At 73.3% G+C, this 111,069-nt stretch carries 117 protein-coding genes and 2 tRNA genes (1 of these 119 only partly in view); 53 read left to right on the top strand and 66 right to left on the bottom strand.

Annotated elements, in window-relative coordinates:
• The 7 genes from BMY04_RS08300 to BMY04_RS08270 form a co-directional block, all read right to left on the bottom strand.
• On the bottom strand, window positions 1-345 hold the 5' portion of the coding sequence (locus tag BMY04_RS08300) for a DUF6286 domain-containing protein (RefSeq protein WP_091178767.1). The gene continues 225 nt to the left of window position 1, outside the view; only the first 345 of its 570 coding nucleotides appear in the window; it begins with the start codon at window positions 343-345; its stop codon lies off the left edge, out of view.
• The gene (locus BMY04_RS08295) at window positions 342-770 is read right to left on the bottom strand and encodes an Asp23/Gls24 family envelope stress response protein (protein ID WP_091178765.1); all 429 of its coding nucleotides are present in this window, start codon (window positions 768-770) and stop codon (window positions 342-344) included. Before BMY04_RS08295 ends, BMY04_RS08300 begins: the two co-directional genes overlap by 4 nt.
• Window positions 767-949: a hypothetical protein gene (locus BMY04_RS08290; protein ID WP_091178763.1), complete on the bottom strand. Its 183-nt coding sequence runs from the start codon at window positions 947-949 to the stop codon at window positions 767-769. Before BMY04_RS08290 ends, BMY04_RS08295 begins: the two co-directional genes overlap by 4 nt.
• Before the next feature lie 80 nt (window positions 950-1,029).
• Window positions 1,030-1,536 (bottom strand): Asp23/Gls24 family envelope stress response protein, encoded by a 507-nt coding sequence (locus tag BMY04_RS08285; RefSeq protein ID WP_091178761.1) that lies wholly within the window; start codon window positions 1,534-1,536, stop codon window positions 1,030-1,032.
• Window positions 1,537-1,661: 125 nt separating this feature from the next.
• Window positions 1,662-2,027 (bottom strand): hypothetical protein, encoded by a 366-nt coding sequence (locus tag BMY04_RS08280; RefSeq protein WP_091178759.1) that lies wholly within the window; start codon window positions 2,025-2,027, stop codon window positions 1,662-1,664.
• On the bottom strand, window positions 2,024-2,638 hold the full coding sequence (locus BMY04_RS08275) for an Asp23/Gls24 family envelope stress response protein (protein ID WP_091178756.1): 615 nt from the start codon (window positions 2,636-2,638) through the stop codon (window positions 2,024-2,026). The genes BMY04_RS08280 and BMY04_RS08275 overlap by 4 nt, the downstream gene beginning before the upstream one ends.
• A complete protein-coding gene (locus BMY04_RS08270) occupies window positions 2,617-3,231 on the bottom strand; it encodes an RNA polymerase sigma factor (RefSeq protein WP_091178754.1) in 615 nt (204 codons plus the stop codon). Before BMY04_RS08270 ends, BMY04_RS08275 begins: the two co-directional genes overlap by 22 nt.
• Window positions 3,232-3,385: 154 nt before the next feature.
• Between BMY04_RS08270 and BMY04_RS08265 the strand changes: the two genes are divergently transcribed.
• The 5 genes from BMY04_RS08265 to BMY04_RS08245 all read left to right on the top strand — a co-directional run bounded on the left by BMY04_RS08265 (window position 3,386) and on the right by BMY04_RS08245 (window position 5,804).
• A complete protein-coding gene (locus tag BMY04_RS08265; protein ID WP_091178753.1) occupies window positions 3,386-3,886 on the top strand; it encodes an Asp23/Gls24 family envelope stress response protein in 501 nt (166 codons plus the stop codon).
• A gap of 118 nt (window positions 3,887-4,004) precedes the next feature.
• Window positions 4,005-4,187 (top strand): hypothetical protein, encoded by a 183-nt coding sequence (locus tag BMY04_RS08260; RefSeq protein WP_091178751.1) that lies wholly within the window; start codon window positions 4,005-4,007, stop codon window positions 4,185-4,187.
• Complete coding sequence (locus BMY04_RS08255) at window positions 4,184-4,603, top strand: Asp23/Gls24 family envelope stress response protein (RefSeq protein ID WP_091178750.1); 420 nt, start codon at window positions 4,184-4,186, stop codon at window positions 4,601-4,603. Before BMY04_RS08260 ends, BMY04_RS08255 begins: the two co-directional genes overlap by 4 nt.
• Window positions 4,600-5,166 carry a DUF6286 domain-containing protein gene (locus BMY04_RS08250; protein WP_091178748.1) on the top strand — a complete coding sequence of 189 codons (567 nt, stop codon included), beginning with the start codon at window positions 4,600-4,602 and terminating at the stop codon, window positions 5,164-5,166. The genes BMY04_RS08255 and BMY04_RS08250 overlap by 4 nt, the downstream gene beginning before the upstream one ends.
• On the top strand, window positions 5,166-5,804 hold the full coding sequence (locus BMY04_RS08245) for a hypothetical protein (protein ID WP_091178746.1): 639 nt from the start codon (window positions 5,166-5,168) through the stop codon (window positions 5,802-5,804). The genes BMY04_RS08250 and BMY04_RS08245 overlap by 1 nt, the downstream gene beginning before the upstream one ends.
• 25 nt (window positions 5,805-5,829) lie before the next feature.
• On the opposite strand, the gene BMY04_RS08240 is transcribed toward BMY04_RS08245, so the two are convergent.
• From BMY04_RS08240 to lysA, 21 genes are all read right to left on the bottom strand, one after another.
• A complete protein-coding gene (locus tag BMY04_RS08240) occupies window positions 5,830-6,279 on the bottom strand; it encodes a DUF2550 domain-containing protein (protein ID WP_091178744.1) in 450 nt (149 codons plus the stop codon).
• 136 nt (window positions 6,280-6,415) lie between these two features.
• Window positions 6,416-6,820, bottom strand: a complete 405-nt coding sequence (locus BMY04_RS08235) for a F0F1 ATP synthase subunit epsilon (RefSeq protein ID WP_091178742.1) — start codon at window positions 6,818-6,820, stop codon at window positions 6,416-6,418.
• 57 nt (window positions 6,821-6,877) lie between these two features.
• On the bottom strand, window positions 6,878-8,335 hold the full coding sequence (atpD, locus tag BMY04_RS08230; RefSeq protein ID WP_091178740.1) for a F0F1 ATP synthase subunit beta: 1,458 nt from the start codon (window positions 8,333-8,335) through the stop codon (window positions 6,878-6,880).
• A gap of 22 nt (window positions 8,336-8,357) precedes the next feature.
• On the bottom strand, window positions 8,358-9,269 hold the full coding sequence (locus BMY04_RS08225) for a F0F1 ATP synthase subunit gamma (protein WP_091178738.1): 912 nt from the start codon (window positions 9,267-9,269) through the stop codon (window positions 8,358-8,360).
• 4 nt (window positions 9,270-9,273) lie between these two features.
• Window positions 9,274-10,911 (bottom strand): F0F1 ATP synthase subunit alpha, encoded by a 1,638-nt coding sequence (gene atpA / locus BMY04_RS08220; protein ID WP_091178736.1) that lies wholly within the window; start codon window positions 10,909-10,911, stop codon window positions 9,274-9,276.
• Window positions 10,912-11,053: 142 nt separating this feature from the next.
• Window positions 11,054-11,842: a F0F1 ATP synthase subunit delta gene (locus BMY04_RS08215; protein WP_091178734.1), complete on the bottom strand. Its 789-nt coding sequence runs from the start codon at window positions 11,840-11,842 to the stop codon at window positions 11,054-11,056.
• Window positions 11,839-12,441: a F0F1 ATP synthase subunit B gene (locus tag BMY04_RS08210; RefSeq protein WP_091178732.1), complete on the bottom strand. Its 603-nt coding sequence runs from the start codon at window positions 12,439-12,441 to the stop codon at window positions 11,839-11,841. Before BMY04_RS08210 ends, BMY04_RS08215 begins: the two co-directional genes overlap by 4 nt.
• Before the next feature lie 5 nt (window positions 12,442-12,446).
• Window positions 12,447-12,668 (bottom strand): ATP synthase F0 subunit C, encoded by a 222-nt coding sequence (gene atpE, locus BMY04_RS08205; RefSeq protein ID WP_091178730.1) that lies wholly within the window; start codon window positions 12,666-12,668, stop codon window positions 12,447-12,449.
• A gap of 49 nt (window positions 12,669-12,717) precedes the next feature.
• Window positions 12,718-13,506, bottom strand: a complete 789-nt coding sequence (gene atpB / locus BMY04_RS08200) for a F0F1 ATP synthase subunit A (protein ID WP_091178728.1) — start codon at window positions 13,504-13,506, stop codon at window positions 12,718-12,720.
• Window positions 13,503-13,790 (bottom strand): AtpZ/AtpI family protein, encoded by a 288-nt coding sequence (locus BMY04_RS08195; RefSeq protein ID WP_139209794.1) that lies wholly within the window; start codon window positions 13,788-13,790, stop codon window positions 13,503-13,505. Before BMY04_RS08195 ends, atpB begins: the two co-directional genes overlap by 4 nt.
• A 53-nt stretch (window positions 13,791-13,843) precedes the next feature.
• Entirely contained in the window at window positions 13,844-14,362 is a 519-nt protein-coding gene (locus BMY04_RS08190; RefSeq protein ID WP_139209793.1) for a hypothetical protein, read from the bottom strand.
• 193 nt (window positions 14,363-14,555) lie between these two features.
• Window positions 14,556-15,704: an MraY family glycosyltransferase gene (locus BMY04_RS08185; RefSeq protein ID WP_091178723.1), complete on the bottom strand. Its 1,149-nt coding sequence runs from the start codon at window positions 15,702-15,704 to the stop codon at window positions 14,556-14,558.
• On the bottom strand, window positions 15,705-16,718 hold the full coding sequence (locus tag BMY04_RS08180) for an L-threonylcarbamoyladenylate synthase (protein WP_232506191.1): 1,014 nt from the start codon (window positions 16,716-16,718) through the stop codon (window positions 15,705-15,707).
• A complete protein-coding gene (gene prmC / locus BMY04_RS08175; protein WP_091178721.1) occupies window positions 16,715-17,599 on the bottom strand; it encodes a peptide chain release factor N(5)-glutamine methyltransferase in 885 nt (294 codons plus the stop codon). The genes BMY04_RS08180 and prmC overlap by 4 nt, the downstream gene beginning before the upstream one ends.
• Window positions 17,600-17,607: 8 nt before the next feature.
• Window positions 17,608-18,690, bottom strand: coding sequence for a peptide chain release factor 1 (gene prfA / locus BMY04_RS08170; protein WP_091178719.1), 1,083 nt, complete (start codon window positions 18,688-18,690; stop codon window positions 17,608-17,610).
• A gap of 84 nt (window positions 18,691-18,774) precedes the next feature.
• The gene (gene rpmE / locus BMY04_RS08165) at window positions 18,775-18,996 is read right to left on the bottom strand and encodes a 50S ribosomal protein L31 (RefSeq protein WP_091178717.1); all 222 of its coding nucleotides are present in this window, start codon (window positions 18,994-18,996) and stop codon (window positions 18,775-18,777) included.
• Between the two features lie 231 nt (window positions 18,997-19,227).
• The gene (gene rho / locus BMY04_RS08160) at window positions 19,228-21,228 is read right to left on the bottom strand and encodes a transcription termination factor Rho (RefSeq protein ID WP_232506263.1); all 2,001 of its coding nucleotides are present in this window, start codon (window positions 21,226-21,228) and stop codon (window positions 19,228-19,230) included.
• Between the two features lie 393 nt (window positions 21,229-21,621).
• Window positions 21,622-22,509: a homoserine kinase gene (gene thrB / locus BMY04_RS08155; protein ID WP_091178713.1), complete on the bottom strand. Its 888-nt coding sequence runs from the start codon at window positions 22,507-22,509 to the stop codon at window positions 21,622-21,624.
• A gap of 19 nt (window positions 22,510-22,528) precedes the next feature.
• A complete protein-coding gene (gene thrC / locus BMY04_RS08150) occupies window positions 22,529-23,635 on the bottom strand; it encodes a threonine synthase (protein ID WP_091178711.1) in 1,107 nt (368 codons plus the stop codon).
• Window positions 23,632-25,017, bottom strand: coding sequence for a homoserine dehydrogenase (locus BMY04_RS08145; RefSeq protein WP_269766210.1), 1,386 nt, complete (start codon window positions 25,015-25,017; stop codon window positions 23,632-23,634). Before BMY04_RS08145 ends, thrC begins: the two co-directional genes overlap by 4 nt.
• Window positions 25,018-25,140: 123 nt before the next feature.
• Entirely contained in the window at window positions 25,141-26,541 is a 1,401-nt protein-coding gene (lysA, locus tag BMY04_RS08140) for a diaminopimelate decarboxylase (protein WP_091178708.1), read from the bottom strand.
• Window positions 26,542-26,681: 140 nt separating this feature from the next.
• Here lysA and BMY04_RS08135 point away from each other — a divergent pair.
• The 12 genes from BMY04_RS08135 to BMY04_RS08080 all read left to right on the top strand — a co-directional run bounded on the left by BMY04_RS08135 (window position 26,682) and on the right by BMY04_RS08080 (window position 38,735).
• A tRNA-Arg gene (locus tag BMY04_RS08135) sits at window positions 26,682-26,753 on the top strand.
• Between the two features lie 80 nt (window positions 26,754-26,833).
• The gene (locus BMY04_RS08130) at window positions 26,834-27,244 is read left to right on the top strand and encodes a hypothetical protein (RefSeq protein ID WP_091178706.1); all 411 of its coding nucleotides are present in this window, start codon (window positions 26,834-26,836) and stop codon (window positions 27,242-27,244) included.
• A gap of 46 nt (window positions 27,245-27,290) precedes the next feature.
• A complete protein-coding gene (locus tag BMY04_RS08125) occupies window positions 27,291-28,163 on the top strand; it encodes an aldo/keto reductase (RefSeq protein WP_091178703.1) in 873 nt (290 codons plus the stop codon).
• 73 nt (window positions 28,164-28,236) lie between these two features.
• A complete protein-coding gene (locus BMY04_RS08120) occupies window positions 28,237-29,253 on the top strand; it encodes a LacI family DNA-binding transcriptional regulator (RefSeq protein WP_091178700.1) in 1,017 nt (338 codons plus the stop codon).
• A 286-nt stretch (window positions 29,254-29,539) separates the two neighbouring features.
• Window positions 29,540-30,922, top strand: coding sequence for an ABC transporter substrate-binding protein (locus BMY04_RS08115; RefSeq protein ID WP_091178698.1), 1,383 nt, complete (start codon window positions 29,540-29,542; stop codon window positions 30,920-30,922).
• 95 nt (window positions 30,923-31,017) lie between these two features.
• A complete protein-coding gene (locus BMY04_RS08110; RefSeq protein WP_091178694.1) occupies window positions 31,018-31,971 on the top strand; it encodes a carbohydrate ABC transporter permease in 954 nt (317 codons plus the stop codon).
• Window positions 31,968-32,909, top strand: coding sequence for a carbohydrate ABC transporter permease (locus tag BMY04_RS08105; protein WP_091178692.1), 942 nt, complete (start codon window positions 31,968-31,970; stop codon window positions 32,907-32,909). Before BMY04_RS08110 ends, BMY04_RS08105 begins: the two co-directional genes overlap by 4 nt.
• 115 nt (window positions 32,910-33,024) lie before the next feature.
• Window positions 33,025-34,536 (top strand): arabinosylfuranosidase ArfA, encoded by a 1,512-nt coding sequence (gene arfA / locus BMY04_RS08100; RefSeq protein ID WP_091178690.1) that lies wholly within the window; start codon window positions 33,025-33,027, stop codon window positions 34,534-34,536.
• Between the two features lie 4 nt (window positions 34,537-34,540).
• Window positions 34,541-36,121, top strand: a complete 1,581-nt coding sequence (locus BMY04_RS08095) for an alpha-L-arabinofuranosidase C-terminal domain-containing protein (RefSeq protein WP_091178688.1) — start codon at window positions 34,541-34,543, stop codon at window positions 36,119-36,121.
• Between the two features lie 155 nt (window positions 36,122-36,276).
• Complete coding sequence (locus BMY04_RS08090) at window positions 36,277-37,122, top strand: SMP-30/gluconolactonase/LRE family protein (protein WP_091179599.1); 846 nt, start codon at window positions 36,277-36,279, stop codon at window positions 37,120-37,122.
• Window positions 37,123-37,153: 31 nt separating this feature from the next.
• Window positions 37,154-38,113: a pirin family protein gene (locus tag BMY04_RS08085; protein WP_091178686.1), complete on the top strand. Its 960-nt coding sequence runs from the start codon at window positions 37,154-37,156 to the stop codon at window positions 38,111-38,113.
• A gap of 67 nt (window positions 38,114-38,180) precedes the next feature.
• On the top strand, window positions 38,181-38,735 hold the full coding sequence (locus BMY04_RS08080) for a cysteine hydrolase family protein (protein WP_091178684.1): 555 nt from the start codon (window positions 38,181-38,183) through the stop codon (window positions 38,733-38,735).
• Here the strand turns inward: BMY04_RS08080 and BMY04_RS08075 are convergent.
• Entirely contained in the window at window positions 38,725-39,708 is a 984-nt protein-coding gene (locus tag BMY04_RS08075; protein WP_170854054.1) for an alpha/beta fold hydrolase, read from the bottom strand. The two genes, BMY04_RS08080 and BMY04_RS08075, sit on opposite strands and share 11 nt — an antisense overlap.
• Before the next feature lie 152 nt (window positions 39,709-39,860).
• Here BMY04_RS08075 and BMY04_RS08070 point away from each other — a divergent pair, with 152 nt between their 5' ends.
• The 3 genes from BMY04_RS08070 (at window position 39,861) to BMY04_RS22700 (ending at window position 45,548) form a co-directional block, all read left to right on the top strand.
• The gene (locus tag BMY04_RS08070; RefSeq protein WP_139209792.1) at window positions 39,861-41,114 is read left to right on the top strand and encodes a glycosyltransferase family 87 protein; all 1,254 of its coding nucleotides are present in this window, start codon (window positions 39,861-39,863) and stop codon (window positions 41,112-41,114) included.
• A gap of 201 nt (window positions 41,115-41,315) precedes the next feature.
• Window positions 41,316-45,293, top strand: a complete 3,978-nt coding sequence (locus tag BMY04_RS08065) for a multifunctional oxoglutarate decarboxylase/oxoglutarate dehydrogenase thiamine pyrophosphate-binding subunit/dihydrolipoyllysine-residue succinyltransferase subunit (protein WP_232506190.1) — start codon at window positions 41,316-41,318, stop codon at window positions 45,291-45,293.
• Window positions 45,294-45,371: 78 nt separating this feature from the next.
• The gene (locus BMY04_RS22700) at window positions 45,372-45,548 is read left to right on the top strand and encodes a DUF6104 family protein (RefSeq protein WP_091074034.1); all 177 of its coding nucleotides are present in this window, start codon (window positions 45,372-45,374) and stop codon (window positions 45,546-45,548) included.
• A gap of 163 nt (window positions 45,549-45,711) precedes the next feature.
• Here BMY04_RS22700 and BMY04_RS08055 read toward each other — a convergent pair whose 3' ends face one another.
• The 3 genes from BMY04_RS08055 to BMY04_RS08045 are packed head-to-tail and all read right to left on the bottom strand — an operon-like array spanning window position 45,712 to window position 47,723.
• A complete protein-coding gene (locus tag BMY04_RS08055; RefSeq protein WP_170854053.1) occupies window positions 45,712-46,206 on the bottom strand; it encodes a GNAT family N-acetyltransferase in 495 nt (164 codons plus the stop codon).
• Window positions 46,203-46,628 carry an MmcQ/YjbR family DNA-binding protein gene (locus BMY04_RS08050; protein WP_091178677.1) on the bottom strand — a complete coding sequence of 142 codons (426 nt, stop codon included), beginning with the start codon at window positions 46,626-46,628 and terminating at the stop codon, window positions 46,203-46,205. Before BMY04_RS08050 ends, BMY04_RS08055 begins: the two co-directional genes overlap by 4 nt.
• 42 nt (window positions 46,629-46,670) lie before the next feature.
• The gene (locus BMY04_RS08045; RefSeq protein WP_091178673.1) at window positions 46,671-47,723 is read right to left on the bottom strand and encodes an aldo/keto reductase; all 1,053 of its coding nucleotides are present in this window, start codon (window positions 47,721-47,723) and stop codon (window positions 46,671-46,673) included.
• Between the two features lie 97 nt (window positions 47,724-47,820).
• Between BMY04_RS08045 and galK the strand changes: the two genes are divergently transcribed.
• The gene (gene galK, locus BMY04_RS08040) at window positions 47,821-48,954 is read left to right on the top strand and encodes a galactokinase (RefSeq protein ID WP_232506189.1); all 1,134 of its coding nucleotides are present in this window, start codon (window positions 47,821-47,823) and stop codon (window positions 48,952-48,954) included.
• On the top strand, window positions 48,951-49,481 hold the full coding sequence (locus BMY04_RS08035) for a GNAT family N-acetyltransferase (protein ID WP_198410017.1): 531 nt from the start codon (window positions 48,951-48,953) through the stop codon (window positions 49,479-49,481). The genes galK and BMY04_RS08035 overlap by 4 nt, the downstream gene beginning before the upstream one ends.
• Window positions 49,482-49,507: 26 nt before the next feature.
• Here BMY04_RS08035 and BMY04_RS08030 read toward each other — a convergent pair whose 3' ends face one another.
• Window positions 49,508-49,909 carry a hypothetical protein gene (locus BMY04_RS08030; protein ID WP_091178670.1) on the bottom strand — a complete coding sequence of 134 codons (402 nt, stop codon included), beginning with the start codon at window positions 49,907-49,909 and terminating at the stop codon, window positions 49,508-49,510.
• 341 nt (window positions 49,910-50,250) lie between these two features.
• Here BMY04_RS08030 and BMY04_RS08025 point away from each other — a divergent pair, with 341 nt between their 5' ends.
• On the top strand, window positions 50,251-50,502 hold the full coding sequence (locus BMY04_RS08025) for a WhiB family transcriptional regulator (protein ID WP_091074038.1): 252 nt from the start codon (window positions 50,251-50,253) through the stop codon (window positions 50,500-50,502).
• Between the two features lie 186 nt (window positions 50,503-50,688).
• Here BMY04_RS08025 and BMY04_RS08020 read toward each other — a convergent pair whose 3' ends face one another.
• Window positions 50,689-52,305 (bottom strand): alpha-amylase, encoded by a 1,617-nt coding sequence (locus tag BMY04_RS08020; RefSeq protein WP_091178667.1) that lies wholly within the window; start codon window positions 52,303-52,305, stop codon window positions 50,689-50,691.
• A 125-nt stretch (window positions 52,306-52,430) separates the two neighbouring features.
• A complete protein-coding gene (locus tag BMY04_RS08015) occupies window positions 52,431-53,885 on the bottom strand; it encodes a sensor histidine kinase (RefSeq protein WP_091178665.1) in 1,455 nt (484 codons plus the stop codon).
• Between the two features lie 220 nt (window positions 53,886-54,105).
• Between BMY04_RS08015 and BMY04_RS08010 the strand changes: the two genes are divergently transcribed.
• Window positions 54,106-54,405 carry a DUF3311 domain-containing protein gene (locus BMY04_RS08010; protein ID WP_091178663.1) on the top strand — a complete coding sequence of 100 codons (300 nt, stop codon included), beginning with the start codon at window positions 54,106-54,108 and terminating at the stop codon, window positions 54,403-54,405.
• A complete protein-coding gene (mctP, locus tag BMY04_RS08005; RefSeq protein ID WP_091178662.1) occupies window positions 54,402-56,036 on the top strand; it encodes a monocarboxylate uptake permease MctP in 1,635 nt (544 codons plus the stop codon). The genes BMY04_RS08010 and mctP overlap by 4 nt, the downstream gene beginning before the upstream one ends.
• A 19-nt stretch (window positions 56,037-56,055) precedes the next feature.
• Here the strand turns inward: mctP and BMY04_RS08000 are convergent, their stop codons facing one another.
• Window positions 56,056-56,592 (bottom strand): dihydrofolate reductase family protein, encoded by a 537-nt coding sequence (locus BMY04_RS08000; protein ID WP_091178661.1) that lies wholly within the window; start codon window positions 56,590-56,592, stop codon window positions 56,056-56,058.
• A gap of 138 nt (window positions 56,593-56,730) precedes the next feature.
• Here BMY04_RS08000 and BMY04_RS23680 point away from each other — a divergent pair, with 138 nt between their 5' ends.
• On the top strand, window positions 56,731-56,805 hold the full coding sequence (locus BMY04_RS23680) for a 50S ribosomal protein bL37 (protein ID WP_369797015.1): 75 nt from the start codon (window positions 56,731-56,733) through the stop codon (window positions 56,803-56,805).
• 86 nt (window positions 56,806-56,891) lie between these two features.
• On the opposite strand, the gene rsrA is transcribed toward BMY04_RS23680, so the two are convergent.
• From rsrA to BMY04_RS07980, 4 genes are all read right to left on the bottom strand, one after another.
• The gene (gene rsrA / locus BMY04_RS07995; protein ID WP_091178659.1) at window positions 56,892-57,200 is read right to left on the bottom strand and encodes a mycothiol system anti-sigma-R factor; all 309 of its coding nucleotides are present in this window, start codon (window positions 57,198-57,200) and stop codon (window positions 56,892-56,894) included.
• The gene (locus BMY04_RS07990) at window positions 57,197-57,886 is read right to left on the bottom strand and encodes a sigma-70 family RNA polymerase sigma factor (protein ID WP_091179593.1); all 690 of its coding nucleotides are present in this window, start codon (window positions 57,884-57,886) and stop codon (window positions 57,197-57,199) included. Before BMY04_RS07990 ends, rsrA begins: the two co-directional genes overlap by 4 nt.
• 129 nt (window positions 57,887-58,015) lie before the next feature.
• Window positions 58,016-58,699, bottom strand: a complete 684-nt coding sequence (locus BMY04_RS07985) for an alpha/beta hydrolase family protein (RefSeq protein ID WP_232506188.1) — start codon at window positions 58,697-58,699, stop codon at window positions 58,016-58,018.
• 124 nt (window positions 58,700-58,823) lie between these two features.
• Window positions 58,824-59,666, bottom strand: a complete 843-nt coding sequence (locus tag BMY04_RS07980) for an SOS response-associated peptidase (RefSeq protein WP_091178654.1) — start codon at window positions 59,664-59,666, stop codon at window positions 58,824-58,826.
• 68 nt (window positions 59,667-59,734) lie between these two features.
• Between BMY04_RS07980 and BMY04_RS07975 the strand changes: the two genes are divergently transcribed.
• From BMY04_RS07975 to BMY04_RS07960, 4 genes are all read left to right on the top strand, one after another.
• Entirely contained in the window at window positions 59,735-60,682 is a 948-nt protein-coding gene (locus tag BMY04_RS07975) for a DoxX family protein (RefSeq protein ID WP_091178653.1), read from the top strand.
• A 134-nt stretch (window positions 60,683-60,816) separates the two neighbouring features.
• Window positions 60,817-62,259, top strand: a complete 1,443-nt coding sequence (aroA, locus tag BMY04_RS07970) for a 3-phosphoshikimate 1-carboxyvinyltransferase (protein ID WP_232506187.1) — start codon at window positions 60,817-60,819, stop codon at window positions 62,257-62,259.
• Complete coding sequence (gene rsgA, locus BMY04_RS07965) at window positions 62,256-63,284, top strand: ribosome small subunit-dependent GTPase A (RefSeq protein WP_091178648.1); 1,029 nt, start codon at window positions 62,256-62,258, stop codon at window positions 63,282-63,284. Before aroA ends, rsgA begins: the two co-directional genes overlap by 4 nt.
• A gap of 10 nt (window positions 63,285-63,294) precedes the next feature.
• Window positions 63,295-64,143 carry an inositol monophosphatase family protein gene (locus tag BMY04_RS07960; protein ID WP_170854052.1) on the top strand — a complete coding sequence of 283 codons (849 nt, stop codon included), beginning with the start codon at window positions 63,295-63,297 and terminating at the stop codon, window positions 64,141-64,143.
• On the opposite strand, the gene BMY04_RS07955 is transcribed toward BMY04_RS07960, so the two are convergent.
• From BMY04_RS07955 to BMY04_RS07935, 5 genes are read right to left on the bottom strand one after another with little or no spacing between them, the layout of a single operon-like run.
• Window positions 64,140-65,246 (bottom strand): Gfo/Idh/MocA family protein, encoded by a 1,107-nt coding sequence (locus BMY04_RS07955; RefSeq protein WP_198410016.1) that lies wholly within the window; start codon window positions 65,244-65,246, stop codon window positions 64,140-64,142. The genes BMY04_RS07960 and BMY04_RS07955 overlap by 4 nt on opposite strands.
• On the bottom strand, window positions 65,239-66,084 hold the full coding sequence (locus BMY04_RS07950) for a ThuA domain-containing protein (RefSeq protein ID WP_091178646.1): 846 nt from the start codon (window positions 66,082-66,084) through the stop codon (window positions 65,239-65,241). Before BMY04_RS07950 ends, BMY04_RS07955 begins: the two co-directional genes overlap by 8 nt.
• 56 nt (window positions 66,085-66,140) lie before the next feature.
• Complete coding sequence (locus tag BMY04_RS07945; RefSeq protein ID WP_232506186.1) at window positions 66,141-67,025, bottom strand: carbohydrate ABC transporter permease; 885 nt, start codon at window positions 67,023-67,025, stop codon at window positions 66,141-66,143.
• 23 nt (window positions 67,026-67,048) lie between these two features.
• A complete protein-coding gene (locus tag BMY04_RS07940; RefSeq protein ID WP_091178644.1) occupies window positions 67,049-68,014 on the bottom strand; it encodes a carbohydrate ABC transporter permease in 966 nt (321 codons plus the stop codon).
• A 25-nt stretch (window positions 68,015-68,039) separates the two neighbouring features.
• Complete coding sequence (locus BMY04_RS07935; protein WP_232506185.1) at window positions 68,040-69,308, bottom strand: ABC transporter substrate-binding protein; 1,269 nt, start codon at window positions 69,306-69,308, stop codon at window positions 68,040-68,042.
• Between the two features lie 243 nt (window positions 69,309-69,551).
• Here BMY04_RS07935 and BMY04_RS07930 point away from each other — a divergent pair, with 243 nt between their 5' ends.
• On the top strand, window positions 69,552-70,595 hold the full coding sequence (locus tag BMY04_RS07930; RefSeq protein ID WP_198410015.1) for a LacI family DNA-binding transcriptional regulator: 1,044 nt from the start codon (window positions 69,552-69,554) through the stop codon (window positions 70,593-70,595).
• Here the strand turns inward: BMY04_RS07930 and BMY04_RS07925 are convergent.
• The 7 genes from BMY04_RS07925 to BMY04_RS07895 form a co-directional block, all read right to left on the bottom strand.
• Window positions 70,572-71,636, bottom strand: coding sequence for a D-alanine--D-alanine ligase family protein (locus tag BMY04_RS07925; RefSeq protein WP_198410014.1), 1,065 nt, complete (start codon window positions 71,634-71,636; stop codon window positions 70,572-70,574). The two genes, BMY04_RS07930 and BMY04_RS07925, sit on opposite strands and share 24 nt — an antisense overlap.
• On the bottom strand, window positions 71,629-73,011 hold the full coding sequence (locus BMY04_RS07920) for an ATP-grasp domain-containing protein (RefSeq protein ID WP_198410013.1): 1,383 nt from the start codon (window positions 73,009-73,011) through the stop codon (window positions 71,629-71,631). The genes BMY04_RS07925 and BMY04_RS07920 overlap by 8 nt, the downstream gene beginning before the upstream one ends.
• Window positions 73,008-73,805 (bottom strand): TauD/TfdA dioxygenase family protein, encoded by a 798-nt coding sequence (locus tag BMY04_RS07915; protein WP_091178642.1) that lies wholly within the window; start codon window positions 73,803-73,805, stop codon window positions 73,008-73,010. Before BMY04_RS07915 ends, BMY04_RS07920 begins: the two co-directional genes overlap by 4 nt.
• Window positions 73,806-73,845: 40 nt before the next feature.
• The gene (locus BMY04_RS07910) at window positions 73,846-74,514 is read right to left on the bottom strand and encodes an HAD family hydrolase (RefSeq protein WP_091178640.1); all 669 of its coding nucleotides are present in this window, start codon (window positions 74,512-74,514) and stop codon (window positions 73,846-73,848) included.
• Window positions 74,515-74,746: 232 nt separating this feature from the next.
• Complete coding sequence (locus tag BMY04_RS07905; protein WP_408630452.1) at window positions 74,747-75,142, bottom strand: DUF779 domain-containing protein; 396 nt, start codon at window positions 75,140-75,142, stop codon at window positions 74,747-74,749.
• A 20-nt stretch (window positions 75,143-75,162) separates the two neighbouring features.
• Entirely contained in the window at window positions 75,163-76,686 is a 1,524-nt protein-coding gene (adh, locus tag BMY04_RS07900; protein ID WP_091178638.1) for an aldehyde dehydrogenase, read from the bottom strand.
• 106 nt (window positions 76,687-76,792) lie between these two features.
• Entirely contained in the window at window positions 76,793-78,076 is a 1,284-nt protein-coding gene (locus BMY04_RS07895) for a GAF domain-containing protein (protein ID WP_091178637.1), read from the bottom strand.
• 89 nt (window positions 78,077-78,165) lie between these two features.
• Between BMY04_RS07895 and BMY04_RS07890 the strand changes: the two genes are divergently transcribed.
• Together BMY04_RS07890 and BMY04_RS07885 are read left to right on the top strand one after the other, a co-directional pair.
• The gene (locus BMY04_RS07890) at window positions 78,166-78,972 is read left to right on the top strand and encodes an SRPBCC domain-containing protein (protein WP_091178636.1); all 807 of its coding nucleotides are present in this window, start codon (window positions 78,166-78,168) and stop codon (window positions 78,970-78,972) included.
• Window positions 78,969-79,409 (top strand): NUDIX hydrolase, encoded by a 441-nt coding sequence (locus tag BMY04_RS07885; protein WP_091179577.1) that lies wholly within the window; start codon window positions 78,969-78,971, stop codon window positions 79,407-79,409. The genes BMY04_RS07890 and BMY04_RS07885 overlap by 4 nt, the downstream gene beginning before the upstream one ends.
• A gap of 81 nt (window positions 79,410-79,490) precedes the next feature.
• On the opposite strand, the gene BMY04_RS07880 is transcribed toward BMY04_RS07885, so the two are convergent.
• Window positions 79,491-79,943, bottom strand: coding sequence for an Hsp20/alpha crystallin family protein (locus BMY04_RS07880; RefSeq protein WP_091178635.1), 453 nt, complete (start codon window positions 79,941-79,943; stop codon window positions 79,491-79,493).
• A gap of 133 nt (window positions 79,944-80,076) precedes the next feature.
• Between BMY04_RS07880 and BMY04_RS07875 the strand changes: the two genes are divergently transcribed.
• Window positions 80,077-80,412, top strand: a complete 336-nt coding sequence (locus BMY04_RS07875) for a MerR family transcriptional regulator (RefSeq protein WP_091178634.1) — start codon at window positions 80,077-80,079, stop codon at window positions 80,410-80,412.
• On the opposite strand, the gene BMY04_RS07870 is transcribed toward BMY04_RS07875, so the two are convergent.
• Entirely contained in the window at window positions 80,388-81,794 is a 1,407-nt protein-coding gene (locus BMY04_RS07870; protein ID WP_091178633.1) for a DHA2 family efflux MFS transporter permease subunit, read from the bottom strand. The genes BMY04_RS07875 and BMY04_RS07870 overlap by 25 nt on opposite strands.
• A gap of 27 nt (window positions 81,795-81,821) precedes the next feature.
• Between BMY04_RS07870 and BMY04_RS07865 the strand changes: the two genes are divergently transcribed.
• Window positions 81,822-82,487 (top strand): TetR/AcrR family transcriptional regulator, encoded by a 666-nt coding sequence (locus BMY04_RS07865; RefSeq protein ID WP_232506184.1) that lies wholly within the window; start codon window positions 81,822-81,824, stop codon window positions 82,485-82,487.
• Window positions 82,488-82,490: 3 nt separating this feature from the next.
• Here the strand turns inward: BMY04_RS07865 and serA are convergent, their stop codons facing one another.
• The 3 genes from serA to BMY04_RS07850 are packed head-to-tail and all read right to left on the bottom strand — an operon-like array spanning window position 82,491 to window position 86,020.
• Entirely contained in the window at window positions 82,491-83,702 is a 1,212-nt protein-coding gene (gene serA / locus BMY04_RS07860; RefSeq protein ID WP_091178632.1) for a phosphoglycerate dehydrogenase, read from the bottom strand.
• A gap of 25 nt (window positions 83,703-83,727) precedes the next feature.
• A complete protein-coding gene (locus BMY04_RS07855; protein ID WP_198410012.1) occupies window positions 83,728-84,747 on the bottom strand; it encodes a P1 family peptidase in 1,020 nt (339 codons plus the stop codon).
• A 25-nt stretch (window positions 84,748-84,772) separates the two neighbouring features.
• Complete coding sequence (locus BMY04_RS07850) at window positions 84,773-86,020, bottom strand: SpoIID/LytB domain-containing protein (protein ID WP_091178631.1); 1,248 nt, start codon at window positions 86,018-86,020, stop codon at window positions 84,773-84,775.
• A 344-nt stretch (window positions 86,021-86,364) separates the two neighbouring features.
• Between BMY04_RS07850 and BMY04_RS07845 the strand changes: the two genes are divergently transcribed.
• The 4 genes from BMY04_RS07845 (at window position 86,365) to BMY04_RS07830 (ending at window position 89,718) form a co-directional block, all read left to right on the top strand.
• A tRNA-Met gene (locus BMY04_RS07845) sits at window positions 86,365-86,438 on the top strand.
• A gap of 452 nt (window positions 86,439-86,890) precedes the next feature.
• A complete protein-coding gene (locus BMY04_RS07840; protein ID WP_170854050.1) occupies window positions 86,891-88,240 on the top strand; it encodes an SGNH/GDSL hydrolase family protein in 1,350 nt (449 codons plus the stop codon).
• A 198-nt stretch (window positions 88,241-88,438) separates the two neighbouring features.
• Window positions 88,439-89,074 carry a hypothetical protein gene (locus BMY04_RS07835; RefSeq protein WP_091178629.1) on the top strand — a complete coding sequence of 212 codons (636 nt, stop codon included), beginning with the start codon at window positions 88,439-88,441 and terminating at the stop codon, window positions 89,072-89,074.
• A 59-nt stretch (window positions 89,075-89,133) separates the two neighbouring features.
• Window positions 89,134-89,718, top strand: a complete 585-nt coding sequence (locus BMY04_RS07830; protein WP_170854049.1) for an NUDIX hydrolase — start codon at window positions 89,134-89,136, stop codon at window positions 89,716-89,718.
• A gap of 43 nt (window positions 89,719-89,761) precedes the next feature.
• Here BMY04_RS07830 and BMY04_RS07825 read toward each other — a convergent pair whose 3' ends face one another.
• The gene (locus BMY04_RS07825; RefSeq protein WP_170854048.1) at window positions 89,762-90,742 is read right to left on the bottom strand and encodes an acetylxylan esterase; all 981 of its coding nucleotides are present in this window, start codon (window positions 90,740-90,742) and stop codon (window positions 89,762-89,764) included.
• A gap of 220 nt (window positions 90,743-90,962) precedes the next feature.
• Between BMY04_RS07825 and BMY04_RS07820 the strand changes: the two genes are divergently transcribed.
• Together BMY04_RS07820 and BMY04_RS07815 are read left to right on the top strand one after the other, a co-directional pair.
• Window positions 90,963-91,382, top strand: coding sequence for a TIGR03618 family F420-dependent PPOX class oxidoreductase (locus tag BMY04_RS07820; RefSeq protein ID WP_091178626.1), 420 nt, complete (start codon window positions 90,963-90,965; stop codon window positions 91,380-91,382).
• 189 nt (window positions 91,383-91,571) lie between these two features.
• A complete protein-coding gene (locus tag BMY04_RS07815; protein ID WP_091178625.1) occupies window positions 91,572-92,273 on the top strand; it encodes a cobalamin B12-binding domain-containing protein in 702 nt (233 codons plus the stop codon).
• Window positions 92,274-92,324: 51 nt separating this feature from the next.
• Here BMY04_RS07815 and BMY04_RS07810 read toward each other — a convergent pair whose 3' ends face one another.
• A complete protein-coding gene (locus tag BMY04_RS07810; RefSeq protein WP_091178624.1) occupies window positions 92,325-93,242 on the bottom strand; it encodes a LysR family transcriptional regulator in 918 nt (305 codons plus the stop codon).
• 88 nt (window positions 93,243-93,330) lie between these two features.
• On the opposite strand from BMY04_RS07810, the gene BMY04_RS07805 reads away from it, so the two are divergent.
• Window positions 93,331-94,185, top strand: coding sequence for an SDR family NAD(P)-dependent oxidoreductase (locus BMY04_RS07805; protein ID WP_091178623.1), 855 nt, complete (start codon window positions 93,331-93,333; stop codon window positions 94,183-94,185).
• Window positions 94,186-94,219: 34 nt separating this feature from the next.
• Here BMY04_RS07805 and BMY04_RS07800 read toward each other — a convergent pair whose 3' ends face one another.
• Window positions 94,220-94,684 (bottom strand): Lrp/AsnC family transcriptional regulator, encoded by a 465-nt coding sequence (locus BMY04_RS07800; protein ID WP_091178622.1) that lies wholly within the window; start codon window positions 94,682-94,684, stop codon window positions 94,220-94,222.
• 131 nt (window positions 94,685-94,815) lie between these two features.
• On the opposite strand from BMY04_RS07800, the gene BMY04_RS07795 reads away from it, so the two are divergent.
• The 6 genes from BMY04_RS07795 to BMY04_RS22300 all read left to right on the top strand — a co-directional run bounded on the left by BMY04_RS07795 (window position 94,816) and on the right by BMY04_RS22300 (window position 99,903).
• Window positions 94,816-95,952, top strand: coding sequence for a Glu/Leu/Phe/Val dehydrogenase dimerization domain-containing protein (locus BMY04_RS07795; RefSeq protein WP_198410011.1), 1,137 nt, complete (start codon window positions 94,816-94,818; stop codon window positions 95,950-95,952).
• Window positions 95,949-96,860: a helix-turn-helix domain-containing protein gene (locus BMY04_RS07790; protein WP_091178621.1), complete on the top strand. Its 912-nt coding sequence runs from the start codon at window positions 95,949-95,951 to the stop codon at window positions 96,858-96,860. The genes BMY04_RS07795 and BMY04_RS07790 overlap by 4 nt, the downstream gene beginning before the upstream one ends.
• Window positions 96,857-97,603: an SDR family oxidoreductase gene (locus BMY04_RS07785; protein WP_091178620.1), complete on the top strand. Its 747-nt coding sequence runs from the start codon at window positions 96,857-96,859 to the stop codon at window positions 97,601-97,603. Before BMY04_RS07790 ends, BMY04_RS07785 begins: the two co-directional genes overlap by 4 nt.
• Entirely contained in the window at window positions 97,600-98,502 is a 903-nt protein-coding gene (locus BMY04_RS07780) for an SDR family oxidoreductase (RefSeq protein WP_091178619.1), read from the top strand. Before BMY04_RS07785 ends, BMY04_RS07780 begins: the two co-directional genes overlap by 4 nt.
• A 223-nt stretch (window positions 98,503-98,725) precedes the next feature.
• Window positions 98,726-99,259, top strand: a complete 534-nt coding sequence (locus tag BMY04_RS07775; RefSeq protein ID WP_091178618.1) for a cupredoxin domain-containing protein — start codon at window positions 98,726-98,728, stop codon at window positions 99,257-99,259.
• Window positions 99,256-99,903: a hypothetical protein gene (locus BMY04_RS22300; protein ID WP_139209791.1), complete on the top strand. Its 648-nt coding sequence runs from the start codon at window positions 99,256-99,258 to the stop codon at window positions 99,901-99,903. The genes BMY04_RS07775 and BMY04_RS22300 overlap by 4 nt, the downstream gene beginning before the upstream one ends.
• Window positions 99,904-99,946: 43 nt before the next feature.
• Here BMY04_RS22300 and BMY04_RS07760 read toward each other — a convergent pair whose 3' ends face one another.
• Window positions 99,947-100,576 (bottom strand): TetR/AcrR family transcriptional regulator, encoded by a 630-nt coding sequence (locus BMY04_RS07760; protein WP_170854047.1) that lies wholly within the window; start codon window positions 100,574-100,576, stop codon window positions 99,947-99,949.
• A 92-nt stretch (window positions 100,577-100,668) separates the two neighbouring features.
• Here BMY04_RS07760 and BMY04_RS07755 point away from each other — a divergent pair, with 92 nt between their 5' ends.
• Both BMY04_RS07755 and BMY04_RS07750 read left to right on the top strand, forming a co-directional pair.
• Window positions 100,669-101,415 carry an SDR family NAD(P)-dependent oxidoreductase gene (locus BMY04_RS07755; RefSeq protein ID WP_091178614.1) on the top strand — a complete coding sequence of 249 codons (747 nt, stop codon included), beginning with the start codon at window positions 100,669-100,671 and terminating at the stop codon, window positions 101,413-101,415.
• A gap of 51 nt (window positions 101,416-101,466) precedes the next feature.
• Window positions 101,467-101,994, top strand: a complete 528-nt coding sequence (locus BMY04_RS07750) for a nuclear transport factor 2 family protein (protein ID WP_091178613.1) — start codon at window positions 101,467-101,469, stop codon at window positions 101,992-101,994.
• Window positions 101,995-102,022: 28 nt separating this feature from the next.
• Here the strand turns inward: BMY04_RS07750 and nhaA are convergent, their stop codons facing one another.
• Window positions 102,023-103,351, bottom strand: coding sequence for a Na+/H+ antiporter NhaA (gene nhaA / locus BMY04_RS07745; RefSeq protein ID WP_091178612.1), 1,329 nt, complete (start codon window positions 103,349-103,351; stop codon window positions 102,023-102,025).
• A gap of 266 nt (window positions 103,352-103,617) precedes the next feature.
• Here nhaA and BMY04_RS07740 point away from each other — a divergent pair, with 266 nt between their 5' ends.
• Window positions 103,618-105,078 carry a metallophosphoesterase gene (locus BMY04_RS07740; protein ID WP_139209790.1) on the top strand — a complete coding sequence of 487 codons (1,461 nt, stop codon included), beginning with the start codon at window positions 103,618-103,620 and terminating at the stop codon, window positions 105,076-105,078.
• 36 nt (window positions 105,079-105,114) lie between these two features.
• On the opposite strand, the gene BMY04_RS07735 is transcribed toward BMY04_RS07740, so the two are convergent.
• The 4 genes from BMY04_RS07735 to BMY04_RS07720 all read right to left on the bottom strand — a co-directional run bounded on the left by BMY04_RS07735 (window position 105,115) and on the right by BMY04_RS07720 (window position 108,714).
• The gene (locus BMY04_RS07735) at window positions 105,115-105,987 is read right to left on the bottom strand and encodes an NAD(P)H-hydrate dehydratase (RefSeq protein WP_091178610.1); all 873 of its coding nucleotides are present in this window, start codon (window positions 105,985-105,987) and stop codon (window positions 105,115-105,117) included.
• On the bottom strand, window positions 105,962-106,708 hold the full coding sequence (locus tag BMY04_RS07730; protein WP_198410010.1) for a histidine phosphatase family protein: 747 nt from the start codon (window positions 106,706-106,708) through the stop codon (window positions 105,962-105,964). Before BMY04_RS07730 ends, BMY04_RS07735 begins: the two co-directional genes overlap by 26 nt.
• A 221-nt stretch (window positions 106,709-106,929) precedes the next feature.
• Window positions 106,930-107,274, bottom strand: a complete 345-nt coding sequence (locus BMY04_RS07725; protein WP_091178608.1) for a DUF3099 domain-containing protein — start codon at window positions 107,272-107,274, stop codon at window positions 106,930-106,932.
• Window positions 107,275-107,406: 132 nt separating this feature from the next.
• On the bottom strand, window positions 107,407-108,714 hold the full coding sequence (locus tag BMY04_RS07720) for an MFS transporter (RefSeq protein ID WP_232506183.1): 1,308 nt from the start codon (window positions 108,712-108,714) through the stop codon (window positions 107,407-107,409).
• 130 nt (window positions 108,715-108,844) lie between these two features.
• On the opposite strand from BMY04_RS07720, the gene BMY04_RS07715 reads away from it, so the two are divergent.
• Window positions 108,845-110,035, top strand: coding sequence for an epoxide hydrolase family protein (locus BMY04_RS07715; protein ID WP_091178607.1), 1,191 nt, complete (start codon window positions 108,845-108,847; stop codon window positions 110,033-110,035).
• Window positions 110,036-110,046: 11 nt separating this feature from the next.
• Complete coding sequence (locus BMY04_RS07710; protein WP_091178606.1) at window positions 110,047-110,802, top strand: phosphotransferase family protein; 756 nt, start codon at window positions 110,047-110,049, stop codon at window positions 110,800-110,802.
• Window positions 110,803-111,069 lie beyond the last annotated feature (267 nt).

Genomic DNA, 111,069 nt, shown 5'->3' with positions numbered 1-111,069 from the left:
CCGGGTGGAGACCACGTACTCGCGGTCGGCCACCACCCCGGCGCCCTCGACCTGCAGCGCGGCGGCCTTGTGGCCGCCCGGCTTGAGCGCGGCGACGAGGAGCACGAGGCCCAGGACGGCGACGACGGCCGCGGCGGCCAGGACGGCGGCGGAGCCCCACGTCACGCCGGCGACGGCCGAGGCCGGCGCGCTGACCTGGCTGGCCCAGCGGCCGTCCACGAGACGGCCGACCGCCGCGACGACGGCGAGGACGCCGATCGCGAGGAGCAGCACGGCGACGATGCTGGCCGGGACCGTCCGGCTCGGCCGGCGGCGCAGGCGGGGGGAACGGGCGGCGGCGCTCATCGCAGCCGCTCCCGGGGCTCGTCGGCACCGTCGGCGCCGGGCACGACCAGGAAGCGGACGTCCACGTCGACCCGGTGGACCGCGACCCCGGTCAGGGCCTCGACCCGCTGCGCGACGTGCTCGCGCAGCTCGGAGGTCACGCGCCGGACCGAGCCGGGGTAGGTCAGCCCGACGGTGAGCGCCACGTCGGCGGACTCGCGGCCGAGGTCGACGTCGACGGAAGGCCGGGCGCCGGCGTCGGCGTGCGCGCCGACGCCGAGGACCCCGCCCTCGCGGCCGAGCACGCCGCGCACCTCGCTGGCGGCCTGCCCGGCGACCTTCTCCACGACCTTGTCGCCGAGGACGAGGCGGCCGCGGCTCGCGGGGGCGGAGCGACGCGGTGCGGCGCCAGCGCCGGCGGCGGGGGTGACGGTCGAGGCGCTCATCGCTTCTCGGTCGCGCGACCCAGCAGGCCCGCGACGTCGAGGCGGCCGTCGAGGGCGAGCCCGACGACCAGGCCGAGCGCCCCGAAGACGAGGACGATGACGAACGAGCCGAAGCTGCCGAAGGCAGCGCTGAGGCCGAGGACGAGGCCCACGAACAGGGCGGTGGTGGTGCGGGACATGCCCGTTCCTTTCTGAGCGGGTGGAGCAGGGTGCCGGCGCCCGGGACGTGTGGGGCGCGGTCCGGGCGCCGGCGGGAGGATCAGCGCAGCGACTCGCCGTCGGAGGTTCCGGCGTCGTCGCTGTCGTCCTCCGGCAGGTGGACGTCGGAGACGTTCACGTCGACCGAGACGACGTCGAGCCCGGTGCCGTACTCGACGGCGGAGATGACGTTCTCCCGGATCTGCTCGCTCACGGTGACGATGGGGGCGCCGTACTCGACGACGACCGAGATGTCGATGGCGGTCTCGCGCTCGCCCTTCTCCACGGACACGCCGCCGGTGACGCTGGGCTGGGTGCTGCCCGGGATGCGCTGCGCCAGGCTGCCGATCGCGCGGCGCGCGGCGTTGCCCATGGCGTAGACCCCGTTCACCTCGCGGGCGGCGATGCCGGCGATCTTGGCGACGACGCCGTCGGCGATCGTGGTGTCGCCGTGCTCGGTGTGCAGGGCGTCGAGCTCCTTGGGGGCGTTCTTCTCGGCCTCCTTGGCGGCCTGCGTGGCGGCGTGGCGGCGCTCCTCGCCGGTGCTGGGGACGACGGTCTGCGACATGTGAACTCCTTCACTGGTTGAGTGCCTTCACCAGGGAGGACGTTCGGTCGTGCGCGATCGTCACGCGGACGACACACTTTTTTTCCTGCTGACCGCCGCGGGGCGGTCGTGCGCTCAGGGGGTGCTCAGCGCTCGACGCTGAGCACCGCCACGGTGAGCGAGCCGGGTTCCAGGGCGTGCGCGACGAGCACCCGCGCCAGCGCCTGGCGCACCTCGCGGGCCGTGGCCCCGGCGGCCCGGTCGGCCGCCGTCGCGACGTCGACGTGGACGTCGACGACCTCGCCGCGGCGGTGCAGCTCGATGCCGTCGGCGGCCGAGCGGGCGGCCCGACCGTTCGCGAGCACCGTCGTGCCGGCCTGGAGGCGGCGCAGCGCGTTGCGCAGCGTGGGCTCGAGCCGGACGACCCCGGGAACCGCCTCGGTGGCGGCCGCCAGCTCGTCGCGCAGGTCGTCGGTCGCCGCCCGGAGCTCGGCGTGGGTCGGTCCCGTCACAGCACGTCCTCCACCGTCAGGTCGACCCGTCGAACGCCGAGGCCCGTCTCCCGGGCGACCTGCTCGGCCACGCGGCGGCGCAGGGTGGCCGTGGCCTCGACGATGGAGGTGCCCGGCTCCACGGCCAGCGCGAGGTCCACGTCGACGAGCGTGCCGCTCCGCAGCTCGTGCTCGTCCGGCGGCTGCCACCCGTCCTCCCCGCCGTCCCCGTCCCCGTCGCCGTCGTCGTCCGTGAAGGGACGCACTCGGCAGCGGCGCGCCCGGATGCCAGGCACGGAGTCGGCCGCGGCCCAGACCAGGCCGACCACCGCCTGCTCGCTGATCGTCAGCCCGGGGACCTCGTCGGCGTCCAGGGGGATGGCCTGGCCGCGCCGGACCTCGGCGCGCACCAGCCCCATCACCGACGCCGTGAACCCGGGGTCCGGCTGCAGGGCCGGGTCGGCGGCCTCGGTGGAGCGGAGGTCGATGGCGGCGTCGGAGAGCCGCAGCAGCCGCGCCCGTGCCTCGAGGCAGTAGGGGCAGGTGCGCTCGTGCTCGTCGGGAGGGCCGTCGAGGTGGCTCCACACGTCGTCGATGGAGCGCCCGCAGCTCAGTCGCGCGTCGTCTGCCACGACCCCATCCTCTCCACGAGCTCACGACGGGCGCGGGCGATGCGCCCCCGCACCGTGCTGACCGGCACCCCGAGGGCCACGGCGACCTCCTCGTACGACAGGCCGTCCACCTCGCGCATCGCCCACGCGGCCCGCTGGGCGACCGGCAGCTCCTGCAGCGCCGCGGCGAGGTCGCCGAGCTGGGCGCGCTGCTCGGCCCGCGCCTCGGGACCCGGCTCGGCGGCGACCAGCCCGTCGAGCTCCGGCGCGGTGGTGTCGACCGGCTGCTCGGGCCGGCGCGCGCGGAAGGCGTCGATGCTGCGCCGGGTGGTGATCTGGTAGAGCCAGCCGCGGAAGGCCTCGGGCGTCTGCAGCGTCGGCAGGCGCCGCCAGGCGGTCAGGAACGCCTCCTGGACGATGTCCTCCGCCAGCCGACGGTCCGGGGTCAGGCGCAGCGCGTGGCGGAACAGCGGGCCCTGGTAGCGGCGCACGAGCACGGCGAAGGCGGAGTCGTCCCCGCTGGCGGCACGTCCCACCAGGCTCGCGTCGTCCCACTCCTCGTACGCGCCCGCGTCGAGGGGCTGCACCACGGAGGGGTCGGCATCGGGGGTCATCGGCCGTGCTCCTCCTTCCTCCGGGCGGTCCTCGTCGACCGTCCAGCGGGCGCGCACGGAAAAAGTTCGCGGATCCGCGTGACGAAATACTCGCAGGCTCCGACCTACAGGTGTCAGCGCAACACCAAGAAGCGCCCGAACCGTAGGAGTGACCATGTCCGACACCGTGATCCCGCAGACCGTCGAGGAGCGCCAGTCCGCCGCCGCGAAGGCCGCCGCCGACGCCCCCGCGCCCAAGCAGATCGACGCCCTGCACACCGAGCACGGCGACACCACGATCGCCGACACCGTCGTCGCCAAGATCGCCGGCATGGCGGCCCGCGAGGTCCCCGGCGTGTACGCCATGGGCAACGCCGCACGCCGCGCCATCAGCTCGGTGACCAACCGGGTGACCGGCGGCACCGGCCAGGCCAGCGTGTCCGACGGCGTGAGCATCGAGAAGGGCGAGAGCCAGGCCACGGTGTCGGTGTCCGTCGTCGTCGAGTACGGCGCCTCGATCGTCACCGTGAGCGAGCAGATCCGCGAGAACGTCATCCGCGCGGTCGAGTTCGGCACCGGGCTCGAGGTCGTCTCGGTCGACGTGAACGTCTCCGACGTCCACCTGCCGGACGAGGACGACGACGCGGTCGACACCGCCGGCGCGCCGCTGCGCTGACCCGACCCTGACGGGCGGCCGCACCGACCCCGGTGCGGCCGCTCCTCGCCGCGTCACCACCACCCCGCCACCACTCCGGGCGCACCCCGCGCCCCGACCCCGAGGAAGGAACTGCGCCATGTCGCGCACCACCACCGCCCTGTTCGTCGGCCTGATCCTGGGCCTCACCGCCGCCTTCGGCACGTTCGGCGCGTTCGTCGTCGTGCTGCTCTTCGGGGCCGTCGGCCTCGTCGTCGGGCTCGTGCTCGACGGCCGCCTCGACCTGGCCGGCCTCCTGGGGCGGGCCACGGCCAAGCGATGAGCAGCCTCGTGACCACCCACGACGGCGTGCGCACGCTGCCCGTCGCCGGTGACGCCGCGCTCCGCACGCGCGGCACGCTCGTCGTGGCCGAGCGCGTGCTGGAGAAGGTCGCGGCGCAGGCGGCGACCGAGGTGCCGGAGGTCTCCGGCCGGTCCGGCGGGTTCCTCGGCATCGGCACCGACGCCGACCCGGCCGCGCGGCCCAAGGTCGACGTGACGCTCTCCAGCGAGTCGGCCGACCTGTCGATCGCGGTCGGCATCGCCTACCCGGGCTCCATCCGGCGTGCGGCGGCCGCCCTGCGCCAGCACGTCACGCACCGCGTCGAGGCCCTCACCGGCGTCGACGTCCGCCGCGTCGACATCGACGTGACCTACCTGCCCGTGCAGGAAGGGACTCCCAGAAAGGCCCTGCGATGAGCACCACCCGCTCCCGGCGGCTGCGCCGCCGACCCAGCCGCACCGTGCCGGCCACGATCGTCGCCGTCCTCCTGCTCGGGCTCGGCGCCCTCACCGCCGTCGTCGCGATCAGCCGGCTCGCCACCGGGACCTGGCCGACGCAGGCCACCGCTCCGGCCTCGGCCGTGGCCGGCCAGACCTGGGGCTCGCCGGCGGTCGTCGTCGCCGCCGCGCTGGCGGTCGTCGCCGGCGTCGTGCTGCTCCTCGCCGGGCTGAAGCCCGGCGGCCACCGCTCCACCCAGCTCCGCGGCCCGTCCGGCGAGCTGGTCGGGCAGACCGACTACGTCATCACCAACGGCGCGGTCGCCCGCCTGGCCGCGGCGCAGGCCGACCGCGTGGACGGCGTGGACAAGGTCTCCGCGTCCTCCGACGGCCGTCGCGTGCGGCTCCACCTGACGACGTCCTCGGAGCAGACGGCCCAGATCCGCGACCGCGTCGTCCAGCGGGTCACCGACACCCTCACCGCCGCCGGCCTCGACCCCGCCCCGCGGGTGAGCGCCACCGTCACCACGAAGGACCTCTGATGCGCCAGTCCGCCACCCGCCTGAACCGCGCCTGGCTCACCGTCCTCGGCGTCCTGCTCGTCCTGCTGGGCGCCGCAGGGCTCCTGGTGTCCACCGGCCAGGCGGCTCCGCTCGCCTCCGCCGCCGGCATCGGCTGGACGCCCCCGGACACGGGGCAGCGGCTGTTCGGCGCGGCCACCGCCGCCGCGCTCGCCCTCACCTGGGTCGTCGTGCTCGTCGCCCTCGTCGCGGTCGTGGTGGCCCTGCTCGGCCTCGCGTGGCTGCTCGCCCAGGTCCCGCGCAAGCGCGAGGCGAAGCCGTTCCGGCTGCACGACGACGCCGAGACCGGCTTGACCCGGGTCGACGCAGGGGTCGTCGCCGACGCGGTCGAGGCCCAGCTCAAGAGCCTGCCGGGCGTCAGCGGCGCGTCGGCGGTCCTGCGCGGCAGCGTCGCGCAGCCCGACCTCACCGTGCGCCTGACGGTCGACGACCGCTCCGACATCCCGGCCGTCCTCGGCCGGGTCCACCGCGAGGTGGCCGGCGACCTGGCCGGCGCGCTCGACACCCGGCTCCAGCGCCTCGGCGTGCAGGTCGAGGTGAGCAGCGCGAAGACGGGCAAGGGGCAGATCACCGTCACCCCGGTGGCCCCGGTGCACTGACGCGAGCCGGTGGACCGGCGAGCGCTCAGGAGGCCCGCGACCCCGAGGTGATGCCCGGGGGCGCGGCCTCCAGCCACGCCAGGAGGCCGAGCAGCGAGTCCTCACTCATGGCCAGCTCGCGCGTCTGGGGTCCCTTCTCGAGGGCGAGGACGCGCGAGTCCGCCGTGAGCGCCACCGCCTCCACGGGATCGGGTGACCGGCTCTCCAGGACGCGGACCTCGCCACGGGGGAACGTCTCGCGCGGGCGGACGGCGAAGGAGAAGAACCGGAACCACTCGAGGCGTCCGCCGTTGTACCGACCCACCCCGAGGACCCAGCCGGCGCCCGGGGTGCTGGTGCGCAGCCGCAGGCTGCACTCGAACGTCCCGCCCCGGCGGGCCAGCCACCGGCGCCGCACCGCGAGGAGCAGCAGCAGGAGCACGGCGAGGACGAGCAGCAGCCCCAGGACCTCGAGGACCCCCAGGAAACCGCTCATCCACCGTCCTCGCCGTCGGTCCGATCACGTGCGCTGCAACGAGCATGGCAGCGAGAACCGCCCGCGCCAAAACGCGGGCGGTTCGTCCGGGCTCAGCCGGAAGGACCTCGGCGGGCGCGCCGGGCGCCCTCGAGGGCTACTGCCGTTTCTGCGCCGCGCGAAGCTGCGCGGTGGCCCGCTGGAAGTGCTTGCGGTCCTCCTCGTTCCCGTCGCCGGAGTCGAGGCGCTGCTGGGCCTCGGCGAGCTCACGCTCCGCCTCGCCGACCGACAGCTCGTCGGCCAGCCGGGCGTACTCCGACAGGATCGAGACCCGGCCCTGCGAGACGGAGACGAAGCCGCCGTCGACGGCCACCACCTCACGCTTGCGGCCGTCCTCGCAGAAGATCACCACGGCGCTGGGCTGCAGCACAGCCAGGACCGGGGCGTGACCGGGGAGGATCCCGATCTCGCCGTCGGTCGTCTTGGCGATGACGTTCGTCGACTCGCCCGACCAGATGACCTTGTCGGCGGAGACGACCTCGACCTGCATCGGCTCAGCCATGCCTCACCTCGGGAGGGTTCGGGGGGGTCGTCCCCCCCGGGACGGACTCAGCCACGATCAGCTGTCCTTCTGCAGCTCGGACCAGCGGCGCTCGACGTCCTCCATGCTGCCGACGTTGAAGAACGCCTGCTCGGCGATGTGGTCCACCTTGCCGGACACGATCATCTCGAAGCTGTCGATGGTGTCCGCCAGCGGAACCGTCGAGCCCTCGATGTTCGTGAACTTCTCCGCCATGTACGTGTTCTGCGACAGGAACTGCTGGATGCGCCGCGCACGGTTGACGGCGATCTTGTCCTCCTCGGACAGCTCGTCGACACCGAGGATGGCGATGATGTCCTGCAGCTCCTTGTTGCGCTGGAGCAGCTGCTTGACCTGGACCGCGACGTCGTAGTGCCGCTGCCCGATGTACTGCGGGTCGAGGATCCGGCTCGTCGAGCTCAGCGGGTCCACGGCCGGGTAGAGCCCGCGGGAGGCGATCTCGCGGCTCAGCTCGGTGGTCGCGTCGAGGTGGGCGAACGTGGTGGCCGGCGCCGGGTCGGTGTAGTCGTCGGCGGGCACGTAGATCGCCTGCATCGAGGTGATCGAGTGGCCGCGGGTCGACGTGATCCGCTCCTGCAGCTGGCCCATCTCGTCGGCCAGGTTGGGCTGGTAGCCCACGGCCGACGGCATCCGGCCGAGCAGCGTGGAGACCTCCGAGCCGGCCTGGGTGAACCGGAAGATGTTGTCGATGAAGAGCAGCACGTCCTGGTTCTGGACGTCGCGGAAGTACTCCGCCATGGTCAGCGCCGACAGCGCCACGCGCAGCCGGGTGCCCGGCGGCTCGTCCATCTGGCCGAAGACCAGCGCGGTGTCCTTGAAGACGCCGGCTTCTTCCATCTCGTTGATGAGGTCGTTGCCCTCGCGGGTGCGCTCCCCCACGCCGGCGAACACCGAGGTGCCGCCGAAGTTGTGGGCGATGCGGTAGATCATCTCCTGGATGAGCACCGTCTTGCCCACACCGGCGCCGCCGAACAGGCCGATCTTGCCGCCGGTCACGTACGGGGTCAGCAGGTCGAGGACCTTGATGCCGGTCTCGAGCATCTCGGTCTTCGACTCGAGCTGGTCGAACGCCGGCGGCGGGCGGTGGATCGACCAGCGCTCGTCGATCTGGATGGTCGAGGCGTCGACGTCCAGGACGTTGCCGGTGACGTCCCACACGTGACCCTTGGTGATGTTGCCCACCGGGACCGAGATCGGACCGCCGGTGTCACGCACCTCGGAGCCGCGACGCATGCCGTCGGTCGGCTTGAGGGAGATCGCCCGGACGAGGTTGTCGCCGATCTGCAGCGCCACCTCCATGGTGATGGTCCGCGTCGCGTCGCCGATCGTGATGTCGACCTGCAGCGCGTTGTAGATGTCGGGCATCTGGTCGACCGGGAACTCGACGTCGACGACGGGGCCGATGACCCGCGACACCCGGCCCACGCCCCCGCTGGTGGGGGCCTGGGGTGCCTCGAGAGTGGTGTCTACGCTCATGGTGCTCCTTCTTCCTACGTCTTTAGTCGACGCCGGCGGTGGCCTCGGCCAGGGCCGCGGACCCCCCGACGATCTCAGAGATCTCCTGGGTGATCTCGGCCTGCCGGGCCTGGTTGGCCTCCCGGGTCAGGCGCTCGATCAGCTGCTGCGCGTTGTCGGTGGCCGACTTCATCGCCCGCTGGCGGCTGGCCAGCTCCGAGGCCGCCGCCTGCAGCAGGCAGTACTGGATGCGGCTCGCCACGTAGAGCGGCAGCAGCTCGTCGAGGACCGTCTCGGCGTCCGGCTCGAACTCGTACAGCGGCAGCACGTCGGACTTCGACGGCGGCTCGGTGTCCTCGACGACCTCGAGCGGCAGCAGCCGGATGACCTCGGCCTTCTGGGTGAGCATCGAGACGAACCGGGTGTAGACGACGTGGATCTCGTCCACGCCCCCCTCCTCGGTCGGCTTGAGGAAGGCCTCGATCAGCGCGTCGGCGATCTCGCGGGCGTGGGCGTACGTCGGGGCGTCGGAGAAGCCCTCCCACGACCCGGCGACCTCGCGGCGACGGAAGCCGTAGAAGGCGGTCGCCTTGCGGCCGGCCAGGTACGAGACGGCCGTCTTGCCGTTCTCGCGCAGCAGCTGGTTGAGCTCCTCCCCCGCCCGGATGACCGAGGACGAGTACGCCCCGGCCAGGCCGCGGTCGGAGGTGATCAGCAGCACGGCGGCGCGGGTCGGGTTGTCCGACTCGGTCGTGAGCGGGTGCTCCACGTTGGAGAACGTGGCGACCGCCGACACCGCGCGCGTGAGCTCACGCGCGTACGGCGCCGACGACTGCGCCCGCTGCTGCGCCTTGACGATCCGCGACGCGGCGATCAGCTCCATCGCCCGGGTGACCTTCTTGATGGTCGTCACCGAGCTCCGGCGCTGGCGCAGGTCGCGCAGGCTCGCTGGCATGGGGTCAGGACCTCCGCTGCTTGACGATCTGCTCCTGGTTCACGTCGTCCGGGTCCGTCGCGTCGTGCTCCTCGCGACCGGCGAGCAGCTTGCCCTCGCCGGTCTGGAAGCCGCGCTTGAACTCGGCGATCTGCTCACGCAGGCCGCTCGCCGTGTCGTCGTCGAAGACCTTGGACTCGCGGATGTTCTGCAGGGCGCTGCCGTTGTGGCGCAGGTAGTCCAGCAGCTCGCGCTCGAAGCGCAGCACGTCGTCGACCGGCACCTCGTCGAGCAGGCCCTGCAGGCCGGCCCACACCGAGACGACCTGCTCCTCCACCGGGTACGGGCTGTACTGCGGCTGGCGCAGCAGCTCGGTCAGCCGGCTGCCGCGGTCGAGCTGGCGCCGGGTGGTGGCGTCCAGGTCGGAGGCGAACATGGCGAAGGCCTGCATGTCGCGGTACTGGGCGAGCTCGAGCTTGAGCGAGCCCGACACCGTCTTCATGGCCTTGATCTGCGCGGCGCCGCCGACGCGGGACACCGAGATGCCGACGTCGATGGCGGGGCGCTGGTTGGCGTTGAAGAGGTCCGACTGCAGGAAGATCTGGCCGTCGGTGATCGAGATGACGTTCGTCGGGATGAAGGCCGACACGTCGTTGGCCTTCGTCTCGATGATCGGCAGACCCGTCATCGACCCGCCGCCCAGCTCCTTGGACAGCTTGGCGCAGCGCTCGAGCAGACGCGAGTGGAGGTAGAAGACGTCGCCGGGGTAGGCCTCGCGGCCCGGCGGACGGCGCAGCAGCAGCGACATGGCGCGGTAGGCCTCGGCCTGCTTGGTCAGGTCGTCGAAGACGATCAGGACGTGCTTGCCCTGGTACATCCAGTGCTGGCCGATGGCCGAGCCGGTGTAGGGGGCGACGTACTTGAAGCCGGCCGCGTCGGAGGCCGGCGCGTGCACGATGGTCGTGTACTCGAGCGCCCCCGCCTCCTCGAGCTGGCCGCGGATGCCGGCGACGGTCGAGCCCTTCTGGCCGATCGCGACGTAGATGCAGCGGACCTGCTGCTCCGGGTCGCCGCTGGCCCAGGCCTGGCGCTGGTTGATGATCGTGTCGAGCGCGATGGCCGACTTGCCGGTCTTGCGGTCGCCGATGATCAGCTGACGCTGGCCACGGCCGATCGGGATCATGGCGTCGATCGCCTTGATCCCGGTCTGCATCGGCTGGCGGACCTCCTGGCGGTCCATGACGCCGGCGGCCTGCAGCTCCAGCTGGCGACGGCCGTCGAGGTCGGTGATCTCGCCGAGGCCGTCGATCGGGTTGCCGAGGGCGTCGACCGTACGGCCGAGGTAGCCGTCGCCGACCGGGACGGAGAGGACGTCGCCGGTCCGCTTGACGACCTGGCCCTCCTCGATGCCCTCGGAGTCGCCCATGACGACGACGCCGATCTCGCGGACGTCGAGGTTCAGCGCGATGCCGACGGTGCCGTTCTCGAAGGTCAGCAGCTCGTTGGCCATCGCCGACGGCAGGCCCTCGACGCGGGCGATCCCGTCGCCGGAGCTGACGACGGTGCCGACCTCCTCGCGGCTGGCCGTGTCGGGGGCGTAGCTCTGGACGAAGCGGTCCAGGGCCTCCCGGATCTCCTCGGGGCGGATCGTCAGTTCTGCCATCGCCTGCTGCCTGCTCTCGTCGCTCGTGTGCTGAACACTGTTCGTCTGTCTGGCGTGTCGTCTGCTTCTCGTGCGCTGCGCGCCCGCTACTGCCTGCTTACGTCCTGCGGCCGGGTGGGACAACCCTGCCGCAGGGGTGGTCCTAGTCGAAGAGGCGCTTGGCCTCGTCCAGCTTGGCGGCCACGGTGCCCTCGAGGACCTCGTCGCCGAGCTCGACGCGCACCCCGCCGACCACGCCCGGGTCGACGACCTCCTGCACGACCACGTCGCGCCCGGCCTGCCGGCTGAGCGCGGCCCGCATCCGCTGCCGCTGGTCGTCGGTCATGGGACGGGCCACCCGGACCGTCGCCACGACGCGGTCCTTCTGCGCGGCGGCGAGGTCCACGTACGTCTCGACCGTCAGGTCGAACGAACGGTTCCGCGCCGCGACCGCACGGCGCGCGAGCGCCACCGTCGCCGGCGTCGCCCGGTCGGCGAGCAGGTCGGCCACCAGCTGCTGGCGCACCTCCAGCGGCACGACCCGGTCCGAGACCGCCGTGCGCAGGTCGCGGTCGGAGGCCACGATCCGCGCGAAGCGGAAGAGGCCGTCCTCGGTGTCGTCCAGGCTGCCGTCGGCGTCCGCCGCCCGGAGCTGGGCCCGGACCGCCTCGCGCTCGAGGGCGTCCACGAACGTGCGCCCGCTGCTCCAGCGCCGCCGGGCCGCGTCGGCGACGAACGCCGCCACCGGCCCGCTGACGCGGGAGTCGAAGAGCGCGTGCACGAGCCCTGAGCGCCGGTCCTCCGACGCCGCCGGGTCGGTCACCGCGCGCCGCAGCGCCACCGAGGTCTCGAGCGCGTCGACGACCGCGAAGAGCTCGGCGGCGAACTGCGCGTCGACCCCGACGGAGTCGAGCGCGTCGTCGAGGACCGCTTCGCGGGACCGCTCGCTCACGCCGGGTCCGCGGAGTAGGCGTGCGAACCCGAGCGACCCTCGTCGCCGCCCTGGCCCTCGCTGGCGTCGCGCGCGACGTCCTGCGACTCGAGGTCGGCGATGAAGCGGTCGACCGTACGGCGCGCACGCTCGTCGTCGTCGAGGCTCTCGCCCACGATCCGTCCGGCCAGCGTGGTCGCGAGGCCGCCGATGTCGTTGCGCAGCTGCGTCATGGCCTGCACGCGCTCCGCCTCCAGCTGGGCCTGCGTCTGCGTGCGGATGCGGTTCGCCTCGGCCTGGGCCTGCTCACGCATCTCGGCCAGGATCTGGCTGCCCTGGGTCTTGGCGTCCTCGCGGATGCGAGCCGCCTCCGCCCGGGAGTCCGAGAGCTGCGCGCGGTACTGCTCGAGCGCGGCCTGGGCCTCGGCCTGGGCGCGCTCGGCCTTCTCGATGCCGCCCTGGATCGCCTCGGTGCGCTCGGCGTACGTGCGCTCGAAGTTCGGCACGACGTACTTGGCGATGAGGAACCACAGCAGCAGCGCGAAGACCACCGCCAGGATGATCTCGAGCAGGTTGGGGAAGAGCGGGTTCTCCGCCAACGGCATCAGGAGAGGAGCCATGCGGATCAGCCGAAGACGAAGGCGAGCGCGATGCCGATGATCGCGAGCGCCTCGGTGAGCGCGAAGCCGATGAACGCGGTGCTGAGCATCGCGCCGCGGGCCTCGGGCTGGCGGGCGGTGCCCTCGATGACGGCGGCGAAGATCAGACCCACGCCGATACCGGGGCCGATGGCGCCGAGGCCGTAGCCGACGATGCCGAGCGAGCCGGAGAGCTCCAGGGGAGTCATGTGGTGCGTCCTTTCGGTGTCCCGCTGGCGGTCAGCGGAAGGTTGGAGGTCAGTGCTCCTCGGCGGTGGCCGAGGAGATGTACTGGGCGGTCAGCATGGTGAAGATGTAGGCCTGCAGCGACTGGACGAAGAGCTCCAGGGCGAAGATCACCAGGCTGAAGAGCAGCGAGACGACGCCGGCGACCTTGTTGAAGATCGGCTCGCTCTCGACGATCAGGTACTCGCCACCGAGGACGAACACGAGCACCAGCAGGTGGCCGGCGAACATGTTGGCGAAGAGTCGCAGCGACAGCGTGGCGGGCCGCACGATGATGTTCGAGAGGAACTCGAGCGGGATGATCAGCGGGTACATCCACAGCGGGACGCCCGGCGGCACCGTCACGTGCTTGAGGTAGCCGAAGAAGCCGAACTTGCGGATCCCGATGCCGTTGTAGATGACCCACACCAGCCCGGCCAGCCCGTAGGCCCAGCCCACGTGCGACGCGGTCGGCACCAGGGTCAGCGGGAAGACGCCCCACAGGTTGTTGACCAGCACGAAGCTGAACAGGGCGACGAGGAGCGGGACCCACTTCTTGAAGTCGTGCCCGATGACGTCGCGGCCGATGGAGTTGCGCACGAACATGTACGCCGACTCGCCGATGAACTGGCCCTTGCTGGGCACGAGCGCCCGCTTGCGGGACATGACCAGCCAGAACGCCATGATGATGATCAGCGAGACCACGGCCTGCAGCAGGATGCGGTTCAGCCACGGGATCCCGAACAGCCCGGGAAAGTCGAAGCTCTGGACCCCGGGGGTCTCGAAGCCCTCCAGCGGCGCGAGCACGGTGAGGAGGTTCACCGTCCTCCTTCCTTCGTCGTGACCGAGGTGCCGGCCTTGCTGTCCAGGTCGGTCACGGACAACCGACGGATGGTGCTGTAGATGCCGAAGGCCGCGCCGAGCACGATGCCGATCGGCAGCAGGAAACGGGTGTGCAGGAAGTGGTCGCCGACCCAGCCGAGCGCGCCGTAGAGCAGCACGCCGGAGATCAGGTACGACAGCGCGCGCATGCCCTGGTCCATGGCCGTCTTGTCCGGCCCGGACCCACCGGTGCCCGGCTGCGGCTGCTGTCCCTGCTGCGTCATCGCGCGCCCGACGCTATCAGTCGCCCGACGGTGGCCGTCCGCCGACGACACGCTCACCGGACACCCTCGTGCGCGTGCTCGGCGACGGCGGCCGACGGCTCGTCGTCGGAGGTTGCCGGCTCGTCGAAGACGCTGATCCGCAGCCGCGAGAAGACGACCACCTCGACGACCAGCCAGCCGACGACCACCGCGACGGTGGCGAGGAACACCACGACCGGGATGACCGGGAAGCGGTCGGCGAAGCGCGAGTAGACGAGCAGCAGCAGGCCGAGCACGGCGACCCGTGAGGTGTAGCTCGCCAGGGCGACCGAGAGCAGCAGCCGTGCGCCGGCGTCGGCGAACTTGACCATGACCAGCTGGCCGGCGGTGTAGAAGAAGAGCACGAGGAACGACGCGAGCGCCGCCGAGCCGAGCCCGCGGGCGCCGTAGCCGATCCCGAAGCCGATCATGCTCAGCACCGCGGCCGCGACGCCGCCGGCGAGGCCGCCGTAGAGCAGCTTGCGGGCCCGCTCGACGTGCACGCTCGGAGCGCTCCTGCGCGAGCGCGTGCGCTCGGCGTGAGTGTTCGGCATGGGTCGGGGCAGTCCTTCTGCTGGTCGGGGCGGCGGCGTCGCGAGGAGCGAGCAGGCACGGGGGCCGGGGCTGCGGGACCAGAAAGTTAGCACAACCTCACCCCCCTCCCCCGCCACGGCTCGCGCGTACCAGTACGCGGAGTGGTCCGCATCACGAGCGAGCTCACGCGTGGTCCGGTGCGCGTCGGCGAGCTCAGTCGCGCAACGCCACCCCGGAGCCCGCGGGCTCGGCGCTGGGCTGGACCGGCCGTGCGGGCCGGCGTCCCAGGGTGACCAGCAGCAGCACCAGGGCGAGCACGGCGACGACCCCGGCGACGGTCCACTGGCGGGTGCCGTGCACGAGCCCCAGGACGATGACCCCGAAGGACACCAGGCCGGACCAGACGTACATCAGCAGGACCGCGCGGCGCTGGCTGTGGCCCCGCTGCAGCAGCCGGTGGTGCAGGTGCTGCTTGTCGGGCAGGAACCACCACTTGCCGGCGTACGTGCGGCGCACGAAGGCCATGACGAGGTCGAGGAAGGGCAGCGCCAGGATCGCCAGCGGCAGCACCAGCGGCAGGATCGTCGGCACCAGGCCCCGGTCGCTGTCGAGCTGCGAGGGGTCGATCTGGCCGGTCAGGCTCACCGTGGACGTGGCCAGCAGCAGCCCGAGCAGCATCGAGCCCGAGTCGCCCATGAACATGCGGGCGGGGAAGAAGTTGTGGGGCAGGAAGCCCAGGCAGACCCCGACGATCACCACGCTGATCAGGCTGGACGTCGTGGCCCGGGTCAGGTGCTGGTCGACGGTCAGCAGGTAGGAGTAGGCGAAGAAGGCGAACGCCCCGATGCCGACGACCCCGGTCGCGAGCCCGTCGAGCCCGTCGACGAAGTTGACCGCGTTGGAGCACAGCACGATGAAGAACACGGTGATGGCGATCGACGAGGCCTGGTCGAGCAGCCACGGGTTGCCCGGCACCGGGATCCACAGCATCTTGACGCCCAGCCCGACGGCCACGCCCGCTGCGAGCACCTGCCCCGCGAACTTCGCCAGCGCCGGCAGCTCGTACACGTCGTCGAGGACGCCGACGACGCCGATCACGGCCGCGGCGACGAGCACCGCCCGGGAGTCCTGCTGGACGGTCGGCTGGCTGCCCAGGAACGGCAGCTGCCAGCTCAGCAGCAGGGCCGCCCCGACGCCGCCGAGCATCGCGATCCCGCCGAAGTACGGCATCTCGATCGTGTGCACGTCGCGGTCGCGCACCCGCGCGAGCGCGCCGACGCGGAAGGCGAGGCGCCGGCAGAACGCACTGCCGAGGTAGGTGACCGCGGCGGCGACGAGCAGGACGAGGAGGTACTCCCGCACCTACGGGCTCCCGGGGGCGGGCGGTTCGTCGAGGTCGGCGAGCCCGGGCAGGGTCTGGCGCAGCGCGTCGAGGTCGAGGGCGCCGCGGCGCAGGATCTGGCCCTCGTCGCGGCGGGTGAAGTCGACGATCGTCGAGGGCGGCGACACGCGTGCGCCGTCGACCTCGACGCCGGCGGGGCCCCCGTCGAGGTAGACCGCCACCCGGTCCCCCAGCTGCGCGACGGCCTCGTCACAGGTGAGCGCGGCGGGCTGGCCGGAGAGGTTCGCGCTGCTCACCGCCAGCGGGCCGGTGCGGCGCAGCACCTCGCGGGCCAGCGCGTGGTCCGGGACGCGCAGCGCGATCGTGCCGTCGGTGTCGCCGAGGTCCATGCGCAGGCTCGGCTGGATGCGGCACACGATCGTCAGCGGGCCCGGCCAGTGGGCCTCGACCAGCTCGTGGGCCTGGTCGGGGACGTCGGTCGCCAGCGCACGCAGCAGGCTGGCGTCGCCGACCAGCACCGGCGGCGGCATGTCGCGTCCGCGGTCCTTGGCGTCGAGCAGCCGCTGGACCGCCTCCGCGCTGAAGGCGTCGGCGCCGATCCCGTACACGGTGTCGGTGGGCAGCACCACGCAGGCGCCGTCGGCGACCGCTCGGCGCGCGGCGTCGATGGCCTCGTCGGGGTCCTGGCCGTCGGTGACGTCGAAGCGCCGATGGGCCGGTGAGGTCGCACCGCCCTGCTCGTCGTCGTGGTCGTCGTCCGAGTCGTCGTCGTGGTCGTCGGGGTCGCGCTGCTCCTCGAGGAGCAGGCTCTCCCCCTCCTCCCCGCCGTCCTCGGAGGCCCCGGTGCCCGGGACCTCGGCGCCCGGGACCTCGGTGCTCGGGACCTCGGTGCTCGGGGTCCCGGCGCTCGCCGTGCCCTCGCCGTGGCCGTCGAGCTCGACGGCCGTGCTCCCCGAACGGCCGCTCACCGGCACGTCGGTCGCGCTCGTGCCGTCGTCGGCGAGGTCGTCCGGGTCCGAGGCGTGCTGGCTCACCCGGCCATCCTGCCAGCGGTCCGGCGGACCGCCGTCACGAAGCGCGGGCGACCGGACAGGTCGACGTGGTCACGGATGCCGGTGAAGGCCTGGCTCCGCGTGACGACCGCGGGGGCCGACTCCCCCTGCGCGTCGGCGTGCTCGAAGCACAGCAGCCCGCCGGGACGCAGCAGCCGCGTCGCGACGGTGGTGACGACGCGGATCGCGTCGAGCCCGTCGTCGCCGGAGAACAGCGCCGGCAGCGGGTCGTGGTCGCGCACCTCGGGCGCGACCGAGGCGTACGCGTCGAGCGGGATGTAGGGCGGGTTGGCGACGACCAGGTCGACCTGGCCGTCGAGCACGTGCAGCGCGTCGGCCATGTCGCCGACGTAGAGCTCGACGAGGGTGTCCGCGAGGTTGCGGCGCGCGTACGCGGCGGCCTCGGGCGAGAGCTCGACGGCGTACACGTCGAGGAACGTGAGCTCGGTGGCGAGCGAGAGGGAGATCGCGCCGGAGCCCGCGCAGAGCTCCACGACGCGTGGGCGCCCGCCCTGGGCGATCATCGGCCGCAGCGCGTCGACCGCCCAGCCCGTCATCACCTCGGTCTCGGGCCGCGGCACGAACACGCCGGGGCCCACCTCGAGCTCGACGTGGCGGAAGTAGGCGCGCCCGGTCAGGTGCTGCAGCGGGACGCGGGCCGAGCGGCTGGTCACGAGCCCCTCGAACACGGCCACGGCGTCGTCGTCCACGCCGTCGAGCAGCGGGATGCGGGCGGGCTCGATGCCGCAGGCGTACGCGAGCAGCGTCCGCGCGTCGGCCTCGGGCGACTCGACGCCGGCCGAGCGCAGCCGAGCGGCCGCGTCGGCCAGCACGGCGCGGACCGGGTGCGGGTGGGCGGGCACGGCGGCGCTCAGTCGGCCGGCCCGCCGACCGCGGCGAGGCGGGCGGCGGTGTCGGCGTCCTGCAGCGCGGTGATCACGGGCTGCAGCTCCCCGTTCAGCACGGCGTCGAGGTTGTGCGCCTTGAAGCCGATGCGGTGGTCGGAGATGCGGTTCTCGGGGAAGTTGTAGGTGCGCACGCGCTCGGAACGGTCGACCGTGCGGACCTGGCTCTTGCGCGCCGCCGACGCCGAGCTCGCGGCCTGCTCCTCCGCGAGGGCGATGAGCCGCGCGCGGAGCATGCGCATCGCCTGCTCGCGGTTCTGCAGCTGGGAGCGCTCGTTCTGCATCGAGACGACGATGCCGCTCGGCAGGTGCGTGATGCGCACCGCCGAGTCGGTGGTGTTGACGCCCTGGCCGCCGGGACCCGAGCTGCGGTAGACGTCGATGCGCAGGTCGTCGGGGTTGATCTCGACCTCGGTCTCCTCGACCTCGGGCATGACCAGCACGCCGGCGGCGGAGGTGTGCACGCGGCCCTGCGACTCGGTGACCGGCACCCGCTGGACGCGGTGGACCCCGCCCTCGAACTTGAGCACGCCGTACGGCATCTGGTCGGGCTCGCCGACGCTGGGCGCCTTGACCGCGACGGTCACCGTGCGGAACCCGCCGAGGTCGGTCTCCTGGGCGTCGAGGACCTCGACCTTCCAGCCCCGGCCCTCGGCGTAGCGGGAGTACATCTTGAGCAGGTCGCCGGCGAACAGCGCCGACTCCTCACCGCCCTCGCCGGACTTGATCTCGATGAGCGCGTCGGAGGAGTCGTTGGGGTCGCGCGGCGCGAGCAGGCGCGTGAGCCGCTCGGTGACCGTGGTGAGGCGCTGCTCGAGCTCGTCGGCCTCCGCGGCGAAGGTGGGGTCGTCGGCGGCCAGCTCACGGGCCGCGGCGATGTCCTCGACCAGGCGGTGGTGCTCGTCGAGGCCCTTGACGATCGGCGTCAGCTCGGCGTAGCGCCGCCCGATCCGGCGCGCCTTCGCCAGGTCGGCGTGCGTCGCCGGGTCCGAGAGCGCGGCCTCGAGCTGCGCGAACTCCTCACGCAGCGGTTCCGCTGATTCGAAGATGGTGGTTCTCCCCTCGCACCGGTCCTGGACAGACGAAACGCCGGGGGCGAGGACCGCAGTCCCCGCCCCCGGCGCCCGGTGGTGCTACTTCTTCTTCGCGGCCTGAGCGGCGGCGTAGCGCTTCTCGAACCGGGCCACGCGGCCGCCGGTGTCGAGGATCTTCTGCTTGCCCGTGTAGAACGGGTGGCAGGCCGAGCAGACGTCGACGCGCATGCTGTCGCCGCCGGTGCTCCGCGTGGTGAACGTGTTGCCGCAGGTGCAGGTGACCTGGGTCTCCCCGTAGGCGGGGTGGATGTTGGCCTTCATGTGGGTCTCCTTGTCGGTGGGCCGGGTCGCCAGACGGGCGTGAACCGGACCGAGGATCAATCTTGCCGTACAGGCTCTACAACGCCAAAGTGGGGGATTTAGTCCCGCCCCGGCGGGTTGGTGCGCGGCGTGCGTCGTGCATTTCACGATGTCGTGAGATGCACGCGCTCTGCCGAGGCTGCAGGGCAGGAAGAGCACCTGCAACCTCGGCGGAGTGAGCGGACAGACCGGTCAGGCGGGCATCGACTTGGTGATCGCCACCATGAAGTCGCGGTTGCTCTCGGTCTTCTTGAGCCGGTCGAGCAGCGTCTCCAGCCCCTGGAGGCTGTCGAGGCCGCCGATGACGCGGCGCAGCTTCCAGACGATGTTGAGCTCCTCGCGCGACATGAGCAGCTCCTCGCGCCGGGTCGACGAGGCGTCCACGTCGATGGCGGGGAAGATCCGCTTCTCGGCGAAGTCGCGGCGCAGCCGGATCTCGGAGTTGCCGGTGCCCTTGAACTCCTCGAAGATCACCTCGTCCATCTTCGAGCCCGTCTCGACCAGCGCGGTGGCGAGGATGGTCAGCGAACCGCCGCCCTCGATGTTGCGCGCCGCACCGAGGAACTTCTTCGGCGGGTAGAGCGCGGCGGAGTCGACACCACCGGACAGGATGCGGCCCGAGGCCGGGGCTGCCAGGTTGTACGCGCGGCTCAGGCGGGTGATGCCGTCGAGCAGGATCACCACGTCCTTGCCCGCCTCGACCAGGCGCTTGGCCCGCTCGATCGCGAGCTCGGCGACCGTCGTGTGGTCGCCGGCCGGACGGTCGAACGTCGAGGCGATGACCTCGCCCTTGACCGTGCGCTGGAAGTCGGTGACCTCCTCGGGACGCTCGTCGACGAGCACGACCATGAGGTGGACCTCAGGGTTGTTGGCGGCGATCGCGTTCGCGATGGCCTGCATCATCATCGTCTTGCCCGCCTTGGGCGGGGAGACGATGAGGGCGCGCTGACCCTTGCCGATCGGCGCCATCAGGTCGACGATGCGGGTCGCGAGCTGCGTGCCCGTCGTCTCCAGCTTGAGGCGCTCCTGCGGGTAGAGGGGCGTCAGCTTGGCGAAGTCGGGACGGTTGCGGGCCGCCTCGGGATCGGCGCCGTTGACGGTCTCGAGCTTGACCAGCGGGTTGAACTTGGCCTTGCTCTCGCCCTCCTTCGACAGCCGCAGCTGGCCGGTGACGACGTCGCCCTTGCGCAGGCCGAACTTCTTCACCATCGCCAGCGAGACGTACGCGTCCTCGGGGCTGGGCAGGTAGCCGCTGGTCCGGACGAACGCGTAGTTGTCCATGACGTCGAGGATCCCGCGGGCCGGGACGAGGACGTCGTCCTCGTTGACCGTGGGCTCGCTCTCGTAGCGGTCCATGCCCTGGCCGCCGGTACGGCCGCCGGTGCGCCGGTTCTGGCGGTCACGGCTGCGCCGACGACGACCACGGCGACCGCCGGCCTCGTCGTCGTAGTCGTTGCTGCCGCCGCGGTCGTTGTTCCGGTCGTTCGCGCGGTCGTTGTTCCGGTCGTCGCGGTTCTGGCCGTTGCCCTGGCCGTTGTTCTGGCCGCGGTTCTGGCCGTCGCCCTGCCGGTTCTGAGCGCCGTTCTGGCCGTTCTGGTCTCGCTGCTGACGCTGGCCGTCGTCCTGACGGTCGCGCTGCTGGCCGCCGTCACGGCTCTGCTGGCCGCCGTCGCCCTGCTGGCGGTCGCGGCGCTGACGACGCTCGCCGTCGCCGCGGTCGTCGTCGGAACGCTCAGAGCGCTCGGAACGCTCCGCGCGCTCGGTCCGCTCGCCGCGCTCCTGGTCCTGGCGACCGGAGTCCGGCGCCTCGGCCTGGACCGGACGCTCGGACGCGGCCGGCTCGCGGGTCTGGGGCACGGTCTCGCGGAGCTCGTGGAGGGCGTTGGCGATCTCGTCGCTGCGCGCCGGAGCCGTACGGGTGCGGGCGTCGCCCTCACCGTTGGAGCCGCCGTTCGAGGCGCCGGCCTCGCCGGCCGGGGCCTGGTCGGCACCGTCGCCGGTGCCACCCCGGCGCGAGCGCCGGGTCGACCCGCCGTTGGAGGAGCCGCCCTCCGAGGAGCCGCCGTTCGAGGAGCCGCCGTTCAAGCCGCCCTGCGCGGCCTGGATCGCGGCGACGAGCTGGCCCTTGCGCATCGCGCCGGTGCCCTTGAGGCCCAGCGAGCTGGCCAGCTGCTTGAGCTCGGGCAGGACCATCGAGTCCAGCCCGTTGCCCCGACGCCGACGGGTGCCGCCCTCGGCGGGAGAGTCCGCGGGCACCTGGGCTTCAGTCAGGGTGTCGGTCAAAGTTCGTCCTTTCGGAGTGGGCCACGACGTGTGTCCCAGTCCAGGGCCGAGTGCGTTGTCACGTCGGCCGGTGGTGTGTGAGGCCCTCCCGCTGCCTGCCGCCCGTCGGGCGCTTCAGGGTTGCGGGAGGTGACGCAGTGCTTGACACAGGGTTGGCGTCGCGCCGTCTTGGCAGGCGCTGCACGATCAGCGCGTCGGGCGTACCGGGATCTCTGGCGTGGATCCTCGGGAGGCACCGGCTGTGTCGGGCGAGATTCAGGCTAGCACTGTTCCGGCCAGATCCTGATCGACTCGCGTCGAGCATCACAACGCGCGCGCCGCGCCGCCGATTCCCGAGCGGCGGAACCGGGTCCCCGGCTCGGCGGCCTCGAGCCGGTTGAGCTCGGCGTCGGTGCCCAGCACGAGCACCGACGGGCCCGCCCCGCTGACGACCGCGGCGAAGCCGGCGGCCCGCAGCCGCGACATCAGGGCGTACGCCTCGGGCATCGCGGGCTCGCGGTAGCGCTGGTGGAGCCAGTCCTGCGTGGCGACGGCCAGCAGGTGCGGCTCGTGCGCGAGGGCGTGCACGAGCAGCGCGGCGCGACCGGCGTCGGCCGCCGCGTCGGCGTGCGGCACCGCGTCGGGCAGCAGCCGGCGCGCCGCCCGCGTCTCCACCGGCCGGTCCGGCACCACGACGGCCGCGCGCACGTCCGGGTGGACCCGGCCCTGGGCGACGGCGACGTGGTCGCCGTGCGCGTACGCCATGACGAAGCCGCCGTGGATGGCGGCCGCCACGTTGTCGGGGTGGCCCTCGATGCGGTTCGCGTGGCGCAGCAGCCAAGCGGGGTCGTCGCCGGCGCCGGCCAGCGCCCGCGCCCCGAGCAGGCCGGCGACGATCGCCGCGGACGACGAGCCGAGACCGCGCCCGTGCGGGATGGTGTTGTGCCCGCGCACGGCGAGTCCCGGGACCCGGACGCCGAGGTCGTCCAGGCCCTCGGTCAGGCACCGCACGACGAGGTGCGTCTCGTCGCGGGGCAGCGCCTCGCTGCCCTCCCCCGTCACGTCGACGCTGATGCCGGAGGCGGCCACCTCGAGGTCGACGCGCTCGCGCCAGTCGAGCGCGAGGCCGAAGCAGTCGAAGCCGGGCCCGAGGTTGGCGCTGGTCGCCGGCACCTCGACGCTGACGCGCGTGCCGACCGCGAGCGTCCTCATGCCGCCCCGCTCCCGCGCCTCACCCGAGCAGCCCGCACACCCCGGCGACCGCGTGCAGGTCCGGCGCGACGACCTCCGCGCGGACCGGCCCGCGCCCGGCGAGGGCGGTGTCGATGTCCTTGAGGCCGTGGCCGGTGACGGTGACGGCGATCTGCCGGCCCGCCTCGAGCTCGCCGGTGCGCCGCTTCTCGAGCAGCCCGGCGACGCCGGCCGCCGAGGCGGGCTCGACGAAGATCCCCTCGCGCGCCGCCAGGAAGGACTGCGCGGCGAGGATCTGCTCGTCGGTGACCATGTCGATCAGCCCGCCCGACTCGTCGCGGGCCGCGATCGCCTTGTCGGCGGAGGCGGGGTTGCCGATCCGGATCGCGGTGGCGACCGTCTCGGGGTCGAGCACGGGGTGGCCGAGCACCAGCGGTGCCGCACCGGCCGCCTGGAAGCCCCACATCCGCGGGGTCCGCGAGGCGTGCCCCGCCGCCCGGTACTGGGTGTAGCCGCGCCAGTAGGCCGTGATGTTGCCGGCGTTGCCGACGGGCAGCACGTGCAGGTCGGGCGCGTCGCCGAGGACGTCCACCACCTCGAAGGCCGCGGTCTTCTGGCCCTCGATGCGGACCGGGTTCACCGAGTTGACCAGCGCGACCGGGTAGTCGTGGCTGAGCTTGCGGGCCAGCTCGAGGCAGTCGTCGAAGTTGCCGTCGACCTGCACGACCTTGGCTCCGTGCACGATCGCCTGGGCGAGCTTGCCGGTGGCGATCCGCCCGGCCGGCAGCAGCACGATCGTCTGCAGGCCGGCCTTCGAGGCGTACGCGGCCGCGGACGCGGAGGTGTTGCCGGTCGACGCGCAGACCACCGCCCGCGCCCCGTCGGCCACCGCGGCCGACAGGGCCATCGTCATGCCGCGGTCCTTGAACGACCCCGTCGGGTTGGCGCCCTCCACCTTGACCCAGGTCTCGCAGCCCAGCTCCTCCGACAGCCGCTCGGCCAGGACCAGCGGCGTGCTGCCCTCGCCGAGCGTGATCACCGGGTCGTCCTCGGCCAGCGGCAGCCAGTCGCGGTAGCGCGCGATGACGCCGACGGTGGCGCGCGCCACCACGGAACGCTGGGCCGCGGCCTCGCTGACGGTGCTCATACGTCTCCCTCGACCCGCATCACGCTGGTCACGTCGCGCACCGCGGCGAGGTCGCGCAGCGCCTCGACCGTGGCGCTGAGCGCGGCGTCGCTCGCCCGGTGGGTGACCACGACGAGCTGCGCCTCGTCCCCGCGGCCCTGCTGGCGCACGGTCTGGATGGACACGCCGTGCTCGGCGAAGACCTGCGCCACCGCGGCGAGCACGCCCGCCACGTCGGACACCTCGAGCGAGAGGTGGTAGCGCGTCGTCACGTCGCCGATCGGCGAGACCCGCCGGGCGGCGTACGTCGACTCCCCCGGCCCGACCGCGCCGCGCACCCGGTTGCGGGCCACGGTGACGAGGTCGCCCATGACGGCGCTGGCGGTCGGCGAGCCGCCGGCGCCCGGGCCGTAGAACATCAGCCGTCCGGCCGAGCGCGACTCGACGAAGACCGCGTTGTACGCCCCGCCGACCCCGGCCAGCGGGTGGCTGCGCGGGATCATGGCCGGGTGCACGCGCACCGAGACGCTGCGCCCGGACCCGTCGGCGGCCTCCTCCGACAGCTGGCACAGCGCCACGAGCTTGACCACGCAGCCGATCTCGCGGGCCGAGGCGATGTCGGTCGAGGTGACGTCGGCGATGCCCTCGCGGTAGACGTCCGCGCCGGTCACCCGGGTGTGGAAGGCGAGGCTGGCGAGGATGGCCGCCTTGGCCGCCGCGTCGAAGCCCTCGACGTCGGCGGTCGGGTCGGCCTCGGCGTAGCCCAGCTCCTGCGCCTCGGCCAGCGTCTCCGCGAAGCCGGCGCCGGAGGTGTCCATCTTGTCGAGGATGAAGTTCGTGGTGCCGTTGACGATGCCGGTCACCGCGGTGATCTCGTCGCCGACGAGCGACTCCCGCAGCGGCCGGATGATCGGGATCGCGCCGGCGACGGCGGCCTCGAAGTAGAGGTCGACCTGGCTCCGCTCGGCCGCGCTGAACAGCGCCGCGCCGTCCTCCGCCAGCAGGGCCTTGTTCGCGGTGACGACGGAGGCGCCGTTCGCGAGCGCGGCGAGGATGAGCGAGCGGGCGGGCTCGATGCCGCCGATGACCTCGATGACGAGGTCGACGTCCGGACGTGAGACCAGGGCCTGCGCGTCGGTCGTGAACAGGGCCGGGTCCAGCCCGGGCCGCTCGCGGTGGGCGCGGCGCACCGCGATGCCCACCAGCTCCAGCGGTCGCCCGATGCGCGCCCGGAGGTCGTCGGCCTGCTCGACGACCAGGCGCGCCACCTCCGAGCCCACCGTGCCGCAGCCGAGCAGCGCGACCTTGAGCGGGCGGCCGGCGTCGTCGCGCGACGAGGGCGAGGGCCGTGCGTCGGCACGCCCGTCGGCCTGCGCGTCGTTCCGCGCGTCAGTGACTGTCACCGAGGGTCTCCCTGCACCGGTTGGCGCCGCCCGAGGGTCGCGGCGCTGCGATTCTTCCGCATCCTCGCCCGATCGGCGCCCCATGTTCCACAGTGCGACGCCGTCCGGGCGGCTCCGGACAGCTCAGCCGACGTCCAGCGCGAGCAGGTCGTCGAGGGTCTCGCGGCGGACGAGCGTGCTGATCTCGCCGTCGCGGACCGCGACCACCGGCGGGCGCGGGACGTGGTTGTAGTTGCTGGCCATGCTGCGGCTGTAGGCGCCGGCAGCCGGTACGGCGAGCAGGTCGCCCGGCTCGACGTCGGACGGCAGGAACTCGTCGCGCACGAGGATGTCGCCCCCCTCGCAGTGCTTGCCGACGACCCGTGCCAGCGTCGGCGGCGCGTCGGAACGGCGCGACGCGAGGGTCGCTGAGTACTCCGCCGCGTACAGGGCCGTGCGGATGTTGTCGCTCATGCCGCCGTCGACGGCCACGTAGAGCCGGCTCGCCCCGCCGTCGAGCTGGACGCGCTTGACCGTGCCCACGGTGTAGAGGGCGAAGCCGCTCGGTCCGCTGATGGAGCGGCCGGGCTCGATGGACAGCTGCGGCACCGCGATGCCCAGCGCGGCGCACTCGGCGCGCACGATCCGGTTCAGCGCCTCGGCCAGGTGCGCCGGCGTGGCCGGGGTGTCCTGGCTGGTGTAGGCGATGCCGAAGCCGCCGCCCAGGTCGAGCTCGGGCAGCTCGACCCCGTGCCGGGTGGCGAAGTCGGCGTGCAGCCGCAACGTGCGGCGCGCCGCGACCTCGAAGCCCTCGGTGTCGAAGATCTGCGAGCCGATGTGGGAGTGGATGCCGATGAGGTCGAGCCGCTCGTCGGCCTGGCACAGGTCGAGCGCCTCGGCCGCGGCGCCGCCGGCGATCGAGAAGCCGAACTTCTGGTCCTCGTGCGCGGTCGAGATGTACTCGTGGGTGTGGGCCTCGACGCCTGTCGTGACGCGCACCATGACACGCGGCCGCTTCCCGAGCTCGCCGGCCAGGTGCCCCAGACGGGCGATCTCGTCGAACGAGTCGACGATGATGCGCCCCACGCCGGCCTCGAGGGCCGCCACCAGCTCGGCGACGCTCTTGTTGTTGCCGTGCAGGCCGACCGTCGCCATGTCGACCCCCGCCCGCCGGGCGACGGCCAGCTCGCCGCCGGTGCAGGTGTCGATGCCCAGGCCCTCCTCGGCCACCCAGCGCGCGACCTTGGTGCAGAGGAACGACTTGCCCGCGTAGTAGACGTGCCAGCCCGCGAACGCCTGGGCGAAGGCCCGGGCCCGGGCGCGCAGGTCCGCCTCGTCGATGACGTACGCCGGGGTGCCGACCGCTGCGGCGATCTCGGTCACGTCCAGGCCCGCGACCCGCAGCACGCCGTCGGCGTCCTTGGTCACGCCGTCGCTCCAGAGCTTGGGCATCAGGGCGTTGACGTCGTCCGGCACCGCCAGCCAGCCGGGCGCGCGCGACGCCGCGTCGGCGTGGATCGAGCCGGCGACGTGGGTGTGGGTCATGGGGTGAACGGTCCTCCGGCGGTCGCCGTGGCGTCCCGCGATCGGTTTCGTGGCGCGACCCGGGCGGGCGCACTGGTACATTCTTCTCCGGTCCAGGCCGGACGGACGTCGCGCGGAGCACCGCGAGACGCACGTCACGAGCCCCCGTAGCTCAGGGGATAGAGCACCGCCCTCCGGAGGCGGGAGCGCAGGTTCGAATCCTGCCGGGGGCGCCTCACGGCCGGCCGACCGCACCCGCTCGGGTCTCGTCCGAGCCGCCTCGCACGGCCCGCCGTCGTGCGAGGCTGATCATGTGGCTCTGCGCACGGTCTACAACCCGCCCCCGAACTGGCCGGACCCGCCTCCCGGGTGGAAGCCGCCGCCCGGGTGGCAGCCCGACCCGTCCTGGGGACCGCCGCCCGAGGGCTGGGAGCTCTGGACCAAGGAGCGGGCCAACCCGTACGCCTGGCTGTTCGGGCTGGGCTCCGGTGTCGTGCTCCTCGTCGTCCTGATCGCGATCGGGACGATCGCCGCCGGCACCCCGCCGAGCCCGGAGGCCTTCGGGGAGATCCTGGGACGCTGCGTGACCGCGGGGATCGTGACCTCGATCATCGCGTGGGTGTCCACGCGGCGCTGGGGCCTGTGGCTCTACCCGCTGATCACCCTCGGCGTCAGCCTCTTCTTCAGCGTCCTGACGACGGTCGGGCGCCAGAACGGCGCCTGACCCGGGCCGCCCGCCGGGGACGGGCCGCTGTGCGTAGCCTCACCCCATGAGGTCCACCCAGCAGTTCGGCCGCACCGGCCACGAGAGCACCCGCGTGATCTTCGGCGCCGCCGCGCTGTCGGAGGTGACGCAGGACGAGGCCGACCAGACGCTGGAGCTGGTGCGCCGCCACGGGATCAACCACCTCGACACCGCCGCCAGCTACGGCGAGTCCGAGCTGCGCCTGGCGCCGTTCCTCGCCGAGCACCGCGACGAGGTGTTCCTCGCGACCAAGACCGGCGAGCGCACCGAGGAGGCCGCGTGGGCCGAGATCAACCGCTCGCTGGAGCGCCTCGGCGTGGACCACGTCGACCTCCTGCAGCTGCACAACCTCGTCGACGAGGCGGAGTGGCAGCAGGCGTACGCGCCCGACGGCGTGCTCGCCGCCGCGGTCCGGGCGCGCGACGAGGGCCTGGTGCGCGCCATCGGCGTCACCGGTCACGGCGTGACCGTCGCCCGCCAGCACCTGCGCTCGCTGGAGCGCTTCGACTTCGCGTCGGTGCTGCTGCCCTACAACTACGCGATGTCGCAGAACCGCGCGTACCTCGACGACTTCGAGGAGCTCGCCGCGGTGTGCGCGGAGCGCCGTGTCGCGATGCAGACGATCAAGGCGATCACCAAGGCCCCGTGGGCGGAGGGCGCCGAGCGCCACGCCGCCACCTGGTACGAGCCGCTGACCGACCCCGACGCGATCGCCACGGCGGTGGCCTGGGTGCTCGGCCGGCCCGGCGTCCACCTCAACACCGTCGGCGACATCCACGTCCTCCCGACGGTGCTGGACGCCGTCGAGCGCTTCGAGGCCGAAGGCGGCACGCGCCCCGACGACGAGGCCATGGCCGGCCTCGAGCGCGCCTGGGGCCTGGAGCCGCTCTTCGTGTGAGCCGCCGGTTCGTCGGGGTCACCGGACCCGGTCGTCATACACTCCTGCCGCAGCGGACCGCGGAAGGACACCGATGACTCCGACGATCCACGACGTCGCCCGGCTCGCCGAGGTGTCGATCAAGACGGTGTCCAACGTCATGAACGACTACCCGCACATCCGGCCGGCCACCCGGCAGCGCGTGCTCGACGCGATCGCGAGCCTGGACTACAAGCCCAACCTGTCCGCCCGCGGCCTGCGTTCGGGCAAGACCGGCCTGGTCAGCCTGATCATCCCCGACCTGCGCAACCCGTACTTCGCCGAGCTCGCCGACATCGTCGTGCGCGCGGCCGAGGCGCAGGGGCTGTCGGTGATGGTCGCGCAGTCCAACGGCCAGCGTGAGCGCGAGCTGAGCCTCCTCGTCGGCCCGCGCATGCAGATGGTCGACGGGGTGCTGTTCAGCGCCCTCGGCCTCAGCGCCGAGGACAACGACCTGCTGGCCCGCATCCGTACGCCGATGGTGCTGCTCGGCGAACGCATCCTCGACGGCCCCAAGGACCACGTGACGATGCGCAACGTGGAGGGCTCGGAGGCCGCCACGGCGCACCTGATCGGCATCGGCCGGCGCCGCATCGTCGCGCTCGGCTCCGACCCCGCGCAGGGGCTCGGCTCCGCCGCGCTGCGGCTGGAGGGCTACCGCCGGGCGCTGCGGCACGCCGGGATCGAGGAGGACCCCGACCTCCTCGTCGACGTGATCGGCTGGTACCGCCGGACCGGCGCCGACAGCATGCGGGCCTTCCTCGACCGGGGCGTCGACTTCGACGGCGTCGTGGCCTTCAACGACCAGATCGCCCTCGGCGCCCTGCGCGTCATGCAGGAGGCGGGGCTGCACGTCCCCGACGACGTGGCCGTCATCGGCTTCGACGACGTCGACGAGGTGCGCTACACGCTCCCCTCGCTCTCGACCATCGACCCGGGCCGCGAGGAGATCGTCGAGGTCGCCCTGCGCTACCTGACCGGGCGGATGGACGGCTCGGACGCCGACGTGCCGCCCCGCGACCACCTGACGTCGTTCCGGCTCATCCAGCGCGAGTCGACCACGCCGGCCTGAGCCCGCGCTGGGCCGTCGGGCTCGGCGCGCCGAGACCGAATCGTTGCTGAGGCGGTGCTTGACTTCCCTCAGGGCACCTCGCAGGATGTCCCTACAACGTTTCCCTATAACGTTGTAAATCGGTGGTTCCCGCCACCGGCCGGTCGACGACGATCGTGCATCGCGTGCCCCTGCGCCCCGCGAGAGCGACCTCTGCGTCCGGAGATGCTCGACCGGCCCGACCGTCCCCGGCAGGGGTCGGCCCCGCCGGCAGACGACGAAGTCCACGCAGCACGAAGGGGAAGTCATGCGGAAGTCACTGCTCGCCGGCGCCTCGGGCATCGCCCTGGCCCTGGCGCTCTCGGCCTGCGCCACGAGCGCGAACAACTCGGGCGGCAGCGCCCCCAGCGCGGCCGAGGAGTCGGGCACCAGCCCCAAGCTCACCGACTGCACCAACAAGATGAAGAACGACGCGCCGCAGGTCTCGGTCTGGGGCTGGTACCCGAACATGGCGACCGTCGTCGACAACTTCAACAGCCAGCACACCGACGTCCAGATCTGCTGGAACAACGTCGGCCAGGGCCAGGACGAGTACACCAAGGTCCAGACGGCCATCTCGGCCAAGAAGGGCCTGCCCGACGTCGTCATGCTCGAGGCCGACCACCTGTCGAGCTACTCGATCCAGGACGCGCTCGTCGACCTCGTCCCGTACGGCGCGAACGACGTCAAGGCCAGCTTCAGCGAGGGCGCCTGGAAGGACGTCTCCTCGGGCGACAAGGTCTACGCGATCCCGGTGGACGGCGGGCCCATGGGCCTGATCTACCGCACCGACGTCTTCAAGAAGTACAACATCACGCCGCCGAAGACGTGGGCGGAGTTCGCCGACAGCGCGGCGAAGGTGAAGGCGGCCGGCGGTCCGCTGTTCGGCGACCTGGGCTCCAACGTCCCGGCGGCCTTCATGGCCCTGCAGATCCAGAAGGGCGCGGTGCCCTTCGGCTACGACCCGGCCAACCCGCAGGCGCTGACGGTCAAGCTCAACGACCAGGCGTCGAAGGACGTGCTCAACTACTGGGCCGACCTCGCGGGCAAGGGCCTCGTCGGCAAGCAGGACCAGTTCACGACCGACTACATCTCCGGCGTGGTCAACGGCAAGTACGCCACGTACACCTCCGCCGCCTGGGCCCCCGGCTACCTGACCGGCGCGGGCGTCGGCAAGGGCGACTCCAAGGGCGTGTGGGCCGTCGCCCCGCTCCCGCAGTGGGACGAGGCCAACCCGGTCTCGGTGAACTGGGGCGGCTCGGCCTTCGCGGTCACCACCCAGGCCACCGACAAGAAGCTCGCCGCCCTGGTGGCCAAGGGCATCTACGCCGACCCGGCCTCGCTCGAGGACGGCTGGAAGAAGCAGGTCATCTTCCCGCTCAACAAGAGCGTGCTCGACTCCCCCGAGTTCGCCGAGAACAAGACGGACTTCTTCAGCGGCCAGCAGGCCAACAAGGAGGTCTACCTCCCGGCGGAGAACGCGTACAAGGGTGTCGTGTACGCCCCGATCACGACGTACTACTACGCGCAGTTCCAGGCCGAGCTGGCCAAGATCAACGCCGGCAAGGCGACCGGCGACCAGGCGGCCGACGAGCTGCAGGCCAACATCGTCAAGTACGCCGAGAGCCAGGGCTTCAAGGTCACCCAGTAGGTCCACCCGCTCCACGCACCGGTCGGTCCGGGCGCTCTCCGCGCCCGGACCGGCCGGCCCAGCCTCGGACAAGCCGCGCAGGAGAAGGAGCCGAGATGGCCCAGGCCACCGCCGTCGACGCAGGGGCGTCGACCACCACCGCCCGGTCCCGGCCGGGTCGAGGAAAGGGGCTGAACGAGCGCAAGCGCGCGCGTACCGGCTTCTTCTTCGTCCTGCCGTTCGCCGTGGTCTTCCTGGCGTTCCTCGTGGCGCCGCTGCTCTACGCGTTCTACCTCAGCCTCTACAGCAAGGGCCTCGCCACCGGCGTCGTCTTCGCCGGGCTGAAGAACTACTCGACGGCCTTCACCGACCCCTCGTTCCTCAAGGGCGTCTGGTTCGTCGTGCGGTTCGCGCTGGTGCTCATCCCGGTGCAGATGCTGGTCTCGCTCGCCCTGGCCCTCGTGCTGGACAGCCTGACCACCCGGTTCGCCCGGTTCGCGCGGCTGATGATCTTCCTGCCGTACGCGATCCCCGCGGTGATCGGCGCGCTGATGTGGGGCTTCCTCTACAGCCCGACCTTCGGCCCCATGCAGCAGATCGCCAACCTCTTCGGCGCGCAGGCCCCGTTCCTGCTCGACCCCGACCACGTCTTCGGCGGCCTGATGAACGTCGTGACCTGGCAGTGGGCCGGCTACTACATGATCATCATCTTCGCGGCGCTGCGCGGCATCGACTCCTCGATCTACGAGGCCGCCCGCATCGACGGCGCCAGCTCCTGGCAGATCGCCTTCCGCGTGAAGGTCCCGATGATCAGCTCGGCGCTGCTGCTGATCCTGGTCTTCGCGCTGATCGGCACCCTGCAGTTCTTCACCGAGCCGCAGGCGCTGCGGCTGATCTCCAACGGCACGATCACGCCGGACTTCACGCCGAACATCTACGCCTTCAGCCAGGCGTTCGCCTACGCCAACTTCAACTACGCGTCGGCGATCAGCTTCTCCCTCGGCATCGTCGTCTTCATCGCCGTCTACCTCTTCCTCTTCCTCACCCGCAAGCGTGGGAGCATCTCGTGACCGCCACCACCCCCACCTCGGCGCCCGTCGCCGCCCGGGCCGGCAGCAGGGCGTCGGCACGGCGCCACGACCCGGCCGTCCGCGGACCCCGTCAGCGCACGCTGCTGCCCCACCTGTTCCTGGCGATCCTCGTCATCTACTTCCTCGTGCCGCTGTGGTGGCTGTTCGTGGCGAGCACCAAGGACGCGCAAGGCCTGTTCGGCGGCGCCCACGGCGCGCTGTGGTTCGACTCGCGCTTCACCCTCGGCTCGAACCTCAAGCAGCTCGTCACCTACAACGACGGGATCTACCTGCGCTGGATCGGCAACTCGCTGCTCTACGCGCTGGTCGGCGGCGTCGGGGCGACCGCGCTGGCGGTGCTCGCCGGCTACGGCTTCGCCAAGTACCGCTTCGCCGGGCGGCGCGTCATGCTCGCCCTGCTGCTCGGCTCGGTGATGGTCCCGCTGACCGCGCTGGTCATCCCGACCTTCGTGCTGTTCAGCAACCTCAACCTCACCGACAGCATCTGGGCGGTGATCCTGCCCTCGCTGCTGAACCCGTTCGGCGTCTACCTGATGCAGGTCTACGCCACCGACGCGGTGCCCGACGAGCTCCTCGACGCCGCCCGCGTCGACGGGGCGGGCGAGGTCAAGACGTTCCTGCGCGTCGCCTTCCCGCTGCTGCGCCCGGCCGTCGTGACGGTGCTGCTGCTCTCGGTCGTCGGCACCTGGAACAACTACTTCCTCCCGCTGGCGATGATCGCCAACACCCGCCTCTTCCCGATCACGGTGGGGCTCGGCCTGTGGGTGGGTCAGGCCTCGGGGAACAACGGCGGCGGCACCTCGCTGTGGAACCTGATCATCATCGGCTCGCTGGTCTCGGTCATCCCGCTGATCATCGCCTTCCTCTCCCTGCAGAAGTACTGGCAGGGCGGCCTCTCCATCGGTGCCCTCAAGTAGGGCCCCCGCGGCCGGGCGGCCTCGACCCGCCCGGCCCGCTCCCCTCCCGCACCCCTCCGCTCGACCCCCGACCGCACGCCCCCGTACGCCCGTACCGACCCGACAAGGACCAGCCATGCCCTCAGCCGACCTGACGCTCGACCCTCACTTCACCGTCGGGGCCGTGAACCGGCGCCTGTTCGGCTCGTTCGTCGAGCACCTCGGACGCTGCGTGTACGACGGCATCTACGAGCCCGGCCACCCCAGCGCCGACCCCGAGGGCTTCCGCACCGACGTGATGGACCTGGTGCGCGAGCTGGGCGTCTCGACGATCCGCTACCCCGGCGGCAACTTCGTCTCGGGCTTCCGCTGGGAGGACTCGGTCGGCCCGCGCGAGGAGCGGCCGGCGCGCCTCGACCTGGCCTGGCACTCGACGGAGAGCAACGCGGTCGGCCTCGACGAGTTCGCGGGCTGGCTGGAGAAGGTCGGCAGCGAGCTGATGTACGCGGTCAACCTCGGCACCCGCGGCGTGCTGGAGGCGGTCGACGTCCTCGAGTACGCCAACATCCGCTCCGGCACGGCGCTGTCCGACGCCCGCATCAAGAACGGCCGCGTCGACCCGCACCGCATCAAGATGTGGTGCCTCGGCAACGAGATGGACGGGCCCTGGCAGCTCGGGCACCGCAACGCCGAGGACTACGGCAAGCTCGCCTCCCAGACGGCCAAGGCGATGCGCCAGCTCGACCCCGAGGTCGAGCTCGTCGTCTGCGGCAGCTCGAACGCGCAGATGCCTTCCTTCGGCTCGTGGGAGCACACCGTGCTGCGCCACACCTACGACGACGTCGACTACATCTCCTGCCACGCCTACTACGAGGAGCGCGGCGGCGACGCGGGCAGCTTCCTCGCCGTGGCCACGAACATGGACCACTTCATCGAGTCGGTCGTCGCCACCGCGGACACGGTGCGCGCCGAGCTCGGCCGCACGAAGCGGATCAACATCTCCTTCGACGAGTGGAACGTCTGGTACAACACCCGCTTCCACGCCGAGGAGCAGATCACCGACATCGAGCGCTGGCCGACCGCGCCGCGCCTGCTCGAGGACGCGTACTCGGTCATCGACGCCGTCGTCGTCGGCAACCTGCTGATCTCGCTGCTCAAGCACGCCGACCGCGTGACCGCGGCGTCGCTCGCCCAGCTGGTCAACGTCATCGCGCCGATCATGACCGAGCCGGGTGGCCCGGCCTGGCGCCAGACGACGTTCTTCCCCTTCGCGATCACCTCCCGGCTCGCCGTCGGCGAGGCGCTCGAGGTCCGGCTGACGTCGGACACCTACGAGACCGCGCTCTACGGCGAGGTCCCGCTCGTCGACGCCGTGGCGACGCACGACCCGGAGACGGGGCGTACGGCCGTGTTCCTGGTCAACCGTTCGCTGGACGCGGCCACCACGGTGACCGTCGACGTCGGCCGGCTCGGCGACGTGGCGGTGCTGGAGACGCACACCTTGGCCGACGACGACGTCTACGCCAAGAACACCCTGGCCGAGCCGGAGCGGGTCGGCGTGTCCGAGAACGCGAGCGCCCGGGTGGTCGACGGCCGGCTGAGCGTCGAGCTGCCGGCCGTGTCGTGGACCGCGGTCTCGCTCGGCTGAGCGCGTGAGCAGCAGCGGGGTCGGGACCGCCGTCGGGGCCAGGATCGACGTCAGCCTGGCGACGCCCGGCACCCGGTACGCGCGCGACGTCTTCGGGCACTTCGTCGAGCACTTCCACCGGCAGGTCTACGGCGGGCTGTTCGAGCCGGGCTCCGACCTCAGCGACGAGCGCGGGTTCCGCCTCGACGTGATCCAGGCGGTGCGTGAGCTCGCACCGCCCGTGGTGCGCTGGCCGGGCGGCTGCTTCGTGTCCGCCTACCACTGGCTCGACGGGGTCGGACCGCAGCGGCGGCCGCACTACGACCCCGCCTGGCGCGTCACCGACCCGAACACGTTCGGCACGGCCGAGTTCGTCGCCTGGTGCCGCGCGGTCGGCGCCGAGCCGTACCTCTGCACCAACGCCGGCACCGGCACGGCGGAGGAGATGAGCGCCTGGGTCGAGTACACCAACGCTCCCGCCGGACGGGGACGCTGGGCCGACCTGCGCGCCGAGCACGGCTCCCCGGAGCCGTTCGACGTGCGCTGGTGGAGCATCGGCAACGAGAACTACGGCGACTGGGAGATCGGCGCCAAGACGGCGGCCGAGTGGGCCGTCCTCGTGCGCGAGTCGGCCAAGATGATGCTCCGCGTGGACGAGGGCATCCACCTGCTGACCGCCGCCCGCGCCGAGCTCGGCTGGACGCTGCCGCTGCTGACCGAGGCCGGCCGCTACCTCGACATGATCTCGATCCACGGCTACTGGGACGACCTCTGGCAGGCCGACGAGCCGTCGGCGTACGGGCCGGCGGTCTCGCGCTCGCTCGGGCCGCAGACCGAGATCGAGCGGACGCGGAACATCCTCGGCGCGGTCGACCTCTCCGGCGTCGGCATCGCCTTCGACGAGTGGAACCTCCGCGGCTGGCACCACCCCGACGGCACCAGCGCCGAGGCGATCGCCGCGCGCGACCGCAACGACGACAACAGCACGTACACGATGGCCGACGCGGTCTTCACCGCCGGGTTCCTCAACGCCTGCCTCCGCAACGCCGACGTCGTGCGGATGGCCAACGTCGCGCCGACCGTCAACACCCGCGGACCGCTCTTCGTCCACCCGGGCGGGGTCGTGCGGCGCACGACGTTCCACGTCCTCGCCCTGTACGCGCAGGCGCTCGGCGAGCGCGTCCTCGAGAGCACGGCGGCGGGCGCGGACCTCGAGGGCGGCGCGGTGCCGGTCGTCGACCACCTGGCCACGCTGCACGACGACGGTCGTCGGGTGACCGTCGCGCTGACCAACCGGCACCCGACCGACGCGGTGGCGTGCGTGCTGACGCTCGGCGGCCACGCGCCGACGGGGACGTTCGACGCGACGGTCCTGGACGGGCCGGGGCCCGACGCGTACAACGACGTCGAGCACCCGTCGCGGGTGGCGCCCGAGCGGGTCCGGGTCGAGGTGACGGAGGGTTCGCTGCTCCTGCCGCCGCACTCGGTCACGTTCGTGGACCTCCCGCTCCCGCTCCCCTACGCCGCGGGTGAGGTCCTCGCGCCCGCGGCCCACGACCTGCCCTGGCGACTGGTCGGGCGCTCCTGGTCGCGCCGTACGCCCTGAGAGCCGGCAGCGCCGGAGGTTCTGCTGAGAAGGGGTCGCTCGATCGGGAGTGGCGTCCTCGCTGAGCGTCGTCCTCGCCCGGGCGCACGATCGAGCGACCCCGATCCAGCAGATCACCCCGTGCCCGGGCCGCGCCGGGGGCGAGACTCGTGATCATGCGCGCGCAGCAGGTGACCGGGCCCGAGGTGTTCCACGGCGAGGGACCGGTGTGGCACCACGGCTGGGGCGGGCTGCGGTTCGTCGACATGCTCGCGGGTGACGTGATGACGCTGCGGGCGGACGGCGGGCTCGACCGCAAGCACGTCGGGTCGGTGGCCGCCGTCGTCCGGCCGCGGGTCGGCGGTGGCGCGGTCGTCGGCGTCGAGCGGGGCTTCGCGCTGGAGGAACCGGACGGCACCATCACCACCCTCCCCGAGCTGTGGGGCACCACGGACGTCCGGATGAACGAGGGAGGCTGCGACCCCGACGGCCGGATGTACTGCGGCTCGATGGCGTACGACCAGACGCCGGGCGCGGCGAAGCTCTTCCGGCTCGACCCCGACCGGTCGACGTCGGTGGTCCTCGAGGGCGTCACCGTGTCCAACGGCCTCGAGTGGAGCCCGGACGGCACGCTCGCCTACTACGACGACACCCCGACCGGGGAGATCGCCGTCTTCGACTACGACCGCGGGCGCGGCCTCACCAACCGCCGCAGGTTCGCCGCGCTGCCGGACGACGGACGCCCCGACGGCCTCACCGTCGACGCCGACGGCGGGGTGTGGGCGGCCGCGTACGGGGCCGGGCTCGTCTACGGCTTCAGCCCCGACGGGCGCCTCGTCGAGCGCGTCGAGGTCGGCGCGGCGAACACCACCGCCTGCACCTTCGGCGGCGAGGCGCTCGACCAGCTCTTCATCACCACGTCGAAGGAGAACGCCGACCTCGACGCGGACCCGCTGGCCGGATGCCTGTTCGTGGCCGAGGTCGGGGTCCGCGGCCGGCCCGTCCGTCCCTTCGCCGGCTGACCGCCGCCGGCCCGCTGGCACAGTGGGGGCCATGGGCGAGGTCCAGGTCGTCACCAGCCGCGAGGTCCCGCTCGGCGGGCCGCGGGCCATGATCGTCCGACGCACGCTGCCGCAGCGGGAACGTTCGCTGGTCGGCGCGTGGTGCTTCGTCGACCACTACGGGCCCGAGGACGTCGCGACCAGCGGTGGCATGGACGTGCCGCCGCACCCGCACACCGGGCTGCAGACGGTCAGCTGGCTCTTCACCGGCGAGGTCGAGCACCGCGACAGCGGCGGCGTGCACGCCCTCGTCCGGCCCGGCGAGCTGAACCTCATGACCGCTGGTTCCGGCGTCGCGCACTCCGAGGTCTCGACGCCGACGACGACCGTGCTGCACGGCGTGCAGCTGTGGGTGGCGCTGCCCGACGCCGCGCGGCACCGTCCCCGCGGCTTCGACCACCACGTCCCCGCCCCGGTGGCCGTGCCCGGCGGCGAGGTCCGGGTCCTCCTCGGCAGCCTGGCCGGCGACACCTCGCCCGTCACCACCTGGACGCCGCTGCTGGCCGCCGAGGTCGTGCTCGACCCGGCCGCGTCGGTGACGCTCGAGGTGGACGCGACGTTCGAGCACGGGGTGCTGGTCGACCGCGGGCCGGTCGCGCTCGACGCGACGACGCTCGCGGTGAGCGAGCTCGGCTACGCCGCGCCCGGCCGGGACCGGCTGACGCTGACCAACCCCGGCGACCGCGCGGCGCGCGTGATGCTCCTCGGCGGCACCCCGTTCACCGAGCCCGTCCTCATGTGGTGGAACCTGGTCGCCCGCACCCACGAGGAGATCGTCGCGCTGCGCCAGGACTGGGAGGACGGCGCCCGGCAGGTCGACGGCGGGCGCTACGGGCGTGTCGAGGGGTACGCCGGCGCGGTCCAGCGCCTGCCCGCGCCCGCCCTCCCGGGGACGCGCCTCAGACCCCGCCTCGCGCCGCCCGGGCCGGGCGACCGCAGCGCCTGGGGCTAGACCGGCGGTTCTGTCAGTCCCCGGTCCTACGGTGAGCACGACGCCAGCACCCGACGAGGAGACCGCCATGACCACCTTGACCGACCGACCGGGCACCGCCCTGCTGGTGATCGACGTGCAGAACGGGGTGATGGCGGCCTCGCTCGACAGCGCCGCCGTCGTCGAGCGCATCGCGGGACTGGTCGAGCGCGCCCGGGAGGAGGGCGTGCCCGTGGTGTGGGTGCAGCACTCCTCCGAGGAGCTGCCCCGCGGCAGCGAGCAGTGGGAGTACGTCCCCGGGCTGCAGCGGGCCGACGGCGAGGCGCTGGTGCACAAGCAGTACGGCGACGCCTTCGAGGACACCGACCTCGAGGACGTGCTGGCCGCGGCCGGTGCCGGCCGGCTGGTCGTCGCGGGCGCCCAGACCGACGCCTGCATCCGCTCGACCATCCACAGCGGCTTCACCCGCGGCTACGACGTCACCCTCGTGGGCGACGCGCACACCACCGAGGACCTGTCGGCCTACGGCTCACCTCCGCCCGCGGGGGTCGTCGCGCACACCAACCTCTACTGGAGCTACCAGCGGGCACCCGGACGCACGGCTGCGGTCGTGCCGTCCGCCGAGGTCGCGTTCACCGCCTGAGCCCGGACCCTCGGCGCAGCAGCGGGCGGATCGCCGCGGCCACCTCGCGCGGCGAGCTGATCATCGTCAGGTGCCGGCCGGGCACGACGACCGGCGGCGGAGCCCCGATCGCCCGCGCGGTCGAGGCCGGCGACTCGGGCGTGTAGGCGCCGTCGACGTCGTCGCGGCCCCAGACGACGAGCCGCGGGACGTCCGAGCGGCGCAGCGCGTCGAGCTGCTCCGACGACATCGCGGGGATCACGCCGCGGGTCGCGTTGGCGAGCAGGGCCCGCTCGGTCCCGCCCTGCTGCAGGGGACGGCGCCAGCGGTCGACGCCGGCCGCGTCGAGCGGGGCGCAGGTCGGGCCGCACTGGCTGGCGTACAGCCGCCGGATCAAGGAGTCCGAGCGCAGGGCCAGCCGCACGAGCGACGTCTTGTAGGGGTCGACCAGCAGGCGCGGGCCGCCGCCCACGTCGAGCGGCAGCGCGTCGCCGTCGAGGAAGACGACGCCCGCCACGTCGAGCGGCGCGGCCAGCGCGGCGAGCCCGACGACGGCGGCGCCCGACGAGTGCCCGACCAGGACCGGGGCGTCGGATCCCGTCAGCCCCAGGGCGGCCGCGAAGGCCACCGTCTGGCGCGCGTCGTGGTCGACGTCGAAGGGCGCGACGGCGTCGCTGTAGCCCTGGCCGGTGAGGTCGAAGGCGAACACCCGGTGGTCCTCGCCCAGCACCTCGCCGAGCTGGGTGAAGGAGTCCGCGGTCTCGAAGGCACCCGGCACGAGCACCACCGGCGACCCGTGGTCGCCCCACGCGAGGAAGCGGGTACGGACGTCGCCCGCCTGGACGAACCGCAGTCCGTCCGGCGGCGCCGGCGGCGTCCGCGTCGCCACGTCGACGACGACGCTGGCGGCGGTGACGAGCCCGGCGAGGGCGAGCAGCGCGAGCACCGCGCGTCGGAGCCGGCGCCGCGCGCGCCGCGGCTGGTCGGGCCTCACGTCTCCCAGTCTGCGCGCCCCGGGCCGACGCGCCCGCGCCCGCTCGCCGGACCGTCCGCCGGGTCCGCCCCTGGTACCGTCGCGCCGACCTGGCCACCGGTGCCGGGCCAGGCGTTGGGCCTGACGCACGTCGACGCAAGGTGGAGGAGCAGGTGCCCGAGGAGGAGCCGCGTCGCCACGGCGGCCTGGCCGTCGCCGGGACGTGGGTGCTCGCCCGGGCGCTCTCGATGGTGCTGCTGGCCACCGCCGAACGGCTCGTGGTCGGCGACGTCTTCTACTACTGGCGCAAGATCAGCGCGCTCGCCGAGGCCGGGCTGCCCGGGACGCTGCGCGAGTACCCGACCCCGGTCGTCTGGTTCCTGTCGATCCCCCACGTGCTCGGCGGCGGGTCCCGCACCGGCTACCTGGTCGGCTTCGTCGTGCTGATGCTGGCGCTGGACGCGGCCCTCACCTACGCGCTGTGGCGCTCCGCCGGGCGACGTCGCGACCGCGCCCTGGACTTCTGGATCCTCTACGTCTTCCTCGTCGGCCCGCTCTGCTACACCCGTTTCGACATGGTGCCGGCCGTCCTCGCCGGGGGCGCGCTGCTCGCCGCCCGGCGCCGGCCCTGGCTGACCGGGGCGCTCACCGGGCTCGGGGCGGCCATCAAGCTCTGGCCCGCGCTGCTCGCGGGCGCCTTCGCGGTGCGCCGCCGCGGCCGCGGCGCCATGCTGGGTGCGTTCGTCGGGGTCGGCTTCGGACTGGCCGGCCTCAGCCTGGTGACCGGCGGGGTGAGCCGGCTCTTCTCCCCGCTCACCTGGCAGTCGGGACGCGGCCTGCAGATCGAGTCGGTCTGGGCCACGCCGCTGATGGTGGCGCGCGCCGCCTCGCCCTCCACCTGGCAGGTGCGCTACTCGGCGTTCCAGGCGTACGAGGTGTTCGGGCCGGGCGTGCCCGCCTTCCTCACCGTGAGCACGGCGGCCACGGTCGTCGGCCTGCTGGTGACGCTCGCCCTCTTCGTGCGCGGCTTCCGCGCCCCCGAGGTCGGCGCGGTCGGCCTCGGCCTGCTCGTCCTGGCGACGATCGCGATCACGACGATCACCAACAAGACGCTGTCGCCGCAGTACCTCCTCTGGCTCGGCGGCCCGGCGGCGGCGCTGCTGCTGTCCCGGGGTTCCGAGGGCCCAGGCTGGGAGCGGACGCTCGGGCGCCTCGCCGTGCAGCTGCTCGTCCTCGCGCTGCTGACCCAGCTGACCTACCCGCTCCTCTACAACGGGATCCTCGGCCGCGGGAGCCACGCCTTCATGGTCGTGTCCACCACGGTGACCAGCCTGCGGAACCTGGCCCTGCTGGTCATCACCGTCGAGCTGTGCCGCCACGCGTGGATGGCCCTGGGCCGCCGTCGCGCGGCCGACGAACCCGCCTGACGGGTCCGCGGCTCCTCCACCGGCGCACGAGGTCGTGTGGGTATGGTGGACCACCGGCGCGACCGGTCTGGTCCGGACGCCGCTGACCCCTTCCGGGCACCCCTCGCGGGAGCCCGTCCGGCGACGGCGGTGACCCCGGCCCGCGGCACGCACGGGAGGGCCGCGGCAACCGCGGTGACGAGCGACGGGAAGAAGGCGACAGTGGCCATCGCGCCAGGGACATCCGCGACGAGCGGGACGGGCGAGGGCGTCGAGAACGACTTCGGGGCCAACGACTGGCTGCTGGAGGAGATGTACGAGCGCTTCAGCGCCGACCCCTCGTCGGTGGACCCGAGCTGGGCCGAGTACTTCGCCGCGCACGGCGCGCCGGCCGGCGACCAGCCCGCCGCCCAGCAGCAGCCGAAGCCCGCGACCGGCTCGAACGGCTCGAACGGCTCGACGCAGCCCACGACCGCCGCGACGCCGGCCCGCACGAACGGTTCCAGCGGGACGAACGGCGCGAAGGCCGGTCAGGACGGCGGCGCGGGGCAGCCCGCCCGCGACGCGGCGGCCAGCCCGAGCGCCAGCTCCGGCGCCGGCGTCCCGTCGAACGATCCGGCGACCGGCCGGCCCGCCCCGCGGGCCGAGGTGACGCCCGACCCGCCGCGCTCCCCCGGGACCTCCAGCACGGCCGACACCCCGACCGGACGCCGGCAGCCCACGGTCGAGACGGCCACGCAGGCCAAGGAGGGCCGCCCCGGCGCCCGCGGCGCCGTGCCCGCCGACCCGCCGAACCCGTCCGACCGGCCCGAGGTGGGCAACGAGGAGCCGACGCGCACCACGCTGCGCGGCGCCCCGGCCCGCACCGCCAAGAACATGGACGCGTCGCTGTCCATCCCGACCGCGACCAGCGTCCGGTCGCTGCCGGTCAAGCTGCTCATCGACCAGCGCATCGTCATCAACAACCACCTGCGTCGCTCGCGCGGCGGCAAGGTCTCCTTCACCCACCTCATCGGCTACGCGATGGTCCAGGCGCTCAAGAGCGTCCCGGCCATGAACAACAGCTACGAGGTGCGCGACGGCAAGCCGACGATGGTGCAGCCGGCGCACATCAACCTCGGCCTGGCCATCGACCTTCCCAAGCCCGACGGCACCCGCCAGCTGCTGGTGCCGAGCATCAAGAGCTGCGAGAACCTCGACTTCGCGCAGTTCTGGGCGGCGTACGAGACGATGGTCGGCAAGGCGCGCAAGGGCACGCTGGCGGTCACCGACTTCGCCGGCACCACGATCACGCTGACCAACCCGGGCACGATCGGCACCAACCACTCGGTGCCGCGCCTGGTCGAGGGCCAGGGCACGATCATCGGCGTCGGGTCGATGGACTACCCGCCCGAGTTCCAGGGCTCCAACCCCGACCGGCTCGCCGACTCCGGGGTCAGCAAGATCCTCACGCTCACCTCGACCTACGACCACCGCGTCATCCAGGGCGCGCAGTCGGGCGAGTACCTGCGCCGCCTGCACGCGCTGCTGCTGGGCGAGGACGGCTTCTACGACGACGTCTTCGCGGCCCTGCGCATCCCGTACGAGCCGATCCGCTGGGCGCAGGACGTCAGCACCGCCCACGAGGACGAGATCCCCAAGCAGGCGCGGATCATGGAGATGATCAACGCCTACCGGGTCCGCGGCCACCTGATGGCCGACACCGACCCGCTGGAGTACCGCCAGCGCCGCCACCACGACCTCGACGTGCAGAGCCACGGGCTGACGCTGTGGGACCTCGACCGCGAGTTCGCGACCGGCGCCTTCGCCGGCGGCCAGGGCCTGATGAAGATGCGCAAGATCCTCGGGATCCTGCGCGACTCCTACTGCCGCACCACCGGCATCGAGTACATGCACATCTCCGACCCGGTGCAGCGGCGCTGGATCCAGGACCGCGTGGAGCGCCCGCACGAGTCGCTGCCGCGCGAGCAGCACCTGCGCATCCTCGACAAGCTCAACGAGGCCGAGGTCTTCGAGACCTTCCTGCAGACGAAGTTCGTCGGGCAGAAGCGCTTCAGCCTGGAGGGCGGCGAGTCCGCGATCGCGCTGCTCGACGAGGTGTGCGAGCTGGCGGCCGACGCCGGCCTGGAGGAGGTCTGCATCGGCATGCCGCACCGCGGCCGGCTGAACGTGCTGGCCAACGTGGTGGGCAAGTCGTACGCGCAGATCTTCCGCGAGTTCGAGGGCAACATCGACCCGCGCACCGTGCAGGGCTCGGGCGACGTGAAGTACCACCTGGGCTCGGAGGGCGAGTTCACCGCGCTCAGCGGCGCGACGATCAAGACCTCCGTCGCCGCCAACCCGAGCCACCTCGAGGCCGTGAACCCGGTCCTCGAGGGCATCACCCGGGCCAAGCAGGACCTCCTCGACCGCGGCGCCGAGTTCCCCGTGCTGCCCGTGCTCATGCACGGCGACGCGGCGTTCGCCGGCCAGGGCGTGGTGGCGGAGACGCTGAACCTGTCCCAGCTGCGGGGCTACCGCACCGGCGGCACGGTCCACATCATCGTCAACAACCAGGTCGGCTTCACCACCTCGCCGACCGAGTCGCGCTCCAGCGTCTACTGCACCGACGTGGCGCGGATGGTCGCGGCGCCGATCTTCCACGTGAACGGCGACGACCCCGAGGCCTGCATCCGGGTGGCGCGGCTGGCCTTCGAGTTCCGTCAGGAGTTCAACAAGGACGTCGTCATCGACCTCATCTGCTACCGCCGCCGCGGGCACAACGAGGGCGACGACCCGAGCTTCACGCAGCCGAAGATGTACGACCTCATCGAGAAGAAGCGCTCGACGCGCAAGCTCTACACCGAGGCGCTCATCGGCCGCGGCGACATCTCCGTCGAGGACGCCGAGGGCGTGCTGACCCGCTTCCAGGAGCGGCTCGAGAGCGTGTTCCGCGAGGTGCGCGACCCCGAGCTGCCGCCGCGCGACGCGGTCAGCCGGTCGGTCCCGGCGTACCCGAGCAAGAGCCCGCAGGCCACGCAGGGCAGCTCGGCGATCACGCTCGAGGACATGAAGAAGATCGCGGACGCGCACACGACGTTCCCCGAGGGCTTCACGGTGCACCCCAAGGTGATGCCGCAGCTCCAGCGGCGCGCCACCGCGATCGCCCAGGGCCCGATCGACTGGGCCACCGGCGAGATCCTCGCGCTCGGCTCGCTGCTGCTGGAGGGCCGGACGGTCCGCCTCACCGGCCAGGACACCCGGCGCGGGACGTTCGTGCAGCGCTTCGCCGCGGTGGTCGACCGGCAGACCGGCGAGTCGTGGGTGCCGCTGAAGCACCTCGACGACGACCAGGGCAAGTTCCACGTCTTCGACTCCCTCCTCAGCGAGTACGCGGCGATGGGCTTCGAGTACGGCTACTCCGTGGCCCGGCCCGACGCCCTGGTGCTGTGGGAGGCGCAGTTCGGCGACTTCGCCAACGGCGCGCAGACGATCATCGACGAGTACATCGCCTCGGGCGAGGCGAAGTGGACGCAGAAGTCGGGCGTCGTGCTGCTGCTCCCCCACGGCTACGAGGGCCAGGGGCCGGACCACAGCTCGGCGCGCATCGAGCGGTTCCTGACGCTGGCCGCGGAGGATGCGTTCGTCGTGGCGCAGCCCTCGACGCCGGCGAGCCACTTCCACCTGCTGCGCCGCCACGCGCTCAACGAGCGGCACCGCCCGGTGATCATCGCGACGCCGAAGTCGATGCTGCGCAACAAGCTGGCGACCTCCATGCCCGAGGACTTCACCTCGGGCTCCTGGCAGCCGGTGCTCGCCGACCCGTCGATCACCGACCCGGGCCGCGTCGAGAAGGTGCTGCTGTGCTCCGGCAAGGTCCGCTGGGACCTGGTCAACCGGCGCAAGCAGGCCGGCCTGGAGGGCCGCGTCGCGATCGTCCCGGTCGAGCGGCTCTACCCGCTGCCCGCCCAGGAGATCGCCGAGCAGCTGCGGACCTTCTCGCAGGTGTCGTCGGTGACGTGGGTGCAGGACGAGCCGTGCAACCAGGGCGCCTGGCCGTTCATGGCGCTCAACCTGCCGGCTGCCCTGCGCGAGGCCGCGCCCGACACGACGTGGGAGCTGCACTCGGTCACCCGGCCCGCCTCGTCCGCGCCGTCGGTCGGGTCGGCCAAGGTGAGCGAGGCCCAGCAGCGCGAGCTGCTGGACAAGGCCTTCGCCTGACCCGTGACGCACGCCGGTGCGGATCCTGCCGCGACATCCCGGCAGGATCCGCACCACCGACCCGAGCCGGAGCACACCGTGTACTTCACCGACCGCGGCATCGAGGAGCTGAGCTCCCGCCGGGGCGACGACGAGGTCACCCTGGCCTGGCTCGCCGAGCAGCTCCAGGCCTTCGTCGACCTCAACCCCGAGTTCGAGGTCCCCGTCGAACGCCTCGCCACCTGGCTCGCCCGCCTCGACGACGAGGACGACTGACCCTCCTCCCGTACCGCGAGCCCGCCCCCGCGCCCGTCCTCAGCCCCTGGTTCTCACGTTCACGTGAGACACCGACACCTCCCACGCCAGATCTGCTGGGTGGAGTACCGGAGTTTCCCGTGAACGTGAAGAACCTGAGGTCGCGGGACCGCCCGGCGGGGCCTCAGCGAGGGTGGGCCGAGCGGCCGGTCCTCACCATGCCGATCTCCACGCCGCCCCAGTGGGGCTCCTCGCCCTCGTAGCCGTCGGGGACGAAGCCGTTGCGGGCGTAGAAGCGCACCGCTCGCTCGTTGTCCCGGAACACCCGCAGCGTGGCCGGCGCGCCACCGAGGACGGCGTCGAGGAGCCGCTGCCCCAGGCCGGTGCTCCAGTGCGCGCGCCGCGTGTAGAGCGCGGCGAGGTGGTCGGGCGCACCGTCCGCCCCGGGGCGCACGGTCGCGAAGCCCACGAGCCGACCGTCCTCCACCGCGACGCGTACGCGGGCGGGACCAGCGAGGATCGCGTGCCAGCGCTCGACGTTCGCGGCCACGTCGTCGAGCGACGGTCCGAGCCGGGCCGGGTCGACGAGCCCGGCGTACGCGTCGCGCCAGCAGTCGAGCTGGCAGCGGGCCACCGCCTCCGCCTCGTCGGCCCGCGGGACGCGGACCTCGACGCTCACGCGGACACCCGCCCCTGGGCGGCGAGCCAGGTCTCCACCCGCCGCTTCGAGGCGCGCGAGCACCAGGCGTCCTCCACCACCTCCCGCAGCTGGGCGAGCGTCAGCTCGCCGACCCGGCTGCCGCGGACGAGCACCGACGGGTGCCCGTCGAAGTGCGGGGTGGTGAAGAACGGGTTGGCCGGGTCCTCGACGAGCGCCTGCTTGTCCTGCTCGTCGGGCACCCAGATGACGATGACGTCGTCGTAGCGCTCGCCGGTCACGGGGTCGTACGCGTCCGGGCGCGCGGTGCGGAAGAACACGAAGCTCTTGCCGCCCACCTGGTACACCGCGTTGCCCCGGCCCCCGGAGACCTCGGCGACGTGCGGCATCGCCTGCGCCAGCGCGTGCACGTCCGCCACCCGCCCGGCTCGCGACCTGCCCATGGGCGGAGCCTAGGACGAGCGGCCGGGACCCGCCAGGGTCGGTCAGGCGGTGCGCCGCCGACGCAGGAACGGGTCGGCGAGCGCCGGCGGGACGTAGCCGAGGTCGGCCCGCGACAGGGTGACGCCGGGCGGGACGATCTCGTCGATGCGGTCGAGCACGTCGCTGGTGAGCACCACGTCGGCGGCCCCCAGCTGCGTCTCGAGCTGCTCCATGGTCCGCGGCCCGATGATCGGCGCCGTCACCGCGGGGTGCGCCAGCACGAAGGCGACCGCCAGGTGCACGAGGCTCAGCCCGGCCTCGTCGGCGAGCTGCGCCAGCGCGTCGGCCGCGTCGAGCTTGGCCTGGTTGCCCGGCAGCGAGAGGTCGTAGCGCGCCGGCACCCGCTTGGCCCGGTTGGTCTCGCCGATGTCCTGGCCCTTGCGGAAGCGCCCGCTCAGCCAGCCGCCGGCCAGCGGGCTCCACGGGATGACGCCCATCCCGAACTGCTCGGCGACGGGCAGCAGGTCGGCCTCGATGCCGCGGACGAGGATCGAGTACGGCGGCTGCTCGGTGACGAAGCGGCCCAGCCCCCGCCGCTCGGCCACCCACTGCGCCTCGACGGTGAGGTGCGCCGGGAAGGTCGAGGAGCCGAACGCCCGGATCTTGCCCTGGCGCTGCAGGTCGGTCAGCGCCGACAGCGTCTCCTCCAGCGAGGCCTCGGTCTCGGGCCGGTGCACCTGGTAGAGGTCGATCCAGTCGGTCTGCAGCCGGCGCAGGCTGTTCTCGACCTCCCGGACGATCCAGCGCCGTGAGTTGCCCTTGTGGTTCACGTCGCCGGAGCCGTCGGGTCCGGCGTCCATCTGCCCGTGGAACTTGGTGGCCAGGACGACGTCGTCGCGACGGCCGCCGGCCAGCGCCTCCCCGACGATGACCTCCGACTCCCCGGCGGAGTAGACGTCGGCGGTGTCGATGAAGTTGATGCCCGCGTCGAGGGCGCGGTGGATGATCCGCGTGCTCTCCGCGTGGTCCGGCTCCCCCCAGGGGCCGAACATCATCGCCCCCAGGCAGAGGGGGCTGACCATCATTCCGGTACGTCCGAGGCTGCGATGCTCCACGAGCCCACTCTAGGAAGGCGCCCACTAGGCTGCCGGGGTGGTCGGGACGCGTGGGAGCGACGGGGCAGGCACGGCTGAGGTGGCGACGCCGGAGGCGGTGAGCGAGACGTTCCGGCGGATGACGGGCCGCGAGCCCGAAGGCGTGTGGGCGGCGCCCGGCCGGGTCAACCTCATCGGCGAGCACACCGACTACAATGACGGCTTCGTGCTGCCCTTCGCGCTGGCCCAGTGGGTCGTCCTGGCCGCCGCGCCACGGGAGGACGGGACCTGGCGGGTCCGGTCGCTGAACCGCCGGCAGACGGAGACCTTCGGCCCCGCCGACCTCGAGCCGGGCCGCGTCGACGGCTGGGCCGCGTACGTGGCGGGCGTGGTCTGGGCCCTGACCGAGGCCGGGCACCACGTGCGCGGGGCCGACCTGGTGCTCGGCTCCGACGTGCCGGCCGGCGCCGGCCTGTCCTCCTCCGCCGCGCTGGAGTGCGCGGTCCTCACCGCCCTCGTCGAGCTCTCCGGGCTCGACGTCGCCCCGCTCGACCGCGCCCGGCTCGCCCGGCGCTGCGAGAACGAGTACGTCGGCGCCCCGACGGGCCTGCTCGACCAGGCGGCGTCGACGCTGTGCGAGGCCGACCACGCGCTGTTCCTGGACTGCCGCAGCGCCGAGAACCGCCAGGTGCCCCTCGACCTCGGCGCCGCCGGGCTCGAGCTGCTCGTGCTCGACACCAGGACACCGCACTCGCACGTCACCGGTGAGTACGGCGACCGTCGGCGCGCCTGCGAGGAGGCAGCGCGGATCCTGGGCGTCCCCGCGCTGCGCGACATCACGCTCGACCACCTGGACGACGCCCTGGCCCAGCTGCCGGACGACGTCATGCGCCGCCGGGTCCGTCACGTCGTCACCGAGGACGCGCGCGTCCTGGAGGCGGTCGCGATAGCCGACGACGGGCGCCCCGCCGATCTCGCCCCGCTGCTCGACGCGTCCCACGCCTCGATGCGCGACGACTTCGAGATCACCGTGCCCACCGTGGACCTGGCCGTCGAGACGGCTCGCGCCGCGGGCGCCCACGGCGCGCGGATGACGGGCGGCGGGTTCGGCGGCTGCATCATCGCCCTGGTCCCCGAGGGCGGCTCCGACGCGGTCGGCCAGGCCGTGGCCGCCGCGTTCGCCGACGCCGGGTACGGCGAGCCGGCCTGGTTCGTGGGGCGCCCGTCGGCGGGCGCGCGCCGGGTGTCGTGAGCCTGCACGTCCGCCCGGCCACGGTGCGCGACGCCGCAGGGTGCGCCGAGGTCTACGCCCCGTACGTGCTCGGCACGGCGGTCTCGTTCGAGACCGAGCCCCCGGACCCGGCGGCGATGGCGGGGCGGATCGAGGCCGCGCAGGCGTCGCACGCGTGGCTGGTGGCCGAGGACGACGGCGTGCTGCTCGGATACGCGTACGCCGGCCCCTACCGGTCCCGACCCGCCTACCGGTGGACGGCCGAGGTGAGCGTCTACGTCGCCGCGGGCGCGCACGGCCGGGGCGTGGGCCGCGCCCTCTACCAAGCGCTGCTGGCCCGCCTGGTCCAGCGGGGCTACCGCACCGCCGTCGCCGGCACGACGCTGCCGAACCCGGCCAGCCTCGCGCTGCACGAGGCGCTCGGCTTCACCCCGGCCGGGGTGCTGCACGCGGTCGGCTGGAAGGCCGGGCGCTGGCACGACGTGGCGCTGCTCGAGCTGGCCCTCGGTGAGGGAGCCCCGGAGGAGACGCCCGCCGAGCCGCGGTGATCACGACCGGTGATCACCGCCGGTGATCACGCCAGCGGCGTCGCGCCGTCCTCCACCAGGGCCCGCGTGGAGCGGGGGTGAAAGATCGCCACGAGCGTCGCCAGCGCGCCGACGATCATGACGACGGCGACCGCGGTGGTGGGGGCGGCGCGAAAGCTCCAGCCCACGCCGAGCAAGATCAGCTGCACGACGACGACGGGGGCGCGGGCCCAGCGCCGCACCCGGAGCAACGCGCGGGCGGCCGCGAGCAGGAGCACCGCGAAGCCGATCATCAGCAGCGCGACGCCGACGCCGACCACGGCGCGGAACAGCCGCACCTGCCCGATCTCCAGGACGCCGAAGCCCAGCGCCACCAGGCCCTCGAGGGCGACCAGCGCCGCGGCCAGCGTCAGCTGGGTCGGACGCGCACGGTTCTCGAGCTCGGGCACACGATCACTCTAGGCGCGCACGCGCGGGGGCTGGCGGAACCGTACGACCGGGCCATCGTGGCGGTCGCCCACCGTGACGCGGGCCCGAAGAGTGACAACCTCGACAACGTCAGGACGGTGCTCAGAAGGTCACGAGGACGCGTCGATCACCAGACCAGCAGGAAAGTGGGCCGTAACAAGTCCGAAATGTGAGCGAACCTACGCCAGGTCCCCTTGTGCAGGTCGGCGTTAGTTGAAAGGCTTGCACCCGACGGAAAAGGCCAGTGTAGGTCGTGGTGGTTCCGTGCGTGCACCGGGTCCCCCTCGGGGACCGGTGGAGACAAGTGAGGAGAGTGCAAGCCATGGATTGGCGCCACAAGGCCGCCTGCCTGGACGAGGACCCGGAGCTGTTCTTCCCGATCGGGAACACGGGCCCGGCTCTTCTCCAGATCGAGGAGGCCAAGCAGGTCTGCCGTCGCTGCGACGTGCGGGACGCCTGCCTCCAGTGGGCACTCGAAGCGGGCCAGGACCACGGTGTGTGGGGCGGCCTGAGCGAGGACGAGCGTCGCGCTCTCAAGCGCCGCGCCGCGCGAGCCAGGATCCGCACCGCCTGAGCCGCCATGCCTGAGGAGCACACCGCTGCTCCAGCGACGGACGCCGGGGAGCTGCTCCCCGGCGTTCTTCTTTTTGAGTTGTCGTGATCTGTTCGCCCGCCACCCCGGCGGCGGACGCACCACGGGCGACCGGACCCAGGACGGGTGCGGTCTCCGTGGTGCGCCCGGGGCTCGCGGGCGCCGGCCTTAGACCTTGAGGCGCGTCTGCCTGGTGATCGCCACGGCGCGCCGCGGCGGCACGGTCAGGTTCACCCGGCCACCCTCGCGGACCTCGACGGTCACGCCGGAGCAGGAACCGTCGACCTTGCGCCCCGTGACGAGGTCGCAGTAGCGCCCCTCCTTCAGCCCCGTCTTGACGACGATCCGCCGGTCACCCGTGCTGTTGTTGAACGCCGCCCAGCCCTTGCTGCCGCGGCCGAAGGCGAGCACGTTCAGCTCGTCGTCGTAGACGTGCTTCTTCCTCGCCGTGCCGACGTACTGGTGGAACTTCACCATCCCGGCGATCTCGGGGCGGGCGTGGTCGCAGGTCCAGCGACCGTTCGCGCAGCTCGCGCGGTCGATGATCCCCTCGGCGTCCGCCGGCGGGCCCTGGTTGGTGTCGGCGCCGAAGGCGAAGCTCGAGAACACCTGGGGCGAGCCGTACCCGTCGGCGAGCAGCCACTCGGTGGCGAGCTGGTACTGCGCGCCGTCCTTGTAGGTCAGCGCGTTGGCCGGGTCGTGGTTGGTGTCGTGGTTGGTCACGAAGGAGAGGGTCTTGCTCGACCTCGTGAGTCCCGAGCCCGCCCCGAAGGTCGCGAGTCCGGAGATGTCGCCCACGTTGCCGCTGCCCTGGTAGCTCTTGAACGCCTTGAAGATCTGCTGCACGCCGTCGAGGCCGAGGACGTCACCGGAGGACGTGTACGCCTGCGGGCTGAGGACGCCCGGGCTGCCCGGGCCGATCTCCAGCACCCAGTAGGGGCGGACGCCGTCCTTGGTCTTGGTCAGCTGGGCGTAGATGGCGTCCAGGTCGGCCTGCGGGACGTGCTTGCCCGCGTCCACGCGGAAGCCGGAGACGCCGTAGCGGATCAGCTTGTTGAGATAGGCGGCGAGCGTGCCCTGCACCTTCGGGGTCTCCGTGCGCAGGTCCTCGAGCCCGACGAGGTTGCAGTTCCAGACCTGGGTCTTGCTGTTGTAGTCCTGGACGCCGCCGTCGGTGGAGGGGCACGCGCCGACGTTGTAGTGGAAGTCGTCGGGGACGTAGCCGGCCTTGGCGTAGGTGTACGGCGTGTAGTCCACGCCGCCGTACGAGGTGCTCCCCTGACCCGTCGTGTGGTTGATGACGGCGTCGACGTAGACCTTGACGCCCACCTTGCGGCAGGCGGAGACCATGTCGCGGAACTGCTGCTCGTCGCCCATGCGGCTGGTCAGCGAGTAGTCGACCGCCTGGTAGACCTCCCACCACGGGTGCAGGTAGGCGTCGGAGCCGTTGCCCTTGGCGGTGCGCTTGACCGAGTCCTGCGGCGGCGCGACCTGCACGCCGTCGTAGCCGATCGTCGCGAGCCGCGGGCACTCCGAGGCGATGGAGCGCCAGCTCCACTCCCACAGGCTGACCGTGACGCCGGGTTCCTGGACCTTGCCGGACGCCTTCTTCGCGCCGACCTGCGAGACGGCCTGGCTGGCAGGCACAGCGGGCGCGGCTGGGGCGTTGGGCGCGGCCGGAGCGGCGACGGCCGTGGTCGTCGCGCCGGTCAGCGCGGTGGTGAGCGCCGCGGCCAGCGCGGCGACGCCGACCACCGACGACCGGAGCAGGGGAGGTCGAACCATGAGCCCTCCTTTGGGCTGTGGTGCGGTGCTCGCGCTGCGAGCAGCGGCTGCGGGGGGCGCGGCCGGGGGGCCTTCCTAGCAGCCGCGGCCCACGTGGAATCACCCGGGGCGGGGGACGGCGCGGGTCAGCGCGGGATGTCGACGACCGCGAGGGTGCCCGGGCCGTCGGCGCGGTTGCCGAGCTCGAAGGTGCCCTTCATCTCCGCGATGAGGGTGCTGACGATCTGCAGCCCGAGGCTGCGCGACTTGCGGGCGTCGAAGTCGGGCGGCAGGCCGCGGCCGTCGTCGATGATCTCGACCCGCAGGTGCCCGTGGGCGGTGCTCGGCACGACGCGCACCTCGCCGGAGGAGTCGGCCAGGCCGTGCTCGACGGCGTTCTGGCAGAGCTCGGTGACGACCATCGCCAGGCTCGTGGCCATGTCGGCCGACACGGCGCCGAAGCTGCCCTCCCGGCGTGCCGTCACCCCGCCCCAGCTGGCGGACACGTCGCCCACCATGCGCAGCAGCCCGTCGGCGACCTTGTCGAAGTCGACGATCTCGTCGAAGGCCTGCGAGAGCGTCTCGTGCACGATGGCGATCGCCGAGACGCGCGACGTCGCGTCCTCCAGGGCGACCCGGGCCTCGTCCGACGTCATCCGCCGCGCCTGCATGCGCAGCAGCGCCGCCACGGTCTGCAGGTTGTTCTTGACCCGGTGGTGGATCTCGCGGATCGTCGCGTCCTTGGTGACGAGCTGGCGCTCCTTGCTGCGCAGGTCGCTGACGTCGCGGCACAGCACGATCGCCCCGACCCGCTCGCCGTCCTCGACGAGCGGGATCACGCGCAGCATCAGGTGGGCGTCGCCCGAGACGAGCTCGCCGCGCCGGGCGGCCCGCCCCGACAGGACGGACTCCACGGAGTAGTCGACCGGGCCGTCGGACGCCGGGAAGAACGTCGCGGTGAGCGTCGGCAGGTGCTCGTCGACGAGGTCGCCGATCAGGCCGAGGCGCCGGTACGCGCTGAGCGCGTTCGGGCTGGCGTACTCGACGTCGCCCTGCGCGTCGATCTTGATGAACCCGTCGCCCACGCGCGGGTTCATGGCCAGGTTCGTCTCGCCGGGGGTCGGGAAGGTGCCCGTCGACACCATCCGCGCGAGCTGGGCGCCGGTGTCGAGGTAGGCCTGCTCCAGGACGCTCGGGGCGCGGACCCCGAGCACGCTCGTGTGCTGCTCCACGACCGCGATGACCCGCTCCCCCAGCTTGACCGGGATCGCGTGGGTGTCGACCGGCATGCCGGCCATCAGCTTGCCGTCGCTGGTCGAGGTCGTGCCGCCGCTGACGAAGGCGTCGGAGACCAGGTGCTCCGGGGAGTACGCGATGAGGTCGCCGACGACGTCGTCGAAGAGGGACGTCGCGCCGGTCGTGGGACGCACCTGGGCCGCCGCCCAGAAGACGTTCGGGTCGTGGTCGGGGACCCAGAGCACCAGGTCGGAGAAGCTGAGGTCGGCGAGCAGCTGCCACTCCGAGACGAGCAGCTTGAGCCAGCGCTGCTCGGCGTCGTCGAGGTCGGTGTGCTCGGCGACGATCTCCGACATCGACGGCATGCGCGCACTCTAGCCGGGAGACCCGACGCCGGCCGCCGTGCGAGCGGCGGTGACCGGGCCCGGTGCCGCCCCGGGAACTTTCCTCACCCCTCGGGCGTACGCGTGCCCGGCACGCCGCCCGAGGTGCTTGACCGGGCCGACCGTGCGGGCGTACTTCTGTGGACCAGACCGGGCACCGTCCGGTCCGGTCGGTCACGCCGAGGTGGCAGAGGAGCCCCGCATGACGCAACAACCGCACGACCGCGCCCGCACGGGCGGGTCGGACCCGCGCTGGCGGCTGAGCCCGACCAAGATCGTGGTCGCGGTCCTGCTCCTGATCGGCATCGTCGTGCCGCTGCTGGTCGGCACCTACGCGCGGGTCGAGCCGAGGTTCCTCGGGTTCCCGTTCTTCTACTGGTACCAGCTGCTGTGGGTCTTCATCGCGGCCGGCCTGTGCGGGCTTTCCTACGTGCTGCTGAAGCGGGAGCGCGCCACCTTCGAGCGCCAGCACCGCTCGACGACCTCCGGAGACGCCCGATGAACATCAACGTGGCCGCCCTGGTCGTCCTCGTCGTCCTCTTCCTCGCCGTCACCGTGATCGGCTTCCAGGCCGCGCGCTGGCGCCGGGCCGACGACATGGCGTCCCTGCACGAGTGGGGCCTCGGCGGCAAGAGCTTCGGCACCTGGACGACGTGGTTCCTGCTGGGCGGCGACCTCTACACCGCCTACACCTTCATCGCGGTCCCGGCGGCCATGTGGGCCACCGGCGCGGTGTCCGGCTTCTTCGCCGTGCCGTACACGATCGTGCTCTACCCGGTGATCTTCTACTTCCTGGGCCGCATGTGGTCCGTCGCGCACCGGCACGGCTACGTCACGACCGCCGACATCGTCCAGGGCCGCTACGGCACCCGCTCGCTGAGCCTCGCGGTCGCCGTCACGGGCATCCTCGCGACGATGCCCTACATCGCCCTGCAGCTGGTCGGCATCCAGGCCGTGCTCGAGGTCGTCGGCCTGGGCGGCAGCAGCCTGCTCGCCCGCGACCTGCCGCTGCTGATCGCCTTCGCCGTGCTGGCCGCGTACACCTACTCCTCGGGCCTGCGCGCGCCGGCGATGATCGCGTTCGTCAAGGACATCCTGATCTACATCGTGATCATCGTCGCGGTGGTCTACCTGCCCGCCAAGCTCGGCGGCTGGGGCAGCATCTTCGACGCCGCGCAGACGAAGATGGCTGCGCCCTCGGCGGCCAACCCGGCGGTGCCGACCGGCGTCTTCATCCCGGGCGCGGCCCAGCACTGGGCGTACGCCTCGCTCGCCCTGGGCTCGGCGCTGGCGCTGTTCATGTACCCGCACTCGGTGACCGCGACGCTCTCGTCGAAGACCCGGACCACCGGCCGCCGCAACGCCGCGATCCTGCCGGCCTACTCGCTCCTGCTCGGCCTGCTGGCCCTGCTCGGCTACGTGGCGATCAAGGCGGGCACCAAGCCGATCGGGCTCGACGGCAAGGTCAACCCGCAGCTGGTCATCCCACAGCTGTTCGAGGACCAGTTCCCGGGCTGGTTCGCGGGTGTGGCCTTCGGCGCCATCGCGATCGGTGCGCTGGTGCCCGCCGCGATCATGTCGATCGCCGCCGCCAACCTCTTCACGCGCAACATCTACAAGGCCTACCTGAAGCCGGACGCGTCCGACGCCCAGGAGGCCAAGGTCTCCAAGATCGTCTCGCTGGTGACCAAGGTCGGGGCCCTGCTGTTCGTGCTGACGCTCGACAAGCAGAACGCGCTGAACTTCCAGCTGCTGGGCGGGCTGTGGATCCTGCAGACGCTGCCGGCCATCGTGTTCGGGCTGTTCACCCGCTGGTTCCACCGCTGGGCGCTGCTCGCCGGCTGGGCGGTCGGGATGATCTACGGCACCGTCGTCGCGTACGGGGGCTGCACGGCGTGCACCACGCGCCCGTTCGGCAACTCCCTGGCGAAGGTCCCGCTGCTGGGCGACGTCGGCTACATCGGCCTGACCGCGCTGGCGCTGAACGTCGTCGTCGCGGTCGTGCTGAGCGCCCTGCTCAACGCGGCCCGGGTCAGCAACGGCACCGACATCACGGTTCAGTCCGACTACTTCGCCGACCTCGGCGACCCCAAGGTGGAGTCGGTCGTCGACGCCCACCGCCCCATCCACTGACGCGCGGGCTGCCGGTCGGCTACCCGAGGACGCGGTAGTCGACCAGCAGCGCACCGGTCGGGGAGGTCGTGCTCCGGACGGTCTCGAGCGCCAGGGGCGGCACGCCGTCGAGGAGCCGGCGCCCGCTGCCGGCGACGGCCGGGGCCACGACCAGGCGGAGCTCGTCCACGAGCCCGGCGGCGAGCAGCGCCTGCACCACCGACAGGCTGGCGTGCACGCCGACGTCGCCGCCGGAACGCTGCTTGAGGTCACGGACGAAGGCGACCAGATCACCCTCGATCGCGCTCGCGCCCGACCACGTGGCGTCCAGCGGCCGGCTCGTCGCCACGTGCTTGGGGACCTCGTTGATGGACGTCGCGAACGGCTCGACGTCGCTCGTGGGCCAGTAGCCCGCCCAGTCGTCGTGGCTGCGCCGGCCGAGGACCACCGCGTCCTGGGTGACGATCACCCGGGCGAGGTTGGCGTCCATCACCGCGTCCCAGCCCGCGAAGAACCGGTCCGGCCCCTCCGCGACGCCGTCCACCGACACCAGCTCGTACGCCACCACGTCCCGCACCCGCCCCACCTCTCGTCCGCCTGCCGTCACCCCACCCAGACCTGGCGGACGGCCCGGACTCATCGGCGGATGTGGGAGACTTGGTGGCCGTGCCCGGCGCGAGCCGGGGCAGGGTCGTCGTAGCAAGGAGTGATCACCATGGGCAAGACCGGCCGCAAGCGTCGCGCGCGTCGCAAGAAGGGCGCCAACCACGGCAAGCGCCCCAACGCCTGAGCGCGAGCTCGAGACGAGAAGGACCCCGCAGCACCACGCTGCGGGGTCCTTCGTCGTTCACGGCCCGGTGCCCGGGCCGGGCGTCCTCAGAGGGACCGGCGGGTCACCGAGATCGAGCTCATGATGCTGACACGGAGGTGCGCCGGAGCCCTGTCGCCGCCGCAGCAGCGCTTCACCAGCGACTTCACCGCCTGCTCGACGTCGTAGCGGTCGAGGCACGGCTCGCACTCGGTCAGGTGGGCCCTGATCTCGTCGCCGGTCGCCGTGTCGACCTCGTGGTCGAGGAACTCGTGGACCCGCGCGAGCACGTGCTCGCACTGCGCGTCGGTCGGCTTGGCGTCGACCTCGTCGGCCGCGCCCCCGGGAGCCGTCTCGCGGCTGGCGTCGGTGCTCATGCTCGCGTGTCCTCCTTCACCCGCATGCCGCGCTCGCGCGCGTAGTCGGACAGCAGGCGCCGCAGCTGCGTGCGCCCACGGTTGAGGCGCGACATCACGGTCCCGATCGGGGTGCCCATGATCTCGGCGATCTCCTTGTAGGCGAAGCCCTCGACGTCGGCGAGGAACACCGCCAGGCGGAAGTCCGGGCTCAGCTGGCCCAGCGCGTCCTTGACGTCGGAGTCCGGCAGGTTCTCCAGCGCCTCGGTCTCGGCGGACTTGAGCCCGCTCGAGGTGTGCGAGGCCGCACGGGCGATCTGCCAGTCCTCGACGTTCTCCCCGTCCGAGAGCTGCGGCTGGCGCTGCTTCTTCCGGTAGGTGTTGATGTAGGTGTTCGTGAGGATCCGGTACAGCCACGCCTTGAGGTTCGTGCCCGGCGTGAACTGGTGGAAGGACGAGTACGCCTTGGCGAACGTCTCCTGCACCACGTCCTCCGCGTCGCTCGGGTTGCGCGTCATGCGCAGCGCGGCGGCGTAGAGCTGGTCGAGATACTGCAGCGCGTCGTGCTCGAACCGCGCGTCGCGCTCGGCCTGGGTCTCCGTGGCCAGGTCGACCGGCGGCTGCTCGACGGTGGCCAGCAGCGCGTCGGCCTGACTGTCGAGCTCGCTGGAGGACGGGGCTGACGCGGGCGTCGCAGGGATGCTCATCACGTACGAGAGTACCGGCGGCGCCTCGGCCCGTGCGGCGTCCCGCGGGAGCGGGGTCACGAACATCGGCATGTCGAGTGCAACGCCGACGGCGAAGAGGTATTCCGCCCCGGCTCAGGGGCTCGAGGCTCAGGGGCTCGGGGGTCGGTCGGCCGCCCGCTCGCGCACGAACGCACCGATCTCCGCGACGACCCGGCCCCGCAGTTCCGACGCCGTCGGCACCGCCGCCTTCGGCACCCGGCCCCCGTGGTCGGCGCCGGGCAGGTCGACGACCCGGACACCCGGCGCGTCCGGGCCGAGCGCGACGCGCAGCTCGTCGGCCGAGCCGAACGTGTCCCGCGTGCCCTGCAGCACCAGCCGAGGCACGACCGGGGCCAGCAGCTCGTCGAGGCGGGAGCGCTCGGGCCGTCCCGGGAGGTGGAGGGGAAAGCTCAGGCCGACCACGCCGACCGCGTCCAGGGCCGTCGCGGTCCGGCAGGCGACGCGGGCGCCGGCGCTGCGCCCGCCGAGGACCAGCGGCAGCCCCGGGCCCAGCGCCGCCAGGACCACCCCGAGGCCGGCGAGCCAGGCCTCGTCGAGCAGCGGCGGACGCACGGCGACCTTGCGCCCGGCGACCCGCCAGGGCTGCTCGAAGCGCAGCACGGTGACCCCCTCGTCCGGCAGCTGCCGGGCCAGTGCCGCCAGGTCCGGGGCGTCGACCCCGCCCCCGGCGCCGTGGCCGAGCACCAGCAGCGCCACCGGCTCGTGGGCCTCCCGCACGTGGAAGCGGCCCGGCCCCTGCGGGGTGCTGACCTCGACCACACGGTCGCTCACGGGCACCTTCCGCCCCCACCCGACGACGTCTGCTCGATCTTCTCGAGCCTGCGCGCTCCGCGAAGCGCGCAGCCTCGAGAAAGGCGAGCAGCCGTGCGGACGGGCGCCGGACGAGGAGCCACGCTCAGACCAGCGGTTCCTGGACGGCGCCGTCGTGGCCCTCGACGGCTCCGTCGGCGGCGACCGCCGCAGGCGCGCCCGCGGCGGCCTCGTCCTCCTCGGCCAGCGGCTCGAGCAGCTCGGGACCGTTGTTCCTCACGTTGTTGACCTCGGTGGAGACCGCGTACGCCTCGAGCTCGGCCGCGTCGGTGACGAGCAGGTCGAGCACCCGGTCGGGGTCGGTCAGGTGCGGGTCGAGCCAGGCGTCGACGGCGTCGGGCCGCACGACCATCGGCATCCGGTCGTGGATGTGGCCCGCGGCGTCGGTCGCCTCCGTGGTGATGACCGTGCAGGTGCGCAGCCAGGCGGTCTCGTCGTCGCGGTCCTTGGCCGGGTCGCGCCAGATCTCGTACAGCCCGGCCATCACCAGCAGGCCGCCGTCGCGGCGGTGCAGGAAGAACGGCTGCTTCTTGGCGCGCCCCTTGCCCCGCGGGCCGTCGGCCGAGTGGCCGTCGGGGGTGTACCACTCGTAGAACCCGTCGGCCGGGAGCAGGCAGCGGCGGGCGGCGAAGGCCTTGCGGAAGGCCGGCTTCTCCGCGACCGTCTCGACCCGGGCGTTGATCAGCCGGGCGCCGATCGAGCGGTCCTTGGCCCACGACGGGACCAGGCCCCACGTCAGCGGGGCGAGCCGGCGCCGCACCTGCCCGGCGTCCGCGCCGTCACGGACGGCGCGCTCGAGCACCGCCGGCACCGCCACCGTCGGGGCGACGTTGTAGTCCGGCTCGGGCAGCCCGTCGAAGATGTCGACGACGTCGAACTGGTCGGCCAGCCGCTCGGGACGGGCCGAGACCGCGTAGCGTCCGCACACCCTGGTGACGGTACCGGCGCGGCCCTGCCCGGGGCGACAGACGCCGGGCCAGCCGGTAAGAATGGGGCATGACGTTGTTACGCGCGGCCTACCGCACGATGCTGGCCTCCTACTTCATCTCCTCGGGGGTCAAGGCGGTCCGCAACCCGGCGCCCCTCGCCCCGCTGGCCCAGCCGCTGGCCGAGAAGATCGTCCCGGTGGTCAAGCAGTACGCACCCAACGAGGTGGCGGGCTTCGTGCCCGAGGACCCGACCACGCTGGTCCGGATCAACGGCGCGGTGCAGATCATCGGCGGCCTCGCGCTGGCCACCGGGCGCGGCCGCCGCGTCGGCGCCCTGCTGCTCGCCGGCTCGATCATCCCCAGCACCCTGGCCAAGTACCCCTTCTGGGACCAGACCGGCGAGGAGAAGGCCGCCTCGCGCAGCCACTTCGCCAAGAACGTGAGCCTGCTCGGCGGCGTGCTGCTCGCCTCCCGCGACACCGAGGGCCGCCCGGGCATCGCCTGGCGCGCCCAGGCCGGTGGCCAGGCCCTCGCCAAGAGCACCAGCAAGGCCACCAAGAAGATCACCCACAGCGGGACCGGCGACAAGCTGGCCAAGCAGGCGAGCGTGGTCGGCGACGCGGTGAGCGACGTGGCCGGCGACGTCGTCGAGAAGACCTCCGACCTGGCCGAGGCGGCCGTGGCCGGCGGCGCCGCGCTGCTCGGTGCGGCGGCGCTCAAGACCCGCGGCACGCGCAAGAAGGCGCGCAAGCAGTTCAAGAGCGCGCAGAAGGTCGCTGTCGAGCAGGGCAAGGTCGCCCGCGCCGCGGCGGTCAAGCAGGCCAAGGAGACCGGCGCGCGTCTGGCCGTGCAGGCCAAGGAGGCGCAGAAGGTGGCCGCTCAGCGCGCCGCCGAGGCCCGCAAGTCGGCCGAGGAGGCCGCCAAGCAGGCCCGCAAGGACGCCAAGAAGCGCAACAAGAAGCTCTCGAAGCGCGCCTCCAAGGTCGGCAAGAACATCAAGCTCGGCGAGAACTGAGCCGTACCGGCCCGGCGCACCCGCTCGGCTCGGCACGAGCCCGGCGCGACCCAGCACCTCGGACCGCCCGCCCCCACCCGGGGGCGGGCGGTCCGCTGCGTCACGGCGGGGGGCGTCCTCACTAGACTCGCGGGGTGCCAGAGCCCGACGTGACGCAGCCCGACCAGACCCGCCCCGCGGAGCCGCAGCCCTGGCCCGCCCCGCAGGCCCCGGTGCCGGTCACCGCCACCGTCGTCGTCCCGGGCTCCAAGTCCGAGACCAACCGCGCGCTGGTCCTCGCCGTGCTGGCCGACGGTCCCTCGAGCATCGTCAACGGTCTCGACGCCCGCGACACCGCGCTCATGCGGGACGCGCTGCGCGCCCTCGGGGCGACGATCGACGAGCGGCCGGACGGGTGGCACGTGACCCCGCCCGCGTCGTTCGTCGGCGGCGGCAGCGTCGCCTGCGGGCTCGCCGGCACCGTCATGCGCTTCGTGCCCCCGCTCGCGCTGCTCGCCGACGGCCCGGTCTCCTTCGACGGCGACGAGCAGGCGTACGCCCGCCCGATGGCGCCGCTGCTCGGCGCCCTGCGCGACCTCGGCGCGGACGTCACCACCACGCGCGCTGCCGACGCGCTGCCCTTCACCGTCACGCCGGCGCAGAACCAGGCCGGCGGCCGCGTCAGCATCGACGCGTCCTCGTCGTCGCAGTTCGTGAGCGCGCTGCTGCTCGTCGGTGCGCGGCTGCGCGGCGGCCTCGAGGTGGTGCACGAGGGCGGCCAGGTCCCCTCGCTCCCCCACATCGCCATGACCGTCGCCATGCTCCGCGAGCGCGGCGTCGACGTCGACGACAGCCGCGCCGACCGCTGGGTCGTGGCCGAGGGACCCATCGCCGCGCGCGACGTGGCCGTCGAGCCCGACCTCTCCAACGCCGCGCCCTTCCTGGCCGCGGCCGCCGTCACCGGCGGCGCGGTCACGGTGCCGCACTGGCCGACCGGGACGCTGCAGCCCGGCGACCAGCTCCGCGACATCCTCGCGGTGTTCGGCGCCGAGGTGGAGCTCGGCGAGGACGGCCTCACCGTGCGCGGGACCGACCAGCTGCTCGGCACCGACCTCGACCTCGGCGGGGCCAGCGAGCTCACGCCCGTCGTCGCCGCGCTCGCCGCGCTGGCCCGCGACACGAGCCGGATCAGCGGGGTCGCGCACGTGCGCGGCCACGAGACCGACCGCCTCGCCGCCCTGCGCACCGAGCTCGAGGCCATGGGCGCACGCGTCCACGAGACCCACGACGGGCTGACGATCCACCCGCGGCTGCTCGCCGGGGGCGAGTTCCACACCTACGCCGACCACCGGATGGCGCAGGCGGGTGCGGTCCTCGGGCTGGTCGTGCCCGACGTCGTGCTCGACGACGTCGCCTGCACGAGCAAGACCATGCCGACCTTCGTCGAGGCCTGGCAGCAGATGCTGGCCGACTCGGTGACGGAGGTCGACGAGGAGCTCGCGACCGAGGAGGACGTGGACCCCGAGGTGGACGACCCGCCGAGCGTGCTCGACGGGCTGCTGCCCGTGTCCTCCGACGAGAGCCGCAGCCGCCCGTGAGCCCACGCGGCGGTGGCTCCGGGGTGTCGTTCGACGACCACGCCGGCTTCGACCGGCCACGCCGCACCCGTCCCCGCACCAAGGACCGGCCCGACTACTCCGACGACCCCGTCGGACTGGTCCGCACCATCGACCGCGGCCGCTACCGGGTCGTGCTGACCGGCGACGACGAGGGGCGCGAGGTGAGCGCCGCCAAGGCGCGCCAGCTCGGCCGGATGGGCGTGATCGTCGGCGACCGGGTGCGGCTGCACGGCGACGTCTCCGGCGAGGAGGGCACGCTCGCCCGGATCGTCGAGGTGCTCCCGCGTGACACCGTGCTGCGCCGGACCGCCGACGACGACGACCCGTACGAGCGGGCCATCGTCGCGAACGCCGACCAGCTGGTCATCGTCACCGCCCTCGCCGACCCGCCGCCCCGGGTCGGGATGATCGACCGGATCATGGTCGCCGCCTTCGACGCGCACATCGAGCCGCTGCTGCTGCTCACCAAGGCCGACCTGGCCTCCCCCGCCGAGCTCGAGGCGGCGTACACCCCGCTCGGGGTCCCGGTGCTCACCACGCAGCCCGGCGCCGACCTCGACGCGCTGCGGTCCTGGCTCGCCGGCCACCGGACGGTGTTCGTCGGGCACTCGGGCGTCGGGAAGTCGACGCTGGTCAACGCCCTCATCCCTGGCGCCGGCCGCACCACCGGGGTCGTCAACGACGTCACCGGGCGCGGGCGCCAGACGTCCACGTCGGCGGTCGTGCTCGAGCTGCCGCCCTACCCCGCGGACGCCCCCGCCGACGCGGAACGCAGCTGGGTGATCGACACCCCGGGCGTGCGGTCCTTCGGCCTGAGCCACGTCACGCGGGAGAACATCGTGGCCGCCTTCGGCGACCTGGAGGAGATCACCGCCGGCTGCCCGCGCGGCTGCAGCCACGAGACGGGCGCGCCGGAGTGCGCGCTCGACCTCGCCGTCGAGCGCGGCGAGCTCGCCCCGGCGCGGTTGGAGTCGTTCCGACGGATGCTCGGCTCCGGCCAGTAGCGTTCGGGCCATGCCTGCCCGACCGGCCACGCGCGCCGACGACCCGCTGCTGCGCGGCCTGACCGACGACCTGCGCCTCGCGCACCTGCTCGCCGACGACGCCGACTCGATCACCATGAGCCGCTTCCGCGCCCTCGACCTCAAGATCGACGCCAAGCCCGACCTGACGCCGGTGACCGACGCCGACACCGCGGTCGAGGAGTCGGTGCGGCGCACGCTCTCGCGGGCCCGCCCGCGCGACGCGGTGCACGGCGAGGAGATGGCCGACACCGGCTGGGGCCCGCGGCGCTGGGTGGTCGACCCGATCGACGGCACCAAGAACTTCGTGCGCGGCGTCCCCGTCTGGGCCACGCTCATCGCGCTGATGATCAACGACGAGGTCGCCGTCGGCGTGGTCAGCGCGCCGGCGCTCGGCCGCCGCTGGTGGGCGAGCCTCGGCGGCGGCGCGTACGCCGGCAAGTCGCTGATGTCGCCCACCGAGTGCCACGTGTCGCAGGTCGCGCGCGTCGAGGACGCGTCGCTGAGCTACGCCGAGATCGGCGAGTGGGTCGACGCCGGGCAGGGCCAGGAGTTCGTCGACCTCATGCGCAGCTGCTGGCGCACCCGGGCCTACGGGGACTTCTGGTCCTACGTCCTGCTCGCCGAGGGCGCCGTCGACATCGCCTGCGAGCCCGAGCTCGAGCTCTACGACATGGCCGCCTGCTCGATCGTCGTCACCGAGGCCGGCGGCTCCTTCACCGACCTCGACGGCCGGCCGGGCCCGCTCGGCGCCGGCGCGTACGCGACGAACGGGCTGCTGCACGAGGCCGTCCTCACCCAGCTGCGCCCGCAGCAGCCGGACGAGGACGACCGAGGCTAGACCTCGACGGAACGTTGCCCGACGGCCTCGTGCACCGAGGTCCAGGAACGCAGCCGGTCACGGACGGCGTCGTCGGCCTCGGCCTCGATCGCCTGCGCGTACGCCGCCTTGAGCACCTCGGCGATGCTCACCCGCCGCCCGGCGGCGGCCGAGGTCGTCGCCGCCTCGACCATCGCGAGGCTGAGGACGTTGGCGTGCACCTCGCCCGAGGGCACCCCGCCGTCGCGCAGCACGCGCACGAACTCCGCCAGCGACCCCGCGATCTGCTCGGGCTCGTCGGGCACGACGGCCGGCAGCGCGGCGCCGTCGGCGTCCTCGGCGACCGGCACGCCGTCGCCGTCCCAGACCGCGGTGCCGCCGGCGCCGCTCACCCGCCAGCGGCCGTTCCAGGAGGTCTCGAGGCCGGGCGAGCACCAGCTGCCCGTGAAGGAGAACCGCACCCCGCCCTCGAACGCGAAGACCACGTCCGCGGCGGCGTCGCCGCCGAACCAGCTCCACGGCGGGTTGAAGCTCTCGCAGTAGACCGACACCGGCTCGGCCCCGACCAGGTCGCGAGCCAGGTCGAACTGGTGGATGGCCATGTCCACGAGCAGCGGGTGGGCCATCTCCTCGCGGAACCCGCCGAAGTGCGGGGCCTTGAAGAACTCGCAGGAGACCGACCCGAGCTCCCCCAGCCGGGCGACCTGGGCGCGGAACGCCGACAGGTTCCGCCAGTAGCGCCGCGACTGCGACACCATCACCAGCCGGTCGGCGACCTCGGCGGCGGCGACCATCGACAGGCCCTCCGCGACCGTCTCGGCCAGCGGCTTCTCGCTGAGCACCGGCAGGCCGGCGCGCAGCGCGCCCGTGGTCACCGCGTGGTGGGCGACCGGGACGGTGACGTTGACGAGCGCCTCGGCCTGGTCGCGGGTGGCGAGCCCCTCGAGCGACGTCGCCACGGCGACCCCGGGGTGGCCCTCCTCGTCCGCCGCGCGGCGGGCCGCGTCCGCGTCGAGGTCGACCAGCCCGACCAGGCGCACGTCGGGGTCGGCGGCGATCGTGCGCAACCAGGTGCGGCCCATGCCGCCGGCGCCGACCTGGACCAGGCGCAGGGGCTCAGGCACGCGCGGGCTCCGGCGTCTGGTCCGCCGCCTCCGGGGCCGACGCCTCCTGCGGCTCCGGATCGGCGATCGCGCCCTGGTAGCCGCGGCCGTTGAAGAAGTCGCCGGTCTCGTAGCGCAGCAGCGTCGGCAGCGCCCGCGGGAAGTCGCTCGCCGCCCAGCCGACGCCGTTCGCGATCACGCGGCGGACGTCCTTGTGGTGGTAGACGGGGAAGTCCTGGTCGCCCGGGGAGAAGAAGAAGATCTTGCCGTGCCCGCGGCGGAACGTGCAGCCGCTGCGGAACACCTCCCCGCCGCTGAACGAGCTGATGAAGACCAGCTCGTCGGGTGCCGGGATGTCGAACGTCTCGCCGTACATCTCCTGGGCGTCGATGACGATCGGGTTCGGCACGCCCTGGGTGATCGGGTGGGTGGCGTCGACGGTCCAGACGAGCTCGCGGTCCTGCTCGCTGCGCCAGCGCAGCGTGCAGGTGGTGCCCATGAGCTTGCCGAAGATCTTGGACCAGTGCCCGGAGTGCAGCACCAGCAGGCCCATGCCCGACAGCACGTGGCGGTGCACGCGGTCGACGACCTCGTCGGCGACCTCGGCGTGGGCCGCGTGGCCCCACCAGACGAGGACGTCGGTGGCCGCCAGGCGCTCCTCGGTCAGGCCGTGCTCGGGGTCGTCGAGGGTGACGGTGGTGACGGTGGCGCCGTCGCCGAGGTTCTCGCGGATCCCCTCCGCGATGGTGGTGTGCATGCCGTCGGGGTAGATCGCGGCGACGTGCGGCTCGACCTGCTCGTGACGGTTCTCCCCCCAGACGACGACGCGGAGGGGCTGGGCGGTGCTGCTGGACGGCATGGGTGTCTCTCTCGAGGAGGGTGCTGCGGACGAGGGTGCTGGGGAGGGCGCGGTGCTCACTTGACCGCACCGCCGGTGGCGCCGGCGGCGATGTAGCGCTGGGCGACGACGAGCAGGACGATCGCCGGGATCGAGGCGAGCACGGCGGTGGCCATCACCGCGCTCCAGTTGGCGATGTGCGCGCCCAGGTAGGTGTAGATGCCCAGGGTGACGGGCACGACCTGTCCCTTCGTCGTCAGGGTGAGCGCGAAGACGAAGTCGCTCCAGGCGAAGAGGAAGGCGAACAGCCCGACGGTGATCAGCGAGTTCCGGCTGATCGGGACGACGATCGACAGGAACGCCCGCACCAGGCCGGCCCCGTCGACGCGGGCGGCCTCGACGATCGACGGCGGCACCCCGAGCATGAAGGAGCGCATGATCAGGATGCCGAACGGGATGGCGTTCGCCGAGTTGGCGATGATCAGGCCCGGGACCGAGTCGAGCAGCCCGAGCCGCTCGTACGCGGTGTAGAGCGCGTTGGCGATGACGATGCCCGGGATCATCTGCGAGATCAGGATGGCGAGCAGCGCCCAGCTGATCCAGCGGAACCGGAACTGCGCCAGGGCGTACGCGCAGGGGGCCGCGACGACCAGCGTCACCACGACGGTCCCGGACGCGACCAGCAGGCTGATCAGCAGGTGGCCGCCCTGGTCGGCCACCGCGGAGCGGTAGCCGTCGAGGCTCGGGTGGGCGGGGAAGAACGTCCCGGACAGCGCGTTGCCGCTGGGCTGCAGCGAGATGTTCAGCATCCAGTAGACCGGGAAGAGCAGCAGGGCGAGCAGGACGATCGCGATGGCCGTCCGGACCGGCCCGCGGGCGCGGCGCCGGGACGCCCTGGTCCGGGGTCGGGCGGTCGTCTCCCGGGCGGACGTCTCGGCGGTGCTCGTCGTCGTGGTGGGCACGGCTGCCTCCCTCTCCCGGGTGCTCACTCGTCGACCTGACGCCGGTTGGCCCGCAGGTAGATCACGGCGAAGACCAGCGAGATGACGATCAGGATGTTGCTCAGGGCCGCGCCCTCGCCGAACGTGAACTCGACGAAGGAGCGCTGGTAGGACTGGATCGCGATGGTCTGGGTGGCGTTCGCCGGCCCGCCCTGGGTGAGCCCGAGGATGATGTCGAGGACCTTGAGGGTGTAGATCACCCCGAGCATCAGCACGACGCTCACCACCGGGCGCAGGTTGGGCCAGGTGATCTGCCAGAAGGCCCGCCACCCAGTGGCCCCGTCGAGCGCCCCCGCCTCGTACAGCTCGTCGGGGATGTCCTGCAGGCCGCTGTAGAGCAGCGTCAGGTTGAACGGGATGCCCAGCCAGATGTTGACCAGGACGACCGCGAGCAGCGCGACGTTCGGCGAGGTGAGCCACGGCACCGGGGTGTCGACGACGCCCAGGCGCTCCAGGGTCAGGTTGAGGATGCCGCTGTCCTGCTCCATGATCGCCCGCCAGGCGGCGCTGCCGACGATCAGCGGCAGCAGCCACGGCAGCAGGAACAGCGCGCGCAGCACCCCGCTGAGCGGGAAGCTCCGGTGGAAGAACAGCGCGAGCAGCATGCCGAGGACGAACTGCCCGGCGATCGAGCCCAGCGTGAACAGCGCGGTGTTGACGACCGCCTTGCTGAAGACGGCATCGCTCACCACCGTCACGTAGTTGTCGAGCCCGACGAACGGGGCCTCCCCGGTGAAGAACGTCTTGAGCCCGTAGTCCTGGAAGCTCATCGTGACGTTCTTGACGACCGGGTAGCCGAAGAGGGCGACGATGGCCAGCGCGGCCGGCACGACGAAGAGCACCTTGCTGAGCTCCTCGAGGCGCCGGCTCCCGCTGCGACGCCGGGCGGCCGGGGCCGGCCCGGTCGCCGGGGCGACCGAGCCGGGGGCCAGGGTGCGGGTGGCCGACATGCGTCGGCTCCTGCTCGCCCGGCCCCTAGGCACCCGCCTTGGCCATGGCGTCGGCCGGCGCGGCCTGGCCGGTCAGGACGAGCTGGACGCCGGTGTAGATCGTCTTGGCGGTGTCCGGCCACTTCGCGCCGAGCTTGCCGGTCCGGGCGCGGGCCTGGCCGACCGCGTCGGTGAACCCGGCCATGGCCGGGACCTCGGACTTGAACTGGGAAGCCAGGGCGAGCTTGGTGGGCACCAGACCGCCCTGCTTGGCGCGCAGCATCTGGTTGTCGTCGGAGTTCATGCACTTGACCAGCTCCGCGGCCTTGGCCATCCGCGCCTTGTCGCCGGTCATCGGCACCGTCCACGCCTCGCCGCCCAGGGGGGCGACGGAGGTCTGGCCGGCGGTGTTCACCGGGAAGGGGACGACGCCGTAGTCGACCTTCGCCTTGTCCAGCGCGGGCTCCTGCCACGGGCCGTTGAGCATCATCGCGGCCTTGCCGGCGATGAACTGGTCGTTGACGTCGGACTGCTTCCAGTTCACGACGCTCTTGGACGCGGAACCGTCGTCGACGAGGTCCTTCCACAGCTGCAGGGCCTGCGCGACCTGCGGGGACTTCAGGTCGGTCTCGTCGCCGCCGTTGGTCCACATCGGGGGCAGGAACTGCCACGCGCCCTCGTAGTCGGCGGTGGCGTTGAACGCGAAGCCGTACTGCTTGCCGACGGTCAGCTTCTTGGCGGCCGTCCGCAGCTCGTCCCAGGTGGTCGGCGGCTTGACGCCGGCCTTCTCGAGCACGTCCTTGCGGTAGAAGATGGCGATCGTGTTGGCGCCGGGCTGGAGCCCGTAGAGCTTGCCGTCGGCCGTGGCCGCGGCCACCGGGCCCGGCGCGTAGCCGTCCGCGGTGAGCCCGAAGTCGCCGAGCGGCGCGAGCGCACCCGTGTCCGCGATCTGCTGGATGTCGGGGTTGTCGAGCATCAGCACGTCGGGCAGGGACTTCGAGGACGCCTGCTGCAGCACCTTCTGGATGAGCGTCGGGCCGGGCACGGCCTCGCGCTCGATGCTCCCCACCCCGATCGACGTGCCGCAGGCGTTCAGCATGTCGCCGATCTGGGTCTTGCCGGGCTCGTCGGTGTAGTAGTCGAGGACCTTGAGGCTCGACACGGTGGCCCCGGCGTCCCCGCCCGAGGAGCCCGCCGAGCCGCCCCCGCCGCACGCCGCGAGCGACAGCGGCGCGAGCGCGGCCAGCGCGGCCACGGCTGCCCAGCGCGTGGTCCGCCGCCGGGTGAGCATCGTGGTGATCTTGTTCGTGGTCATGGGTCGTGCTCCTTTGCCGACTCGTCCGCGGGCGTGACCCGATGGCCGTGCGACCCGGTCGGTGGACCCGGTCGAACGGCTGGTCAGCCTGCGGTTAAGCGCTTTACTGCGCCTTGCGAGGAGTCTGTGATCGACGTCATGCTCCTGTCAAGGGCCGACGCGCAGGACTTCTCCGGCGAGCGGGGCCGAGGGCCCGGCCGAGGCCGTACGGTCGGGGTCACAGGCGCGCGAGGACGGGGTGGGATGGCGGCGACGATGCGCGAGGTGGCGGAGGCGGCCGGGGTGTCGATCGCCACCGTGTCCTTCGTCGTCAACAACTCCAAGCCGGTCGCGCCGGAGACGCGGCGTCGCATCGAGGAGGCGATGGTGCGGCTGCAGTTCCGCCGCAACATGGTCGGGCGGGCGCTGGCGAGCCGGCGGACGCGCGTGGTCGCGCTGGTCTACCCCGCGATCGAGCACAAGCTGGGCGCCTCCGGCATGGAGTTCGTGACCAGCGCCGCACGGACGGCGAGCGCCGCGGGCTACCACCTGGTGCTCTGGCCGATCAGCAACGACGCCGCCGAGCTCACCCAGCTCGTGGGCCAGGGCCTCGTCGACGGGGTGCTGCTGATGGAGGTCCAGCTCGAGGACGCGCGCGTCGAGGTGCTGCGCGCGACCCGCACGCCGTTCGCCCTGATCGGCCGCTCGGGCGACCTGCGCGACCTCGTCTACGTCGACATCGACTTCGACGCCACGATGCAGGACGCGGTGGACCACCTGCGGGGGCTCGGGCACCGGAGCATGGTGATGGTCACTGGCAGCCAGGCCGACGCCAGCTTCCGCGCCTACGGCCCCTACGTCCGCGCGGAGGCGGCCTTCCGCCGCATCGCGGCCGAGCAGGGCTTCGAGCCCGTGGTGCTCGAGTGCGAGCAGACGACGCAGTCGGGCCGCGCGGCGGCGGAGCAGATCCTCGCCTCCTGGCCGGGGACGACGGCCGTCCTGGTCTTCAACGAGTTCGCGGCGCCGGGCCTGCTGTCGGGCCTGCTGCGTCGCGGCGTCTGCGTCCCGCAGGACGTGTCGGTGCTGTCGGTGCTCACCTCGACCGAGATGAGCACCTCCGTCGACCCGCCCCTGACCGCCTTCTCGTCCCCCGGGGCCGAGCTGGGCCGCCTGGGCGTCCGGGCCCTGCTCCGGGTGCTCGAGGGCGAGGCCGCGCCGCCGCCGGCCCTGCTGCCCGGCACGCTCGTGCCCGGCAGCTCGACCGGACCGGCGCCCGGCGGCGGCTCAGCGCGCGAGCGCCACGCCTGAGCGGCCGTCCGCGGTGGCGGTCCGCAGGGCCTGCGCGAAGAGGTCCCGCACGCCGAGGCCGGCGGCCGCGGCCATCATCGGGATGACGCTCTGCCGGGCGAAGGAGCAGTAGAGCCCGGCCTCCAGGAACCACACGCCGCCCTCCGGGTCGACCCGGAAGTCGAAGAGGCTGTAGTCGCGGCACCCCAGCGCCCGGTGCGCCGTCCGGGCGGCCGCGTGGACCGCGGCGACGACCGGGTCGGCCGGGTCTGCGCGGTCGAGGATCCACGCGTGGGTCGCGGTCTTGGCCACCAGGGCGAGCTCGCCGTCGTCCTCCCGGCGCAGCTTGTCGTCCGCGAGGCGCACCGGCTTCGTCGCCTCGTCGACCGCGTACTCCTCCAGCGGCAGGCAGACCAGCTCGCCGCCACGCTCGAGGACGCCGCAGCGCACCTCGCGCCCGAGCGGCACGTATGCCTCGACGAGCACCTCGCGGCCGTGGCGGAAGGCGGCCGCGAGGGCCGGCTCCAGCTCGGCCGCGTCGCGCACGAGCGTCACGCCGTCGGAGTTGTCGGCGTCGACCGGCTTCACGACGACGGGCAGCGGGACCGTCGGCCGCTCCCCCGCCCGGACGACCTGGCCCTCGGGAACCGCCACACCCGCTGCGGCCACCACCGCCCGCGTCCGCGCCTTGTCGGTCGCGAGCGCCATGACGTCCGCGGGGCTGCCGACGAGCGCGATCCCGAGCAGCTCGATCAGCGCGCGGTAGGTCGTCATCCCCGGCCGGCAGAACATCTGCGGCACGACCACGTCCGGCGCCAGCCCGGCGAGGTGGTCGAGCGCCTGCGGCAGCGTCCGCGCGGGCGCGGCGGCGACCGCCTCCCGGCCGAGGTCGGCCGGGAAGCGCCACGAGCCGTCCGGCTCGACCCAGGCCACGTGGTCGGTGTGGTGCCGCGGGTCGGCGGTCGCCTCCAGGCAGTCGGCGGCGTACAGCCGCGACAGGTCGGCGTGGAACGCGTCGACGGCGGAGCCGGCCAGGTGCAGCACCCGCAGCGGTTCAGTCACCGTCCGCCTCGACGAGCTTGCCGATGTTGAAGTCGATCCGGAGCCAGCCCTTGCCGCGGTGCAGGCTGGAGAGCAGCAGCAGCGGGATCTGCAGGTGGTGCTCGAGCAGGAACGGCAGCGGGTCCGACCAGGCGAAGACCGCGTCCCGCCCCTCGAGGACCGTGCGGAGCCGCTGGCGGCGGTTCGGCTCGGCCAGCAGCCGCCAGGCCTCGTGGTAGAGCCAGTACGTCGGCCGGCTGGCCGGCCGGGGCCGCACCACGGAGACGTCGTCCTCCAGGTAGGCCCGGGCGAGCGCGACCGGGTCGTCGAGCATCGTGATCGCGGAGTGCGTGCGCGGGTTGCACTCGATCGCGAGGACCTGGCCGTCGGCGTCGGCGAGGAAGTCGAACGACACCTGCCCGGTGAGGCCGAGCGCGCCGACGAACCGTCGCACCCAGGTCTCGATCGCGGGTTCGTCGACGGAGGCGTAGTTCACCTGGAACGCCGAGGACGGCGAGCAGGCGTAGACCTGCACGACGCCGTTCCGGGCCGTGGCGTGGGCGCAGAACTCGGCGCCGGTCACGAGCTCCTGGAGCAGCCAGGGGTTGTCGGGCCGGATGGGCCGCGCCGCGGCGAACGCCGCCGTCTCGCCAGCCGTCGGGCGCGGCAGCGGCGTCAGGTCGAGCCGGTGCACGGGGTCGTACGCGATGCTCTTGAGCACGTACGGCCCGCGCCCGGCCTCGCGGGCGCGGTCCAGGGCCCCCTCGACCTCGTCGGGGCCGGTGACGAGGTGCGAGTCGGGCACGGGCAGCCCCAGGGACGCGGCCAGCTCGGCGAACGTGTGCTTGTCGTCGAGGGTGGCCACGACGTCCGGGTCGAGGTGGACGACCTCGCACAGCCCCTCCAGCGCCGTCTTCGCCGCCGCGTCGTGGTAGCTCGCGGCGGGGCTGCAGACCGGGACGTAGACGTCCACGCCCTCGGCCCGGACGACCGCGGCCAGCGCTGCGGCGTAGTCCGGCGAGCGCGCGTCCGGCACCGTGCGGAAGACGTCGACGGCCCGCGAGAAGCGGTGGCCCGTCCAGCGGTACTTGGCCGACTCCACCATGACGACCCGGTGGCCGGCCTGGTGGAACGCCCGCGCCAGGTGCAGCGACTTGGTCATCTTGCCGCCGCTCACCAGGACGGTCCGCGGGCGCGCCGCCTGTGCCCGGCGCAGCGGGACGACCGCCGCGTACCCCAGCGCGACGGTGCTGACCGCGGCGTTGAGCGGCAGGGCGAGCGAGAGCAGCCCCAGCGCACCGACGGTCCTGGCGGCGTCGGCCGCCCGGCGGGCCCGGGTCGGACGCGGCGCCGCGACGGTTCCGGGGGCGACCCGGAGCGAGGCGGTGCTGGTCACGCGGCGAGCCCGGCGTCCCCCGCCGCCGCGTACCCGGTCGCCATGCCGCGGTGCATGACGCGGTCCCCGACGACGCCGGAGTGGTCGGCCCGGTGCAGCACGCAGCCGTTGTCCCACATGACGACGTCACCGGCGGCCCAGGTGTGGCGGTGGACGTTGTCGGGCCGCGTCGAGTGGGCGTACAGCTGCGCGACGAGCGCGCGCGTCTCGTCCTCGTCGAGGCCGCTGATGCGCGCGCACCGGGCCGGGGTGGTCAGGTAGAGCGCCACCCGGCCCGAGACGGGGTGGCGGCGCAGCAGCGGGTGCACGGCGGCGGACTCGTCGCCCTCCGACAGCTCGACGCCGGTGACCACGTGCGTCAGGGTCAGTCCCTCGAGCCGGTCGCGCAGCGCCGGCTCGAGGGACTCGTACGCGCGGTACTGGTTCGTGAACTCGGTCTGGCCGCCCTGGGTGGGGATGCTCACGGTCCGCAGGGCGGTGTAGGCAGGCGGCGCGGCGAAGTAGCTGGAGTCGACGTGGAACGTGCTGCGCGGGGCGGTCGTGCGGCCCACGTTGCTGATGACGTTGAGGTCCGGGTGGCCCGGCACCGGCGTCTCGCCGACGGTGAAGACCAGGCGGCCGAACCGCCGCAGGAACGCGGTGAACGCGGCGTCGTCCAGGCGCTGGCCGCTGAAGACCACGACTCCCTGCTCGGCCAGCAGCTCGACCAGCGCCGGGACGTCCTCCTCGGCGAGGTGCGCCAGGTCGACGTCCTCGACGCGGGCGCCGAGCGGTTCCGTCCTCGTGATGATCATGCTCGTCCTCCTGCTCCGCCGCTCGCCGGTCCGCGTCCGCTCAGGACTGCGCCACGAGCGAGCGGAGCCGCGCGAGCTCGAGGTGGTCGACCCGGTCGCCCGCCGCGGAGAAGTCGTGCTCGGCGGTGTTGCCGTTGGGGAAGGCCACCACCGCGACGCCCGCCGCCCGGGCGGAGGCGACCCCGTCGACGTTGTCCTCGATCGCGACGCACGCCTCGGGGCTCTCGCCCAGCGCCGACAGCGCGGTCAGGTACGGAGCGGGGTCGGGCTTGGTCGCGGAAACTGTCGAGGAGTCGGTCACCACGTCGAAGTCGTCGGCGCTCAGCTCCGGGCCGAGCGCGGACAGCAGGGCGGCGACGTTGTCGGCCGACGTCGAGGTCACGAAGCCGACCTTGAGGCCCGCGTCCTTGGCCTCGCGCACGGTCTCGAGCACCCCGGGACGCAGCGCCAGGTCGGCCGTGGCGAGCGAGCGCTGGAACAGCGCCGACTTCGTCGCGTGCACCGCTTCGGCGTCGACGTCGGTGCCGTGCTCGGCCGCGTACGCGGCGATCCGGTCGCGCCCGCCGCTGCCGGTCAGCAGGGTGGCGTACTCGTCGCGGTCCCAGCGCCAGTCGAGCCCGTGCTCGGCGAAGGCCTGGTTGAAGGCGGCGCGCTGGAGCTCGGAGGTGTCGGCGACGGTGCTGATGGAACCGAACAGGACGGCGGTCATGGGAGTTCTCCTGGCGCGGCCCTCGTGGCCGCGTAGACGGGGTGACACCTCCAGTTCTCGCGATCGGTCGGTTCGGTTGCGGTCGCTCGCCGATTGGTCGTGCGCACGTCGGTCGCGCGGACCACGTCCGGAGGGTTCCCCGCAGGCACGACGAAGCCCCCGGAGCACGAGTCTCCGGGGACTTCGCCGATCGGGGGGTCCGCTCGAGGGTCGGTGGGCAGGAGGCGCCGGTCTAGGGCAGGACCTGCGCCCGGACGTCCGGCGTGTCGGTGCCGTGGAGCGCGGCGTCCTCCTCGTCGGTGAGCAGGCGAGAGCGGATGAGGAAGCGCACCCCGTTCGGGCTCTCCAGGGAGAAGCCCGCACCGCGACCCGGCACCAGGTCGATGGTGAGGTGGGTGTGCTTCCACAGCGCGAACTGCTCGCGGCTCATCCAGACGTCCACGGGTTCCGGTGTGCCCGGCTCGATCTGGCCGAGCAGGACGTCGGCGTCGCCGGTGAGGAAGTCGCCCTGCGCGAAGCACATGGGCGACGACCCGTCGCAGCAGCCGCCGGACTGGTGGAACATGAGCGGGCCGTGCTCCTCGCGCAGCTCGCGGAGCATGGCCGCGGCCTTCTCGGTCACGGCCACGCGAGAAGCACCCGCCGCCATCAGAAGAAGCCCAGCTTGTTCGGGTTGTAGGACACCAGCAGGTTCTTGGTCTGCTGGTAGTGGTCGAGCATCATCAGGTGGTTCTCGCGGCCGATGCCGGAGGACTTGTAGCCGCCGAACGCGGCGTGCGCCGGGTACTGGTGGTAGCAGTTCGTCCACACCCGGCCGGCCTGGATGTCGCGCCCGGCCCGGTAGGCGGTGTTGATGTCGCGCGACCACACGCCCGCGCCCAGCCCGTACAGGGTGTCGTTGGCGATCGAGATGGCGTCGTCGTAGTCGTCGAAGCCGGTCACCGAGACGACCGGGCCGAAGATCTCCTCCTGGAACACGCGCATCTTGTTGTGGCCCTGGAAGATCGTCGGCGCGACGTAGTAGCCGCCGGACAGCTCGCCACCGAGGTCGACGCGCTCGCCGCCGCAGATCACGCGGGCGCCCTCGGCGACGCCGATCTCGAGGTAGGACAGGATCTTCTCGAGCTGGTCGTTGCTGGCCTGGGCGCCGACCATCGTGTCGGTGTCGAGCGGGTTGCCCTGCACCATCGCCTTGACCCGGTCGGTCGCCGCCGGCAGGAAGCCGTCGATGATCGAGTTCTGGATGAGCGCCCGGCTCGGGCAGGTGCAGACCTCGCCCTGGTTGAGCGCGAACATGGAGAAGCCCTCGAGCGCCTTGTCGTAGAACGCGTCCTCGGTGCGGGCGACGTCCTCGAAGAAGATGTTCGGGCTCTTGCCGCCGAGCTCGAGCGTCACCGGGATGAGGTTCTGGCTGGCGTACTGCATGATCAGCCGGCCGGTCGTGGTCTCGCCGGTGAAGGCGATCTTGCGGATCCGCGACGAGCTCGCGAGCGGCTTGCCGGCCTCCGCCCCGAAGCCGTTGACGACGTTGATCACGCCGGCGGGCAGCAGGTCGGCGATCAGCTCCATCAGCAGCAGGATCGAGGCGGGCGTCTGCTCGGCCGGCTTGAGGACGATCGCGTTGCCGGCGGCCAGGGCCGGGGCGAGCTTCCACGTCGCCATCAGCAGCGGGAAGTTCCAGGGGATGATCTGCCCGACGACGCCGAGCGGCTCCTGGAAGTGGTACGCGACGGTGTCGTCGTCGATCTGGCTGCTGTGGCCCTCCTGGGCGCGGATCGCGCCGGCGAAGTAGCGGAAGTGGTCGACGACCAGCGGCATGTCCGCGGCGAGCGTCTCGCGCACGGGCTTGCCGTTCTCCCAGGTCTCCCCCACCGCGAGCATCTCGAGGTTGGCCTCGACGCGGTCGGCGATCTTGTTGAGGATCACGGCACGCTCGGCGACGGAGGTCTTGCCCCAGGCGGGGGCCGCCGCGTGCGCGGCGTCGAGGGCGAGCTCGATGTCCTCCGCACCCGAGCGGGCGACCTCGCAGAAGGTCTTGCCGTTGACGGGCGAGGGGTTCTCGAAGTAGCGGCCCTTGACGGGGGCGACCCACTCGCCGCCGATCCAGTTCTCGTAGCGGGACTTGTAGGAGACGACGCTGCCGTCGGTCCCCGGGTTGGCGTACACGGTCATGAGGTGTCGCGACTCCTTCGTCGGTGACGGGCGGGCCGTGCCGGACGCGCGGCGGACTGCGCCCTGGTCCTGACGCTAGGACGAGTGACGTTGCGGCGACGTTGCGTCAGGCGAGCCGGGCGTCGAGCGCCCGCAGGTGCTGCTCGACGACGGTCCGCCGGTCCGAGCCGGCCGGCAGCCGGCGGGCGACGGCCGTCCAGAGCGCGGCGTCGTCGCGGCCCGACGGGCCCTCTGCGTAGGTGATCAGGGCGTCGAGGTCGTCGGCGGCCAGCAGGCGTTCGCGCAGGGCCAGGCTCAGGTCGTCGCGCAGCTCGACGACCCCGGGCGCGCCCGACGCGGGCAGCACCGGCCCGCCGTACGCGCGCACCGCCTCGCCGACGCGGTGCTCGCCCAGCGCCGAGCGCACCGTGGCGAGGTCGCTCGCGACCGGCGTCCGCAGGGCGTACGGGCGCGAGGTCAGGGCCCCGGGCGGCAGTACGGCCCGCAGCCGGGAGATCTCGGCGCGCACGGTGACCTCGGACTGCTCGCGCTCGGACAGCGCCACGGCCAGCTCGGCGCCGCTGAGCCCGCCCGGTCGCTCGCTCAGCAGCAGCAGGATCTCGCTGTGGCGCAGGCCGAGGGTCAGCCGGCGACCGCCGTGCTCGAGGACCGCGGTCGCGCGGCCCAGCACCTCCAGGCGCGCGGGGCGCTCGGCCGGACGCGCCGTGCGCACGGGACGCCGGCCGCGGAGCCGGTCGATCCGCAGCTCGGCCTCGACGGCAGCCACCGTCGCCCGGACGAGGGCGAGGGTCTGCGGCTGCGCCACCTCGGCCCGGCCGGTGACGTCGAGGGCCCCGAGGAGCTCGCGGGTGTCGGGGTCGTGGATCGGGACGGCGGTGCAGCTCCAGGGGGTGACCGGCCGCATCAGGTGCTCGGGGCCGAGGATCTGGACCGGGCGACCCGTGCGGAGCGCGGTCCCGGGCGCGTTGGTGCCCGCGCTCGGCTCGCTCCAGTCCGCCCCGGCGACGAAGCGCATGGCCTCGGCCCGCGACCGCAGCCCGTGGTCGCCCTCGACCCACAGCAGCTGCCCGCTCGCGTCGCTGACCGCGACCACGAGCCCGGCGTCGGTCGCGGCCTCGACCAGGAGCCGCCGGACGACGGGCATGCTGCGACGCAGCGGCGAGCGCCGCCGCAGGTCCTCGAGCGCCTCGCCCGTGCGCACCCCGATCCCCACGGTCTCCGGGTCGAGCCCGCCGGTCAGGCTGCGGCGCCAGGAGTCGGCGACGACGCGACGGACGGTGGGTGCGATGCGGCCGGTGGCCAGGAAGTCGTCGTGGAAGCCGGCGAGGGCGCGCGCGAGCGTGGCGGCGTCCGCACCGGGCGGCACGGCCGGGGCGTCGGCGCCCCTCACGACGACCCTCTCGTCATGCAGGAAGAGTAGTGCCGCGACGCGTGGGAGGTGCCCGGCGTCACAGAGCCGGGGACCGCCATGATGTCGCCATGGAGCTGACGCACCGTCTGCGTGTCCCGGCCCGTCCGGACGAGGTGTGGACCGTCGTCCTCGACCCTCGCCGGCTGGCGGAGCTGCTGCCCGGGACGGTCGTCGACTCCGTCGCCGGGGACTCGTTCACGGGCACCATGAAGATCAAGCTCGCCTCGAGCCTGCTGGTGCTCGCGGGTTCCGGGCGCTACGTCTCCACCGACGACGGCGCCCGCGGCGCGGTGGTGACCACCGAGGGTGCCGACCGGCGCGGCGACGCCGGCGTCGAGGCCCGGCACACGATCAGCCTCGCGCCCGCCGCGGGCAGCCCCGCGGAGACCGAGGTGACCGTGACGACCACCTCGAGCTGGACGGGACGGCCCGCGCGGCTCGGCGAGGGCGTGGTGGCCGACGCCGTGCAGCGCGTGGTCGAGCACGTCGGCGAGCGGATCACGGCCCGCGTCGCCGAGGGGTTGCCCTGGGCTCCGTCGACCCCGGACGCCCGTGGGGCGACCACGGCCGAGGCGGTCGTCGACCACCCCGTGGAGCTGGGCGACGACCTGGGCGACCTGGACGCCCCCGACCCGTCGCGCCCGGCGGCCGCGGTTCCGGCGCCGTCGCCGTCGCCCAGCCCCGCGCCGCGGCCCCCGCGCCCGGCCCAGCCGGAGGCGTACGTCTACCGGCCCTACGACAACGCCGCCGAACCGCACCTGGAGGCGGTGCGCACGTTCTCGCGCGTGGTGGTCAGGCGCCTCGTCCCGTACGCGGGGCTGGCCGCGCTCGGCGTCTTCGCCCTCGCCGGCGCCGTGCGCCGCATCCGCCGCTGAGAGCGCTCTGGACGGTCACGGCCACCGTCCTGCTGCACCGCGGCGGCCGCTGGCTCCTCACCCTCCGCGGGGCCGAGGTGGACGACGCGCCCGGCCAGCTCGGCCTCGTCGGGGGGCACGTCGAGGACGCGGCCGACGGCCGTGGCGTGCTCGAGGCCACCGCGCGGCGGGAGGCGGGCGAGGAGGTCGGCCTCGACCTGACGGACGTGGAGCTGACCTACCTGGAGTCGGAGCTGTTCACGACCGACGCGGGCGCCGGGCAGGTCACGGTCGCCTTCGTGGGCCGGGCGCCCGCCGACGCCGAGCCGCGCGCGGCCGACGCCCGCGAGGTCGCCGCCGTGGGCTGGTGGAGCCCGGAGGAGGCGGCGGCGGACCCGCGCTGCCCCGACTGGCTGCCGGGCCTGCTGGGCCGGGCAGCCCTGCGCCTGGAGCGCTGACCGGGTCGGCCCCGCCACGACGACGGCGCGCCGACCGGGCCGGCCCTGGAGGACCGGCGAGGTCGGCCCGCCGTCGACGGGTCAGGCGTCGATCGAGTGCTGCTCGGTCTCGCCCTTGATCGTGCGCTCGCCGCCACCGCTGACGTCGATGCTGATCTTGCGTGGCTTGGCCTTCTCCGCGACCGGGATGACCAGGCGCAGGACACCGTCGCTGTAGCTCGCCTGGATGCGGTCGAGGTCGAGGTTGTCGCCGAGGATCAGCTGCCGGCTGAAGACGCCGCGCGGCCGCTCGGCGGCGAGCAGCTCGCTCGGACCCTCGCGGAAGGGCCGGTCGGCCCGCACGGTGAGGACGTTGCGCTCGACGTCGAGGTCGATGGAGTCGGCGTCCACGCCGGGCAGGTCGAACTCCACGTGGAAGGAGTCGCCCTCGCGCCAGGCGTCCATCGGCATCAGGGTGGGCCGGGCTGCGGTGCCCAGCAGCTGCTGGCTGAGCCGGTCCAGCTCACGGAACGGGTCGGTACGCATCAGGACCATGAGACACCTCCTGCGGTCGGAACACTGGGTGGTCCTGTGGTGTCGCACTCGAGAGGTAATCTCTAGCGATCACCACAGATCTCATGGTACTCATGACAGAGCGACGCGCAACCCGGGATGGGAGGAAAAGGTGATGACCGACGACCGGACCGACGACCGGACCGACGACGCCGACCCGGCCCGCGGCGTGTTCGGCATCTCCGTCGCCTCCGACCTCGTGGGCACCGGCGTGCAGAACCTGCGGGCGTACGAGCGGGCCGGCCTGCTCACCCCCGACCGGACGTCCGGGGGCACCCGGCTCTACAGCCCCGACGACGTGGCGCGGCTGCGCCGGATCCAGCGGCTCCTCGCCGACGGGCTCAACCTGGCCGGGGTCGCCCGGGTCCTCGACCTCGAGGACGACAACACCGACCTGCGCGAGCAGCTGGACCGGGCGCTCGACGCTCAGGCGCCGACCTCCTCCAGCTGAGCCTCGGCGGCGGCGGGGGCGACCGGTCGCGGCCGGCCCGGCAGCAGGAGGGCCAGGAGCACCGACACGGCGGTCAGGCCCGCGGCCCACGCGAAGGAGTGCTGGAACGCCTCCACCGGCGGCAGCGTCGCGAGCGCGTCCTGCAGGACCACCGCGAGCACCGCGACGCCTACCGCCCCGCCCACCTGCATGGTGATGCGGGTGATGATGCTCGCGTGCGGCACCTCGTCGCGCGCGAGCCCGACGAACCCCACGGCCATCAGGGGGATGGTCACCGCACCCAGCCCGACGCCGCGCACCAGCAGCAGCAGGACGAGCCACCAGACCCCGGTGCCCGGGCCCGCGAAGGCGAAGGGCAGCGTGGCGAGGCCGAGGACCGCGAACCCGGCGAGGGCGACCGGCCTCGGGCCGAGGCGGTCGTTCAGCCGACCGGCCAGCGTCCGGCTGACCAGCGCGCCCACCCCCTGCGGCACCAGCAGCAGCCCGGCGCCCAGGGCGTCGGTGCCACGGAGCTCCTGGAAGGACAGCGGCAGGAGCAGCATCACGCCGTAGAGGGAGGCGCCGGTCAGGAACAGCAGCGTCGCCGACGCGGCGAGGGGCCGGTGGCGCAGCAGCCGGAGGTCGACGAGCGCAGCGCCCCGACGCCGCAGCGCCCAGAGCACGAAGCCGGTAAGCAGCACGAGACCGGCGGCGAGCGGCCCCCAGACGGCCGCCCGGGCGAAGCCTCCGCCCTCGCTCGCACCGCTGAGGCCGAGCAGCAGGGCGACCACGGCGGGTGAGAGCAGCAGCAGCCCCACCACGTCGAGGCGCGGCCGCGACGTCGGCCCGTCGGCGGGCACCAGCAGGGCGGCGAGCACGAGGCCCGCGACCGCGAAGGGCACGTTCACCCAGAAGAGCCAGCGCCAGCTCGCCGCGCCGAGGATCAGTCCACCCACGACCGGTCCCAGGATCGGGCCGAGCGCCGTCGGCAGGGAGACCACGCCCATCAGCCGTCCGAGGTTCTTGCCGCCCGCGGCCTGCATCAGCAGCGTGGTCAGCAGCGGCAGCATCGCGCCGGCCCCGACCCCCTGGACCACGCGGGCCGCGATCAGCGCCCCGGCGCTCCAGGCCAGGCTGCAGAGCACGGAGCCGACGAGGAAGACGACGAGGGCCGACATCCACAGCCGCTTGCCGCCGACGCGGCGCTGCAGCCAGCCGACGACGGGCACCGTCACACCCGCAGCCAGCAGGTAGGCCGTGCTGACCCACTGGATGGTCGCCACGGGCGCGTGCAGGTCGTGCGCGAGGCTGTGCAGTGCCACGCTCACGATCGTGGAGTCGAAGAGAGGGGCCATCGCGCCGACGACGAGCGCGACGGCGAGCCGGGTGAGGGATCGATCCATGGTCTGCCTTAGATACGGAGTTGTTTCTTGAACCGTAAGCCTCAACCCGAAGATACGCAAGCGGATCTTGTCGACGAACCGTCGACGGGAACGGGGGCGGGTACGGCCCTGGCCGGCGGCCGGCGTCGCCGCGGGGAGGAGCTGGAGGGCGCCCTGCTCGACGCCGCGTGGCAGGAGCTGCAGGCCAACGGGTACGCCGGGCTCACCTTCGACGCGGTCGCCGCCCGGGCCCAGACCTCGAAGCCGGTGCTCTACCGCCGCTGGCCGACGAAGGCCGACCTCGTCGTCGCGGCCATGAAGCACGCCGGGCTGTTCGAGCGGCGCGCGCTGCCCGACACGGGCTCGTTGCGCGAGGACGTGCTCACCAGCCTCCGGAACTTCAACGAGTCCCGCGCCGACTTCATCACCGCGATCGGCCTGTACATGGCCAACATCGCCTCCGACACGGGCCTGTCACCGGCGGACCTGCGCGCGCGGCTCCTCGGCGACCGGGTGGCGGGAGGCACGCTCCTGCTCGAGCGGGCCGTCCGGCGCGGCGAGGTGCCCGACCGGCCCTACCCGCCCGGGCTGGCCACGATGCCCTTCGACCTCTTCCGTCACGACCTGACCATGACGCTGGCGCGCGTGCCCGAGTGGCGGATCCTGGAGATCGTCGACGACCTCTGGCTCCCGCTCCTCACGCGGGAGGCGTGAGCGTCAGCCCGCGTCGAGGACGCGCAGCCGTACGGTCTCGGGCAGGGCGCGCAGCCGCTCCACGAGCTCGGGGCCGACGACGCCCACCGTGTCGGTGATGACGTAGCCGAGCTCGCCGCGCGTCGAGAGGGTCTGGCCCTCGATGTTGACCCCCGCGTCGCCCAGCACGGTGTTGACCCGGGCCAGCACGCCGGGGACGTTGCGGTGGACGTGGAGGATGCGACCGCGACCGGGCTCGCCGAGCTCCGGGGCGGCGACGACCTGGGGAAGGTTCACCGACATCGTGGTCGCGCCGGCGGTCGCGTAGTCGCCCAGCTTGATCGCCACGAAGCGGCCGATGTCGGACTGCGCCTCCTCGGTGGAGCCGCCCACGTGCGGGGTCAGGATCACGTTCGGGATGCCCTGCAGGCTGGAGACGAAGGGGTCCCCCGCCGTCTTGGGCTCGGCGGCGAAGACGTCGAGCGCCGCGCCGGCGATGTGGCCCGACAGCAGGTTCTCGCGCAGGGCCTCGTGGTCCACGACGATGCCCCTGCACAGGTTGAGGAAGAGGCTGCGGTGCCGCATCTTCGCGAACTGCTCGGCGCCGAAGAGGCCGGCGTTGCCGGGGCGGCCGTCCACGTGCAGGGTGACCGTCTCGGCGACCTCGAGCAGCTCGTCGAGGGTCTCGCAGCGGCGCGCGTTGCCGAGCGCCAGCTTGTCGGCGACGTCGTAGAAGTACACCTGCATGCCGAGGGCCTCGGCGACGACGGAGAGCTGGCTGCCGATGTTGCCGTAGCCGACGATCCCGAGCGTGCGGCCGCGCACCTCGTGCGCGCCCTTGGCCGACTTGTCCCAGACCCCCGCGTGCATGGCCGCGTTCTTGTCGGTGAGGTGGCGCGCGAGCGAGATGATCTCGGCGACCACGAGCTCGACGACGCTGCGGGTGTTCGAGAACGGCGCGTTGAACACGGCCACGCCGCGCTCGGCGGCCCCGCTCACGTCGACCTGGTTGGTCCCGATGCAGAACGCGCCGACGGCCAGCAGGTCGGGGGCCGCGTCGAGCACGCGGCGCGTGACGTTCGTCTTGGAGCGGATGCCGAGGAGCTGCACGCCTGCCATCCGGGCGGCCAGCTCGTCCTCGTCCAGCGCTCCGCGGACCGTCTCGACCTCGATCCCCCGCTCGGTGAGCAGGCGGATGCCCTCGGGGTGGATGTTCTCGAGCAGCAGAGCCTTCACGCCAGTGGAGTCTAGGAACCCCTGGCTAGGCCTCCGCCGGAATCTCGCCGTCGAGCACCGACGGGGCCAGCTCGGCGTAGCCGCGCCAGGCCGCGCGGCCCTCCGCCTGCAGGAGCGCGTCCAGGCAGGCGGCCGTGAAGACGTCGGCGGCCTCGCGCAGCAGCGCGTCGAAGGCCGGCACGCTGCCCGCCCAGCCGCCGCCCTCGTCCTCGGCGAGCGGCCGGCGCCCCGAGGCGAGGCAGAAGACCGTGTCGCCGTCGACCATGGAGTGCACCGGCGCGACGGCCCGGGCCAGCCCGTCGTGCGCCACCGCGGCGACCTTGCGCGCCTGCGCCTTCGTCAGGGTCGCGTCGGTGAGCACGACCCCGATCGTCGTGTTGAGCGGCGGCGGCGCGGTTCCCGTCGCCGACAGCAGCGCCTCGCGCTCCTCGTCGGTCGGGGTGCGCAGCGTGCCCGTACGGTCCGCCCACAGCCGACCCGTCCGCGGGTCGAGCGCCGAGCCCGCCGCGTTGAGCACCACCAGTGCCGCGACCCGCACCCCGGTCGTCGACCCGTCGACGGGCCGCTCGGCCCAGCCGACGCCGCCCTTGAGGCTGCCGCACTTCGCGCCGGTGCCCGCGCCCACGCAGCCGCGGGCCGGGTCCTCCGCAGCGGCGGCCTCGAGCGCGTCGCTCCCGAAGGAGGCGTCCGGACGGTGGGCGAACGCTCCCCCACGCCCGAGGTCGAAGATCACCGCCGCCGGCACGACCGGGACGAGCTCGCCCGGCCCCGGCCCCACCTGCAGCCCGACGCCCCGCGCCTCCAGCCCGGCCATCACGCCGTCGGCCGCCGCGAGCCCGTACGCGCTGCCGCCCGTGAGGACGACCGCGTGCACCCGCTCGACCAGGGCCGACGGGTCGAGCAGGTCGGTCTCCCGGGTGCCCGGGCCGCCGCCGCGCACGTCCACGCCGCCCACCGCGCCCTCGCGGGCGACGACCACCGTCGTGCCGGTCAGCCAGCCGTCGCCGTCGGCGGTGCGGTGCCCGACCTCGAAGCCGTCGATCACGGACGCGGCCTGTGCGCAGGCATGATCAGGACGTCACCGTGTAGAGCGACGAGCGCATGCCGAACTTGCTCTGGAAGCCCGAACCGGTCACCGACAGCGTCTTCTTGCTGCCGACGATCTTGATCGTGATCACGCGGCCGCCCCAGCGACCCGAGCCGTCGCGCTTGGTGATCTTGAGCTCCTTCACCGTGCCGACCGAGGGGTACGCACGGGCCACGGCCTTGGCCGTGATCTTGCGGCTCCACGCCTGGGACTTGACGACGCCGTCGTAGGGGTCGTCCTTCTGCGCCAGGTACGGGTAGCCGCCGTTCGACATCGCGCCGCCGTTCGACGAGGCGAACTGCGTGAGCGCGACCTGCCCGCCGTAGGTGACGATCGTGCCGGCCGTGGCCTTGGTCGCCGCGTTGCCGCCCGACGTCTCGCGCACCGTCCGCGTACCGCCCGAGGACGTGCTCGCCTTGCCGCGGTACACCTGGCAGGCCGTGGTGTCGCAGATGTCGTAGCCGCTGTAGCTGGTGAAGTCGCGGGTCCGGATGGCGTACGACCGGGCAGCCACGGCCTGCGCCCGGACCGCGTCCGCGGCCCACGAGGTGGGCATCTCCGACGGCACGACCCCACGCACGTAGTCCTCGAGCTTGACCTTGTTGACGCTGCGCACGCCGGCGCCGCGCTTCACGGCCTGGATCGTGCCGCGGTACTCCCGCGTGGAGCCGTCGGGCATCCGCAGCTTGACGAGCTTGCCCTTGGTCGCGACGTGCCAGGTGGTGGTGTCGAGCGAGGTCCTGTAGGTGGTGTAGACGCCGTCCGCGTTCTTCCAGGACAGGCGGTAGCCCGAGCCGGAGCGCTTGATCCGCCACGAGCGGTACTGCGTGCCGGTCGGCAGCGTGAGGACGTGGTCGTTGGAGTCGTAGACCTTGAGCCCCGCGGCCGGCATCACGCGCACGTTGTTGTCGTCGTCGGCGGTCACCCAGACCTTGATCGTCGTCTTGGAGCTCATCGTCTTCAGCGTCGTGCCCGGGTAGTAGAAGTCGAGGATCTCCTCCCACGACAGGCCCTTCTTCGCCGCGCCGTAGGCGCCGTACTGCGACATCCCGTGCCCGTGGCCGTAGCCCGCGCCCTTGATCACGAAGGCGCCGCCGGACGGCTTGACGGAGTCCGCCGCGTCCGCGGTCGGTGCGCTCAGGGCGCCGGTCAGCAGGAGCGAGCCCGCGGCGGCGAGCGAGGTCGCCGCTCGGGTGAGGCTGCGGGGTCGGAGGAGCAGGGGTCGCGTCATCGGGAGCCGTCCTTGGGGGGTGGGGACTGTGGCGCGGCAAAGGTTTCACGTTGTCAAGGGCGACACGCCAGGGTTAAAGAAGAAAAAGTTGAGGTTCCTGGGGTGTTTGGTGTGGAGGCTCGCGCGAGGGTCGAGACTGGAGGGCCCTGTTCGCCCCGCCGCTCAGCGCTCTCGGCGCGGCGCGGAGATCTGACCGCTCGATCCGCCACGGCTCACCGAGGCACGCTCAGCACGGCGGCCGGCCTGCATCGAGCGGTCAGATCTCCGCCGGGTGTGGGGTGGCGCACATCCGGGCCTCTCGATTTGAAGGCGGCGGAGAACTCGCGTAACTTGGTATTCACCGACGCGGGGTGGAGCAGCTCGGTAGCTCGCTGGGCTCATAACCCAGAGGTCACAGGTTCAAATCCTGTCCCCGCTACAGATCAGTAAGCAGTCAGGGCCACGTTCCTCTCCGGAGGGCGTGGCCCTGACTGGTTCTCGTCAGACGTTCGGCAGACGAGCTCGCCGCCCAGGGCGCCCGTGACACCTCGGCAAGCAGCGTCAGCCCGCCTCGCGAGCGCGGTCCGGACTCGAGTTGCGGGCGATCCGAGATCGCACCTTCCGGACGCCGCTGCGCTCGTGCCGCCGACCGAGGAGGGCGGAGGAGGAACACCAATCCGCTCGAACCGGGCACGCAGCCGGTGTCGCGCTGCTACTTTCACCGAACTCGCCGGCGGGCGGCCACTGGCACAACTCGAGGTGGATGCTGTGCCCGATCATCTCCTCTCGCAGGCGCGAAGCAGGCTGACGAGAGCAACGTCCGCTCTCGCGCTGAGTCTGCTGCTGGCGCTGCTGGGCTCCACGACGGCACGGGCGGCCACGCCCGTTCTCGTGCTACCGGACCGCCCGAAGGTCCTGCTGCTCGGCGACTCCTACACGAAGGGGATCGGGGCGTCGACCAGGACGAAGGGGTACGCCTACCAGGTCGCCGAACCACTCGGCTGGGACCTGACGGTCGACGGCAAGTCAGGGACCGGGTACATCGACCCCTCGGCCGACGGCGCGGACACCTTCGCCGAACGGATGTGGAACCACCCGCACGGCGCCGCCGACGTCCCGTACGACCTCGTCGTGATCCAGGGCGGCTCGAACGACCGGAAGTACACCCAGGCCGAGGTGGCCGGAAGGATCAACCTGACCATCCGCACGAGCAGGAGGCTCTGGCCGCAGGCCCAGATCATCCTGATGGGACCGATCAACCCGTGGGCCAACGTCGCGGAGTACGCCATGGTCAACGACAAGCTCACGACGGCTGCCGCAGCTAACGGGATCCTCTCCATCGACCCGATCGGCGAGCAGTGGTTCGTCCCGGGTGACGGCCAGCAGTACGCCAACCTGGAGAACGGCCACCCCAACGACGCCGGCCACGAGCTGATGGCGCGTCGGTTCGTCGCGGACGTGAAGAAGTTCTCCAGCAGCAGCGGGGCGGAAGGACGACCCCACTCCTCCTGGTCGACCACGCACGGGTCGGGGCCGGCCTCCCCCGTCGCCGACCCCGGCGACGACATCAGCTGGACGGTCCTGGACCACAAGATCATCGCCACGACGCCCCACGAGGTCCTGGTGCCGTTCCTGTACACCTGCGGCACCCAGGCTGTACCGAAGGGCGTGCAGTACGACCCGGCCGCCTTCCAGACCGTCTACGCCGACCAGAGCGCAGCCGCGTTCATCGACGTGGAGGACACCCCTGCGGGCGACTTCCCGACCTTCACGTGCGACGGCGGGCAGCACGTCACCGAGGTCGTCCTCGAGGAGCAGGCGGGCGACGGGTTCCACCACGGCAACATCGAGGTCGGCCTGATCGAGGTCGGCGCACGTCCGACCGTGACCCCGACGTTCGAGCACGCGATCATCGGCGCCGACCAGCTCCCCGACATCCGGGCGGAGGTCGCGGTCACGGTCAACGCCACGCCGGAGTCGACCAGGCCCGGCTCGAAGATCACCGTCAAGGGCACGGTGAAGCGCGACGGCAAGGCCTACAAGCGCAAGGACGCGACCCTGTACTTCCAGACCAAGGCTGGCGGACCGGCCGCCAGGATCGGCAGCGACACCGCCGACAGCAGGGGCAGGCTGTCGACAAAGGTCACCGTCACCGGCCCCGGGACCTACTTCTGGACGACCACCTCGACGACCAGGACCCGGGCGGGCGCGTCGCTCGGTGACTACGCTTCTGCGTCCTGACCACCCCGCGCGGCCGGTCGTCGGGTCGGCTGTCCGCCGCCCACCGACGCAGCCCCCGCAGCTTCACCCGCCCCCGACCTCAGCGCCCTCGAGCGCACCGGAGCCGCCTGACGAGGGCCGAGTGCGCAGCAGTCGACGGCCTGGGCTGACGATGGTCGGGCGGTCGGCTCGCGTGGACGTCACAGAGGAGGACCACCGGTGGTCAGTGCTTCGGAGGATGCCCGGGTTCCACCGGGCAGCGGGTGGATCAGCTGGGAGGCGACGACCCCGACGGGTGAGGTCCTCGCCCACGGCGAGCGAGTCGTCCGTCCGACCGAGTTCGAGGTCATGATCACCCAGGCGCGGCCCGTGCCCCGGCTCAGCCGTCTCCGCCTGGGGCCGAAGGAGGTCGCCGGCGACCTGCTCAGCTGGGTCGTCTGGCGGGGTCGAGCGCGGTCGACGAGACGTCTCCGCCTCGACGACGGCTTCTGGCTGGTGCTCCAGCAGCACCCCGGGCCGACCCTTCCGCTGGGGATGGCGCTCCAGGCGACGCGCGACGGCGAGGACACCTTCTGCTGGGAGTGGTTCGACACCGACGGCACTCCGACGACGGCGACCAAGCTCAAGGAGGCCGGCGCGCTGACCCTGGAGCTGGAACCCGACGCCCACGGGAACCACGAGGTGGTCAGCACGACGTTCGCCACGGACGTGTCGCTCCGTCTCCGGGCCGACGGCGGTCGCGACCGCTCCGGCCCCCGCTACCGGGTCCGCGTCCTCGCCGGCTCGGTCGTGCGCTGGCCCCGTGCCGACGACGGCGTGAGGCTCGTCCCCCGCCTCCGGCCCACGCCCGGATGAGTCCGGAGGGCGGGCGGCGTGCCGAAGCGTCGGTGGGAGGCGCGTGCGAGGGTGCCCCGGTGGCGTTCGAGGGCGACGCGGCGTGGTCGGTGCGGTACCCGGAGCTGTTCCGAGCCCGCCCGCACTCCTGGGGCGGAGTCGTCAGGGAGTCCACCGTCCGGCTGACGTTGACGCTGCCCAGCGACGACCTGGTGGTCAACGCCCGCCTGATCGCGGTCGACGACGGCGCGGTCGTGGTCTGCACGACCGCCGAGGGCTGGCGCACCCTTCCGGGCGGGAGCCGGGAACGAGGCGAGCCGATCGACGCCACCGCCGCTCGCGAGCTGATGGAGGAGGCGGGCTGCGTCGTCGTCGGGCCCGTGCGCTGGTTCGCCGGCCACGTCGTCACCACGCAGACCAGGCCGTGGAAGGAGTGGCACCCGTTCCCGGTGTCCGCGTGGCTGGTCGGCGTCGTCCCGGTGCGACGGGCCTGCCCGCCGACCAACCCGCCTGACGGGGAGACCGTGGTCGACGTCCGGCTGCTCGAGCCGGACGAGGCCATCACCTACCTGTCCGGCTTCGACAACGGCGGCCAGGCCGCGCTTCTGGCCCTGGCCGTCGACCTCGGGCTGGTTCCCCGCCCGGGCACCGCGTCGCCCCGCTGACGGTCGGCGCACCGGCGTCGGTGGGCGTGGCGTCCTGGCGTGCTCAGGGCATCAGGAGCTCGCGCAGGAAGCGCAGCTTGCGCTCGTCGTGCTGCCGGCTCTGGGCGTGGACGCCGAACGGGTTGACCTCGATCCGCTTCGGGGCGTCGATGGCGTTGTAGGCCGCGAACACGGTCGACGGCGGGCAGATCTCGTCCATCAGCCCGACCACGACCGAGGTCTCCGCGGTGATGCGGCTGGCGAGCAGGGCGTTGTCGACGTAGCGCAGGGTCTCCAGCGCGGTGTCGACCAGGTCGAGGTGGTTCGCGAGGAAGTCGGCCACCTCGGCGTACGGGTACGCCGCGGTCAGGGTGATGGCGCGCCGGATGTCGCACAGGAACGGCACGTCCGCCGCGCACGCCCTCACCCGGCTCGGAGCCAGTGCGGCGGCGGCCAGCGACAGCGCTCCGCCCTGGCTGCCGCCCGTCACGGCGAGCCGGTCGGGGTCGACGCCGGGGAGCTCGGCCGCGACCTCGACCGCGCGCACGGCGTCGACGTAGAGCCGCGTGAAGTAGTAGTCCTCGGGGCGGGTGATCCCCCGGGTCATGACCTCGGAGCGCTCGGCGAACGTTCCCGAGCCCTGCCCGTCGGGCGTGGCGCCGGTCGACCACCGGCCTCCTTGTCCCCGGGTGTCCATCACGAGGTTGGCGAAGCCGAGGGCGGCGAGGCCCAGGTGGTCGCTGGGCACGCTGCGCCCGCCGCCGTAGCCGATGTAGGTCACGACCACCGGGAGGGGTTCGTCCCCAGCTCCGGGCGGCCTCAGGTACCACCCGCGGATGCGGTCGCCGCGCCCCCCGGAGAACTCGACGTCCCAGACCCCGAGGTCGCCGTACGTCTCCGGCTGGTGCCGGCGCAGCGTCGTCTCCCGCGCCGTCGAGCGCGCCTCCTCGATCCGCGCGGCCCACCACTGGTCGAGACCCTCGGGCTCGGGGGTCGCCGTGCGGTAGGTGCGGAGCTGGTCTTCGGGCAGGTCGAACCACGGCATCGCGGGGCCTCTCGCAGGGGTGGGAACAGGTGGCGCGGCAGCATTCTGCGCCAGGTCGACGGGGACACGGCGACCGCACGACGCCGACGGCGCTCCCACCGTCTTCCGGACGGGTCGTCGAGGCCGAGCGGACCCGGGTCCTCGGGGTGCGGGGGCGTCGCCGTCTCCACCGCCGCGTCCTCCGCGGAGCGCCGAGGCGCCACGGACGTACGTTGAGCCCATGCCCGACAGCCCGATCCCCGAGCGCGTGCTCGACCTGCTCCGCCGCCCCAACCCCGCCGTCATGGCCACGGTCGCGGCCGACGGACGGCCCGTGACCGTCGCGACGTGGTACCTCCTCGAGGACGACGGCCGCATCCTCCTGGGCCTGGACGCGACCCGAGCACGCCTCAAGCACCTGCACCGCGATCCCCGGGTCTCGCTCACGGTCCTCGACAGCGCGGACTGGTACACCCAGGTGAGCGTGCAGGGGCGCGTCGGCGAGATCACCGAGGACGTCGGGCTGCGCGAGATCGACGCCCTGTCCACGCACTACACCGGCCGGCCGTACCCGGACCGCGAGCACCCGCGGGTGGCGACACGGCTGGAGATCGAGCGCTGGCACGTGTGGGGCTCGCTGCGCGACCAGCCGGCGGGCTGACCGCACCGGCGGCCGCGCGACGCCGCCCCTCGGGCCGGGACGTGGCCGCCGAGGGGCTGACCCCCGCGTCCTCCTGTGAGAGCGCTCACACGCAGGGCAAACGCTTGCCTGACCTCGCCCAAGAGCGGACTCTGAACGCAGTAGCTGGCGGGGGTCGGCTTTCGCGCCGACAGTGAAGGCACCCGCCCCATGAACGCCTCCGACAGACCCGTCTCCCCCACCGCGCTCCCTGCGCTCCTCCTCGCGGTGCAGGGGTTCGACACCGAGCAGGTGCTCGCCATCCTCGACGACGAGGCCGACCGGCACGGGCTCGACGCCGTCGTCGACGACGTCGTGTTCCCCGCCCTGCGCGTCGTCGGGACCTACTGGGAGCACGGCTTCCTCAGCGTCACCCACGAGCACCTCTTCAGCGCCGCGGCCACCCGCTGGGTCTACGCCCGCCTCGCCGTCCAGCCCCGGCCGGCCACGGCCGCCGGGCACGGACGACCCGTCCTGCTGGCCGCCGGACCCGGCGACCTGCACGTGATCGGGCTGGACTGCCTGGAGCTGCTGCTCGTCACCCGCGGTGTCCGGGTGTGCAACCTGGGTGCCCACGTCCCGGCCGACGCCCTGGTCGCGGCCGCCACCGCCGTGGACGCGGCGGCGGTGGTGGTCTGCTCGCACCTCGGGCCGGGCGCGACCAGCGCGACCGCGAGCCTGCACGCCGTCGACGCCGCAGGTCTGGCGCTCTACTACGCGGGGAGCTCGTTCGACTCCGTGTTCATCCGGCGACGCGTTCCCGGTACGGCGCTGCTCGACTCCGTCGCCGGTTCCGCCCGGCTGCTCGCGCGGCTGGCCGACGGCCCCACGACCGACGCGTCCTCGATCACGCGCACCCGCTCGGGCGGCTGAGTCGTCCCGAGAGCCAGCACCGGGGTCGCCGGGATCCACGACCGGGGACCCTCAGGCCGAGGCCGGCTTCCCCAACAGCTCGTCGGCGCAGCCGGCGAGCCCCTCGACGACGACGCGGGTCGCGCTCTCCTCGCCCTCGCGCACGACCGCCACCGTGCGTCGCCCGGACCACGTGGCGTCGGCCACCGCGACGACCTCGACGCCGGCCGGGGCCGAGCCCGCCGCGAGGGACGGGACCAGCGCCACGCCGAGGCCGGCGGCGACGAGCCCGAGCCGGGTCGACAGGCTCGGGGCCGAGTGGGCCACGACCGGGTCGGTCAGCGTCGGCCAGGCCCCGAAGTGGGGGTCGGACCGCAGGCCCTCGCCGACGATCCAGCGTTCAGCCACCAGGTCCGCGGCGGTGACGTCGTCCCGGCGGGCGAGGCGGTGGTCGGCGGGCACGGCGAGCCACATCCCGGCCCCGGGAAGGACCTGCGTGACCAGGTGCTCGAGGTCGTGCTCCCCCAGCCCGTCCCCGATCGCCGCAAGCGCGACGTCGACCCGTCCGGCCCGCAACCGCCGCAGGTTCGTCGGCGTCGACCCCTCGCGCAGCTCGACCTCCAGACCCGGATGGGCCTGGAGCAGCCGGGCCATCGTCCGCGGGACGAGGACCGCGGCCGCCGTCGGGAACGCCCCGATCACGACCCGCCCGCTCACGCCGTCGGCCAGGGCCGCCAGGTCGCGACGCGCTCCGGAGAGCTGCTCCAGCGCCGCGCCCGCCCGCCGGGCCACGACGGCGCCGGCCGGGGTGAGGACCACGCCCCGCGACTCGCGCCGGAACAGGCTCGTGCCCGCGGCCGACTCCGTCGCCGCGACCTGGCGCGAGACCGCGGACTGCGTGTAGCCCAGCAGCTCGGCCGCCGCGGTGAACGACCCGCTGTCGGCGACCGCGCGCACCACCCGCAGCCCGGTCAGGCTGAACTCCCCCACCGGCTGAGGCTGACACATTCTGCTTACGCATGGAAGACATCGCGAACTGTCGTTTGAGGAATGGCTCCGCTCGCCGCAGCCTGGCTGCATGAGCACCTCGACCGCCGCCGGTCCCGCCGACCACCGCACGACCACCACCCGCCGTCCCCTGACCTGGTTCGTGACCGGCAGCTCCCGCGGGTTCGGGCGCGAGTGGGCCGACGCCGCCCTCGAGCGCGGGGACCGGGTCGTCGCGACGGCCCGCGAGGTCGAGCGGCTGGAGCCGCTGGTGCGGCGCCACGGCGACGCGGTGCTGCCGCTGCGCCTGGACGTCACCGACCGGGCGGCCGTCCTCGCCGCCGTGCAGCAGGGCGCCGACCGGTTCGGATCGCTCGACGTGGTGGTGAACAACGCCGGGTACGGCCACTTCGGCATGGTCGAGGAGCTGACCGAGCGCGAGGTCCGCGACCAGCTCGAGACCAACTTCTTCGGCGCGCTGTGGGTCACCCAGGCCGCGCTGCCGGTGATGCGGGCGCAGGGTTCGGGCCGGATCCTCCAGGTCACCAGCGAGGGCGGCGTCCGGGCCTACCCGGGCATCGGCGCCTACCACGCGTCGAAGTGGGCGCTCGAGGGTCTGTCCGAGTCGCTCTGGCAGGAGGTCGAGGGCTTCGGCATTCACGTCACCAACGTGGAGCCGGGGCCGTACGCCACGGACTGGCTCGCGCGCGGCGCCCGGCGCAGCGCGGAGTCCGACGCCTACCGCGCGGTGCGCGAGCGCAGCGACCAGACGTGGGAGGTCGGCGACCCGCGGCACACCAGGGCCGCGGTCCTGCGGCTGGTCGACGCCGAGCGGCCGCCCCACCGCCTCCTGCTCGGACGCTCGTACGACGACCTGGCCGCCCTCTACGCCGAGCGGCTGCGGACCTGGCAGGAGTGGCAGCCGGTCGCCCTCGCGGCGTTCTGACGCCGGGACGGCTCGGGTGCGGACCAGGTCGTCCTCAGCGGCCCTCGGGCAGGGCCTCCAGCACGGTCTTGCGGGTGTGCCGGAAGATCGTCGAGGTCCGGAAGCTGACCACGTCGCGCCGAGCGCTGAGCTTGTCGATGAGGAACGCGTGCAGGTGGTCGTTCGACGGCACCCCGACGTGCACCAGGAAGTCGTCGCCCCCGGCGAGCACGAAGGTCGACATCACCTCGGGCAGCCGGGAGACCGCGTCCTGGAAGGCGTCGATCGTCTCGCGCCGCAGCGGCCGCACGCTCACCGCGACGAGCGCCTGCACGTGCCGGCCGAGCGCCTCCAGGGCGACGTCGGCGTGGTAGCCGGTGATCGCTCCCTGCCGCTGCAGCCGCCGGGTGCGCTCGAGGCAGGTGGAGGCGGCGATGGAGAGCCGCTCGGCCAGGTCCTTGTTCGACAGCCGTGCATCGCGCTGCAGCTCCTGCAGGATCACCGCATCGACTTCGTCCACGTGCTGCTCCTGACGCCTGGTTCCGAAGATGCTTCGGTTCACGGCTCAAGAACCGGAACCTTCGACCACGCTACGTCACGCAACCCGAACAGCACCGGCGCGCCGACCGGCGCGCGACGAAGGAGGAGACCGTGCCGGACCCGAGCTCGACCCTGGGACCCACCCCGGACGCGATGGTCGAGGCAGCAGCGCTCGAGCACGAGCGGGTGGTCGTGACGCGCGGCCGCCGCAGCGGCAGGACGGTGGTGGTCGCGGTGCACAGCACCGCGCTCGGTCCTGCCCTCGGCGGCTGCCGCGTCCGTCCGTACGCCGGCTGGCGCGCCGGGGTCGCCGACGCCCTGCGGCTGTCGCAGGCCATGACCTGGAAGGCCGCTCTCGCGGGTCTGGCCCGGGGCGGCGGCAAGGCCGTGGTCGTGCTGCCACCCGGTGCGGCCGCCCCCGCGGGCGCCGACCGCGAGGCGCTCATGCTCGACGTGGGCGACGCCGTGGCGGACCTGCGGGGCGCCTACTGGACCGGCCCCGACGTCGGCACCGGCCCGGCCGACATGGACGTGGTCGGTCGCCGCACCGACCACGTGTTCTGCCGCACCAGCGCGGCCGGCGGCAGCGGCGACTCGGGGCCGGCGACCGCGGACGGGACCGTCGCCGCGGTCCGGGCGCTCGCCGCGCACCTGTTCGGCACCGACGACGTGGCCGGGCTGCGGATCGGGGTGCTCGGCCTGGGCAGCGTCGGCGGCCGCCTCGTACGGACGCTCGCCGCAGCGGGCGCCGACCTGGTCGTCGCCGACGCCGACCCCGGCCGTCGCGTCCTGGCCGGCGAGGTCGGAGCCCGATGGGTCGCCCCCGACCTGCTGCCCGTCACCGACCTCGACCTGCTCGTCCCCGCCGCCGTCGGCGGGCTGCTCACGCCCGAGCTCGCGGGGAGGCTCCGGTGCGCCGGCGTCGTCGGCCCGGCGAACAACCAGCTCGCCGGCGAGGAGGTGGCGACCACGCTGCACCGCCGCGGGGTGGTCTGGGCCCCGGACTACGTCGTCAGCGCGGGCGGCATCGTCCGGGCCGTCGCGCGCGAGCTGGACGCCCAGCCGGAGTCCGTCGCGGCGGAACGGGTGGCGGGCATCGGCACCACGCTCGCGGCGGTCCTCCGCGACGCGGCCGCGGCGGACGTCCCACCCCACCAGGCCGCCTTGACGCGCGCCCGCGCGATCGTCGCCGGGGCCGGGGCCGGGGCCGGAGCCGGAGCCGGGGCCGGGTCGGCGGTCGCCGGGTGACCTCGCCCGCGAGCGGCGGCCGTCCGGCCGAGCCCGCCTGGTCGCTGCGCCGCGTGCAGGAGCCGGCGCAGACCGACGACCTGCGGATCCCGCCGGCCGACGTGCAGCGGCTGGTGCTGCTGCTCGGCGGCACCAAGACGATCGAGTCGGCGTCGGGGCGCTCGTGGCGGCGGGCCGAGCACCGACCGGGCACGGTGAGCCTGACCGCGCCGGGCCGTGCGACGCAGCTGCGCTGGCGGGCGACCTCGCCCCAGACCGTCGTGACGCTCCAGGCGGTGCTGCCCGGGACCCTCGTGCGGGAGGCCGCGCACGAGCTGTGGGGGCGGCGGACGGCACCGGTCCTGGACAGCCTCGGCTTCGACGACCCGACCACGGTGCAGCTCCTCAAGGGCCTGGCGGCGGCCGAGGCCGCTCGCGCGCCGGAGCTCTACGCCGAGACCGCCGTCCGCTTCCTGGTGGTCCACCTGCTCACCCGCTACGCCGCCCTGCCCGCGCCGGCCCCGGTCCCGCGCGAGCAGCGGCGGACCGCGCGGGTGCGCGCCCACATGCGGGAGCACCTGGCGGAGCCGCTCACCCTCGTCGACCTGGCGACGGTGGCCGGCCTGTCGCCCTGGCACTTCCTGCGCGTCTTCAAGGCCGAGCACCGCACGACGCCGGTGCGCTACCTCGCCGCCCTGCGCCTGCGGACCGCGCAGGAGATGCTCGCCTCGACCACGGCGTCGGTGACGGAGGTCGCGTACGCGTGCGGGTTCAGCAGCCCGGGCCACCTGACGACCGCCTTCCAGCGGGCGCTGGGCACGACCCCGAGCCGCTACCGGCAGGAGCTGGGCCGGCAGCAAGCAGGCGAACCACCAGCGCAACCGCGTGGAAGCGCGGGGGCCGTGCCGCTGGAAGGGTCGCCGTCATGAGCGAACCATCAGCACAGCCCCGGGTGGCCGTCGTCACCGGCGGGTCCGGAGGGATCGGGACCGCGGTGTCGCGCCGCCTGGCCGCCGACGGCATGACCGTCGTCGTCCACCACGCCGGCCGGGAGGACCGCGCCCGCGCCGTCGTGACCGACATCGTCGCCGCGGGCGGCACGGCGGTGGCCGAGCAGGCCGACGTCGCCGACGAGACCGAGGTCGCCGCCCTCTTCGACCGCGTCGAGCAGGCCCACGGCGGTGTCGACGTCGTCGTCCACACGGCCGGCGTCATGCTGCTGGCCCCGCTCGCCGAGCTCGACCTCGACGACCTCGACCGGATGCACCGGACGAACGTCCGCGGCACCTTCGTCGTCGACCAGCAGGCCGTCCGCCGGCTGCGACCCGGGGGCGCGCTGATCAACTTCTCGACCTCGGTGGTCGCCCTCGCGCTACCGACCTACAGCGCGTACGCCGCCAGCAAGGGCGCGGTCGACGCCATGACCCTGATCCTCGCGCGGGAGCTGCGCGGCCGGGACGTCACCGTCAACGCCGTGGCCCCGGGGCCGACCGCGACGCCGCTCTTCCTCGAGGGCAAGGACCAGGAGACCGTCGACCGGCTCGCCTCGGCGCCACCGCTCGAACGTCTGGGCCGCCCCGACGACGTGGCCGAGCTCGTCGCCTTCCTCGCCGGCCCCGGCCGGTGGGTCAACGGCCAGGTCCTGCCCGTCAACGGCGGTGTGGCCCGATGAGCGCCCAGGTCGTCCTCGTCACCGGTGCCTCGTCCGGCTTCGGCGCCATGACCGTGCGCCACCTGGCCCGCGCCGGCCACGACGTGTGGGCCGGGATGCGGGACACCGAGGGCCGCAACGCTGCCGCGGTGTCCGACCTCGACGCCTTCGCGGCGGAGCACCACGTCACGGCGAGGGCGGTCGAGATGGACGTGTCCGACCAGGGTCCGGTCGACGCGGCCGTCGCGCAGGTGCTCGCCGCGGGTCGGGGGGTCGACGTCGTGGTGCACAACGCGGGCCACATGGTCCTCGGTCCGACGGAGGCCTTCACGCCCGAGCAGCTCGCGGCCGTCTACGACGTCAACGTGCTCTCGACGCAGCGCGTCAACCGGGCGGTCCTGCCGCACCTGCGCGAGCGCGGGCAGGGGCTGGTGGTCTGGGTGGGCTCGACCAGCACCCGTGGCGGCACTCCCCCGTACCTCGCCCCCTACTTCGCCGCGAAGGCGGCGGAGGACTCGCTCGCCGTGAGCTACGCCGCGGAGCTGTCCCGGTTCGGGATCGAGACGACGATCGTCGTCCCGGGCTCGTTCACCACCGGGACGAACCACTTCGCGCACGCGGGGCACGCCGACGACGCGGCCGTCGAGCAGGCGTACGAGGCCCGCTACGCCGGGCTGGTGGACCAGGTCGGCCAGCGGTTGGCGGCGCTGTCGCCGCCCGACGCCGACCCCGAGGACGTGGCGCGCGCCATCGTGACCGTCGTCGACGCCCCGCGCGGGACGCGCCCCTACCGGGTGCACATCGACCCGGCGGACGACGGCGCCGAGGAGGTCAACCGGGTCGGCGACCGCGTCCGGGCCGACTTCTACCGCCGCCTCGGGCTGGAGGACCTGCTGCCGCCCGCCGCGCGAGCCTCGTAGTCCCTCCCGGTGGTCGCCGAGCCGGTCACGAGCGGGACGGTCCCCGCTCGTGACCGGCAGCGTGTGCGCCCCCGGCCCCGGCGTGCTCGCCCCGGTCCGGCGTGGACCGGCGCCTGCGCCGGCGGCACCCCCTCAAATGGTGGGATGGCCGGGCTCTGCGCGGGCTGCGAACCTCGAAGTCGACCGTTCATCCACGAGCCGTCCGAGGCCGAGCACTCCCACGATGGAGACCACCATGATCAAGAAAGCCGTGCTCGCCGCGTTCGCGCTGGCGACCCTGCCCCTGCTCGCCCCGGCCACCGCGCAGGCCGACGCCCCGCACGACCGGGTGCTGGAGCTGCGGGACGCCTGCGACAAGGCCAGCTGGGACGTCGAGTTCCCGGGTCTGTGCACCCGGTCGGCCGGGAGCGTGAGCCTTCCCGAGTTCCGTGAGGAGCTGGCCGACGGCGGCAGCGGCGCCTGGTGGATCCGGCAGCGGAGCATCGGGCTGGACCAGGGCGACTCGGTCGCCGCCACCAACGTCGGTGGGATCGTCCACACCTTCACCGAGGTGGACCAGTTCGGCAAGGGGTGCGTGCCCGAGTGGAACCAGGCCGTCCAGGACACGGTCGACAACTGCGACTTCGGCAGGTTCCTCCAGACGCTGGTAGCGCCGGGCACGTCCTCGGCGGCCCAGCAGCCGACGGTCGGTGTGCACAGGTTCCAGTGCCTGATCCACCCGTGGATGCGCACGACGGTCACCGTCAAGCCGTCGTGACCAGCACCACCACCCCAGCGAGGCGCCCCCGCAGGCCCGCCCTCCGGGGCCTGCGGGGCGCGTCCGCCGCGGTGGTGCTGAGCCTGGCGGCGACCGGCTGTGCCCTCGGCCCGACGAGCGCAGCCGCACCCGCGGCCGAGGGGAACGCGGCGCAGGCGCACGCAGCCCCGACCGCGCTGCCCGCCGCCGGCGACCTCACGAGCTCCTGCACCCGGCCCTCCCCCGGCGGAGGGCCGGCCGCCCTCTTAGCGGTGGAGCTGACGGCTCAGGGCGACCAGCTCGTCATCGCCTTCACCCTGGAGCAGACGGTCCGAGACGAGCTGGTCGTCCGCCTCACCGCCGGCCCGGGCACCGCCGTCGCCGGGGACGAGCAGCCCGCCCTGGTCGTCACCGCCACGGTCCGCGGGTCCGTCCCCGTCGCGCTGCGAATCACGACCTCGACCGGCTCAGGATCGGCCCGCGCGCCCGAGGACCACCTCCACGTGATGGGCAACCAGGTGCACGTGGGCGTCCCCCGCAGCCTCCTGGTGACCGTCGGCGACCAGTGGCACTGGAGCGCCACCGCGACCAGCGGAACCACCCGCGCCCGCTGCCCGGCCGCTGCGGGTAGCGGCGACCGCGGCAGCGCCGTCGTCGTCGGCTGAGGAACGGCGAGCCCTCGACGCGCCGGAGCCCGCTACGCCCGCGTCAGGACCAGTCGCCGTCGTCCGTGCCCAGGTGCGCGCGGCCGAGCTCGGTGGCCGGCAGCGCGGCCAGGCTCGTGAGCCCGATGTCGAGCAGCCGGGCGCGGGGCACGCCCGTGCCGCCGAGGAGGGCCATGCCCTCGATCACCGCGCAGAAGAACGCGCCCAGCGAGTCGGCGTCGGCGGCCGGGTCGACCTCGCCGGCCTCCTGGGCCTCGGCGATGCACGCCGCGTAGTGCGTGCGGATGGCGTCGAAGGCCGCCGCGGCCGTCGTGGCGACCTCGGGCTCGCGCGCCGAGAGCTCGACCGCGGCCTTCATGAACAGCGACGGCGGCGCCTGCCCCCCGCCGTGCAGGACGGCCATCTTGACCAGCTGCGTACGGATGCGGCTGATCGGGCTGTCCGAACCGTGCCGGATCGCCTCCACCGCCTCCACCGCCTCCGCGGTCCCGCTGAGGAACGCCCGCATGAACAGCTCCTTCTTGCCGCCGAAGGCGTTGTAGAGGCTCTGGCGGGCGAGGCCGGTGGCCTCGAGGAGCGTGTCGAGCGACGTGCCGGCGAAGCCCGTCTCGGCGAAGGCCTCGCGGGCGCGGGCGACGACGTCGGCCTCGTCGAACGTGCGGGGTCGTGGCACCGGGAGCCTCCTGTCCGAGTTCTTGACCAATTGGTCTGCTACGGGTGTAGTGTTCGAGACCAAGCAGTCAACAACCTACACGGAGGATCATCATGGCTCAGGCACTGGCCGGCAAGACGGCGCTCGTGACCGGCGGGACGTCGGGGATCGGGCTGGCGGTCGTCCGCCGGTTCGTCGAGGAGGGCGCGCACGTCGTCGTCAGCGGCCGCCGGCAGTCGGCGCTCGACGAGGTCGCCTCCGAGCTCGGCGACCGCGTCACCGCGGTGCAGGCGGACGCGACCGACCCGGCCGGCGTGGCCGCGCTCTTCGCGGCCGTCGAGGCCCGGGGAGCCGGGCTCGACGCGGTCCACGCCAACGCCGGCGTGGGCGAGCTCGGGGCGCTCACCGAAGTCACCGCGGCCGACATCGACACCACGTTCGCGACGAACGTGCGCGGCACGGCGCTGACCGTGCAGGGCGCGGTGCGGTTCCTCAACCCGGGTGCGGCGATCGTCGTCACCGGTTCCACCTCCGCCACCGGCACCGAGCGCGGCTTCGGCGTCTACGGCGCGAGCAAGGCGGCCGTCGTCGCGATGACGCGGACCTGGGCGCGCGAGCTGGCGCCGCGGGGCGTACGGATCAACACCGTCGTGCCCGGCCCGACCGAGACGCCGGGGCTGAAGGGCCTGGCTCCCGCCGACCCCGACGCGCTGCTGCAGACGATCGCGGCCGGCATGCCGCTGGGCCGGCTCCTGCGCCCCGAGGAGGTCGCCGCCGCCGTGCTGTTCCTGGTCTCCTCCGAGAGCTCCGGCATGACCGGCAGCGAGCTCTTCGTCGACGGCGGCAGCACCATCGCCTGACCGCGTCCTCCCAGCCGACCCCCACGCCGCACCACCCGAGGAGCCCCGACCATGACCGTCACGTCCACCACCCCCACCGCCACCACCCCCGCCGGCGGACCCGGCACCGAGGTCACGCCCGAGACCGAGCGCACCCTCGCGCGCCTGCCCCTGCTGTGGGCGAAGGCGCTCGACGAGGGCGACGCATCGGTCCTCGAGCGCCTGCTCACCGAGGACGTCGTCGTCGACCTGACGCCCGCCACCACGAGGATCGGGCTCGAGTTCCCGGTGCTCAGCGGGCGGGACACGGTGGTGCCGACCATGATCGGCGCTGTCGGCCCGCTGGACACCCAGCACCTGGTCAGTAACGTCACCGCCCGGACCCGGGGTGAGGGCTGGGTCGTCGAGGCGTACGCGCTCGCGCAGCACTTCCTGCCCGGCGAGGGCCCCGACGTCACCAGGACGCGCCACGCGCTGATGGGCAACACCTGGACGTTCGAGGTCCGCAGCACGTCCGACGGGCCCCGGGTCGAGCGGTTCGTCATGGACTGCCGGTGGATGGAGGGCGACCCCTCTGTCCTCCTCGCCGCCGTCGCCTGACCCCTGCCCGGCTCCAGGTGCCTCCCGCTCAGCCCTGGGCGGGAGGGACCTGGTAGACGTCCGGCGTCCCGTCGCCGTCGTCGTCGCGGGCCTCGGCCTCGCACAGGCGGCGGTAGGTGCGGTTCCGCAGCCGGAGCACGGTCGCCGCCACCAGCGCCGACAGCAGCGAGCCCAGCAGCACGCCGACCTTGACGTGCTCGTCGCGCTCGCTGCCGGCGCCGTACGCGAGCTCGCCGATGAGCAGCGACACGGTGAAGCCGATGCCGGCCAGCACCGCCAGGCCGGCGACGTCGACCCAGGTCAGGTCCTCGTCGAGGGAGGCCCGCGTGAAGCGGGCCATCAGGAAGGTGGCGCCGAAGACGCCGACGGCCTTGCCCACCAGGAGGCCGAGCGTGATGCCGAGCGCGACGGTGTCCTGCAGGGACGCCGTGAGCCCGGAGAACCCGCCGACCGTGACGCCGGCGGCGAAGAAGGCGAAAACCGGCACGGCGAACCCCGTCGAGAGCGGGCGCACCCGGTGCTCGAGGTGCTCCGCCATGCCGGGCCCGGCACCCGGCCCGCCGGCGGCCTGGCTGCGCACGACCGGCACGGTGAAGGCGAGCAGCACGCCGGCCACCGTGGCGTGCACCCCGGAGGCGTGGACCAGTGCCCAGGCCACGACGGCGAGCGGGACGAGCAGCCACCACGACCGCACCCGGCGCTGCACGAGCAGCCCGAACAGCCCGAGCGGCACGAGAGCCGCGAGCAGCAGGAGCGGGTGCAGCTCGCGGGTGTAGAAGACCGCGATGATCGTGATGGCCAGCAGGTCGTCGACGACCGCGAGGGTCAGCAGGAACGTGCGCAGCCCGCTCGGCAGGTGCGTGCTCACGACCGCCAGCACGGCCAGCGCGAACGCGATGTCGGTCGCGGTCGGGATCGCCCAGCCCTGCAGGGCGCCGGACCCCGTGCGCAGGTTGACCAGGACGAACACCAGCGCCGGGACGGCCATGCCGCCCACCGCGGCCACGACGGGCAGCGCGGCCCGGCGCGGGTCGCGCAGGTCGCCGGCGACGAACTCGCGCTTGAGCTCGAGCCCCGCGACGAAGAAGAAGATCGCGAGCAGCCCGTCGGCGGCCCACGCCCCGAGGCTGAGGTCGAGGTGCAGGGCGGCCGGCCCGACGCGCAGGTCGCGCAGGGCCGCGTACGCGCTCGCCCACGGTGAGTTCGCCCAGACGAGCGCGACCACGGTGGCGGCGAGCAGGAGCGCGCCGCCCACGGTCTCGCGCCGCAGCACGTCGGCGATCCGGGTGGCCTCGCTCCAGGAGCCGCGGGGGAAGACGCTGCGGGCCAGCGGGGGGAGCGGGTCGTTCGGGCTCACGGGGCCTCCGGGGTCGTCTGAGTCGTCGCCGACCAGACTTCCCGGCACACCGCGGCCCAGCCTAGGCAGGCCGACGCCTCAGCGCGAAACCGTCGACCCGTTGCGGTGACGTCGGTCTCAGAGGCACACTTCGCCTGCGCCCGGGAACGTTCCCGGTCGACAATGATCACCCACCAGAGCCGTCGAAGCGCCCCCCTCCTTCCGGCTCGACCGGTCCCGCCCGCACCGTCGCGGCGACCGGCCCGAAAGCCCACGAGGGGGGTCTTGTGCCGCGCACCCGCGCGCTCTTCCTGGTCGTCGCCGCCCTGGCGCTCACGACGTCGTCCCTGGTGCCCACGGCCTCGGCCGCGGCCACCGCCACCTGCCGCAACGACACGGTCCCGCTGCGGCTCGCGGCGAGCTCCACCTCCGCGGTCCTCACCACCTCGCCGTCGCGCGCGACCCAGGCGGTGTCCTCCGGCGCCGCCGACAAGGGCGTGGTCGCCCTGGTCGCGGCCGGCGCCGGTCCCGGCCGGGCGTCCGTCACCCGCTACCGCCTCACCGCGAGCGGCTCGACGGACTACGTCTACGCCCGTGACGCGGCGGGCCGGAAGGCGGCGGTGGCCGCCGGCTACACGGCCGACGGGGAGACGCTGCACGGTGCCGCCACCCCGGCGCCGGGCTGCACCCGCGCCGTCTACCAGCTCGTCAAGGGCCGTAGCCACCAGCTCGCCGTCGGCGGCGCGCAGGTGTCCGCGCTGGCCAAGAAGGGGTGGGTCGTCCAGGGCCCGCTCCTCTACGCCGCCGACCCGCCCGGTCACGCCCGGCCGCTGCCGACCGGACCCGTGGCGCGCGCGCTCCCGGCCGCCGACGACGACCCCGTCTTCCGCATCGCCGTGCTGCCCGACACCCAGGAGGAGGTCCACTCCGAGGACGACCACCGGCTGCTGCAGCGCAGCGAGTACATCGCCGCGCACGCCGGGAGCTGGGACGTCCGCCTCGCGGTGAGCGTCGGCGACATCGCCGACTGGGACACCGACGACCACGCGCAGTACGCGCGGGCCGCGCAGCAGCTGCAGCCGCTCGTGGCCAAGGTGCCCTTCGTCGCCGTGCCCGGCAACCACGACACGCAGGCGGTCTGCCCCGGCGGCAGCGCCTGCACCGGCCTCAAGGCCAGGACGACCGTGCGCGACACGACCGTCTACAACACCTACTTCCCGGCGGCGCGCTTCAGCCTGCTGCAGGGGCAGTACGAGCCCGGCAAGACCGACAACGCGTACCACACGTTCCGCGCCGGGGGCGTCAGCTGGCTCGTGCTCAACCTCGAGCTGTGGCCCCGCGAGCAGGTTGTCGACTGGGCCGCCGCCGTCGTCGCGGCGAACCCGCACCGCAACGTCATCGTGGTCACGCACTCCTACCTCACCAAGCGGGGCAAGATCCTCGGCGACAACGGCGGCTACGGCTCGATGTCGCCGAAGTACCTCTTCGACCACGTGGTCAAGCGCTACCCGAACGTCAAGATCGTCCTCTCCGGCCACACCGGCAAGGACAAGGTCCGCGTCGACACGGGGGTGTACGGCAACAAGATCGTGTCCTACCTGCAGTGCTTCCACAGCCGCACGGCGAACCCCTTCCGCCGGATCTCGGTCGACACCCAGCGGGGGCGCCTCGACACGGCCGTCTACACCCCCAGCACCGGCAAGAAGTCCAAGACCACCCGGGTCAAGGGCATGGCCTACGTGCGCTGACGTCGCGACCGCGGGGCTGGAACGGGCTGGGCGTACTCAGGCGCCGAGCTCGACCAGCACCCGCGGCAGCTCGGCGAGCAGCTCGCTGGCGAGGAAGCCGAGCCGTCCCACGGCGGCGGCCAGCCGGTCGCCCGCCGCCGCGTGCGTGTGGCTGGCCCAGCAGACCGCCTGCAGGGGTTCGGTGCCGCGGGCGAGGAGGCCGGCGACCGCGCCGGCGAGGACGTCGCCGCTGCCCGAGGTCGCGAGGCCGATCTGCCCGGCACCGGTGCGCCAGCACGCTCCGTCGGGGTCGGCGACGAGGGTCTGGCAGGAGACGACGGCACCGTAGGTGCGCGCGATCTCGGGCACGTCGGCCTCGAGGTCGTCCAGGTCGCGCCCCAGCAGCCGGCCGCCCTCGGAGGAGTTCGGCGTGAGGACCAGCCGGCCCGCGAACGGGGCGACAGCGTCCTTCATGCCGGGCAGCACGCCGAGCGCGTACGCGTCGAGCACCAGCCAGGTGTCGTCGCCCAGCAGCGGCAGCGCGCCCTTCAGCAGGTCGGCCGTCAGCTCCGCGTCGTCGAGGCCAGGGCCGATCACCACCACGTCGGCGGAGCCGAGGTCGTCCTCGAGGAGCCCGACGCCCTCGCCGGTCACCGAGCCCTTGCCGTCCTGCGGCAGGCCGATCACCCCGGCCTCGGGCGTCGCCACCGCCATCGCGGTCGCCACGGCGTCCGCGACGGCGAGCGTCAGGTGCCCGGCGCCGACGCGCAGCGCCGCCAGCCCGGCGAGCTGGGCGGCCCCGGGCGTACGGGCGGCTCCGCCCACGACCAGCACCTGCCCGCGCGAGTACTTCGAGTCGCCGACCGACGGCAGCGACCACTCCCGCAGCAGGGTCGGCGTGAGGTCACGGACGGGGCTGGTGGGGGGCATCGGTCTCGCTTCCGTGGCGGGTGACGGGGACGTCGGCGTCCTCGAGGTGGCTGACGTCGTTGAACCGGGCGAGCCGCCAGGTGCGGTCGGGCTCGCGGACGAGCTGGGTGATCGAGACGTTGAGCACCGGGGTCGCGGCCCCGATGTCGAGGACGTCGGCCTCGAGGAGGCGTTCGCAGACGTAGCGGAACGACAGGACCAGGGCGTCGTGGCAGACCACCAGCGCCCGCGTGCCGTCCGGCACGTCGTCGAGGTCGCGCAGGAAGCTCCGAACGCGGAGCACGACGTCGGCCCACGACTCGCCGCCCGGCGGCCGGTGGAAGAACTTGCCCAGCCAGCGCCGCCGCTCCGCCTCGAGCGGGAAGCGGGCCTGCACGCCCTTCGTCGTGAGCAGGTCGAGGACGCCGAGCTCCCGGTCGCGCAGCCGCTCGTCCACCGCGACGGGCAGCCGGGAACCGGCCTCGGCGAGGGAGATCTCGGCGGTCTGCCGGGCGCGCACGTAGTTCGACGACCACACGAGCGTCGGGCGGTCGTCCGCCAGGAGGTTCCGCAGGCCGGCCCCGAGGGCGCGGGCCTGCTCCTGGCCGGTCTCCGAGAGCGGCACGTCGGCGTCGCGCTGGCCGACCTCGATCACCTCCGCGTCGGCCTCGTGGGCCCGCGCGGCGGCGACGTTGCCCATGCTCTCCCCGTGGCGGACCAGCACGAGCTCGGCGGCGGTCACGTCGTCTCCTTCTGAGGGTGGGCGGCAGGTCTCGGCCACGGCCTGCCGCTCCCGCTGCTGCGGGGCGTGCGCGTGGACCGGCCGCTCGCGCGGCCGGCACCTCTTCCTACCCGGCATCGCGACGCCGACGCGGGGACCCCGGGTCAGCCAGGGACGACAAGGCCCCCGCAGCGGCTGCTGCGAGGGCCGGGTGGAACGGCGGGACGGGCGTCCCGCGTGGGTCAGCGGACGGTGCCGACCGCCTCCTCGTCGTCGAGGACGACGCCCTCGACGTACTCCGGCTCGGGGCCGGTGGTCAGCTGGGGAGCGTCGTCGGCGGCCGCGGGGACGGGCTTGCGCAGGCCCTTCTCGTCGGCCTGGTTGGCCAGCAGGACGCCCATGTAGGGCAGGAACACGGCGCCGGCGAACAGCGCCCACTGCAGCCAGCCGTGCGCGACGGTGACGGCGAGCAGGAAGCAGGCGGTGCGGAATGCCATCGTGATCGCGTAGCGGCGCACGCGCTGGGAGGTGTCGACGCTGGCGCCGGCGCGGGCGGAGGTGATGCTCGGGGTGCTGGTGGTGGGCACGGGTGGGACGACCTTCTTCGCAGGAGTCGGGAGCTCGCTTCGGTGCGATGGCCCGGTGCGGGGCCACCCGGTGCGGCCGACGCCTCGGCGCCAGCCTCCTCGGTGGTGTCCGCCCTGGTCAGGGCATCTTTGTCAACGTCGGTGTTCGGCGCCGTAGTCCCCCGCGGACGCCGGTCGGGCGACCTTTCGCAGCGTTGTGACCAACAGCACGAGCGTGACGACCTGCGTGGCCGCGACGACGATCACGAGGCCGGGCAGCGAGCGTTCGTAGAGTGCTCCGGCGGCCGCACCGCCCGCCACGGCGGCCGCGCCCTGGACCGCCGCGAACACGCCGTACGCGGTCGCGCGGCGTCCGCTCGGCACGAGGTCGGCGACGAGCGCCTTGACCGTCGAGTCCTGCACGCCCATCGCCGCGCCCCAGACCAGCACGCCCACCAGGACCAGCGGGACCGAGCGCGTGAACGCCAGCGGCGGGACCAGCGCGACCAGGAACGGGAGCACGACCAGCACCCGGCCGCCGACGTGGTCGTAGACCCACCCGGTCGCCAGCGCGGCCACGGCCTCGGCGGCCATCGCCGCGGCGTACACGAGGGGCACGGCGGCGACGGGGACGACGCGGTCCTCGGTGAGGTGGAAGGAGATGACGCCGAACGTGACCAGTCCCGCCGTCGCGGCCCCGGCCGACGCGGCGAAGAGCCAGAAGACCTGCGGCAGGCGACGCGCTGCCGCACCGGTCAGGGCGGGGGTCACGGGGGTCGCGGCCGCGTCGACGGTGGCGCTGGGCGCGGGCGGCTTCGGCGCGGGCGGCTTCGGCGCGGGTGGCTCGAGGCGGCGCCGGAGCACGAGGAGCACGACGATCGCGACGGCCCCGGGCACGACGAGCACGGCGAAGGCGGGCCACAGCGTCCCGGCCAGCGCGGCGACCCCGGCGACGAGCAGAGGACCTGCGACGGCACCGAGCTGGTCGAGCGCCTTGTGGACGGCCATGCCCCGGCCCATGCCGACCTGACCCGCCGCCGCGGCGAGCAGCGTGCTCTTGGCCGGGCTGCGCACGGCCTTCCCGGTGCGTTCGGCGAGGACGAGCACGCAGGCGCTGGCCAGGCCCGCGCCGGCGAGGAACGGGGTGACGGCGAGCAGCGGCACGCAGACGGCGGTGAGCGCGTAGCCGGCCAGGGTGAGCGTCCAGTAGCGGCCGCTGCGGTCGGCCCAGGTGCCCGTGAACAGGCGGAGCACGAGGGCGACCGCCTCCCCGGCGCCGGTCACCAGGCCGACGAGGAGGGCGGACGCACCGAGGGTGGCGAGCAGCGGTCCGGTCACCGACCGCGCGCCCTCGTAGACCATGTCGGCGGTGAGGCTGACGACGCCGAAGCCGACGACCGCCCGCCACGGCGACCAGCCCGCGGCCCGCGTGCGCGCGGTGGCGGAGGAACCGTCGGTCACGTCGGCTGCTCCTGTCCTGCGTCGGCTCTCCTGGCTCCCAGCCTTCTCGAGCGCCCGGGTGCCCCAGGGACAAGGGACGCCCAGGGAATTGTGCTGGTCGGGACGGGTCCCGGCTTCGTAAGGTCAGGACGTGGCCACCGAACCGGCACCCTTCCGGTCCGCGACGCCGGCGCAGGCGGTCGACGACCTGCGCCGACGCCTCCGCAGCACGCGCTGGCCGGACGAGCCCGCCGCCGCGGGCTGGTCGCTCGGGACCGACGTCGCCTACCTGCGCGAGCTCTGCGCGTACTGGGCCGACGGGTTCGACTGGGCGGCGCAGGAGGCGGCGCTCGACGCGCTGCCGCGGTTCCGGGTGCAGGTCGGCGGGCTGGACGTCCACGTGATCCACGCGCGGGCCGTCCCGTCGGGCGGCTCGGGCGGCTCGGGCGGCGCGAGCGCAGGGCGCGCGATGCCGCTGGTGCTGTCGCACGGCTGGCCGGACTCCTGCTGGCGCTACCTCAAGGTGCTGCCGCTGCTCGTCGACCCGGCGGCGCACGGCGGGGACCCGGCCGACGCCTTCGACGTCGTCGTGCCGGACCTGCCCGGGTTCGGCTGGAGCGAGCGGCCCGCCACCCCGCTCGACTCGGTGCAGGTCGCCGGTCTCTGGGCCGAGCTGATGACCACGCTCGGGTACGAGCGGTTCGGCGCGGCGGGCGGCGACCTCGGCAGCCACGTCAGCCGCTACCTCGCGCTCGACCACCCCGACCGGGTGGTCGCGGTCCACCGCACCGACGGCGGGCTCCCGAGCCCGGCGGCCCTGCCGGACGACCTGACGCCGGAGGAGCAGGAGTGGGTGCGCAGCGCCGGCGCGTGGGGCGCGAGCGAGGGCGCGTACGCGGCCGTCCACCGCACGAAGCCCCAGACCGCCGCCGCCGGGCTGAACGACTCCCCCGCCGGGCTGGCCGCCTGGATCGTCGAGAAGCTGCGCTCGTGGAGCGACTGCGGCGGCGACCTCGGGTCGGTCTACACGCCCGACGAGATCCTGCTGAACCTCTCCATCTACTGGTTCACCGAGACGATCGGCTCGTCGATGCGCATGTACGCGGCGAACGGCGCTCTCCCGGCGTCCCAGCTGACCCGCCGGGTGGAGGTCCCGTCGGGCTTCTCCCTGTTCCCCGGCGACATCCTCACGCCGCCGCGGGCGTGGCTGGAGCGGACGACGAACCTCGTGAGCCTCACCGAGCCGGCGCGCGGCGGGCACTTCGCGGCGTTCGAGCAGCCCGAGCTCTACGCCGAGGAGCTGCGGACGTTCTTCCGGCCGTACCGGGCCCTCGTGGGCTGACGCAGGCTGACGTGGACGGCGCGGGTGAGGACGTCGCGGTCGAGGTCGTCGTCGCGCACCGGCAGCGGGCGACGCTCCGGGTCGGGGACGTGTTCCTCAAGATCGACTCCGACCAGTCGCTGACCGACGTCGAGGTCGAGGCGATGGCGCTGGCGCCGGTCCCGACGCCGGAGGTGCTGTGGCGCCGGCCGCCCGTGCTGGCCCTGCGGGCGCTCCGCGGCGAGGCGCTGGGCCGGTTGGGGTCGCCGTCGACGGTCTCCTCGGAGGCCTGGGTCGCGACCGGAGCGGCCGTACGGACGTTGCACGAGGCGCCGCTGCCGGCGTGGCCCGGCCGACCGCTCGACACGCTGGCGGAGCGGCTCGAGCGCGAGTGCGACTGGCTCGTCGTGCACGACGTCCTGCCCCGCGAGCTCGTCGAGCGCAACCGGGACGTCGCCCAGGCGGCGCTGCGCCCGTGGACGCCGGTGTTCGCGCACGGCGACCTGCAGATCACCCACGTCTTCGTGGACGACGACGCGGTCACCGGGATCCTCGACTGGTCCGAGGCCGGGCCCGGCGACGCGCTGTCCGACCTCGCCACGCTGACCCTCGGCCACGAGGAGCGCCTGGAGGAGGTGGTGGCCGGCTACGGCGCCCCCGTCGACCTCGACGTCGTCCGGGGCTGGTGGTCCTGGCGCAGCCTGGTCGCCGCCCGCTGGCTCATCGAGCACGGCTTCGACCCGGACTCGCCCGGCGCCGAGTTCGACGTGCTGCGCGCGGCGGGGTAGCCGATTCGTCGCGTGCCGGCCTCCACTCGACAAGCCGTCGACACGAGTTGTCCACAGATTCGCTTCTGTGTTCGATTCTGTCGGTGGTCTCCCGTAGCGTCGTGCCTATGGAGGTCGAGGCGGTGGGTGCGGCACGGGCGGCGGGGCCGACGCCGGTCGACCTCGCGCTGGCCGCTTGCGAGACGGCGTTGGAGCACCTGGTGACGGTGGTCGAGGAGGGCGGTTTCGGCGACCTGGACGACGTGGCGCTGGTCGGGTTCGCGCAAC

The organism is Microlunatus flavus (assembly GCF_900110855.1).
GTDB lineage: Bacteria > Actinomycetota > Actinomycetes > Propionibacteriales > Propionibacteriaceae > Microlunatus > Microlunatus flavus.
Note: the sequence above shows the minus strand (reverse complement) of the source record. Positions and strands in the feature narration are given on the sequence as shown.

Coding starts and splice junctions, on each gene's coding strand:
- BMY04_RS08295 (WP_091178765.1), bottom strand. CDS start 770: ATGAGCGCCTCGACCGTCACCCCCGCCGCCGGCGCTGGCGCCGCACCG.
- BMY04_RS08290 (WP_091178763.1), bottom strand. CDS start 949: ATGTCCCGCACCACCACCGCCCTGTTCGTGGGCCTCGTCCTCGGCCTC.
- BMY04_RS08285 (WP_091178761.1), bottom strand. CDS start 1,536: ATGTCGCAGACCGTCGTCCCCAGCACCGGCGAGGAGCGCCGCCACGCC.
- BMY04_RS08270 (WP_091178754.1), bottom strand. CDS start 3,231: ATGACCCCCGATGCCGACCCCTCCGTGGTGCAGCCCCTCGACGCGGGC.
- BMY04_RS08265 (WP_091178753.1), top strand. CDS start 3,386: ATGTCCGACACCGTGATCCCGCAGACCGTCGAGGAGCGCCAGTCCGCC.
- BMY04_RS08260 (WP_091178751.1), top strand. CDS start 4,005: ATGTCGCGCACCACCACCGCCCTGTTCGTCGGCCTGATCCTGGGCCTC.
- BMY04_RS08255 (WP_091178750.1), top strand. CDS start 4,184: ATGAGCAGCCTCGTGACCACCCACGACGGCGTGCGCACGCTGCCCGTC.
- BMY04_RS08250 (WP_091178748.1), top strand. CDS start 4,600: ATGAGCACCACCCGCTCCCGGCGGCTGCGCCGCCGACCCAGCCGCACC.
- BMY04_RS08245 (WP_091178746.1), top strand. CDS start 5,166: ATGCGCCAGTCCGCCACCCGCCTGAACCGCGCCTGGCTCACCGTCCTC.
- BMY04_RS08240 (WP_091178744.1), bottom strand. CDS start 6,279: ATGAGCGGTTTCCTGGGGGTCCTCGAGGTCCTGGGGCTGCTGCTCGTC.
- BMY04_RS08235 (WP_091178742.1), bottom strand. CDS start 6,820: ATGGCTGAGCCGATGCAGGTCGAGGTCGTCTCCGCCGACAAGGTCATC.
- atpD (WP_091178740.1), bottom strand. CDS start 8,335: ATGAGCGTAGACACCACTCTCGAGGCACCCCAGGCCCCCACCAGCGGG.
- BMY04_RS08225 (WP_091178738.1), bottom strand. CDS start 9,269: ATGCCAGCGAGCCTGCGCGACCTGCGCCAGCGCCGGAGCTCGGTGACG.
- atpA (WP_091178736.1), bottom strand. CDS start 10,911: ATGGCAGAACTGACGATCCGCCCCGAGGAGATCCGGGAGGCCCTGGAC.
- BMY04_RS08210 (WP_091178732.1), bottom strand. CDS start 12,441: ATGGCTCCTCTCCTGATGCCGTTGGCGGAGAACCCGCTCTTCCCCAAC.
- atpE (WP_091178730.1), bottom strand. CDS start 12,668: ATGACTCCCCTGGAGCTCTCCGGCTCGCTCGGCATCGTCGGCTACGGC.
- BMY04_RS08195 (WP_139209794.1), bottom strand. CDS start 13,790: ATGACGCAGCAGGGACAGCAGCCGCAGCCGGGCACCGGTGGGTCCGGG.
- BMY04_RS08190 (WP_139209793.1), bottom strand. CDS start 14,362: ATGCCGAACACTCACGCCGAGCGCACGCGCTCGCGCAGGAGCGCTCCG.
- rpmE (WP_091178717.1), bottom strand. CDS start 18,996: ATGAAGGCCAACATCCACCCCGCCTACGGGGAGACCCAGGTCACCTGC.
- rho (WP_232506263.1), bottom strand. CDS start 21,228: ATGGTCCTGCCCGAGCTCAAGCAGCTGGCCAGCTCGCTGGGCCTCAAG.
- thrB (WP_091178713.1), bottom strand. CDS start 22,509: ATGAGGACGCTCGCGGTCGGCACGCGCGTCAGCGTCGAGGTGCCGGCG.
- thrC (WP_091178711.1), bottom strand. CDS start 23,635: ATGAGCACCGTCAGCGAGGCCGCGGCCCAGCGTTCCGTGGTGGCGCGC.
- lysA (WP_091178708.1), bottom strand. CDS start 26,541: ATGACCCACACCCACGTCGCCGGCTCGATCCACGCCGACGCGGCGTCG.
- BMY04_RS08125 (WP_091178703.1), top strand. CDS start 27,291: ATGAGGTCCACCCAGCAGTTCGGCCGCACCGGCCACGAGAGCACCCGC.
- BMY04_RS08120 (WP_091178700.1), top strand. CDS start 28,237: ATGACTCCGACGATCCACGACGTCGCCCGGCTCGCCGAGGTGTCGATC.
- BMY04_RS08115 (WP_091178698.1), top strand. CDS start 29,540: ATGCGGAAGTCACTGCTCGCCGGCGCCTCGGGCATCGCCCTGGCCCTG.
- BMY04_RS08110 (WP_091178694.1), top strand. CDS start 31,018: ATGGCCCAGGCCACCGCCGTCGACGCAGGGGCGTCGACCACCACCGCC.
- arfA (WP_091178690.1), top strand. CDS start 33,025: ATGCCCTCAGCCGACCTGACGCTCGACCCTCACTTCACCGTCGGGGCC.
- BMY04_RS08090 (WP_091179599.1), top strand. CDS start 36,277: ATGCGCGCGCAGCAGGTGACCGGGCCCGAGGTGTTCCACGGCGAGGGA.
- BMY04_RS08085 (WP_091178686.1), top strand. CDS start 37,154: ATGGGCGAGGTCCAGGTCGTCACCAGCCGCGAGGTCCCGCTCGGCGGG.
- BMY04_RS08080 (WP_091178684.1), top strand. CDS start 38,181: ATGACCACCTTGACCGACCGACCGGGCACCGCCCTGCTGGTGATCGAC.
- BMY04_RS08050 (WP_091178677.1), bottom strand. CDS start 46,628: ATGGGCAGGTCGCGAGCCGGGCGGGTGGCGGACGTGCACGCGCTGGCG.
- BMY04_RS08025 (WP_091074038.1), top strand. CDS start 50,251: ATGGATTGGCGCCACAAGGCCGCCTGCCTGGACGAGGACCCGGAGCTG.
- BMY04_RS08020 (WP_091178667.1), bottom strand. CDS start 52,305: ATGGTTCGACCTCCCCTGCTCCGGTCGTCGGTGGTCGGCGTCGCCGCG.
- BMY04_RS08015 (WP_091178665.1), bottom strand. CDS start 53,885: ATGCCGTCGATGTCGGAGATCGTCGCCGAGCACACCGACCTCGACGAC.
- BMY04_RS08010 (WP_091178663.1), top strand. CDS start 54,106: ATGACGCAACAACCGCACGACCGCGCCCGCACGGGCGGGTCGGACCCG.
- mctP (WP_091178662.1), top strand. CDS start 54,402: ATGAACATCAACGTGGCCGCCCTGGTCGTCCTCGTCGTCCTCTTCCTC.
- rsrA (WP_091178659.1), bottom strand. CDS start 57,200: ATGAGCACCGACGCCAGCCGCGAGACGGCTCCCGGGGGCGCGGCCGAC.
- BMY04_RS07990 (WP_091179593.1), bottom strand. CDS start 57,886: ATGAGCATCCCTGCGACGCCCGCGTCAGCCCCGTCCTCCAGCGAGCTC.
- BMY04_RS07975 (WP_091178653.1), top strand. CDS start 59,735: ATGACGTTGTTACGCGCGGCCTACCGCACGATGCTGGCCTCCTACTTC.
- BMY04_RS07960 (WP_170854052.1), top strand. CDS start 63,295: ATGCCTGCCCGACCGGCCACGCGCGCCGACGACCCGCTGCTGCGCGGC.
- BMY04_RS07950 (WP_091178646.1), bottom strand. CDS start 66,084: ATGCCGTCCAGCAGCACCGCCCAGCCCCTCCGCGTCGTCGTCTGGGGG.
- BMY04_RS07940 (WP_091178644.1), bottom strand. CDS start 68,014: ATGTCGGCCACCCGCACCCTGGCCCCCGGCTCGGTCGCCCCGGCGACC.
- BMY04_RS07935 (WP_232506185.1), bottom strand. CDS start 69,308: ATGACCACGAACAAGATCACCACGATGCTCACCCGGCGGCGGACCACG.
- BMY04_RS07930 (WP_198410015.1), top strand. CDS start 69,552: ATGGCGGCGACGATGCGCGAGGTGGCGGAGGCGGCCGGGGTGTCGATC.
- BMY04_RS07915 (WP_091178642.1), bottom strand. CDS start 73,805: ATGATCATCACGAGGACGGAACCGCTCGGCGCCCGCGTCGAGGACGTC.
- BMY04_RS07910 (WP_091178640.1), bottom strand. CDS start 74,514: ATGACCGCCGTCCTGTTCGGTTCCATCAGCACCGTCGCCGACACCTCC.
- adh (WP_091178638.1), bottom strand. CDS start 76,686: ATGACCGTGTACGCCAACCCGGGGACCGACGGCAGCGTCGTCTCCTAC.
- BMY04_RS07890 (WP_091178636.1), top strand. CDS start 78,166: ATGGAGCTGACGCACCGTCTGCGTGTCCCGGCCCGTCCGGACGAGGTG.
- BMY04_RS07880 (WP_091178635.1), bottom strand. CDS start 79,943: ATGGTCCTGATGCGTACCGACCCGTTCCGTGAGCTGGACCGGCTCAGC.
- BMY04_RS07875 (WP_091178634.1), top strand. CDS start 80,077: ATGACCGACGACCGGACCGACGACCGGACCGACGACGCCGACCCGGCC.
- BMY04_RS07870 (WP_091178633.1), bottom strand. CDS start 81,794: ATGGATCGATCCCTCACCCGGCTCGCCGTCGCGCTCGTCGTCGGCGCG.
- BMY04_RS07850 (WP_091178631.1), bottom strand. CDS start 86,020: ATGACGCGACCCCTGCTCCTCCGACCCCGCAGCCTCACCCGAGCGGCG.
- BMY04_RS07825 (WP_170854048.1), bottom strand. CDS start 90,742: ATGCCGTGGTTCGACCTGCCCGAAGACCAGCTCCGCACCTACCGCACG.
- BMY04_RS07820 (WP_091178626.1), top strand. CDS start 90,963: ATGCCCGACAGCCCGATCCCCGAGCGCGTGCTCGACCTGCTCCGCCGC.
- BMY04_RS07815 (WP_091178625.1), top strand. CDS start 91,572: ATGAACGCCTCCGACAGACCCGTCTCCCCCACCGCGCTCCCTGCGCTC.
- BMY04_RS07805 (WP_091178623.1), top strand. CDS start 93,331: ATGAGCACCTCGACCGCCGCCGGTCCCGCCGACCACCGCACGACCACC.
- BMY04_RS07785 (WP_091178620.1), top strand. CDS start 96,857: ATGAGCGAACCATCAGCACAGCCCCGGGTGGCCGTCGTCACCGGCGGG.
- BMY04_RS07780 (WP_091178619.1), top strand. CDS start 97,600: ATGAGCGCCCAGGTCGTCCTCGTCACCGGTGCCTCGTCCGGCTTCGGC.
- BMY04_RS07775 (WP_091178618.1), top strand. CDS start 98,726: ATGGAGACCACCATGATCAAGAAAGCCGTGCTCGCCGCGTTCGCGCTG.
- BMY04_RS07755 (WP_091178614.1), top strand. CDS start 100,669: ATGGCTCAGGCACTGGCCGGCAAGACGGCGCTCGTGACCGGCGGGACG.
- BMY04_RS07750 (WP_091178613.1), top strand. CDS start 101,467: ATGACCGTCACGTCCACCACCCCCACCGCCACCACCCCCGCCGGCGGA.
- BMY04_RS07735 (WP_091178610.1), bottom strand. CDS start 105,987: ATGCCCCCCACCAGCCCCGTCCGTGACCTCACGCCGACCCTGCTGCGG.